This window comes from Paraburkholderia sp. RAU6.4a (assembly GCF_050435625.1).
Lineage (GTDB): Bacteria > Pseudomonadota > Gammaproteobacteria > Burkholderiales > Burkholderiaceae > Paraburkholderia > Paraburkholderia tuberum.
The window spans coordinates 3,898,319-4,013,661 of record NZ_JBNDKQ010000002.1 but is presented as its reverse complement, the minus strand read 5'-3'; the positions used below and the strand labels follow the sequence as shown (position 1 = coordinate 4,013,661).

At 63.5% G+C, this 115,343-nt stretch carries 91 protein-coding genes and 5 pseudogenes (2 of these 96 running past the window's edge); 46 read left to right on the top strand and 50 right to left on the bottom strand.

The genetic code is table 11. The features are described from left to right. The 3 genes from oxlT to OKW40_RS23315 form a co-directional block, all read right to left on the bottom strand. Positions 1 to 734, bottom strand: partial view of an oxalate/formate MFS antiporter gene (gene oxlT / locus OKW40_RS23325; RefSeq protein ID WP_429491722.1) — the 5' portion only. 568 nt of this gene lie to the left of the window's left edge; 734 of the gene's 1,302 nt are visible here — the first part of the coding sequence; it begins with the start codon at positions 732 to 734; its stop codon lies off the left edge, out of view. Positions 735 to 846: 112 nt separating this feature from the next. Continuing rightward, complete coding sequence (locus OKW40_RS23320; RefSeq protein WP_429491720.1) at positions 847 to 2,457, bottom strand: gamma-glutamyltransferase family protein; 1,611 nt, start codon at positions 2,455 to 2,457, stop codon at positions 847 to 849. 126 nt (positions 2,458 to 2,583) lie between these two features. Further along, complete coding sequence (locus OKW40_RS23315) at positions 2,584 to 3,330, bottom strand: GntR family transcriptional regulator (protein ID WP_429492041.1); 747 nt, start codon at positions 3,328 to 3,330, stop codon at positions 2,584 to 2,586. Positions 3,331 to 3,836: 506 nt separating this feature from the next. Here OKW40_RS23315 and OKW40_RS23310 point away from each other — a divergent pair. Next, a pseudogene (locus OKW40_RS23310) lies at positions 3,837 to 4,073 on the top strand (SDR family oxidoreductase); the annotation flags it as partial. A 118-nt stretch (positions 4,074 to 4,191) separates the two neighbouring features. Here OKW40_RS23310 and OKW40_RS23305 read toward each other — a convergent pair. After that, on the bottom strand, positions 4,192 to 4,710 hold the full coding sequence (locus OKW40_RS23305) for a PDC sensor domain-containing protein (RefSeq protein WP_429491718.1): 519 nt from the start codon (positions 4,708 to 4,710) through the stop codon (positions 4,192 to 4,194). A gap of 156 nt (positions 4,711 to 4,866) precedes the next feature. Between OKW40_RS23305 and otsA the strand changes: the two are divergent. The 11 genes and pseudogenes from otsA to OKW40_RS23250 all read left to right on the top strand — a co-directional run bounded on the left by otsA (position 4,867) and on the right by OKW40_RS23250 (position 21,253). After that, positions 4,867 to 6,301: pseudogene (gene otsA / locus OKW40_RS23300) on the top strand (alpha,alpha-trehalose-phosphate synthase (UDP-forming)). A 452-nt stretch (positions 6,302 to 6,753) separates the two neighbouring features. After that, on the top strand, positions 6,754 to 6,918 hold the full coding sequence (locus OKW40_RS23295) for a hypothetical protein (RefSeq protein ID WP_429406579.1): 165 nt from the start codon (positions 6,754 to 6,756) through the stop codon (positions 6,916 to 6,918). Positions 6,919 to 7,443: 525 nt separating this feature from the next. Then, positions 7,444 to 9,816: a DUF2345 domain-containing protein gene (locus OKW40_RS23290; protein ID WP_429491716.1), complete on the top strand. Its 2,373-nt coding sequence runs from the start codon at positions 7,444 to 7,446 to the stop codon at positions 9,814 to 9,816. Positions 9,817 to 9,820: 4 nt separating this feature from the next. After that, positions 9,821 to 12,235 (top strand): hypothetical protein, encoded by a 2,415-nt coding sequence (locus tag OKW40_RS23285; RefSeq protein ID WP_429491714.1) that lies wholly within the window; start codon positions 9,821 to 9,823, stop codon positions 12,233 to 12,235. After that, positions 12,232 to 12,666 (top strand): hypothetical protein, encoded by a 435-nt coding sequence (locus OKW40_RS23280; RefSeq protein ID WP_429491712.1) that lies wholly within the window; start codon positions 12,232 to 12,234, stop codon positions 12,664 to 12,666. Before OKW40_RS23285 ends, OKW40_RS23280 begins: the two co-directional genes overlap by 4 nt. A 112-nt stretch (positions 12,667 to 12,778) precedes the next feature. Further along, complete coding sequence (locus OKW40_RS23275; protein WP_429491710.1) at positions 12,779 to 13,039, top strand: PAAR domain-containing protein; 261 nt, start codon at positions 12,779 to 12,781, stop codon at positions 13,037 to 13,039. Beyond that, positions 13,039 to 14,316 carry a hypothetical protein gene (locus tag OKW40_RS23270; protein ID WP_429491708.1) on the top strand — a complete coding sequence of 426 codons (1,278 nt, stop codon included), beginning with the start codon at positions 13,039 to 13,041 and terminating at the stop codon, positions 14,314 to 14,316. The genes OKW40_RS23275 and OKW40_RS23270 overlap by 1 nt, the downstream gene beginning before the upstream one ends. Continuing rightward, positions 14,297 to 17,854, top strand: coding sequence for an ImcF-related family protein (locus tag OKW40_RS23265; RefSeq protein ID WP_429491706.1), 3,558 nt, complete (start codon positions 14,297 to 14,299; stop codon positions 17,852 to 17,854). The genes OKW40_RS23270 and OKW40_RS23265 overlap by 20 nt, the downstream gene beginning before the upstream one ends. Next, entirely contained in the window at positions 17,851 to 19,710 is a 1,860-nt protein-coding gene (tssF, locus tag OKW40_RS23260; RefSeq protein WP_429491704.1) for a type VI secretion system baseplate subunit TssF, read from the top strand. The genes OKW40_RS23265 and tssF overlap by 4 nt, the downstream gene beginning before the upstream one ends. Beyond that, a complete protein-coding gene (gene tssJ / locus OKW40_RS23255; protein ID WP_429491702.1) occupies positions 19,710 to 20,225 on the top strand; it encodes a type VI secretion system lipoprotein TssJ in 516 nt (171 codons plus the stop codon). The genes tssF and tssJ overlap by 1 nt, the downstream gene beginning before the upstream one ends. A gap of 539 nt (positions 20,226 to 20,764) precedes the next feature. Next, on the top strand, positions 20,765 to 21,253 hold the full coding sequence (locus tag OKW40_RS23250) for a hypothetical protein (RefSeq protein WP_429491700.1): 489 nt from the start codon (positions 20,765 to 20,767) through the stop codon (positions 21,251 to 21,253). Between the two features lie 193 nt (positions 21,254 to 21,446). Here the strand turns inward: OKW40_RS23250 and OKW40_RS23245 are convergent. Next, a pseudogene (locus OKW40_RS23245) lies at positions 21,447 to 22,127 on the bottom strand (transposase); the annotation flags it as partial. 169 nt (positions 22,128 to 22,296) lie between these two features. Between OKW40_RS23245 and OKW40_RS23240 the strand changes: the two are divergent. From OKW40_RS23240 to OKW40_RS23230, 3 genes are all read left to right on the top strand, one after another. Further along, the gene (locus OKW40_RS23240; RefSeq protein ID WP_184062038.1) at positions 22,297 to 22,518 is read left to right on the top strand and encodes a hypothetical protein; all 222 of its coding nucleotides are present in this window, start codon (positions 22,297 to 22,299) and stop codon (positions 22,516 to 22,518) included. 334 nt (positions 22,519 to 22,852) lie between these two features. After that, positions 22,853 to 23,977 (top strand): mechanosensitive ion channel family protein, encoded by a 1,125-nt coding sequence (locus OKW40_RS23235; RefSeq protein ID WP_429491698.1) that lies wholly within the window; start codon positions 22,853 to 22,855, stop codon positions 23,975 to 23,977. 256 nt (positions 23,978 to 24,233) lie between these two features. Further along, positions 24,234 to 25,478, top strand: coding sequence for a cation:proton antiporter (locus tag OKW40_RS23230; RefSeq protein ID WP_187618878.1), 1,245 nt, complete (start codon positions 24,234 to 24,236; stop codon positions 25,476 to 25,478). Positions 25,479 to 25,572: 94 nt separating this feature from the next. On the opposite strand, the gene OKW40_RS23225 is transcribed toward OKW40_RS23230, so the two are convergent. After that, positions 25,573 to 27,177 (bottom strand): peptidoglycan D,D-transpeptidase FtsI family protein, encoded by a 1,605-nt coding sequence (locus OKW40_RS23225; RefSeq protein ID WP_429491696.1) that lies wholly within the window; start codon positions 27,175 to 27,177, stop codon positions 25,573 to 25,575. Between the two features lie 342 nt (positions 27,178 to 27,519). On the opposite strand from OKW40_RS23225, the gene OKW40_RS23220 reads away from it, so the two are divergent. After that, a complete protein-coding gene (locus tag OKW40_RS23220) occupies positions 27,520 to 28,770 on the top strand; it encodes an IS256 family transposase (protein WP_429491694.1) in 1,251 nt (416 codons plus the stop codon). A 483-nt stretch (positions 28,771 to 29,253) separates the two neighbouring features. Here the strand turns inward: OKW40_RS23220 and OKW40_RS23215 are convergent, their stop codons facing one another. Continuing rightward, positions 29,254 to 30,288 (bottom strand): IS630 family transposase, encoded by a 1,035-nt coding sequence (locus OKW40_RS23215; RefSeq protein ID WP_429488503.1) that lies wholly within the window; start codon positions 30,286 to 30,288, stop codon positions 29,254 to 29,256. 63 nt (positions 30,289 to 30,351) lie between these two features. Between OKW40_RS23215 and OKW40_RS23210 the strand changes: the two genes are divergently transcribed. Together OKW40_RS23210 and OKW40_RS23205 are read left to right on the top strand one after the other, a co-directional pair. After that, the gene (locus tag OKW40_RS23210; protein WP_429491692.1) at positions 30,352 to 30,831 is read left to right on the top strand and encodes a BspC domain-containing protein; all 480 of its coding nucleotides are present in this window, start codon (positions 30,352 to 30,354) and stop codon (positions 30,829 to 30,831) included. 67 nt (positions 30,832 to 30,898) lie between these two features. Next, positions 30,899 to 32,059 (top strand): IS30 family transposase, encoded by a 1,161-nt coding sequence (locus OKW40_RS23205; protein ID WP_429488392.1) that lies wholly within the window; start codon positions 30,899 to 30,901, stop codon positions 32,057 to 32,059. Positions 32,060 to 32,134: 75 nt separating this feature from the next. Here OKW40_RS23205 and OKW40_RS23200 read toward each other — a convergent pair whose 3' ends face one another. The 6 genes from OKW40_RS23200 to OKW40_RS23175 form a co-directional block, all read right to left on the bottom strand. Continuing rightward, a complete protein-coding gene (locus OKW40_RS23200) occupies positions 32,135 to 32,257 on the bottom strand; it encodes a hypothetical protein (RefSeq protein WP_311734824.1) in 123 nt (40 codons plus the stop codon). A gap of 161 nt (positions 32,258 to 32,418) precedes the next feature. After that, the gene (gene tnpC, locus OKW40_RS23195; protein WP_429488555.1) at positions 32,419 to 33,999 is read right to left on the bottom strand and encodes an IS66 family transposase; all 1,581 of its coding nucleotides are present in this window, start codon (positions 33,997 to 33,999) and stop codon (positions 32,419 to 32,421) included. Between the two features lie 30 nt (positions 34,000 to 34,029). Next, entirely contained in the window at positions 34,030 to 34,386 is a 357-nt protein-coding gene (gene tnpB, locus OKW40_RS23190) for an IS66 family insertion sequence element accessory protein TnpB (protein ID WP_090812353.1), read from the bottom strand. Continuing rightward, positions 34,362 to 34,931, bottom strand: a complete 570-nt coding sequence (locus OKW40_RS23185) for a transposase (RefSeq protein WP_429491690.1) — start codon at positions 34,929 to 34,931, stop codon at positions 34,362 to 34,364. Before OKW40_RS23185 ends, tnpB begins: the two co-directional genes overlap by 25 nt. A gap of 489 nt (positions 34,932 to 35,420) precedes the next feature. Further along, complete coding sequence (locus OKW40_RS23180; RefSeq protein WP_429491688.1) at positions 35,421 to 36,170, bottom strand: peptidase S11; 750 nt, start codon at positions 36,168 to 36,170, stop codon at positions 35,421 to 35,423. Between the two features lie 839 nt (positions 36,171 to 37,009). After that, positions 37,010 to 37,309 (bottom strand): group II intron maturase-specific domain-containing protein, encoded by a 300-nt coding sequence (locus OKW40_RS23175; protein WP_429492039.1) that lies wholly within the window; start codon positions 37,307 to 37,309, stop codon positions 37,010 to 37,012. Between the two features lie 255 nt (positions 37,310 to 37,564). On the opposite strand from OKW40_RS23175, the gene OKW40_RS23170 reads away from it, so the two are divergent. After that, complete coding sequence (locus OKW40_RS23170) at positions 37,565 to 37,993, top strand: hypothetical protein (RefSeq protein WP_429491686.1); 429 nt, start codon at positions 37,565 to 37,567, stop codon at positions 37,991 to 37,993. Between the two features lie 90 nt (positions 37,994 to 38,083). Here the strand turns inward: OKW40_RS23170 and OKW40_RS23165 are convergent, their stop codons facing one another. Then, positions 38,084 to 39,061 (bottom strand): IS5 family transposase, encoded by a 978-nt coding sequence (locus OKW40_RS23165; RefSeq protein ID WP_184002781.1) that lies wholly within the window; start codon positions 39,059 to 39,061, stop codon positions 38,084 to 38,086. 158 nt (positions 39,062 to 39,219) lie between these two features. Between OKW40_RS23165 and OKW40_RS23160 the strand changes: the two genes are divergently transcribed. The 6 genes from OKW40_RS23160 to OKW40_RS23135 all read left to right on the top strand — a co-directional run bounded on the left by OKW40_RS23160 (position 39,220) and on the right by OKW40_RS23135 (position 49,785). Then, the gene (locus OKW40_RS23160; protein ID WP_429491684.1) at positions 39,220 to 39,717 is read left to right on the top strand and encodes a hypothetical protein; all 498 of its coding nucleotides are present in this window, start codon (positions 39,220 to 39,222) and stop codon (positions 39,715 to 39,717) included. Positions 39,718 to 39,727: 10 nt separating this feature from the next. Then, positions 39,728 to 40,225 carry a hypothetical protein gene (locus OKW40_RS23155; RefSeq protein WP_184062043.1) on the top strand — a complete coding sequence of 166 codons (498 nt, stop codon included), beginning with the start codon at positions 39,728 to 39,730 and terminating at the stop codon, positions 40,223 to 40,225. 431 nt (positions 40,226 to 40,656) lie between these two features. Further along, positions 40,657 to 41,502, top strand: a complete 846-nt coding sequence (locus OKW40_RS23150) for an IclR family transcriptional regulator (protein WP_184062044.1) — start codon at positions 40,657 to 40,659, stop codon at positions 41,500 to 41,502. A 433-nt stretch (positions 41,503 to 41,935) separates the two neighbouring features. Continuing rightward, positions 41,936 to 43,297, top strand: a complete 1,362-nt coding sequence (locus OKW40_RS23145) for an MdtA/MuxA family multidrug efflux RND transporter periplasmic adaptor subunit (RefSeq protein ID WP_429491682.1) — start codon at positions 41,936 to 41,938, stop codon at positions 43,295 to 43,297. A 23-nt stretch (positions 43,298 to 43,320) separates the two neighbouring features. Then, complete coding sequence (locus tag OKW40_RS23140) at positions 43,321 to 46,455, top strand: MdtB/MuxB family multidrug efflux RND transporter permease subunit (protein ID WP_429491680.1); 3,135 nt, start codon at positions 43,321 to 43,323, stop codon at positions 46,453 to 46,455. Between the two features lie 3 nt (positions 46,456 to 46,458). Continuing rightward, positions 46,459 to 49,785, top strand: a complete 3,327-nt coding sequence (locus OKW40_RS23135) for an efflux RND transporter permease subunit (RefSeq protein WP_429491678.1) — start codon at positions 46,459 to 46,461, stop codon at positions 49,783 to 49,785. Between the two features lie 17 nt (positions 49,786 to 49,802). Here the strand turns inward: OKW40_RS23135 and OKW40_RS23130 are convergent, their stop codons facing one another. The 3 genes from OKW40_RS23130 to OKW40_RS23120 all read right to left on the bottom strand — a co-directional run bounded on the left by OKW40_RS23130 (position 49,803) and on the right by OKW40_RS23120 (position 52,381). Beyond that, entirely contained in the window at positions 49,803 to 50,267 is a 465-nt protein-coding gene (locus OKW40_RS23130; RefSeq protein ID WP_090804017.1) for a hypothetical protein, read from the bottom strand. A 77-nt stretch (positions 50,268 to 50,344) separates the two neighbouring features. Beyond that, positions 50,345 to 50,908, bottom strand: a complete 564-nt coding sequence (locus OKW40_RS23125; protein ID WP_429491676.1) for a peroxiredoxin — start codon at positions 50,906 to 50,908, stop codon at positions 50,345 to 50,347. Positions 50,909 to 51,079: 171 nt separating this feature from the next. After that, complete coding sequence (locus OKW40_RS23120; protein ID WP_429491674.1) at positions 51,080 to 52,381, bottom strand: EAL and HDOD domain-containing protein; 1,302 nt, start codon at positions 52,379 to 52,381, stop codon at positions 51,080 to 51,082. A 476-nt stretch (positions 52,382 to 52,857) separates the two neighbouring features. On the opposite strand from OKW40_RS23120, the gene OKW40_RS23115 reads away from it, so the two are divergent. After that, on the top strand, positions 52,858 to 54,549 hold the full coding sequence (locus OKW40_RS23115) for a putative bifunctional diguanylate cyclase/phosphodiesterase (RefSeq protein ID WP_409259504.1): 1,692 nt from the start codon (positions 52,858 to 52,860) through the stop codon (positions 54,547 to 54,549). 95 nt (positions 54,550 to 54,644) lie between these two features. Further along, complete coding sequence (locus tag OKW40_RS23110) at positions 54,645 to 56,102, top strand: HDOD domain-containing protein (protein WP_429491672.1); 1,458 nt, start codon at positions 54,645 to 54,647, stop codon at positions 56,100 to 56,102. A gap of 100 nt (positions 56,103 to 56,202) precedes the next feature. On the opposite strand, the gene OKW40_RS23105 is transcribed toward OKW40_RS23110, so the two are convergent. The 15 genes from OKW40_RS23105 to OKW40_RS23035 all read right to left on the bottom strand — a co-directional run bounded on the left by OKW40_RS23105 (position 56,203) and on the right by OKW40_RS23035 (position 73,620). Then, positions 56,203 to 57,579, bottom strand: coding sequence for an EAL and HDOD domain-containing protein (locus OKW40_RS23105; RefSeq protein ID WP_429491670.1), 1,377 nt, complete (start codon positions 57,577 to 57,579; stop codon positions 56,203 to 56,205). Positions 57,580 to 57,828: 249 nt separating this feature from the next. Continuing rightward, positions 57,829 to 58,623 (bottom strand): ABC transporter substrate-binding protein, encoded by a 795-nt coding sequence (locus tag OKW40_RS23100; protein ID WP_176365738.1) that lies wholly within the window; start codon positions 58,621 to 58,623, stop codon positions 57,829 to 57,831. Between the two features lie 145 nt (positions 58,624 to 58,768). Then, entirely contained in the window at positions 58,769 to 59,827 is a 1,059-nt protein-coding gene (astE, locus tag OKW40_RS23095; RefSeq protein ID WP_429491668.1) for a succinylglutamate desuccinylase, read from the bottom strand. Next, entirely contained in the window at positions 59,811 to 61,151 is a 1,341-nt protein-coding gene (astB, locus tag OKW40_RS23090) for an N-succinylarginine dihydrolase (RefSeq protein ID WP_429492037.1), read from the bottom strand. The genes astE and astB overlap by 17 nt, the downstream gene beginning before the upstream one ends. A gap of 12 nt (positions 61,152 to 61,163) precedes the next feature. After that, on the bottom strand, positions 61,164 to 62,627 hold the full coding sequence (gene astD, locus OKW40_RS23085; RefSeq protein ID WP_429491666.1) for a succinylglutamate-semialdehyde dehydrogenase: 1,464 nt from the start codon (positions 62,625 to 62,627) through the stop codon (positions 61,164 to 61,166). A gap of 2 nt (positions 62,628 to 62,629) precedes the next feature. Then, positions 62,630 to 63,667, bottom strand: a complete 1,038-nt coding sequence (astA, locus tag OKW40_RS23080; protein ID WP_184008656.1) for an arginine N-succinyltransferase — start codon at positions 63,665 to 63,667, stop codon at positions 62,630 to 62,632. Then, the gene (gene aruF / locus OKW40_RS23075; RefSeq protein ID WP_429491664.1) at positions 63,664 to 64,716 is read right to left on the bottom strand and encodes an arginine/ornithine succinyltransferase subunit alpha; all 1,053 of its coding nucleotides are present in this window, start codon (positions 64,714 to 64,716) and stop codon (positions 63,664 to 63,666) included. The genes astA and aruF overlap by 4 nt, the downstream gene beginning before the upstream one ends. A 67-nt stretch (positions 64,717 to 64,783) precedes the next feature. After that, positions 64,784 to 66,019 carry an aspartate aminotransferase family protein gene (locus OKW40_RS23070; protein ID WP_184062054.1) on the bottom strand — a complete coding sequence of 412 codons (1,236 nt, stop codon included), beginning with the start codon at positions 66,017 to 66,019 and terminating at the stop codon, positions 64,784 to 64,786. Positions 66,020 to 66,176: 157 nt separating this feature from the next. After that, complete coding sequence (locus OKW40_RS23065; RefSeq protein ID WP_429406633.1) at positions 66,177 to 67,220, bottom strand: GlxA family transcriptional regulator; 1,044 nt, start codon at positions 67,218 to 67,220, stop codon at positions 66,177 to 66,179. A gap of 28 nt (positions 67,221 to 67,248) precedes the next feature. Continuing rightward, complete coding sequence (locus OKW40_RS23060; RefSeq protein WP_184032922.1) at positions 67,249 to 68,040, bottom strand: ABC transporter ATP-binding protein; 792 nt, start codon at positions 68,038 to 68,040, stop codon at positions 67,249 to 67,251. Positions 68,041 to 68,131: 91 nt separating this feature from the next. Further along, a complete protein-coding gene (locus OKW40_RS23055) occupies positions 68,132 to 68,845 on the bottom strand; it encodes an ABC transporter permease (RefSeq protein ID WP_184044231.1) in 714 nt (237 codons plus the stop codon). Positions 68,846 to 68,850: 5 nt separating this feature from the next. After that, the gene (locus OKW40_RS23050; RefSeq protein WP_429363729.1) at positions 68,851 to 69,540 is read right to left on the bottom strand and encodes an ABC transporter permease; all 690 of its coding nucleotides are present in this window, start codon (positions 69,538 to 69,540) and stop codon (positions 68,851 to 68,853) included. A 355-nt stretch (positions 69,541 to 69,895) separates the two neighbouring features. Then, a complete protein-coding gene (locus OKW40_RS23045) occupies positions 69,896 to 70,849 on the bottom strand; it encodes a patatin-like phospholipase family protein (protein WP_184044233.1) in 954 nt (317 codons plus the stop codon). Positions 70,850 to 70,908: 59 nt separating this feature from the next. After that, complete coding sequence (gene bamE / locus OKW40_RS23040; protein WP_090803993.1) at positions 70,909 to 71,460, bottom strand: outer membrane protein assembly factor BamE domain-containing protein; 552 nt, start codon at positions 71,458 to 71,460, stop codon at positions 70,909 to 70,911. A gap of 558 nt (positions 71,461 to 72,018) precedes the next feature. After that, on the bottom strand, positions 72,019 to 73,620 hold the full coding sequence (locus OKW40_RS23035) for a rhodanese-related sulfurtransferase (protein WP_429491661.1): 1,602 nt from the start codon (positions 73,618 to 73,620) through the stop codon (positions 72,019 to 72,021). Positions 73,621 to 73,955: 335 nt separating this feature from the next. Between OKW40_RS23035 and OKW40_RS23030 the strand changes: the two genes are divergently transcribed. After that, a complete protein-coding gene (locus OKW40_RS23030) occupies positions 73,956 to 74,951 on the top strand; it encodes an LLM class flavin-dependent oxidoreductase (protein WP_429491659.1) in 996 nt (331 codons plus the stop codon). Positions 74,952 to 75,077: 126 nt separating this feature from the next. Here the strand turns inward: OKW40_RS23030 and OKW40_RS23025 are convergent, their stop codons facing one another. After that, complete coding sequence (locus OKW40_RS23025; protein ID WP_184062059.1) at positions 75,078 to 75,869, bottom strand: SDR family NAD(P)-dependent oxidoreductase; 792 nt, start codon at positions 75,867 to 75,869, stop codon at positions 75,078 to 75,080. A 552-nt stretch (positions 75,870 to 76,421) separates the two neighbouring features. Here OKW40_RS23025 and OKW40_RS23020 point away from each other — a divergent pair. After that, positions 76,422 to 76,622, top strand: coding sequence for a hypothetical protein (locus OKW40_RS23020; RefSeq protein ID WP_184044241.1), 201 nt, complete (start codon positions 76,422 to 76,424; stop codon positions 76,620 to 76,622). Between the two features lie 51 nt (positions 76,623 to 76,673). On the opposite strand, the gene OKW40_RS23015 is transcribed toward OKW40_RS23020, so the two are convergent. After that, entirely contained in the window at positions 76,674 to 77,591 is a 918-nt protein-coding gene (locus tag OKW40_RS23015) for a LysR family transcriptional regulator (protein WP_184062061.1), read from the bottom strand. Between the two features lie 129 nt (positions 77,592 to 77,720). On the opposite strand from OKW40_RS23015, the gene OKW40_RS23010 reads away from it, so the two are divergent. Beyond that, entirely contained in the window at positions 77,721 to 78,653 is a 933-nt protein-coding gene (locus OKW40_RS23010) for a DMT family transporter (RefSeq protein WP_429491656.1), read from the top strand. A gap of 159 nt (positions 78,654 to 78,812) precedes the next feature. Here the strand turns inward: OKW40_RS23010 and OKW40_RS23005 are convergent. Both OKW40_RS23005 and OKW40_RS23000 read right to left on the bottom strand, forming a co-directional pair. Beyond that, positions 78,813 to 79,082 (bottom strand): annotated as a pseudogene (locus OKW40_RS23005) (alpha/beta fold hydrolase); the annotation flags it as partial. Between the two features lie 3 nt (positions 79,083 to 79,085). After that, positions 79,086 to 81,344, bottom strand: coding sequence for a filamentous hemagglutinin N-terminal domain-containing protein (locus tag OKW40_RS23000; RefSeq protein WP_429491654.1), 2,259 nt, complete (start codon positions 81,342 to 81,344; stop codon positions 79,086 to 79,088). A 925-nt stretch (positions 81,345 to 82,269) separates the two neighbouring features. Between OKW40_RS23000 and OKW40_RS22995 the strand changes: the two genes are divergently transcribed. Together OKW40_RS22995 and OKW40_RS22990 are read left to right on the top strand one after the other, a co-directional pair. Then, entirely contained in the window at positions 82,270 to 82,416 is a 147-nt protein-coding gene (locus OKW40_RS22995; protein WP_429491653.1) for a hypothetical protein, read from the top strand. Between the two features lie 28 nt (positions 82,417 to 82,444). After that, positions 82,445 to 82,631 (top strand): annotated as a pseudogene (locus OKW40_RS22990) (sigma factor); the annotation flags it as partial. A 397-nt stretch (positions 82,632 to 83,028) separates the two neighbouring features. Here the strand turns inward: OKW40_RS22990 and OKW40_RS22985 are convergent. Then, positions 83,029 to 85,296, bottom strand: a complete 2,268-nt coding sequence (locus OKW40_RS22985; protein ID WP_429491651.1) for a filamentous hemagglutinin N-terminal domain-containing protein — start codon at positions 85,294 to 85,296, stop codon at positions 83,029 to 83,031. 1,118 nt (positions 85,297 to 86,414) lie between these two features. Between OKW40_RS22985 and OKW40_RS22980 the strand changes: the two genes are divergently transcribed. The 4 genes from OKW40_RS22980 (at position 86,415) to OKW40_RS22965 (ending at position 89,190) form a co-directional block, all read left to right on the top strand. After that, complete coding sequence (locus OKW40_RS22980) at positions 86,415 to 86,816, top strand: NUDIX hydrolase (RefSeq protein WP_429492035.1); 402 nt, start codon at positions 86,415 to 86,417, stop codon at positions 86,814 to 86,816. Positions 86,817 to 86,922: 106 nt separating this feature from the next. Further along, positions 86,923 to 87,582 (top strand): MgtC/SapB family protein, encoded by a 660-nt coding sequence (locus OKW40_RS22975; RefSeq protein WP_429491649.1) that lies wholly within the window; start codon positions 86,923 to 86,925, stop codon positions 87,580 to 87,582. A 17-nt stretch (positions 87,583 to 87,599) separates the two neighbouring features. After that, complete coding sequence (locus OKW40_RS22970) at positions 87,600 to 87,869, top strand: hypothetical protein (RefSeq protein WP_429492033.1); 270 nt, start codon at positions 87,600 to 87,602, stop codon at positions 87,867 to 87,869. 118 nt (positions 87,870 to 87,987) lie between these two features. Continuing rightward, entirely contained in the window at positions 87,988 to 89,190 is a 1,203-nt protein-coding gene (locus OKW40_RS22965; RefSeq protein ID WP_429491647.1) for an MFS transporter, read from the top strand. A gap of 258 nt (positions 89,191 to 89,448) precedes the next feature. Here OKW40_RS22965 and OKW40_RS22960 read toward each other — a convergent pair whose 3' ends face one another. Further along, positions 89,449 to 90,561: an alpha/beta fold hydrolase gene (locus tag OKW40_RS22960; protein ID WP_429491645.1), complete on the bottom strand. Its 1,113-nt coding sequence runs from the start codon at positions 90,559 to 90,561 to the stop codon at positions 89,449 to 89,451. Positions 90,562 to 91,036: 475 nt separating this feature from the next. Between OKW40_RS22960 and glgC the strand changes: the two genes are divergently transcribed. From glgC to OKW40_RS22935, 5 genes are all read left to right on the top strand, one after another. Beyond that, positions 91,037 to 92,299, top strand: coding sequence for a glucose-1-phosphate adenylyltransferase (glgC, locus tag OKW40_RS22955; RefSeq protein WP_090803975.1), 1,263 nt, complete (start codon positions 91,037 to 91,039; stop codon positions 92,297 to 92,299). Between the two features lie 140 nt (positions 92,300 to 92,439). Next, positions 92,440 to 93,900 carry a glycogen synthase GlgA gene (glgA, locus tag OKW40_RS22950; RefSeq protein ID WP_184032883.1) on the top strand — a complete coding sequence of 487 codons (1,461 nt, stop codon included), beginning with the start codon at positions 92,440 to 92,442 and terminating at the stop codon, positions 93,898 to 93,900. 269 nt (positions 93,901 to 94,169) lie between these two features. Next, the gene (gene pdxY / locus OKW40_RS22945) at positions 94,170 to 95,036 is read left to right on the top strand and encodes a pyridoxal kinase PdxY (RefSeq protein ID WP_090803972.1); all 867 of its coding nucleotides are present in this window, start codon (positions 94,170 to 94,172) and stop codon (positions 95,034 to 95,036) included. 145 nt (positions 95,037 to 95,181) lie between these two features. Next, positions 95,182 to 95,643 (top strand): hypothetical protein, encoded by a 462-nt coding sequence (locus tag OKW40_RS22940; protein ID WP_090803970.1) that lies wholly within the window; start codon positions 95,182 to 95,184, stop codon positions 95,641 to 95,643. A 428-nt stretch (positions 95,644 to 96,071) separates the two neighbouring features. Then, positions 96,072 to 97,223, top strand: coding sequence for a branched-chain amino acid ABC transporter substrate-binding protein (locus tag OKW40_RS22935; protein ID WP_090803969.1), 1,152 nt, complete (start codon positions 96,072 to 96,074; stop codon positions 97,221 to 97,223). Between the two features lie 69 nt (positions 97,224 to 97,292). Here OKW40_RS22935 and OKW40_RS22930 read toward each other — a convergent pair whose 3' ends face one another. Together OKW40_RS22930 and OKW40_RS22925 are read right to left on the bottom strand one after the other, a co-directional pair. Then, positions 97,293 to 99,221, bottom strand: coding sequence for a DUF3857 domain-containing transglutaminase family protein (locus OKW40_RS22930; RefSeq protein ID WP_429492031.1), 1,929 nt, complete (start codon positions 99,219 to 99,221; stop codon positions 97,293 to 97,295). Positions 99,222 to 99,408: 187 nt separating this feature from the next. After that, entirely contained in the window at positions 99,409 to 100,071 is a 663-nt protein-coding gene (locus OKW40_RS22925; RefSeq protein WP_187612009.1) for a hypothetical protein, read from the bottom strand. 341 nt (positions 100,072 to 100,412) lie between these two features. On the opposite strand from OKW40_RS22925, the gene OKW40_RS22920 reads away from it, so the two are divergent. Then, the gene (locus tag OKW40_RS22920; protein ID WP_260321281.1) at positions 100,413 to 100,547 is read left to right on the top strand and encodes a hypothetical protein; all 135 of its coding nucleotides are present in this window, start codon (positions 100,413 to 100,415) and stop codon (positions 100,545 to 100,547) included. Between the two features lie 278 nt (positions 100,548 to 100,825). On the opposite strand, the gene hutG is transcribed toward OKW40_RS22920, so the two are convergent. The 8 genes from hutG to OKW40_RS22880 all read right to left on the bottom strand — a co-directional run bounded on the left by hutG (position 100,826) and on the right by OKW40_RS22880 (position 110,307). Next, the gene (gene hutG / locus OKW40_RS22915; RefSeq protein ID WP_184062086.1) at positions 100,826 to 101,638 is read right to left on the bottom strand and encodes an N-formylglutamate deformylase; all 813 of its coding nucleotides are present in this window, start codon (positions 101,636 to 101,638) and stop codon (positions 100,826 to 100,828) included. A gap of 51 nt (positions 101,639 to 101,689) precedes the next feature. Further along, positions 101,690 to 103,075, bottom strand: coding sequence for a formimidoylglutamate deiminase (locus tag OKW40_RS22910; protein ID WP_429491643.1), 1,386 nt, complete (start codon positions 103,073 to 103,075; stop codon positions 101,690 to 101,692). Between the two features lie 15 nt (positions 103,076 to 103,090). After that, complete coding sequence (hutI, locus tag OKW40_RS22905; protein WP_429491641.1) at positions 103,091 to 104,320, bottom strand: imidazolonepropionase; 1,230 nt, start codon at positions 104,318 to 104,320, stop codon at positions 103,091 to 103,093. An 84-nt stretch (positions 104,321 to 104,404) separates the two neighbouring features. Continuing rightward, the gene (locus OKW40_RS22900; protein WP_429491639.1) at positions 104,405 to 105,055 is read right to left on the bottom strand and encodes a HutD/Ves family protein; all 651 of its coding nucleotides are present in this window, start codon (positions 105,053 to 105,055) and stop codon (positions 104,405 to 104,407) included. An 8-nt stretch (positions 105,056 to 105,063) separates the two neighbouring features. Next, positions 105,064 to 106,752 (bottom strand): urocanate hydratase, encoded by a 1,689-nt coding sequence (gene hutU / locus OKW40_RS22895; protein WP_429491637.1) that lies wholly within the window; start codon positions 106,750 to 106,752, stop codon positions 105,064 to 105,066. 61 nt (positions 106,753 to 106,813) lie between these two features. Beyond that, on the bottom strand, positions 106,814 to 107,509 hold the full coding sequence (gene hutC, locus OKW40_RS22890) for a histidine utilization repressor (RefSeq protein WP_090803957.1): 696 nt from the start codon (positions 107,507 to 107,509) through the stop codon (positions 106,814 to 106,816). A gap of 25 nt (positions 107,510 to 107,534) precedes the next feature. Beyond that, entirely contained in the window at positions 107,535 to 109,055 is a 1,521-nt protein-coding gene (gene hutH / locus OKW40_RS22885) for a histidine ammonia-lyase (RefSeq protein WP_429491635.1), read from the bottom strand. Between the two features lie 328 nt (positions 109,056 to 109,383). Further along, positions 109,384 to 110,307 (bottom strand): LysR family transcriptional regulator, encoded by a 924-nt coding sequence (locus OKW40_RS22880; RefSeq protein ID WP_090803954.1) that lies wholly within the window; start codon positions 110,305 to 110,307, stop codon positions 109,384 to 109,386. A 157-nt stretch (positions 110,308 to 110,464) separates the two neighbouring features. Between OKW40_RS22880 and OKW40_RS22875 the strand changes: the two genes are divergently transcribed. After that, a complete protein-coding gene (locus OKW40_RS22875; protein ID WP_429491633.1) occupies positions 110,465 to 111,379 on the top strand; it encodes an NAD-dependent epimerase/dehydratase family protein in 915 nt (304 codons plus the stop codon). A gap of 130 nt (positions 111,380 to 111,509) precedes the next feature. Further along, a complete protein-coding gene (locus tag OKW40_RS22870) occupies positions 111,510 to 111,692 on the top strand; it encodes a hypothetical protein (protein WP_018418561.1) in 183 nt (60 codons plus the stop codon). 108 nt (positions 111,693 to 111,800) lie between these two features. Here the strand turns inward: OKW40_RS22870 and OKW40_RS22865 are convergent, their stop codons facing one another. Together OKW40_RS22865 and OKW40_RS22860 are read right to left on the bottom strand one after the other, a co-directional pair. Beyond that, the gene (locus OKW40_RS22865) at positions 111,801 to 112,547 is read right to left on the bottom strand and encodes a DUF899 domain-containing protein (protein WP_184062095.1); all 747 of its coding nucleotides are present in this window, start codon (positions 112,545 to 112,547) and stop codon (positions 111,801 to 111,803) included. 89 nt (positions 112,548 to 112,636) lie between these two features. After that, a complete protein-coding gene (locus tag OKW40_RS22860; RefSeq protein ID WP_429492029.1) occupies positions 112,637 to 114,031 on the bottom strand; it encodes an NCS2 family permease in 1,395 nt (464 codons plus the stop codon). A 1-nt stretch (position 114,032) separates the two neighbouring features. Between OKW40_RS22860 and OKW40_RS22855 the strand changes: the two genes are divergently transcribed. Both OKW40_RS22855 and OKW40_RS22850 read left to right on the top strand, forming a co-directional pair. Continuing rightward, positions 114,033 to 114,401, top strand: a complete 369-nt coding sequence (locus OKW40_RS22855) for a hypothetical protein (protein ID WP_429491631.1) — start codon at positions 114,033 to 114,035, stop codon at positions 114,399 to 114,401. Between the two features lie 73 nt (positions 114,402 to 114,474). Then, positions 114,475 to 115,343: the 5' portion of a PRC-barrel domain-containing protein gene (locus OKW40_RS22850; protein WP_429491629.1), read on the top strand. 208 nt of this gene lie beyond the right edge of the window; 869 of the gene's 1,077 nt are visible here — the first part of the coding sequence; the start codon lies at positions 114,475 to 114,477; its stop codon lies off the right edge, out of view.

Sequence of the window (115,343 nt, the reverse complement as noted above, 5' to 3'; positions counted from 1 at the left end):
ATCATCGCGAACATCAGCCAGAAGAGCGGCGTCTTCAGTGTCTGCGACGGGCGAAAACTCGCGACCGTCGGCACGGAAATGGAACCCGCGGAACCGGCGGCATCGTCGTGCGAAGGCGGCACGCGCAAACCCTGCGAAGCCAGCAGACCGACCACGGCGAACGCAATGCCGAACATCCACAGCGTGGCTTCGATGCCGCGTGTCTGCAGCGACGTGGCGATCGGGAACGTCGTGACGATCGCGCCCATGCCATAGCCGGCAGCCACCGCGCCCGCCGCGAAGCCGCGCTTGGTCGGGAACCAGCGCACCATCAGCCCCACCACGCCGACATACACAATGCCCGTGCCCAGCCCGCCGATCACACCGTAGGTCAGATAGAGCATCGGCGCGCTATGCACCTGCGAGGCCAGAATCCAGCTCAGGCCCGCCATCGCGGTGCCGATCGAGATCGGCATGCGCGGTCCGAAGCGGTCGATCAGCTTGCCCTGAAACGCCGAGAAAAACGTCTGCAATATGATCAGCAGCGAGAACGTGACTTGCAGTTCAGGTAGCGCTACGCCGAGTTTCGCGGCGAGCGGTTTGGTCATCAGCGTCCATACATATTGCGGACTCGAGATCGCCATCATGCAGACGAGACCCAGCCCCAACTGAAGCCAACGGTTGCCTGTCACGGTGGTCGAAGTGCTGCGGAGGTCCGCCGACGCTATGGATTGCGAGCGTGTGGGTGTGGTCATCGAAACTCCATTTACTGAGCAAATGCCTGCCGGCGCCCGGCAGACGTGCAGCGTCCTCCGGGCCTCAAAGGCCGGACCTGCAATCTGATTGAAAAAAAGCGCGCGTGTGCGTCTACCAGCCCGCGGCTGCCCCGTCACTGCGCGGATCGTAGCCCGCTTCAATCAATCCATCTGGATACCGAACGATTGCGCCGGCGTGTCCCATTGCCTCGTCGTAGGCCTGCATCGTCTCGACCTGGTGGCCGAGCGCTTCGAGCCGGGCCACTGTGCCGGGCGCGAAGCGCGCTTCGAGCTTGAGCGTGTCGGTCGACTGGCCCCAGGTCCGGCCCAGCAGCCAACGCGGCGCATCGATCGCGGCTTGCGGATTCCAGCCGAATTTCGCGATGCGTGAGAAAACCGCGCTCTGCGATTGCGGCTGGCCGTCGCCGCCCATGTTGCCGTAGACCATCGTACGGCCGTCGGCAAAACGTGCGAGCGCCGGGTTCAGCGTATGAAAAGGCCGGCGCAGCGGCATCAGCGGATTGCGTGCGCGCTCGTCGAGCGAAAAACTGCAGCCGCGGTTCTGCCAGTTGATGCCCGACCCCGCCAGCACGATGCCGCTGCCGAACTCGTGATAGATGCTCTGGATGAAGCTCACCGCGACGCCGTTGCTGTCTGTCACGCCAAGCCACACCGTATCGCCCGGCCCGCGACCGGCGCCCCACGGCGCGGCCTGGGTGATCGAGACTTGCGCGGCCATCGCGTCAAGCGCGGCCGGCTGCAGCAACTCACGCGGATCGACGCGCATGTAATCCGGGTCGGTAATCTCGGCGTCGCGCACGGCGAACGCCAGCTTGGTCGCTTCGACGCACGCATGCACGAACTCGGGACCAAGCGGGTCCATGTCCTTCGTCAGCACCCGATCGAGGATGCCCAGAATCAGCAGCGACACCAGCCCCTGGGTCGGCGGGGGCATGTTATAGATCGTGCCCAGCGAGTGCTTGAGCGCGAGCGGCGTTCGCAGGCGCGCCTCGTGCCGTTCGAGATCCGCAAGGCTCAGCAGGGAGCCCGCCGACTGCAGATCGCCGGCAATGCTGCGTGCGAGGTCGCCCCGATAGAAGTCGTCGAAGCCCGCGTCGGCCAGACGTTCGAGCGTAGCGGCAAGACGCGGTGCGACGAAGCGCTCGCCGGTAACGGGCGCGGAACCGCCGTGTAGAAAGGTTTCGGTGAAACCCGCGATCGGGCGCAATTCGGCAAGGCGGCTCTCCACACACTGCGCCTGGCTGCGCGTGACCGGCACGCCGTGCTTCGCGTAGTGGATCGCGTCTTCCAGCAGGCGTTTGACCGGCAGCCTGCCCCCGAGCGTTTCAGCCGACCAGCGCTGCGCGCGCTCCCAGCCCGACACCGTGCCGGCCACGGTATTGGCTGCGAGCGGGCCGCGCACGGGAATCGCCGACAGTCCGCGCGCGCGGTATTCGTCGATTGTTGCGGCCAGCGCCGCCGCGCCGCATGCTTCGATGCCGACCGGCTCGGCGCCGGGACGGGAGATCAGCCAGAAGCCGTCTCCGCCTATGCTGTTCATGTGCGGATAGACGACCGCGATGGTCGCGGCGGCGGAAATCATCGCTTCGACGGCGTTGCCGCCTTCACGCAGGATCGCGAGAGCGCTCTGCGCGGCGAGCGCGTGAGGCGCAACCGCCATGCCGCGGGTTCCGCGGCCCGGATTCAGGAATTTGGATGCCATGGGAGCAACAGGGGTTTGCTTGTATACATACCCATGTCTATGCGAAAACCGTGCCATCAGCCAGAATTCCCGCAGAGGCTGACTGCAGAAGGAGCTTAAAAGCTCGAGCCGCTCCGACGTATGTTGCTAGATGGTGCCGCGCAACCTTGGTGGTGCATAGGGAGCGCTGTGAGGCTCCAATGCGGTGCGGGCGCGTTGCAGGCGCTCGGTCGTCAGCGTGCGCACCTCCGCCCGGCTCCCTTCTATGTGCCGTCCCAGCAACTCGACGGCACTGTCCGCCGCAAGATTGCGGATGGCCGCGAGAATTGCAATGTGTTCGTCGTAAGTGTCATCGATGCAGTCACCATAGACGAGATCGAGCCGCCGCACCACGCGGATGCGGTCGGTCACGCGCTGCATGGCCGCGCTCAACTCGGCGTTGCCGGCGGCGACGACCAACGCCTCGTGAAAGGCTTCGTCGAGTGCCACCATCTCGCGGCCATCGCGAACGCGCTGTGCGTGAGGAACGTTCCAGATGCGCTCGAGCCGCTCGAGCATCTGCAAGGCGGTCGCGGATAAGGCGCCGTCGACCCCAAAGAACCGGCTGACCGAAAACGACTCGATCAGCTTGCGCATTTCGTATAGATCTTCGAAGCGCTTGAAATCGATCGGCACGACTTCCCAGCCGCCGCGCACATAGCCGCGCATCAACCCGTCGCTTTGGAGGCGCTGCAGCGCCTCGCGCGCCGGTGTGCGGGAAACGCCGAAGCGATCCGCGATACTGCCTTCGGTCATACGATCGCCGGGCAGCAGGCGCATGTCGAAGATATCGTCGCGCACGCTGAAATAAACATGGTCAGCGCGCGATGAGAGAGATTGGGTTGTGTCTTTCACGCATGAGCCTGGAATTAACGGGTCTTTTCGGCAGTGACTATCGGCTAGCCTCAAAACATCCGTCAACAGAAATTTAATCTGCCGGCGGCTCGGGCGGACGCCGCCATTGTAGGCGTCAGTAACAAACTTAAATCGGACAGGTGCCGTATGTCGAGAAGCTGGGTAATACGGATGCTGAAAAGCTGAGGGCGCATGGCGTACTCCGCAGTCCGGGGCGCGCCAGGCGCGCTTCTGGCCAGCGAAAAATGCTCCTGCAAGCTGATGATGCTCATCGCTTAGCGTGGCGGAAAGCTGCGCTGCTAGCTTCGTGTCGAGCACGTGCGATGCACTCTGGCGCAGAACCGTATTCATGATCTTCCTGGTCTCCCGAAGGGCGTTTTGTGTGGCTGGGCGAGCAGCTTGTCAGCGAGTTTAAGGGCCTCGTCCATCAACTGTCCGGAGGCAACTACGCGATTCCGCTAGTCCATACCCGACCGCCTGTTGCCCGCTAATCAAAGGGGGTTTGTGCGAACGGCATCGCACCCGGCACCTTCAAGACAGAGATGGCGCGTTCACAATGGGAAGATCCCGCGATGGTCGCCTGGTACGAACAGCTCAACCCGTCAAAGCCCTTCGGCGACGTCGATGAGATCGCCGCAGCGGCTGTCATGCTGGCTTCGTCGGCGGGCGCAAAACTGAACGCGAAGGGAGTAACTCCCCATGGAGACCGAAATATCCAGCGATCACTCGCGCGGGCTACGTGACTTGGCGAACGACGCTCTGCCGAGATGAATCGCCGCAATGTATGGGACTGGCGGATGTCCTTCCCAAGGATTCCATTACCGAGAGGTTGACGCATGATCGTGACGCCATCCTTCCCGATTAGCGAAACAGCAAGGCGCGAAAGTAGTCGAGACTGATGACCAGGACGACGATTCCACCGAACGATCCGTCTGACTCGGATATCCGCTTGCTCAGGGCTATGCTGGGCGTGCCGAAACGCAATGGGGAAGAATAGGGATCACTGATATAAAAGCCCGCGTGCGGATCGTCTCGTTGAACGATGAAATATTTTTGACTCGCCACACTTACCTGTTCAGGCGTCGCATCATCCGAGTCGAGCAAAACGCGACCCGAGCGATCGACGACCGGGACGGTTCCAAGCGATCCCGCGGTTGCCATGCGATCGAAAAGAACCTGCCGCCGTACCGCCAGCGGCAAAGTCATGATGCGAGGTTGCCGCAGCCGCTCGATGAGTGTTTGCAACGACAATTGATACAGTGCAAAATTTCTCTCGATGTCCCGCTCTGCAATCAGGGCGATATTGCGAAGGTTGATTCGAGTAATTCGCCGTTTGCCAAGCGCGAAGTGAACTTTCGCGGCTTTGAATAGCGCTGACACTACTGTGTTACGATTGCTTACACACTGTAGTAAAGAACGGACGCTTGGTAAAGGCGGTTTTGTCCTCGCGACAAGCGGTAGCGCTGGGCAAATCGGACCTGCTGATAACACGCTCACGCCCTTGCCTTGCGCTGCGGTATCCAACCGGGGGATTGAGTGAGCCGTCTTGTTGTTGTTTCGAATCGCACTGCTGACCTCCGGAAGGCCGCAGCGGGAGGTCTCGCTGTAGCGGTAAAAGAGAGTCTGCAACAGACAGGTGGGATGTGGTTTGGCTGGAGCGGCAAGATTCGCGACGCGGCACCCGAATCTGACAGCGAGACCAGCGTCAGACTGCAAACAATCGGGAACATACAACTGGCGACGCTTGACCTGAACCAGCAGGATTACGATAGCTACTATCTGGGATACGCGAACGATGTTTTATGGCCAGTATTCCACTACCGGCTGGACCTCGCGAATTTTGATGTACGATTCGCAGCAGGGTACCGGCGGGTCAACCAGCTGTTCGCGCGGAAGCTGCTACCGTTGCTCAGGCCCGACGACATCATCTGGGTCCATGACTATCACCTGATCCCCCTTGCTGCCGAACTCAGAGCGATGGGGTGCGGCAACCGGATCGGATTCTTTCTGCATGTCCCGATGCCACCGCCTCTCATCATGGCGGCCATTCCAGAGCACGAATGGCTCATGCGTTCACTATTCGCCTACGATCTGGCCGGCTTCCAGAGCGAAGCGGATGTAACGCATTTTACGCACTACGTAGAGTCCGAAGCCGGCGCTGACGCGCTACCCGGCGCACAGCTTCGGGCCTTCAATCGCACGTTGCGGGTCGGGGCGTATCCGATAGGAATCGACGTCGATGAGTTCGCCGCTCTCGCGCAGGACCGGGAGGGTGTCGAAATGTTCGATCGTATGCGACAGGAGTACTCCCGACGCCGCCTGCTTCTCGGCGTCGACAGGCTGGATTACTCAAAGGGGTCTACCGCAGCGCGTGCACGCGTTTCGTGAGCTTCTCGCGAACTACCCCGAGAACCGCAACAGCGCAACACTCATCCAGATCGCGTCCCCGAGCCGGGAAGACGTGGGTGCCTATGACGATCTGCGCCGCGAGATGGACAGCCTCTGCGGCGCGATAAACGGTGACTTCGGCGAACTTGACTGGATGCCGGTTCGTTATATTCATCGCAACGTCGCCCGTAGGCGGCTACCGGGACTATATCGCGCAAGCCGCGTCGCGCTTGTCACGCCACTGCGCGATGGGATGAACCTGGTCGCCAAGGAGTTTATCGCCGCGCAGGACCCAGCCGATCCCGGCGTGCTGGTTCTCTCCCGATTTGCCGGCGCAGCGGAACAATTGAAAGAAGCTCTTCTGGTGAATCCGTACGATACGCACGGGACAGCGCAGGTCATTCAGCGTGCGCTGACGATGTCAATCGAAGAACGGATCAGTCGTCACGCAGCATTAATGGGGCGGATCCGCCAGTTCGATGTGCACTGGTGGAGTTCGAGTTTTCTGAGGGATCTCTCGGCTGCTGAGCGCAGTGACGACCGTGAACCGGTGCTGGGACATTCAGCCGATCGCGCGAGCTAACCGACGGCGATTGGCGCATCGTGCCGCCCTACGCCGACGACGCAATCGGCTCGAGTACCCACGCGACATCGCGTTGCAGCCCCGCTGAAGAGCACATGCAGACTCGGGCCTGCCGGTTTGGTGTTGCACCGGTTTTCCAGCCCTGTCATGTGCCCGCTCACCCACGCTCATAGGTGTGAGACCGGGCCATCCTTAACCATAACCCGGTCCGCGTATGACCAAAGCTACCAGGCAACAGCCTTCTTCCCGCCCCCCCCCCCGTAGATGCGCTTCAGTATGAACGTCTCGCGCTGGCTGCCTTCCATCTCTGTGAACGGCAGGGACAGCAACTTCAACATCTGATTACGCTTGCGACTTCATTGTTCAGGAATCCTTCTGTAACGCCTGAGGAAAGACACGACCAGCGGAATCTGCTTGAGGTCATGATTCATATCGGCGAGGACTAGAGGCGCATGAACAATTGCGATCATGAACTGCTCACGGTTCTGGCGCTCGACGCCAAGGGTATTCCGGACCGTCGTCTTACTCCCCGCGATGCGGCGGACCTGCTGGCCGATGCGGCGCAAAGCGTTCAGGACAGACTTGCGACTCCTGGCACGACCACGACGAAGCACTAACTGGCTCTGTCAGCAATCCAATGAAGGCGGCTTGATGCCGCCTTTTTCAATTGCACGGCGAGAAGCAGACGTTTATTCGTTTTGCATATTGTGTCTGCATATGTTGTCACGCGCGTCCATCAGATAAATCATGTGCCTCCCGACCCGACCCGAACGAAACGCGCGGGGAGATGCTGGCCATGATTGAGCGCATCGCCGAACTTCTGGAGGCGCGCGCTCGCGGCGACGCCACGCTTCTCTCTACCACACTGCGCTATCACGAGCAGCAGGGCTGACCGTTTCCCGCGCGCGATCGACTCGCATGCGTCGTTCGCCATTAGGTGTTGCTGCACCCGTTTATCACGCATTTCCATCTCGAAAAAGCAAAGGATTCCGATTTAACGATCATTCACAAAATCGTTGGCAATTTCGCACAGGGTGAGTGGAGTGATTGACGGGCAGCGGGTACCGCCCTAGATTTTTTCGGTTGACGGTTGCTGACGCAACAGCTGTGCCTCGTTTCTTTAACCATACAGGGATGTGTGGATGAATGCTGTCACGAAAAACTTTACCGCCGCGCTCAGCCATCCGAGCGCGCGCCTGACCCAGCACCTCAGGATCTGGATCGGCTCCCAGCCCCATGACCTCGACGTGCTCGATTTCAAGGCCAGCGGTGGCTTCTGCAAGGACTACCGCGTCGACGTCACGGTTACGTCGCCACGGCTGGAGATCGACGGCAAGCAGTATGTGGGCCGTCGCGCGGGCCTGCAGATCGACGAGCAGGCGGCGGTGCCCTCGGTGAGCTACGTGCAGCCCGTCAGTCACGACGCCGCCACCTTCAACGGCGTGGTGACGAGCTGGAAGCGCATCCGCACGAGCCGCGACGAGTCGGCTTACCAGATACGCATCGAGCCGCGCTTTGTGGCCCTCTGCAAACGCATCATCAAAAGCGACACATTTAAAGATGTGACTTTGCAGGAGCTGATCACCCAGGCGCTGGTGGACCGCAAGAATTTTGATGCCTTCGATGTCGAATTCCAGATCGAAGGGCTGCAGGAGAAGATGGAGCAGGTGGTGATGCTGGAGGAGTCGCTCTGGAATTTCATCGCCCGCCATTGCCGCCGCCTCGGCGTTTTCTGGTTCTACAAGCAGGGACGCGGCAAGGATGGCAAGCTCGACACCATCGTGTTCGCCAACAATCCGCGCGCCTATATCCGCTCGGTCGACGTGCCGCTGCTGGATGCCTCGGGCCTGCACGCGAGCTGGCACGAAGCGGCCCAGGCCGTGCATGAGCAGCGCGCGCTGGTGCCGGCCACCATCGAACTGTGGGAGCGCAACTACTGCACGCCGGACGATTCCCTTCGCGCCACGGCGAATGTCTCCAGCGAGACGGATGACCGCTCGTCGTTCGGGCAGATCAGTCGCAGCGTCGAAGGCCATCTGACGCCAGCGCAGGCCGAAACGTTCGCACAGACCCGGCGCGACGGGCAGATCGCGCGTCAGGCGACGCTGGCGGGCAGGACCGACGCCAAGGGCATCGCGGCGGGCGTGGTAATGAAGCTCACCAATGCGAAGATGCCGAGCGCCGAATACGGCTTCGTGATCACTTCGTTCAAGATGAAGGGCAGCCGCACCAAGCCGGCCTATACGCGCTTCAAGGCGATGCCGGCGAACCTGACCTACCGGCCGAGGTTTGACTTTGAGCGGGACTGGCGTTTTCTGCCTGGTCCCGCTGTGGGCGTGGTCACGACGAGCGACTCCGCCCCCTACGGCGACATGGACGACCACGGGCGTTATAGCGTGCTGCCGAAGTTCCTGCAGGGCACGGGCAACACCGACAACAAGCTGCTGAAGCTGCGCCTGCTGCGTCCGTCATCGTCCTACCAGGGCGGCTTCCACTCGCCCCTGCTGCCGGGGACCGAGGTCCTGCTCGACGCCCAAAATCGCGACGTGGACCGCATCTACATAGCGGGGGCCATGCACGACTACGCCCACCCGGACGTGGTGCGCGGAGACCAGTCGCTGTTTAGCTATGCCATCTGGCGCTCGCCGCTGCTCGGTGCGGAGGTGGTGTTCAACGATCTGCAAGGAAAGGAGAGTGCGCGCCTCGCGACCGTGTACAGCCAGACGGCCTTCAACCAGGGCTACCTGCTCAACAGCAAGAAGCTCGCTCGCGGAGAGGGGTTTGAGGCTACCACTAAATCGTGGGGCACGGCACGCGCGGCGAAGGGCCTGTTCCTCTCGGCGGACGCGGCAGCCGGGCCGGATACCCCGCACCTGGACATGCCCGCCGCTGTCGCGCAGCTCAAGGCGGCCCTGCAGCGCGTGACGGATCTGGCAACGGCGACCACGCAGGCCGGTGCTGATCCGGCCGACCGCGCCACGCAGTCGGCGCTGCTCGACGGGCTGAACCAGCTTCGCGACGCAGGGCTGCTCGCGAGCGCCCCCGGCGGCATGGCGTTCGTGACGCCGAAATCAATGCAGCACTCGGCGGGGCAGAACGCGATTGTCACGGCAGGCCAGGACATGGACGTGAGCGTCGTTAGGCGCCTGCGCATGGTGGCGGGGGATCTGATTTCGCTGTGTGCACACAAGCTCGGGATGAAATTTATCGCGGCGAAGGGGAAGGTCCTGATGGCAGCGCTCACGGACGGCATGGATCTGTTCGCGCAGAAGCAGTTGCGCGTCGCCAGCGAAAGTGCGGATGTGCAGGTGTCGGCGAAGTCGAAGATCACGCTCAACTGCGGCGGGGCCTCGGTTGTCATGGAGGCGGGCAACATCACGTTCCACTGCCCCGGCGCATACACCATCAAGGCTGCCTCGTTCACGTTTGTCGGCCCCGGCAACGTGCCGACCCAGTTACCGTCCCTGCCGAAAAGCAGCCTGAAGATTTCCGACCCGTATTCGTCATCCCACTGAAGCCATGATCATCAGCCCTCCCTTCCTTCCCGCGTCGGGCCTGACGGCCAGCGACGCGTCGAAACCGGACCCCATGATGGAGCTCATCGACCAGTTCGAGATCGGTCATCACGGGGTCTGGCCGGTCACCTTCGACCGGCGTTCTCATTGCGGCATCCATCTGAACCCGGGTGAGCAGACGGAACCCGTCCGCGCGATCGCTGATGGGGATGTTGTTGCGTACCGGGTCTGCAAGAATGGCATCTCGGATGGCACCACCAATTCGACGACCGGGCAACCTGAGCTGAACTCGAATGCCGGTTTCGTCCTGCTTCGGCACAAGACCAACACGGGAGACGGACGCACGATCACGTATTACTCGCTCTACATGCACCTGCTGGACATGACCAGCCAGGAGCACATCGTCCCCCAGCCTAACGACCCGCCGGAGACCGGCTCGGCGAATGCGCTGCCCAAATGGCTGCTCGATACGGCAGGGGGCAAGGATGGGGTAGTCCAGACGGCCGGCACGAAGAAGGTGTATCGCAAGGACATGCTTGGCTACGTCGGCCAGCATCAGGGTGTGGCGCATCTGCACTTCGAAGTATTCATGGCGGACGGCGATTTCAAGGCCTGGTTCGACAAGGTACAGATCGGGGTGAAAAAACCGGCCCAGCCGACCACGGGCGACTATTGGGGGCACAGCTATTTCGTCATTTCCGGCCCGCAGGAGTTCTATCCGCAGCCAGCGGGCATGGATGAGAAGTGGTTTCCCCGAGTGCCGGGCGGCTCGCTTGGCGCAGGTGACACGCTCTATGTCGAGGCGTGGTTCAACAAGGGGCAGCGCTTTACGCGGGCGTGGATCGATCGCGGCAGCAGCGGCAACGTGATGCTGCTTACGCCCGACCCCGTCGCGGACCCATATGATCACGGCACCGACAGCCACCACAATCCAAAGCGCTACGAATACGACCTGTGTGATCGCGCGATGGCACTCTATCCGACGTGCCCGAGCGATGGTTATGAAATGCTGCGGTTTGGACGCATTCTCTCGGACCATCCGACGCTGACGGGGACGGCTTGTGCCACCTGGATCGCAGTGCCGTTCGACGGGAACGGCACGCTGGGCTACGTCAACATCGCGCCGGACGCGATCAAGAAGCTGTCCGATGCGGATTTCCCGTTCTTTACGGGTTGGCAAAAGGTGGATGGCGACAACACGCCGTTCAACGACGCCGGGCGATGTGATTACGCCACGCTTTGCGGGTTGACCGGCATTCAGGATTCGCTGCCATCGGCACAGCCGCTTGAAGCCGATCCAAACAACAACAATGAGGTCAACCTGCAGCTTGCCAGCTATGTGCAGAACACGGACGGCGTGGATGAAAAGCTCCGGGGGATGGTGTTCAAGGCGCGCAGCGAGTGGGATCCGTCCAACAACGACGAACGGTACAAGGACCTGAACGACCCGTATGGCTTTTTTGGCAAGCAGAAGGATACCAACCCCGATGGGTACGCCAAGTTCACCGATTTCCTGAGCAAGTTCCAGTTTCTGGACAAGACGCCGCTCGCTGGGAAGGAGCTGTGGTTTTTCCATCCTCTGGCGTTTATCCGCCATTTTAGGAAGTGCTCTTGGCTTGATGCTCGGGAAATGGCAGAGTGCTTCCCGCGTAGCTTGCTCCAGTTAGAGTTGACTCAATTTCGACCGTCAAAGCTGCCTTGGAATAGTGCGCTTTCTCACGCGGAAAAATGGAATAAATCGTTTAATGTCGGAACGAGAAAATATGGGATTAACTCGATTCGGCTATTGCATTTTTTGTCTCACGTTATTCCTGAGACTGGCAGGCTGAGCTTGGTCAAGGAAATTGGTGGCGAGCGCCAACATTATAATCCATATTATGGGCGTGGGCTTATACAGCTAACGCACCTCGAAAACTATAAGCCTTATGGGAATTTTCGGAAGTTCCAGTCCGGAGCCGTTCCCGAGAAATTTCATGCGCTTGGATGGGATCCTGATGCCTTGATCGCTAAAGACAATAATGGGGGGCAAAATACTGATAATTGCGTTGATAGCGCCTGCTTTTATGTTGCGAAGCGCAACGGAATGCTATCGCATGTGGATGCAGGTGTTACGCAAGACGATGCGATCAGGGCGAGTAAGGATGTGAACGGCTATGTCGCCATTGAAAACCTTAATGGATTAGATGTTCGCCTTCAATCGGTCGTATATTTGCGAAATATTCTTACGGATGAGATTTTAAAAAGTGAGCAGGTGATCATAACTTTTGAATGGCGGCGAAACTCCCAAAGAGAACCTGTCTTGGACGCGCAAGGTTCTCCAGTCATGGAAGGCCATCCGCCGCATCAGCACCCGAAAAAGAAATTTTATAAAACGATTCATACCATCACTGCATCTATTGAACGGCAGATTCCCGAATGAAAAAAAGTCTTAGGCAACTATGTGCTGTCGCTATCGTGTTGCTGCCAGCAGTCGCACACTGCGAAATTTCGGAAGAGGTATATTGCTTCGATTCCAGCGGCCCGGGATCAAAGAATTTTGGCCTTCATGTTTTGTACGATGACGCTGCAAAGTGGTCCGGTGCATTTGTAAAGTATCGCGGTGCTAAGTCGGCAATAACGTTGGTATCGAAAAATGAAGAGACGGAAGAGATAAGTCCAGGGCGTCCGGATCAAGTGACAACGACATGGTATGAAGTGTACGGAGGGAAAATTGCGGGAGAGTACGAAATGATGAGTCAAGGTGCAAATATATATTCCATGACTTATAAGAATTACGGAACTCGTAAGCAAATTGCGTTTCTCTTTAATCCCGAGGCGCTGGGGGAAAATGGCTCGGAATGCATTTGGTGATGTGGTGAATTCCCTTATCTGAGTTCGCTGAATTTATGAAATGGTGCGGCGCCTATTTTTCTCGTAATGTGCCGTTGCGTAACTGAAATTCATGAAGGGTCTCGATTAATATATGCAATCTCCCGTCCGCAAAGGCGACGAACTCGAACACGGCGGCGAAGTGACTGGCGGCTCGCCATGGATGAACTTCATGGGCAGGCCGCTTGCCCGCAAGGGCGACGAGGCGATCTGCGCGCAGCACGGCCCGACTGTCATCGACGAAGGCTACGCGAAGTTTCCCGACCGCGACGGCAGGGAGGTTGCCTTCCATCATTACCACTGCGCGTGCGGCTGTCGTCTGCTTTCGTCGCTCATGAATTTCAACATCGAGTAATGCCCGTCGATCTTTCTTCCGCCGGACGCCCCAGCGGGTATCCGCCCAGGATGCGTTTCTGGCCATGGGCGGCGACCTGGTTCGTCTGTAACGTGTTCGGCCCCGTGATCGTGCTGCTTGCGTGGCCGAAGGGTGAGCCTGCGCGCGGCCTGGAGTTCTGGAGCTGGATGGTCGGGGCACCGAACGGCGTGTTCCTGGTCCTGCTCGGCTTTGCCCGCGCGGGCTACGAAGCGCTGTGGTATCGCGCGTACTGGCGCAACCATCATCGTGATCGCTGGCTGGCGGAGAAAATCCGTTTCGCGCAGCGCCCGCTGCACGTACTCGAGGCAGGCTACTGCCTGCCGCTCGCGCGCAGATCCCTGGCCGAAGTTCTCGCTGGCAAGCAATCGCTCCTGAAGATGCAGAGCGCCCGCCATGGATCGGGCAAGGTCTCGTGCAACCGCTTCGAGGATCATGATCCGCTGCTGGCCGGGCTGCCCATAGCGGGTGAAGAGGAAAGCGAGGGCGGCGCAGGCGTACTGACGAAGACCGCTCCGGCTGTCCAGATGATCCGTGCTGCGCTTGAGCCGCTGGCCGGAAGTATCCAGGCACTAACCCGATACGAAAAGGCGTACTGGCCGCAGGTGCGCGTGCTGGCCGGGCCGGAGATTGCGGGCCTGCGCGTGGCTCAGGTCCGCGACGCGTTGCGGCTGGCGGCGCTGCCGCCGCTCGAGGTTCAGATTGTCCCGGCATCTGACGGGCTGCTGGTGGCCGATGCCTGGCTCGATGCGCACGAGTGCCGTCCGCTTCTCGTCGTCGCGGCAGCGTGGTACGACGATGCCATCGACGAAGGCTGTGCCGAAGGATGCGCTGCAGTGCTCTTCGGCCCCGGCTACTTCAGGCTCCCCCCGGAGGTCAGCCCGAAAGCGGCGCTGCACCGGCCCGTCCAGGGGATCGACGGTGAGGCCGAGTACGGCTTCGCGAATGCCGCGATCTGGGGCAAGGTCAAAGCCGCAGCAGTGACGCGCGCATGGATCACGCGCCCGGTTGAGCACTGCGACCGGGCTCTGGCTGCTGCCGGTTTTCAGGCCGCTTCGAAGGATGCCGCGCAGTGCCGCCTGGATCGTATTGTTGGCGACGCCGGCGCAGCCAACGGCCTGCTGGCAATCGCCGCTGCCATCGAATCCGGTGCCGCAGGCGGACCGCAACTGGTTGTCGATGGTTTGCAGTCGGCCATCCTCCATGTCTTACCCGCAGATCAAGAAAACGCATCCACGCATGACGATACCCAAAAATAACCTTCAGCACACGGAGCCTGATGCCGCCGCCAGCAAACCGGCTCCGAGCCGCGCAGCGATCTGGGGCATGCCCCTCGCCGCGCTCGTCCTCGCCATCGCCGCACTCCTGCTGGTCTGGTTCGGGAGTGACCGCCTTGGCATCGCGGATGGCGCGCCTCGCACGCGGCTATTGATCGGCATTCCGATGGTGCTGGTCATCGTCGTGATCGCCCATCTGTTCGCGGTATCGACGGGGGCATATGGCGGGGCCGCCAGACTGTTCCGCTTCGAAACAGGCGAGCGCACGAAGGCGGAGAAACCGCTCAAGCGCGATGCGCGGCTGCAGCGCGTGTATGAGGAGCTGCGCGTCTCGCAGGGCTGGTTCTGGCGGCACCGCCAGCGCTGGCTACTGGTGAACGGTACGGACGAACGCATTGATCAGGTCGCGCCCGGTCTCAGGCAGGCGGGCGTCATGCACGTGGCCGAAACCATTCTCGTGCATGCGTCGCCGGACGGCATCGAGGCGGCGAAGTGGCTCGGCCAGATCCGGCAGTTGCGCCGCCGCTACCCGGTCGATGGCGTCGTGCATGTCGCCCGCGCGGACGTTCGGGATACCGAACTGCCCCGCAAACTCTCGGGCATCGCTACCGCGCTTGGCTGGGCCGCGCCTGTTACGTTCCTGCACCCGGTCGAGGCTCAGGGTAGCCCGTCCGAACGCTTCGACGCGGTCGGCACCTTCATGCCGAACGATTCGCGCAGACAGGCACAGGAAGGCGCCGCCAGGTTGCCGGATCTGCTGAACGAGCTCGAGCAGCGGTCTGCGGACGCGGGCGTACACCTTTGCACCCGCAACAACCTTCGGATGACCTGGTTGATGGAGATCGCGAAGTACGTCGGCGACCATGGCGAGCGCATCGTCGATGGCCTTCGGGGACTGGCTGCATCGAACTGGCTGCGCGCGCCGCTTGCGGGCGTCATGTTCGCGCCGGTTTTTCCGGGGCCCACCGTCGTACCGGTACCGGTTACCAACGGCGACGGGACGCCCGGCGAGCCCGCCGACGCGCCACCGGCAGTAACCGTCCTGCGCGTGCAGCCCGCCGCGTTGCTGCCGGTGTGGCGCGAGATCGCGGCGGGGGTGCCCAACTACCGGGGCCGGCGCGTCGGCTTCTACTGGCCCAACGCGCTCGCCACGCTCGTCACGGCTGCGGCGATCCTGTGGTGCGTATGGATGACGGTGTCCTTCGTCGGCAACCGGCAGTTGATGCGTGAGGCCAGTCAGACAGCGCAGGCCGCTGTCGATGCAAAACCGCAAACCGCCGAGGCCTGGCGCGCCCAGCTCGCGCTCCAGCAGCTGATGGAAAAGCTTGAGTACCGTCGGCAGCATGGCGCGCCCTGGTATCTACGCGCGGGCGTTTCTTCGAACGACGCCCTTCTCGCTGCGATGTGGCCGCCATACCGTATCGCGGCGACCCGCAATCTGCAGGCGCCGGTCGTGCAAACCATCACCGACCTGCTGAAGGCTGCGGGCGAAGCGCGGGCCGACGCGCTGCAGTCGCAGGATGCGCGCGGCAGCACCTACAACGCGCTGAAGACCTACCTGATGCTCGCCGACCCCGCCCGCGCCGACGCCGCATTTCTGCGCCGCTCGCTTGTCGCGTTGTGGCGCCGCCCGGTCGATATGCCGGAAGGCGAGCGCGACGATACCGGCCGCCGGCTCGCCGCGTTTTACGCCGACCACCTGAAGGCCCACCCCGAATGGCGCATCACACCCGACCAGAGCCTCGTGAGCACGACCCGCAACATGCTGGTGACTCAGATGGGTCTCGCATCGGCCGACGACACGGTGTACCAGAGCATCCTCGACGAGGTCAGCGGCAAATACGCGGATGCGTCGCTCCAGACGCTGCTTAACGGTGCGGACGCGCAGGGGCTATTCAATACGTCCCAGACGGTGCCAGGCATCTACACGCGCGCGGCGTGGGACGGCATGATCGCGGAGGCGATCGACCGGACCGCGCGCGAGCGGCGCGTCAGCGGCGACTGGGTACTAACGGGCGCGCAACCGTCACAGACCATCGGTAACACCCTCGCACAGGGGGCGGTCCGCACCGGCGCCGCGATCGACGAAAAGCGCGCGGCGGAGCAACTGAAGCAGCGCCTCACCGCGCGCTACTTCGCGGAATACACCGCGGCCTGGCAGACCATGCTCAACAGCCTCCAGTGGCAGCCGGCATCCAATCTGAACGGCGCGATCGACCAGCTCACCCGCCTCGCCGACGCGCAAACGTCGCCGCTGATCGCGCTGATGAAGTCGGTGCAGTATCAGGCGCAGGCGGGACGACCCTCACAGGCGCTGACCGACACGCTGGTGCGCAAGGCGCAAAGTCTGATTGGCAGCGACGACGCGAACGCACCGGCCGTCAGTCCGCTGGACAAATCATTCGGCCCGCTGCTTGCATTGATGGGAGAGAGCGGCGTTGCAGCGACGAACAGCGGAAACGGCAAGGCCGGTGCATCGACGAACGTCGCGCTGAGTGGCGTCAGCCTGTCGCGCTATCTGACGGCGGTCACCACGATGCGACTGAAGCTTCAGCAGATCGCAGGCAGTCCCGACGCGCAGGCGATGGCGCGCTCGCTCGCGCAGGCGGTCTTCCAGGGCAAGCTCTCGGAGCTGTCTCAGGCGCGTGACGATGCGGCGCTGACCGCAGCAAGTCTCGGCTCCGCATGGGCAGGCTTCGGCAATGCGGTGTTCGCACAGCCGCTCGAAGCCGCGTGGCAGACGATCCTGCAACCGGCGGCGGCCAGCCTGAACGAGGCGTGGCGCGCGAGCGTCGCCGCACCGTTCAATGCCACGATGAGCGGACGCTATCCGTTTTTCGACACGCAGGCTGATGCGTCTTTCGCCGAACTCGGCCGCTTCGTCCGTCCCGACACCGGCCTGGTCGCCCGTTTCATCTCGACGCAACTCGCGGGCGTACTCAAGCTCGAAGGCGATCACTGGACACCGAACGAACTGGCACCACAGGCACTCCAGTTCGATCCGAAGTTCCTTGCCGGCCTGCGCCAGCTCTCGACGGTCGGCGCGCAACTCTACATAAAGGGCGATGCCAACGAGCGCTTCGAGATGATGGCCTTGCCGACGCCGGACGTGACGCGCTCGGAACTGTCGGTGGACGGCAAGCAGATCGCCTACTTTAACCAGCAGGAAAGCTGGACGCCGCTCGCCTGGCCCGGCGACGGCCTGAACGGGCACGCGGGTCTGACGTGGCAGACACTCAACGCGGGCCTGAGGCAGGCGTTCGATTCGACGGGCGACTGGGCATTCCTGCGCCTGCTCGCAAAAGCCGATGTGAAGCAGCTCGACAGTACCCGCTACCAGCTCACGTGGAACGACGCAAATGGCGACCCGTTGCGCTACGTGCTGCGCACCCAGGTTGGAGCCGGTCCGCTCGAACTGCTGAAGCTGCGCGGCTTCCAGATGCCCGAAAGGATTTTTGTTGTCGGCAAGGCTGGTGCCGCAGCGATGCTTCCTCCCCTGCCACCGGAATTGCAACCATGACCGCACCCTGGAAGAAAAACCCGACTGAGCACGAGAATCCGTTCCTCAGGTACTACGACGAAGAGATGCGCTACCTGCGCGAGGCAGGCCGCGAGTTTGCGCAGGCGCAGCCTGACGCCGCGCGTCGCATGGGGATGCTCTACGGCGAACCTGAGGGGGCTGTGCGCGCGGTGAACGAAGCCTTTGCATTTCTCTCGGCGCGGCTACGCATGAAGCTCGACGACGGCATGCCGGAAGTGACCGAAGGGATGCTCGACAACCTTTACGAGCATATGGCGCGGGCGATCCCGTCGCTGTCGATCATCGAATGCTCGCCGCTGAACCGAACGGGCGCAACTGCGGTGCCGATTCCCGCCGGAGCCGTCGTACGCTCAACGCCCGTCGGTCCCGATAAGGTTCAGTGCGTATACCGGACGACGCAGCCCGTCGAGCTGTTACCGCTCTCGGTAGAGGATGCGGTCGTCGCCGTACGTGCCGACGGGCGTACGGTGATCCGCCTGACGTTTGGTCTCTGGCTCGGGGAGCAGCGCGAGCGCATGGACCTGTCGCGTATCCGCCTGTACCTGCATGGCGACCGGCCCGCTGCGGCTACGCTATACGCGGCGCTGACGCGGCAGGTTGCGTCAATCGGGCTGCGTCTGCCGTCAGTACGGGACGGCGCCTTGCAGCCGCTGGACGGGGTGCATGTCGAGGCGGCAGGCTTCGGCCCGTCGACGCGGCTATGGCCAGTCACAGACGCGAAGCGCGACGGGCAACTGGACCGCGAGCAGACGATGCTGGAGTATTTTGTGTTCCCGCAAAAGTTTCACTTCGTCGACCTGTGCGGGTTCGATGCTGCGGCGCTGCCGGCGGGTGAAGCGCAGATGACCTTCGAGATTGAACTCGATGCCCGGATGCCTGGCGACTATCCCGTCAGCCGCGAGAATTTCCGCCTGTTCTGCACGCCTGTCATCAACCTGTTTGAGGTCGATGCGTTGCCGTTGGAACCTGTCGGCTGGCACGACAGGGAGCACTGCATCCGCGTACAGCCTGGCATCGCCTCTCATGTCGAGCCGTACGATGTACTCGCGGTGATCGCCGCCGAGCCGGAGGACAGCGCACGGCACGACTACCGGGCGTTTACGAGTTTCCGGCATCGTGGCTGGGCGTTGCGTCACGAAAAGCCTGAGCGCTACTTCCATACGTCGACGCGTTTCGGTCCGCTTGGGCGGGAACTCTGGGTCACGCTGGCGGGGCAGCTATGGGCCGGAACGTACCGGCACGCAGAGAACGACGAGGACCGTCCCGATCCGGACCGCTACCTGACGGTACGCGCGCTCGCCAATAACGGGCGTCTCCCGCGCATGGCGCTGGCCGAGGCGACGATCACTGAAACCGTATCGGACTTCACCGGGATTGCATCGGTGCGCAACCTCACGGCACCGTCCATGCCGCTCTATCCGCCGCGCTATTACCCGGGCTACGACTGGCGCGTATTGGGGCACTTTACGGCGGGTGGCGCGAACGAACTGAACCGGGTCCATATGGAGGGCGCACCGGCGCTGCGTGAGACGCTGGAACTCTACGACTGGACGCCAGACGACGGGGTCTCGCGTCGTATCGACGCGATCAGGGACGTACGTTTCTCCGAGAAGCAGAAGGTGGAGCGGGCATACGTACAACGTATTGCGTGCGCATATGTCGAACTCGATCCGACCGCGTTCGACGGGCCGGGCGATGCTGCGCTATTCGGCGAAGTGCTCAATCACTTTCTGGGACGCTACGCGAGCCTTCATGTTTCCATGCAACTGGTACTGAGCATCGGTGGCAAGGAGACCGTCTATCCTCGCATCGACTTCGAGGGAGCACCTTTGTGATGAGTGTCCGGATTTTGCGGGGTGCGCTCGGCGTGGGCCTCGCGCTGGCCGTCTCGGCATGCGGGACCTGGCAGTCGGTGAAGGACGGCACCGTGGATGTCACACGCGCGGTGTTCGAGACGAAAGTCAAACAGATGAACCTCGTGGTGACGGCACGCGGCGCACTGAACGAGGATGTGCGTGGCGCGTCGCTTCCGGTTGTGCTGCGCATCTACCAGTTGAAGGACGACAAGCCTTTCGTAACAGCGACCTACGCGCAACTGCTCGCGGGCAACGAGGCGCTGAAGGCCGCGACGCTCTGGAGCCGGGACGTGACGCTGGGACCGGGGCAGACATTGAAGATCTCGGAGCCGATCGGCGACGCAGCGAACTACGTAGGCGTGGCGGCGTTCTTCCACAATACGGCCAACACCGAATGGTCCGTGCTCGTGCCGAAATCACAGTGGAAGAAGACCGATCCAGTGAGGCTGCTGGCAGTGGACCGCACACTGCAAATTGACGCGGAGCATCGATGAGGCTTCTGTACAGCTGGATGGTGGCCGTTACCGGGTAGTCAGTTGCATGTGTAGAAGGTAGGACTTGGTTCGGCAGACGATGTGAGGTCGTCGATCTCAGTGCGGCCGCTTTCGGTCACTCAACCTCACTCCCTATATAGTTGTAGTGAAGCGGCGAATGTTTTTTTTGACTTTGTGAGAAATTCGGGGGAAGTATGCGTGACGAGTTGATGACCAAAGCGTTGTGTTGGGAACTCGAAAAGATGATCACGGTAGAGTACGCACGTGCAGTAAGGGCTACCGAGGACTGGGTTTTCTACTGTCCGCACGAGATCTGCCTAACGAACGTTCACACCCGAACGTGGAAAAATACATATTTCGCCGCTCGCCCCAGACACGTCAGCGGATGTCCGGATGAGGCGCCTTCGTCAGAGTCCTCCATAATTCCCGGTGCACCGAAGTGCAAACCTGTGCAAGTCAGGGAGAAGCCAATACCCAACCTGCTGGGGCCACAGCCTGCGCTAAAGCAAAAGTCCCGCGCCCCAACAAAAGAAGAACTCTTGCAGCTGTCCCGGGCGGTGCGACATATTTCAGCGCTATACCCGGGCACGCTGGAAGAAGTTGTTGACGCCTGGATCCGGATTGCGCCAAAAGAACGAGACCAACGAGCACTGACAATTGGCAATCAGGAACTGACCTACAAGAGTTCCTTTAGATTCCTTGGTGGGGCTTCTGACGACGTAAACTCGCTTGATCCCTACCGACAGATCATTTTCGGCGCCGCGACTGTAGAGAGATGGAAGCAGTGGATTCTAGTGAAAAGCAGAAAGAAGTTCTCGGCCGGAGAGGCAACGGTGCCTCTGCGTCTGGCAGTGAAGCAAGACGAGGCGCCGTGCTGGCTCCCAGAACTTGTCGATCGGCCGGCGACACTCTTCTGGCATGGCGTGATACCCGAGTTGGGCGCTAAGAAGGATGCGTACCGGTTTGCGGTCGATTTCGACTTGCTTCATGCAGGGCTCACCGTTCGGGCCGAGCATTTGATGCCGTGACGCCCCACCTCGCCAATCAAGGCGATCGGAAGTGGTTCCGATATAAGGTGGGCTAAGGCTTGGAGTCCAGAAAAATAGGGGAAATTCTTGCCGATGCAGAATCTCCCCACTTTTCACACCTACTCGGGCCGGTTCTTTTCGCGGGCCGCTTTCAGGATGCGAACCGTCGCCGTCAGAGTCTCCCGATCCGGCACAGATCAAGCAACACGTCGCGCCATGCGTCCTTCGATTCGTGATAGCCGTCGGCGATCGCCACGCGCTCCTTCGTTCCATCCGGCTTCACGCCGATGATGACCAGCAGGCACTGGCCGTCAGAATCGTCAGTGCGCAGTCCGGTATGAATGCCGTCGGCCCACCAGTAAAACCAGCGCGCGCCTGACAGGTCACGCCGGTTCCATAGCAGGTGCTCCTCGGCCCATTGCGCCTTCAGGCGGCTGACCACGTTCGGTGAAAGCCCTTTAGCCTGTTCACCCAGGAGCACGCTGAGCGCCTCACTCATGTTGCCGGTCGATACGCCGCGCAGATAGAGCCACGGCAATGCCGCCGACACACGTGGTGACTTGCGGATGTATGGCGGCACAATGTTCGAATTGAACTTCACTCCCGAGCCTGAGCGGTCGCGTACCTTCGGTACCTTGACCGGAACCGGACCGATCGCCGTGACGACCTCACGCGCCGGCAGATAGCCGTTGCGCACTACGGCGCGCCGGCCGTCGAGCGTCTTCACGTTCCCGTACTGTTCGAGCAATGTCGCCAATTCTGCCTCGATCGCTTGCTGGATGATCTGTCGCGCGCCTTGCTGGATCAGCTCATCAAGGCTGCCGACGCCTGCTGCTGCTTTACCGTCGTTCGTTTCTTCCGTAAGCTTCTTCATGGTGGTGGATTCCGGTTCGCTGGTTCGTTACTCTCGACAAGCAACATTCTCAGCTAACCGCCACCGCCTTCTCAAATCCCCGCCTCATCCCCATACACCACTTCTGACGATAACTCATCAGACTGATTGCGTGACAACTGATGTAACAAACGAATGTTGAGGTGCCGCGATGCAGTACAACTACGGAACATTTCACATCGATTGCCGGGCGCACCGCGCTAACGATGGTCGCTACGTTGCGAGAGCCAGAATCAGTCGAGGACCGGGCGACGCGGAAGACCGCGTCGAAACGCATGATTCAGGTGATATCGATTCGTTCGCCGACGAGGCCGATGCCATATCTTGCGCGAAAGCGTGGGCTATCAAATGGTGCGACGAAAACTGGGACTGAGCCGCGCACGGCGGTTCCGCATACTTGACGATGGAGACCGACATGGCTGAGCGGCGAGAGCAGCTTGACGAGTACAACGGCTTCGTCGTGCTGGCCAAACCAGCCTGAACGCATCGAGTTTCTCAGGAAATGCACGACACTGGATTTCTGAAGAGGTGAGCCGGACGAGCGCCCGGGCCGCGCCAGATCGAGTCAACGGGGAATGCGCATCCACGCCACCGACTCGAGCTAATTGGGGAACTATCTTCCTGGAGGCCTGACAGACTGGTACGAGCGCTTACACCGCTCACGTCTTTGAGTTCCGTCACGCGGAATCAATTGGAGAGGAAAATCGATGAAAAAGTGGCTCGACCTGAACGCGTTTCTGGGTATCCCTGCCAGCGAGTGGGTCTATGCGGCGATCGCGACCATCGTCAGCTACCTGGCGTTGATCTATCTGCTGAAGTTCGCCATCACGCGCCTTTCGATGCTGTCCCAACGAACGTCAACCCGTCTCGACGATATGCTGGTTCAGGTCATTGAAGGCACGCACCGGCTTACGCTACTCGCGGCAGCAGCGCTGGTCGGCACGAAGTTTCTGACATTGCCGGACAGGTGGGACGCCCGTCTTGGCCATCTCTGGTTTCTCATCATCGGTTTTCAGCTGGCCCTGTGGATAAACCGTGGCGTGACGCTATGGACCGAGAGGCGGCTGGAAGCGACAGAGAGGCTCGCCCACAATCCGGTCATCACGACCATGCTGTCGTGGACGTTGCGCGCGCTGCTGTGGTCCGTTCTTATGCTGGCGGTGCTCGCCAACATGGGCGTGAACATCACCGCGTTTGTCGCGAGCCTGGGTGTGGGTGGTGTTGCCGTCGCACTCGCGGTACAAAGCATTCTGAGTGATCTTTTCGCATCGCTGGCCATCGGACTCGACAAGCCATTCGAGATTGGCGACTTCATCGTCTTCGGTGAGATTGCCGGGAGCATCGAGCACATCGGACTCAAGACCACGCGCATCCGGAGTCTGAGTGGAGAACAGATCGTTTGCAGCAATACCGAACTGCTGAAAAACACGATTCACAACTACAAGCGAATGGCCGAGCGGCGCATTCTGTTTAATTTCGGGGTGACATACGATGCGAGTCCCGAGCAATTGCGCGCCGTTCCTGCCATGGTACAGAAGGCAGTCGAATCCGCCGGAAAGACCCGCTTTGATCGTGCGCACTTCAAGGGGTTCGGCGACAGCTCGCTCGATTTCGAAGTCGTGTATTACGTCACCGATCCCGCCTACAACCTGTACATGGACATACAGCAGGGAATCAATCTCGAGTTGATGACGCAATTGGGTAGACGGGGTATTGAATTCGCTTTCCCGACGCGCACGCTCCACGTCGTGAACAGGCAACAGGCGGAGGACGGTGCGAAGAGGTCATCGTTCGCACCGCACGCGGAATTGGCTACTCGAGAGGCACAATAAACGCTTCCGAATACCGCCCGGGCCGTTCCTGAGCGTGTTTGGGTTAATGCCTGGGACAGGATTTCAGGCGCCTGGCTGCCCCACGCGTCTGCCGGATGACCTGTTTGGCAACCGCGCATACTCCCGTTTCCCAAGGCACGGCTGGAGTCCGGATGCAGAAAATTCAACATAGATTTCCCGTGCGAATCCGATCACATGATCCAGCGCCGCTGGTCCGCTCAATCCAGCCCAGAACCTTCATCCCCCACCACGCCGCATGCTCGATATCATTGCAATCTGTCTGGTCGTCACCGCGCTACTGGCGTATGTGAATCACCGCTTTCTGAGGCTTCCGACGACGATCGGCGTCATGGTAACGGCGCTCGGACTCTCCCTTGCGATCGTTGGACTGGACAAGCTTGGCGTCGCGCACGGTTTGCGCGTTGCAGAAGAGCATCTCGTCAATTCGATCAATTTCAGTGAGGTGCTTCTGCAAGGCATGCTGTCGCTTTTGCTGTTCGCCGGCGCGATGCATGTGGATTTACGCAAGCTGAAGGCTTTCCGGACCCAGATCATCAGTCTGGCTGTGCTCAGTACGGCGACCTCCACGCTGCTGATCGGATTCGCGATGTGGAAACTGCTCCCCCTTTGCGGAGTCGAACTCGCGCTGCCCTTCTGCCTGCTGTTCGGCGCCCTGATTTCGCCGACGGACCCCGTCGCGGTGATCGGCATCCTGAAGTCCGCAGGCGCGCCCGAAGGCCTGAAGGTGGTCATTACTGGAGAGTCGCTCTTCAACGACGGCGTCGGGGTCGTGCTTTTCTCTCTGCTGCTCACGATGGCCAGCACGGGCGTCACTCCATCCGTCCAGACGGGGTTGGCTGCATTTATCCTGGAAGCCGGCGGCGGCCTGCTATTCGGCGGCGTCGTAGGCTATCTGACATATCGGCTGCTCAAAAGCGTCGACCATTACCAGGTCGAAGTCCTGATGACGCTCGCATCGGTGATCGGCGGCTACGCGCTCGCTAATCATCTGCATGTCTCCGGGCCACTCGCCATGGTGGTTGCGGGCGTGATGATCGGCAACCGCGGCCGCGCCGATGCGATGTCCGAGACGACCCGGCGATACGTGGACATGTTCTGGGAGTTGATCGATGAGATTCTGAATGCCGTTCTTTTTGTATTGATTGGCATGGAGGTTCTGCTCGTCGAGTTCCCCGGCAGGATACTACTCGCTGGCGCCGGTGCGGCACTGGTCGCACTGCTCGCGCGACTGGTGTCGGTGGGACTGCCTGTCATGCTTCTTGGGCGGGCGTCCCGGCTACCGAAAGGAGCGTGGAGCGTGCTTACATGGGGCGGGCTGCGTGGTGGCATTTCCGTTGCACTGGCACTATCGATTCAGCCTGGACCGGGGCGCGACATCGTCCTCGCGTTGACGTACTGTGTGGTCGTTTCGTCGATCCTGGGTCAGGGGCTCACGGTTGGCTGGATTATCCGTCGGGCAGCAGGCGTCAAGGAAGAATGAAAACGGTCCGTATGCGGTGGCCAGTTACGACAAAAGGATTGCCAGGCGTCGACCGCTAACGACAGCGCGTGAGACGCGATCTCGAGCATATCGTCTATGTGACCGGCCCTGGATTGTCCTGCACAAATTGTGCGCCAGGATCATCAGGCGTCACGCCCAGAAGATTCATGGTCTTCGCCGCGATATCCGAGAAGGCAGGTCCTGCGACTGCGCCGCCGAAATGCGAGCCCACGTGGGGCCGGTCGATCGACACCGCGATGATCACCCTCGGATGTTGTGCCGGGACAATCCCAACGAACGACGCCCGATACTGACTGCGGTCGTAGCCGCGCGCGGTCCAACGATATGCGGTTCCGGTCTTGCCTGCGGCCGTATAGCCCGGTACGGCTGCCTGTGGTGCTGTACCGTCCTCGGACACCACGGACTCAAGCATGGTGAGCACTTCCGCCGCGACGCGTGGCGAATAAACGCGTCGACCATGCGCCGGCATACCATGTCGCGGATGAATCGTAGCGGGTACAAACAGACCTTCATTGCCGAATACCGTGTACATCTGCGCCAGTTGCAGCAACGATGCGGACAGACCGTAGCCGTACGACATCGTTGCCTGCTCGATCCGCCGCCAGTTCTGGTAAGGACGCAGCGTGCCGGTTGCCGCGCCCGGCAACCCCGCGCGCGGCGCCCGACCCAGCCCGACAGCATGGAAGTTGTTCCACATGTCGTGTGGCTTCATCAGCAGCGCGATTTTTGTCGTGCCCACGTTGCTTGACTTCTGCAGGACGCCGCTAACCGTCAAAGTGCCGAAGTCCTTGTCGTCGTGAATCACGGCCCCGTCGAGTCGCAGCCTTCCACCGTTGGTCGGTACCACGGAGCGAGGCGATACCTCATTGCGTTGCAACGCCAGTGCGATCGTCAGGGGCTTCATGACCGAGCCCGGCTCGAACACATCGGTGACAGCGTGGTTGCGGACAGCATCGCCCGCTCTGCCGCGGCGGGTATTCGGATCGAAACTCGGCCAGTTTGCCATTGCGAGAATCTCGCCAGTATGTGCATCCAGAACGATCGCCGAGCCTGAGTGAGCATCGGTGCGCTCAACGGCGTCACCCAGCGCCTTGAACGTCGCATACTGGATCGGCTGATCAATGGTGAGCTGCACGTCCTCGCCAGCAACGGGTGGTTGCAACGCAAGTGTTTCGATGACCTGCCCTCTGGCGTTTCGCAGCACGCGGCGACTTCCATTGCGACCGGTCAGTAGGCGATTATCGACTTTTTCAATGCCCTCCAGACCATTACCGTCGACGCCAGCGAAACCGGTGACATGCGCCACAATGCTGCCTTCCGGATAGTAGCGACGGTAATCTGGTTGGGCATAAACGCCCGGCACATCGAGAAGCATCGCCCGCTGCGCAACATCCAGGGGCACCTGCCGCTTGAGGTAGACAAATGATTTGTGGGACGCCGCCATTGCGCCGATCCGGTCCGCGTCAATGTCGAGCAACTTACCCAGTGCAGATGCCTGGTCGGACGAAACCGTGTCCGCACCGTCCGCATCCAGCCATAACGTGCGCGTCGGAAGGCTGACCGCCAGCGCTCTCCCGTCGCGGTCGAGAATGCGTCCACGCGTCGCATGAATGCTGAACTCGCGCACCTGTCGAAGTTCCCCCTGCTTCTGATAAAACCTATCGTTGATCCCCTGCACCCACGCCGCTCGCGCAGCGAGGACGAGAAACCCCAATGAGAAAGCCGCTCCCAGCGCGTGCGAACGCCAACGCGGCAGCACATGTGGTCTAGTCGAAATTGGCGAAAAATTGATGGACCTGGAGCGGAAACGCATTGAGTGATTTCAGAGGAGATGACCTTCACCACCTGGACGGGAACGACCGCCAACATGAGCAGTACGAGGAAGCATCGGAGCCTAGGATCTCCAAAATACTAGCACGAGCCCCTCTGCGCTCGATCTCTACCGCACACAGCCTTGAGGGTGTAAAAAGTTTTGTGTAAACGGTCATTTGGCAGGAGACTGCCAGCAACAGGAGCATAGATGACCGTAGCGAAACGCAATAAAAGAGAGAAACCCGATGCTGAACTCGTCAAGCTGGCAGACAGCCTGCTGGCGAATTACCAGAAGCCGGAAGACCTGATAGGCGAGAACGGCCTGCTCAAGCAGCTTACCAAGATGCTGGTGGAGCGTGCGTTAGAGACGGAGATGTCCGAACACCTGGGCCATGGCAAAAGCGAAACGGTGACCAATGCCACGGGCAACACCCGTAATGGCCATAGCGCCAAGACGCTGCAGGGGGAGTTTGGCGAGTTGCCGCTCAATATCCCGCGCGACCGTCAGGGGGCGTTCGAGCCGAAGCTGGTGGAGCGCCATCAGACGCGCTGGACGGGCTTCGACGACAAGATCATTTCGCTGTATGCGCGTGGCCTGAGCGTGCGCGAGATCCAGGGGCACCTGGAAGAAATGTACGGCACGGAGGTCTCGCCGACGCTGATCTCGGCGGTCACCGACGCCGTCAGTGATGAGGTGAAGGTCTGGCAGGCCCGTGCGCTCGACGCGCTTTATCCGATTGTCTATCTCGACTGCATTCACGTCAAAGTGCGCGACAGCGGCGCGGTGCGGACCAAGGCGGTGTACCTGGCCATCGGCGTGAACATGGCCGGCCACAAGGAAGTCCTGGGACTGTGGATCGCCCAGACCGAGGGGGCCAAGTTCTGGCTGCAGGTGGTCACTGAGCTGAAGACGCGCGGCGTGCAGGACATCTTTATCGCCTGCGTCGACGGGCTTAAAGGCTTTCCTGAAGCCATTGAAGCGGTCTACCCAAAAGCGGCCGTGCAACTGTGCATCGTGCATATGGTGCGCAACAGCCTGAACTTCGTGCCGTGGAAAATGCAGCAGGAAGTCGCCGCCGACCTGAAGACGATTTACACTTCATCGACCGTCGAGATGGCCGAACAGATGCTGGGCACCTTCGAGGCCAGGTGGGACAAGGACTATCCGTCCATCGGACAGAGCTGGCGACGCAACTGGGCACGTGTGATTCCGTTCTTCGATTACCCACCGGAGATCAGGAAGGTGATCTACACCACGAATGCCATAGAATCGATCAACATGAGCCTGCGCAAGGTGATCAAGACCCGCAGCTCGTTCCCGACCGATGAGGCCGTCACCAAGCTGTTTTACCTGGCCCTGAACAACATCAGCAAGAAGTGGACGATGCCGATCCGCGACTGGAAGGCCGCACTGAACCGCTTCACGATCCAGTTCGAAGAGCGGCTGGTGCCGGGTTAAACCTCAACCCGTTTACACAAAATTCCGGACACCCCCACAGCCTTTCACAAACGACATATAGATGTGATCTGTCGACCGTTCCTGAAAGAACTGCACGCGAGTGCGCCCCATTGCGCGAGCTACCGTCACGCCAACGGGTACGCCACGAAAGAAAGTCTTACCTTGCAATCGCACACCCTCCCCGGAGCGCGAACGGTGCAATTTGCGCGTGCTACGCTTCCAGCGTTCGGTGATGCATTCGACCACGGATGACACGTCCAGCTCAGTCGCGCCCGAGTAAATGGGTGCACCTTCAAACACATCATGCGTTCGTGAACACGATATGAGCATGGCGCATCCAAATGCCGCGGCAAGCATCCAGTTCCTTCTCGTTCGGCGGTGATGCGAGTATCGCTCCGCTCCGGCAATCCCGACTCGCAGCACTGCTGCGCAATTGTCGTGGGCATCCCCGCTTCGGGCAAAGCGTGCAGAAAGCCGGTTTACTCACAGGTCAATAATATAGCGGACAGATTGATGCCTAAAAAATGAGCGAACAAGGCACGGATCGCGGCGAATTTGTGAAAGCTGCTCGTGAATTTTTGAGCCCAACTTTTCACCTTTTCGAAGTGGGCGCCGCGCGACGCCGGTGCGCTTGACGTGACTCCACACCAGTTCATCTGGATTCAGGTCCGGTGCGTAACCGGGCAGGAAATGCAAAGTCAACTTGCCCTGCGTACTGGCGACATAGTCCTTAACGATGGCTTTCTTATGTGCTGGCAATCCGTCAACGATCAGATGAACCGCTCTTTTCCGGTTGAACATCAACTTCCTGAGCAGTTCCACGAACAGCTCACCGCTAAGTGCCCCTTCATAGGTTGCAAACCAAAACGCACCCTTCGAATTAACAGCGGACGCGGCGCTCATGCTTTGCCGTTCGCCGGGCCGCTCGACCACCGGCGTCTCACCGCGCGGCGCCCACGTCCTGCCATGCACCGAGTCAGCACGGAAGCCCGATTCGTCCCAGAAGAAGATGTCTGCCTTCTGCTCACGAGCCTGCCTGGCAATGCTCGGATAGGTGTCTCGCTGCCAACGCTCGATAGCTTCCGGGTCACGCTGATAAGCACGCTGCAACGGCTTTTGCGGCGTCAGGTTCAGACGCGCGAGCATCGCGCCGATCGAAGCCAGACTGAGCGTGACGTCGAATCTCTGTCGTACCAGTTCACGAACCAGGTTGCGCGTCCACAGACCAAAATCAAACCCGTACTGCATTGGATTCTTGCCATTAACCCAGCGCATTACCCGTTGCTCCTGCGTCGCAGTGAGCGTACGTGGGCGACCCGTGCCTTTGGTCGATCGCAGCGCTCGCACACCATGACCACGCCCCCGCGCCTGCGCCCTGATCTTGTACGCCCACGAGCGATGCATCCCAAATGACGCAGCAACATCATTTGGATGCTCGCCTTCAGCCATACGCTGAACTGCAAGAATACGCATCTCTTCGAGCGTGTTGTGAGCCAGGATGCGGCCATCTCGTTTCATGGGCGAATGCTCTCATTAGCTATCGCTCAAGAATAGTCCATTTGTCCGCAAAATTCCTGACTTATGAGTAAGGCTGCGTGTATACTCACGGTTTGTTGCCCGATGGATAAGTGCCCCCTGCGGGCTTGCTACCGAATGAAGGTCATCACCAGTCTTTTTTTTCTCGTCGTATGTTGCTGGACCTATCACCTGGCTCATGCGCAACCGAAACCCTCACCACTAGCCGACTACGCCTTTCTCAGACGCATCCATGTTCGCGAAGCGGTCGTAAATTGCATCGCGGCGTTCGACCAATGGGTTCGAACCGGGCAGCGCTACGATTCAATTATCGTCTCGGCAGGCAATGCGTTACACGCAAGAGTATTGCCCGGGAGAGGCGCGCAAGAATCAGGGCAATCGGCAACACTCGATGCAACGGTAGATATGCCTGCAGTCGCCAAGCTTCGACAAAAGTATGTGTGGATTCCTGTCACGGCTTCCTGTGGTGTCTGGAAGAAGCACGTCGTTTCCTTTTCACTTAGGCCTAGAGAGCGACGCCCATAAAGCGCAGGCGGATTCAACCGGTGGATGCAACACACTGAAGACTGCGCAAGCAGTGGGAGTGTTGCAGATGAAACAGCGACGCCGGATTTACTACAGCGAGAAGCAGAAAGCGCTGATGTGGGAACGTTGGCGGAAGGGAGAGTCTCTCCAGAAGATCGCCCAGCTTTTTGACCGGAACCACTCGTCTGTACAGGGGATTCTGGCTGAGACAGGTGGAATCCAGCCACCACAAAGGCATCGATCGGGATTGGCATTGACGCTGGAGGAGCGCGAAGAGATCTCACGGGCACTTGCGGCCGACGATTCGATCCAGTCAATCGCCATGCGACTTTCGCGAGCTCCCTCCACCATCTGTCGTGAGATCAAACGTAACAGCGGCCCGGACGGCTATCGGGCAAGCCACGCCGATCAGCTCGCGTGGGATCGCGCGCAGCGACCCAAAGCCTGTAAACTGGTTGAGCACCGGATGTTGGCGCACATCGTGGCAGCCAAGCTACAACTGCAGTGGTCACCGCAGCAGATCGCCGGATGGCTCAGACGCGCGTACCCAGACAACGAGGACTACCACGTGTCCCACGAGACAATCTATCGTTCTCTCTTCATACAGGCCCGTGGAGCCCTGAAGAAGGAGTTGCTGGAGCACCTGCGGCGCACCCGGGCCATGCGCCGTTCGCGCCATCACACGCTAAAGACGGAGGATCACGGCAGGATTCGTGACACCGTATCGATCAGCGAACGCCCGGCTAGCGTTGAAGACCGCGCGGTACCGGGCCACTGGGAAGGTGATCTGCTGTGCGGTAGCGGCAGCAGCCAGATTGCGACGCTCGTCGAGCGCCAGACACGCTATGTCATGCTGGTGAAGATAGCCAGCAAGGACAGCGAAACGGTCATCAATGCGCTCATCAAACATGCCAGCAAGTTACCGCAGGAACTCTACAAGTCGCTCACCTGGGATCGGGGGACGGAGATGGCCGGGCACAAGCGCTTCACCGTCGCCACCGACATTGCCGTCTACTTCTGCGACCCGCAACATCCCTGGCAGCGTGGGTCGAATGAGAACACGAATGGACTATTGAGGCAGTACTTCCCGAAAGGTACCGATCTGTCAGTGTATTCGCAGGCCAAACTCAACGCTGTGGCAAGACGACTGAACGAGCGTCCAAGAAAGACACTGGACTACGAGACGCCCGCCGAACGATTCCAGCAAACTATTGCATCCACCGGTTGAATCCGCCGCACGCTGGCTGCCGTTGCACCCGAAGCTTTTAACGACTTTACTGGTAGTCATGCTTGTCCGAGCGCGTCAGCGCGATTGGCAAGGCGTCTGCAGCAAAACGAATGCTACGCACGCCGTAGCGGTCGGAAGAATGGGGCTGGCCAGCAGCCAGAGGGCACTGACGGATTCGTCAGAAAATCCCCCTCGCACAAGGATGATCTCGGCCGGACTGGGTGCGTTGGCGATGACCGTTAGCCCTCCCCCCGATCACCGCGCTTGCAACCAGCAGATATCTTGCTTCGTACGCGATCCATTGACGACACCCCTCAGAGTAAGGGCGCGGTTCTCATGAGATGTGGTACAGGGCTCAGTCAGCGGAGATCGATGGGCATCTTCCAGGGCAAGAGCGCGTCGTAGTCGTCGACGGTCTGTGCCAGCGGGAGACGCTGTAACAGCCAGGTGAGATAGCGATACGGATCAATGCTGTTCGCCTTGCAGGTTTCGACCAGTGAGTAGAGATTGGCGCTCGCGTTTGCGCCATCGACGGTGTCAGCAAACAACCAGCCGCGGCGTCCCAGGCAGAACGGGCGAATGGAATTTTCGCAAGGGTTGTTCGATATGGGCCAGTTGCCGTCTTCAACGTAACGGATCAGCTTCGGCCACTGCCCGTGCAGATAGGTCAGCGCCTTGCCGAGCAGACTGTTGGGGACGACGCCAGGCGAGTGCTCAAGCATCAGCTTTTCGATAACATCGAGTACGCACGCGCTGTATCGTCGCCGCAATCGCTGTCGTCGCCCAGCCGTCCACGTCTGGCTTCGCGCTTCGGCCGCGAACAGTTTTCCGATCAGGCTGATGAAGCGTGTCGCGAGCAGATCGGGCGGGCGCGCTGCTTTGGGGACATTGTCTTCCGCCTTCACAAAGTACCGTCTTGCGTGCGTCCAGCATCCGAGGTGCACGAGCTGGTACTGTTCAGCGATGCCGTTGTAGGGTTCGTATCCATCGGTCATCAGGGCGGCACCTTTACGGACACCGGCAAACAGCCTGTCAGCCAGCCTGGCGCCACGACCAGGCGTATAGGTGAAGCAACGGATGGGGATGCCCGAACCGGTCATCTGCGCCCACAGATAGCTTTTCGTTTGCGGCTTTCGCCCTTGCTCCTTCAGGACCTGGAACGTCGTCTCGTCGCCGTAGATCAGTTCGGCATCGAGCAGCGCATCGCGCATCAGGTTGATGACGGGTTGCGTCGCAAGACCGACGCGGACCATGCTCGCGGCAATCGTGTTCGACGAGATGTCGCCGCCGAAGCGACGCAGCAGACCGGCCAGGCGATAGAGCGGCATGCCGAACTGGTACTTGCCGGTGGCGATCCACGCGAGCGCCGATTCACTCAGCAGCCCACGCGGGATGATACGGGGCGGTGCCGGCGTAACCTTGATGCCGAGATCGCAACATGGGCAGGCGTACTTGATACGCTGATGCTGGGTGACTCGCAACTGCTCGGGAATGACATTGAGCTGCTCACTGATCTCGACGCCGATCTCGACGAGCGCGTGTCCGTCGTGATCGCAGAAGCGCTCTGCCTCAGGGAGTTCGTGTCGCACGACATCACGCGGCAGATTGGGATCGAGAGGCTTGCGGTGGCCGCGCTTCTTGCGCTTGTGGGCCGCGACCTCGGTTCCGGGGGTATCTTCCTGCGCGGGAGTGGCGTTCGCGCCGAGCGCTTCGGCTTCGTTGAACAGGCCGAACTGGTCCGAGGCGCGCGCTTCGCTTTTCGCGCCAAACAGTTCGCGACGGTAAGCGCGCAGTCGTTCCTCGGCGAGATCGCGCTCAGCTGTCACGAGGCGCAGTGCGCTGCGAACCTCCTCATGATCGCGCTGAAGCGAACCATAGGCCTCTCGCATCGCGAGCAGTGCCTTGAGTTCGTCGGCGTCGATGATCACGTTGATCGGCATACCGCTTAGACCGGCACGCCGGTGACGTGTTCAGCTCACGCGTGCGTAATCTCGACTGGGATGTCGCTGGACTGCGGCAATGTCGATGCCCTCGATAAGCCAGTGCAGCTGCTCGACGCTCAGTGTCGCGACCCGGTTCGCGCTGTCAGGCCACACGAAGCGATCGTTTGCCTCGAGTCTCTTGAGCATGAGCCAGAAACCGTTGCCTTGCCAGCCCAGGATCTTGATGCGATCGCATCTCCGGTTGGTAAACACATAGAGCGAGGAATCCATCGGGTTCAAATGCATGGCCTGCTCCACGAGAATCGACAGGCTGTTCATGCCATACCGGAAGTCGACGGGTTCCCGATGCAGGTAGACCTTCAGGCCTTCGTCGAACCGGAACACGGCATCCTCCCCAGCATCTGGACCACGGTGGTCAGTTCGTCGATGCTCGCCTCGCCGAGATCAAACTCGACGCCGTTGGACAGTCGCACATGCAGTGCGAGCGTCAGCGATGGCGATGGTGACGGTGACGGTGACGGCGGTGCGGTTGGCCGTGCTGGTGGTGCTGCAACGACAGGCACGAATGCCGTGGGCGAGGCGACAGGTGGGGAGCGTTTGCGCGAACCCGGGATGTCAATGGGCGCGCCATCAATCACCGCGAGCGCGCCCTCCAGTACGATTTCCTCCGGGGCATGTGGACGTTCCTGTTCGCCGGTAGCATCATCCTGCGATGCCGGCGAGATGCCTTTCTCGCGCTCCAGCAGGTACTTCGTGATCCACTTGCGTAGCAGGTTGGCGTTGATCCCGTGCTCCTGCGCCAGGCGGGCAACCGACACGCCAGAACGCAGCGCTTCCTCAACGAGCGCACGCTTGCCTTTATCGTCGTAACGACGGCGACCGTCGCTGCTGCGTCGAACTACTCTTAACTCTGGATCTTTGTCAGCCATAGGTGTCCACCTCCGAATAGGTGGACACCTATGCTCCTCGCTCCTGTCCCCAGCGGCTAGACGCCGAAAATGGATCGCTTACCTTGCTTCATGCGATAGCCTGCCGCCGATCTCGTGCCCGTTGTCCTAGCCGACGCTCGCATTCTTTCCTTGACGCTCTGTCAAATTAGCCATCACTCGCCGGGAAGCCGATAACGTCACGTGGTCGATCGAAGATTCGGATACCGCGAAGCTGCGAACCTCAGGCACCTAACATAGTCAGCGACCAGCGTTCGATCCTTCAACAACATCGCAATCCGGGCGTGCGGCAAAAATCCACCTGCCGTCGCTAGCTCGCGAAACTTGTTTCATTGACACACCGCTGGAATAACGATTCGATCGCCGACCCGAGCTGTGAGGCCGCCGCGCAAAACCGCGCAAATCAGTCAACGGTGGGCGTTGCGAAACCCAACCTCGGCGACGGACGCAACGCCCCAGCGCGTTGCGCGCTCAGCGGTGGCGCATGGTTCGGATCCAGCGCCGCAGCTCGATCGCGTCCTGAAAGTGCGCGGGCGGATTCGGAGCGCCGAGCAGCACGATCACCATCATGTGTCCGCTCACCGGCGTCATCACGATCAGGCAATGACCGGCCTCGTTCGTAAAGCCTGTTTTTTGCAGCGCAACGTGCCATGACGCGCGATGCACGAGCGGATCGGTGTTGTGATACATCAGCGGGCCGTCGCCGCCAAGAACGACTTGCCTATGGGACGTCGAATACGCTTGTATCTTCGGATACCGGTACGCGGCGCTTGCGAGTTTCACCAGATCGCGCGCGCTCGATACGTTCTGCGGCGACAGTCCGGTCGGATCGACGAAATGGCTGTGAGTCATGTGCAGACGCCGCGCCTTGCGATTCATCGCTTTGACAAAGCCGGCACGTCCGCCCGAATAATCACGGCTCAGCGCAAATGCCGCGCGATTCTCCGACGACATCAGCGCGATATGCAGCATCGTTCGACGCAGCAGCAGCGAGCCGACCGGCAGGCGCGAGCGCGACCACTTCAAGCGGTCGACATCGGCGTCCGTGATGCGTGACGGCTTGACCAGCGAGCGTTTCGAGTCGATCACCACCATTGCGGTCAGAAGTTTGGTCAACGACGCGATCGGGAGGCGCTGATCCGCGTGCTTCATATACAGCGCGCGCCCGGTCGTCAGATCGACGACCATCGCAGCGCGCGCGAGCACCGCGGGTTTCGCCACGACGCGTTTGATATGACGGGCGCGCGCCATCGCGGGACCGGCGAATAAGGAGAACAAAACCAGGATCAGGATGCACGCACGCATGTCCCGACGCTCACGAAACATCTGCCGGACGTATTGCCTGCTGCGCGAGCCGGGCGCGACCGGTCCGTGGCAGCGGGAGTGGCGGCGAGCAAAGCGCCGGCGCATCCGTCGCGTGGACGCAAGGGGTCGAACGGAAAAACAGGAGTTTGCCGGTGCGTGCTGCCGGCACTTCGAATGTGGGAAAACTCATGAAGGAACGGCGGGAAGCGGTGATATTGAACGACGGCGACTTGGCTCGCGTGCCGTCACGAATGAAGAGAGGCCGGACCCGATGCCAACTTTGCATGGCCACGCCCGCCACGCTCATTCGCGCTACGCACGCGTCGCGAAGCTCGGGCTTGTTCGGATACCGCTGTCGGTGCGCTTGCCCAACATCTGTCCGCATGCCTTCGGGGCGACCGTGTCTTCGGAGGGGTAACCGTAGAGATCGAAACTTAAGCGAAACTTAAAACGTCAATCGATTCACAGGGTCGGCACCGCGAAAGCGAAGCCCGGGGTCAAGCGTGAGAACTCAGTAATGGTCAGCGTGCGCGTTCCGCAACCGGCCCGGACGGTCCGCCGCGGCAGCGAGGTTGGTGATCGGGATCACTTGCCGCGAATATAGGACATTCCGAAAACAAAAGGATGCCCACTCGAGACCGGCGTGATCGGCGGGATCATTGTGGCTGGCTGTTATGAGGTGAGTAGACCCGGGGAGTTGCACCCCGAGTCTCTCGCAGAACCCAACGTGAGCCTCTCGACTCATTCGGCTCCCGTTATCCGACCGATACGCCAACGATACGCCAGTGGACAAACAACCTGAGGTGGGCGAACTTCATCTTGCGTAGCCATTCCGCACTACGTCGCTTGCGCTGCCGCAGCCTCCTGTACTTTCGTCGAGCCCACCGCATAAGCCATAGGTCGATGTAGCCGAAGAGGCTGTGCATCGCCACCCGGTAGAACGCCCCATAGTAGTTCCACCACCCTTGTATCGTCGTGTTGCATTGCTGCGCAGGTTCATCCAGCGTCGCCGATGTTCGTCGGTGTATTCGCCAACTTCGCACGTGCTGTCTCATCCGCTTTAAGGCATCGCTGCTCGCCGCTGGCAGAAAGCCAGTAAATCGCCGCTGGTGTTTGCTCAATGCCCCTCTCGGTCTAAACGTAAAACCGAGGAACGTAAACTGCACGTTCGGATAAGTGCCAGTGCGATTGCTGTCCTTGCGATACACGATCTTCGACTTCTCCGGATACATCATCAACCCAATCCAGATTGGGGAGTTGAGTGCGCTGCTGACGCTTGCTTGACATCACATCAGTATGAACAGGCTGCCTTGGGTTATTACAAGCTCGATGCAGCTGAGCCGAGGATCGCATCGAAGGTAGCGTACTGTGAATGGATGCTTGGCCACGACGAAGAGGCATTCGATCGCCTCATGTCGCTTGGCGAAGAACTTGACGCAGATGGTGTAGGCCTTCTGAGCGAGTTGATTCGTACTCGCTATGGTGACAAAAATCGTAGTGCACACATGGAGGCGATTTGGGCGCGCCTTAAGGTCGTTACGACGGCTGATTCCGTACCGCTTTTGGCTGCCGAGGCACGCGCACGTGGTTTGTGGCCTGGAGACGCTGAAAATCGCGAGCAGAGGCGCCGAGAAATCGAGAGGCTCCTTTCTCTTCACCCGACCAGTCAGCGCATTCGCCTAGAAGTTCTTAAGGCTACGCTGAAGAAGCCGCCGTTTTCGGCGACGGTTTGCTGCTGAATGTCGGAATGCGAGATCAGCGACGCGATTGGTTCGATTTTCTTGTCCTGAAGGGCCTTGCAAGCGGGTCTCTCGACCCACTTTGGCCCATCATGGACGCACCTGTGCCATGAGCCGCTCGCGGCTCATGTAGATGTTGCTCAACGCCAGTGCGGTGAAGGCGCGCGTGGCGTTCTTCGCCAGGCCGCGATAGCGCACCTTGACGAAGCCCCACAGCCGCTTGACCACCGCAAAGACGTGCTCGACCCGCGCACGTATCTTCGACTTGTTGCGGTTCTTCGAGCGTCTGGTGTCATCGACCTCACCACTTCGCCTGCGCACACGCTGGTTGGTAAAGTCCTTCGCTTGCGGTGCCTTGCTGGCGATGAGTTCCTTCTGGCTCGCATACGCGCTGTCACCGTACACACGCCGCTCGGCGCCATGCAGCAGAGCCGGCAGCGGATGCTTGTCATGCACGTTCGCAGCCGTCACTACCGCGCTGTGTGCCAGCCCCGTCTGACTATCCACGCCGATGTGCAGCTTCATGCCGAAGTACCACTGCTGGCCCTTCCTCGTCTGATGCATTTCGGGGTCTCGCGTCTTGTCCGCGTTCTTCGTGGAACTGGGCGCACCGATGATGGTGGCATCCACGATGGTGCCGGTGCCAACCTTCAGGCCGTGCCCTTGCAGTACCTCGCCGACCTTGGCGAACAACTGCTCGCCGAGCTTGTTGCGCTCCAGCAGCCGGCGAAACTTCAACAGCGTCGTGCCATCAGGAACGCGCTCGCGCCCCAGGTCAATCCCAACGAATCGCCGCAATGCGGTGCTGTCCAGCAGCGCTTCCTCGCAGGCTTCATCCGCCAGGTTGAACCAGTGCTGCACAAAGTGCATGCGCAGCATGCGCTCCAGGCCAACTGGCGGGCGCCCGCCTTGCCCCTTCGGATAGTGCGGCTCGACAACCTCGCACAACTGCGTCCACGGTACGATCTGCTCCATCGTCTCAAGGAACACATCACGTTTGGTTGGCCGACGGTACTGTTCGAATCCGGCGCCTTGATCGGCCGCCATCGCAAGGGTCTGTTGTTTCATCCGCATTTAACGTCTTACCGCCCAACGGCGTTGACCTTTTTCAGCGTAGCCTTAACGAGTTGCGATGCTCCGACTCTCCGGCTGAGGAACGATATGCATTGTTGCGCGGTTGGAACAGTAGCGACCTAATCCCGAGGTTCCAATGGGAATCTGCTTGTGTGGCTGCTGAAGTGCGAAAATTCGACGAGGCAATCGATTACCTCCGCCAACTGGAAAAGAGAGAGCGTCAGAGCGCACGCCCATCACAGAACCTACTTCTGAATATCGACCTCGCGCGGTGCGATATCACAGTTCGCTCTGCTGATGCTCCCGATTTATCTGGCTACGATGCAATTCTGAGCGGCACTACGCTCGACGGGGAAAATAGCGCGCGCGTTGTCCGTGCAGCACTTGCGGCCGCCTGCAGTTTCGCCCCGGAACGGGTTGCCGAGCTGTGCGATGGTTTGCTCAATGCACTCAAATCAACCGAGTATGGATTCCCGATCGATGCTTCAGCGCTGTTCAACGAGTCGTATCCCGTCAGTGGTCAAGAATGGGACGACTATGCCCATACTTGGCCGTGCGGCAACCTCTTTCCCCATCAAGATATTCTTCTCGCAACTACAAGGCCACGCGAACGCGTTCCTCCGCGCCGCTTTCGCCGCGTCAAAAATTAATGAAAACTATATGGACGACGATGTAGAACCGGAACTCCCAGCGGGATTCTGGGATGACATCGAAGCGCTTATTGGAAATAGCACGGGAGATGATTCTGAGCTCGGTGGCAAACTTTTGTCACTCCAAAATGCCGCTCGCGCGCATCGCCACCGTCCCAACAGGACTGCGTTAGGGCAGTCTTGGATAAAATCCGAGATACTTCGCAGCCCCGATGACTATGCCGTCACTTACGGATGGCTGACCCTGAAGGCAGCGACACGAACCGCCACCTCTGCACGGACCTTTCCTCTGGAGTTCTCAAGCAATTGCGCGATAGCGCAATTGAGGCGCCCCAAGCGTATGACTTGGTTGAACCACTCGTGGAAATCCGCATTCGCGCTCGTGATCTCGGCGTTGAGACAAAGTGCTCCGGTTTGCATCGCCGAGGCAGAGCACCAATCTATCACCATTAAAATTGGCGCATTGCACAATAAAAATACGCGTCGCCGCAGACTTTGTTGTATCTGAACCGCTCCCCCTTACTTCCCGCAAACTTTGTTGTGCTCCCATAACAACAAAAAAAAGCGTCACGTTGCCGTGACGCCTTAAAAAGTTCTAGCCATTCCGAGGGCCGTGCTAGAACCTGAGAGAAGATATTCGAAAGGCTCGAGCGCATTGGACGGGCAACCGATCCTGGATTTTAGGATTTTTCCGCTCGCGCGCACCAAAATGCAGCGGAGACAAGCGACTTTCGAAATGCGGTTCCATTTTTTATGGTTATGCTGACTAAGTCAAGCAAAAAGAAGTAGTCGACCATCGATCGGCAATTTCTTCCGATACAATGACTTTTCTTAAAAATGTATGAATGGGTGCCCCGGTTTGGAGATGTCCCTGCCTCTGTGAGCGGCCGTCAACAGGTTGTCCCACGAACAATTTGAAATGCTGTTCCATAAAAACGCATGAACCGATCCACTCCCAACCAACCCGTCGCCGCCAAGGTCCCCGCCAGCAAAGACCGAGACGGCCCGGGCGATGAAGTCACCGCGCTCGCGCGCGGCCTGACCGTACTGCGCGCCGTCGCCGCCGCGCACGCACCACTCAGCAATCGCGAACTCGCCGAGTTGACCGGCATCCCGAAGCCCACCGTGTCGCGCATCACCGCGACGCTCGTCGGCACCGGTTTTCTGCTGCGACTACCCGACAGCGAACGCTTCGTGCTGACCTCGTCGGTGCTCGAACTGAGCAACGGCTTTCTGCGCAACTTCGACATCCGCTCGCGCGCGCGGCCGTTTCTGATCGAACTCGCGGAACGCACCGCGTTGTCGGTGCATCTGGCGGTGCGCGACCGCTACGACATGGTCGTCATCGACGCGATCCGGCCGCGTTCGGCGGTGCTCGTGTCGCGACTCGAAATCGGCTCGCGCATGAGCTTGACGCGCACCGCCGTCGGCCGGGCGTACCTCGCCGCGCTCGCGCAACCGGACCGCGACCGTCTGCTGGTCGGCCTGCAGACGGCCGAAGGTGACGATTGGGGCTATATCGGCAGCCGTCTCGCAAGCGCGATCCAGGACACCCTCGAGCGCGGCTTCGCAATCGCCACCGGCGAGTGGTACAACGGGCTGAACGCGATCGCGCTCGGCTTCGTCGGGCCGTCGGGCGAGCGCTACGCGGTCAATTGCGGCGGCTCGGCCGACCAATGTCCGCGCGACTGGCTGATCGCGCGCGCCGCGCCCGCGCTGCTCGAATGCATCGACAAGATCGTGCTGGAGATCGGCGGCACGCCGGGGCGCCGGCTCGACGAATAAGCCGTCGGCGGCATCGGGCGCCAAACGGCGCCCCGCGCGGATCGAACGCGGCGCCAGCCGCCCGTGATCTGCGAGAGTGGCGACGGCGGCCCGCCCTCGCCCGACGATGCGCCGACATGCTGTAACCTTCGTAATCAACCGAAAAATACGCGGCTGGACTGTTACAGACGCCGCAACGTACGATCACGCATCCCGTCGCGGGACCGCGCGCCGCGAGCCGTGAGCGTCGTCGAACCGGCCGCGTCCAGCCGCGATGATTCCGCATTGCGTTAACATCTCTGTCCCGCGCCTCGGGTAGCATCGCGCTGAACATTGCGCGGCGCCCGCCGCCACGACCGCCTGACATGCCGCCCATGTGCCGGCCCACCGCCCTTCGAATGGCGGCGAGCGCATCGGCGGCTCACATCATCAAGCCAGCCACCCGACCGAACCGATGGACGAACAACAAAAGCACCCGGAAACCCAACGCCCTGCCGCTTCCCAGCCGTCCGCGAACGGCGCGCAATCGAGCGCCCCCGGCGCGGTGAAACGCCACCGTGGCCGCACCGTCGCGCTGATCGTCGCGGCGCTGGTCGTGCTCGGCGTCGTGCTGTGGCGTTGGCATCCGTGGGGCGGGCCCGGCAGCGGCGCGAGCGCGCCTGGTGCGGCGAGCGGCGCGCGCAGCGGCCGCTTCGGCCGCGGCGGCCCGAACGCGATGGCCAACATGGCGCAGCCGGTGCACGTCGCCGCCGCGACGCAGGGCGAGATGCCGGTCGTGCTGACTGCGCTCGGCACGGTCACGCCGCTCGCCACCGTCACCGTGCTGCCGCAACTGAGCGGCGTGCTGCAGGACGTCTATTTCAAGGAAGGCCAGATGGTCAAGAAGGGCGACGTACTGGCCCAGATCGACCCGCGCCCGTACGAAATTTCGCTGCGCAACGCCGAGGGCACGCTGGTGCGCGACGAGGCGCTGCTCGCCACCGCGCGTCTCGATCTGAAGCGCTATCAGACGCTGCTCACGCAGGACTCGATCGCGAGTCAGCAGGTCGACACGCAGGCGTCGCTGGTGCGGCAATACGAAGGCACGGTGAAGTCCGACCAGGCCAACATCGACAGCTTCAAGCTCGACCTCGTGTACGCGCGCATCACCGCGCCGGTGTCGGGACGCGTCGGTCTGCGTCAGGTCGACCCGGGCAACTACGTGACCTCGGGCCTCACCAACGGCATCGTCGTGATTACGCAGCTCGATCCGATCAGCGTGTTGTTCACGACTTCCGAAGACAATCTGCAGCAGATCATCCAGCACACGCAGAACGGCGAGTCGCTGTCGGCCACCGCGTACGACCGCAGCAACACGCATCCGCTCGAAGTCGGCTCGCTAAAGACGATGGACAATCAGATCGACACGACCACCGGCACGATCAAACTGCGCGCGATCTTCGAGAACAAGGACAACGGCCTGTTCCCGAACCAGTTCGTCAACACTCGCCTGCTCGTCGATACGATCAGGAACGCGGTGATCGTGCCGACCTCGGCGGTGCTCAACGGCTCGATGGGTACCTTCGTGTACGTCGTGAAGCCCGACAACACGGTCACCGTGCGCCAGGTCAAGGTCGGCCCGGTCGACGGCGAGCGCACCAGCATCCAGTCGGGCCTCGCGGTCGGCGAGCGCGTCGTGATCGACGGTTCGGACCGGCTGCGCGAAGGCGCGAAGATCACGATTCCGGCCGAGCGGCCGCGTGGCGCGTCCGGCGCATCGGCCGCATCCGGCGCGCACGCGCATCGCGGCCGGCACGCGGCGCAAGCATCGCAATAAAGTAAAGGCACGGCACTTACCGCATGAATCCATCCCGCGCTTTTATTCTGCGTCCTGTCGGCACCGCGCTGCTGATGGCGGCGATCATGCTGGTCGGCCTCGTCGCGCTGCGCTTTCTGCCGCTGTCCGCGCTGCCCGAGGTCGACTATCCGACGATCCAGGTGCAGACCTTCTATCCGGGCGCGAGCCCGGACGTGATGACGTCGTCCGTGACGGCGCCGCTCGAGAGGCAATTCGGGCAGATGCCGTCGCTGAACCAGATGTCGTCGCAAAGCTCGGCCGGCTCGTCGATCATCACGCTGCAGTTCAGCCTCGACCTGCCGCTCGACATCGCCGAGCAGGAGGTCCAGGCGGCGATCAACGCGGCGGGCAACCTGCTGCCGTCCGACCTGCCCGCGCCGCCGATCTACGCGAAGGTCAACCCGGCCGACGCGCCGATCATCACGCTCGCGATCACGTCGAAGACACTGCCGCTCACGCAGGTGCAGGATCTCGCCGACACGCGTCTCGCGCAGAAGATTTCGCAGGTCGCCGGGGTGGGTCTCGTGAGCCTGTCGGGCGGCCAGCGCCCGGCGATCCGCATTCAGGCGAATCCGCGCGCGCTCGCCGCGTACGGCCTGAATCTCGACGACCTGCGCACCACCGTCTCGAACCTGAACGTCAATACGCCGAAGGGCAATTTCGACGGTCCGACGCGCAACTACACGATCAACTCGAACGACCAGTTGACCGACGCCGACGAATACAAGAGCGCCGTGGTCGCGTACAAGAGCGGCCGTCCGGTGATGCTGACCGACGTCGCGAGCATCGTGGCGGGACCGGAGAATACGAAGCTCGGCGCGTGGGTCGACAACACGCCCGCGATCATCCTGAACGTGCAGCGCCAGCCAGGCGCGAACGTGATCCAGGTAGTCGACAGCATCAAGGCGCTGCTGCCGCAGTTGCAGCAGTCGCTGCCCGCCGCGCTCGACGTCGAGGTCGTCACCGACCGCACCACGACGATCCGCGCGTCGGTGCGCGACGTGCAGTTCGAACTGGCGATGTCGGTCGTGCTGGTCGTGCTGGTGATGTACCTGTTCCTCGCCAACATCTACGCGACGATCATTCCGAGCCTGTCGGTGCCGCTGTCGCTGATCGGCACGCTCGCGGTGATGTACCTGTGCGGCTTCTCGCTCGACAACCTCTCGCTGATGGCACTGACCATCGCCACCGGCTTCGTCGTCGACGACGCGATCGTGATGATCGAGAACATCGCGCGCTACGTCGAGCAAGGCGACACGGCGCTCGAAGCCGCGCTGAAGGGCTCGAAGCAGATCGGCTTCACGATCATTTCGCTGACGGTCTCGCTGATCGCGGTGCTGATTCCGCTGCTCTTCATGGGCGACGTGGTCGGGCGCCTGTTCCACGAATTCGCGATCACGCTCGCGGTGACGATCGTCATCTCCGCGGTCGTGTCGCTGACGCTCGTGCCGATGATGTGCGCGAAGCTGTTGCGCCACACGCCGCCGCACGACAGTCACCGTTTCGAGGCGAAGGCGCACCGCTTCATCGACTGGGTGATCGCGCGCTACGCGGTCGCGCTCACGTGGGTGCTGAACCGTCAGCGCTCCACGCTGGTCGTCGCGGTGCTCACGCTGGTGCTGACCGGCCTGCTGTACGTGTACGTGCCGAAGGGCTTCTTCCCGGTGCAGGACACCGGCGTGATCCAGGCGATCACGCAGATGCCGCAGTCGGTGTCGTTCGCATCGATGGCCGAGCGTCAGCAGGCGCTCGCCGACCAGATCCTGAAGAACCCGGACGTCGAAAGCCTGACCTCGTTCATCGGCGTGGACGGCAGCAACATCACGCTGAACAGCGGCCGCATGCTGATCAACCTGAAGCCGCGCGACGACCGCAGCAATACCGCGAGCGAGGTGATCCGCCAGTTGCAGAAAGACGTCGCGCATATTCCGGGCGCGTCGCTGTACATGCAGCCGGTGCAGGACCTGACGATCGACTCGACCGTCAGCCCGACGCAGTATCAGTTCATGCTGACCGATCCGAACATCAGCGAATTCACCACGTGGGTGCCGAAGCTGGTCGACCGGTTGAAGCAGTCGCCCGAGCTCGCGGACGTCGCAACCAATCTGCAGGACAACGGCCGCTCGGTGTTCATCGAGATCGACCGCGCGACCGCCGCGCGCTTCGGCATCACACCGGCCACGATCGACAACGCGTTGTACGACGCGTTCGGCCAGCGCATCATTTCGACGATCTTCACGCAGTCGAACCAGTACCGCGTGATTCTCGAAGCGCAGCCGACGATGCAGCACTACACCACGTCGCTGAACTCGATCTACCTGCCCTCTTCCACGTCGACGGGCGGCCAGGTGCCGCTGTCGTCGATCGCGAAGTTCATCGAGCAACCCGCGCCGCTGCTGGTCACGCACCTGAGCCAGTTCCCGGCCACCACGGTGTCGTTCAACCTCGCGCCGGGTTCGTCGCTCGGCGCGGCGGTCAAGTCGATCCAGCAGGCCGAGAAGGACGTCGGTCTGCCCGCGTCGTTCCAGACGCGCTTCCAGGGCGCGGCGCTCGCGTTCCAGGCATCGCTCGCCAACGAGCTGTTCCTGATCCTCGCGGCGATCGTCACGATGTACATCGTGCTCGGCGTGCTGTACGAGAGCTTCATCCATCCGATCACGATTCTGTCGACGCTGCCGTCGGCCGGCGTCGGCGCGCTGCTCGCGCTGCTGATCACCGGCCACGATCTCGACATCATCGGCATCATCGGCATCGTGCTGCTGATCGGTATCGTGAAGAAGAACGCGATCATGATGATCGACTTCGCGCTCTACGCCGAGCGCGAGGAAGGCAAGCCGCCGCGCGAGGCGATCTACCAGGCGTGTCTGCTGCGCTTCCGGCCGATCCTGATGACCACGCTCGCCGCGCTGCTCGGCGCGCTGCCGCTGATGCTCGGCACCGGCGCGGGCTCGGAGCTGCGCCGGCCGCTCGGTATCGCGATCGCCGGCGGCCTGATCGTGAGCCAACTGCTGACCCTGTTCACGACGCCGGTGATCTACCTCGCGTTCGATTCGCTCGGCCGCCGGTTGCGCGAGCGCTTTAACCGCGGCGATTCGTCCGGTAGCGCCACGCCGCCCGCCACCGATGCAGGGAACTGAGCGATGAACCTGTCGCGTCCGTTTATCTCCCGTCCGGTCGCCACCACGCTGCTGGCGATCGGCATCGCGTTGTCGGGGGTATTCGCGTTCACGAAGCTGCCGGTCGCGCCGCTGCCGCAGGTCGACTTCCCGACCATCTCGGTGCAGGCGACGCTGCCGGGCGCAAGCCCGGAGACCGTCGCGACGAGCGTCGCGAGTCCGCTCGAGCGGCATCTCGGCTCGATCGCCGACGTCACCGAGATGACGTCGCAGAGCTCGGTCGGCTCGACGCGCATCACGCTGCAGTTCGGCCTGAACCGCAACATCGACGGCGCCGCGCGCGACGTGCAGGCGGCGATCAACGCGGCGCGCGCCGACCTGCCCGCGAGCCTGCGCAGCAACCCGACCTACCACAAGGTCAACCCGGCCGACGCGCCGATCCTGATTCTCGCGCTGACGTCGAGCACGCTGACGGCGGGCCAGCTCTACGATTCGGCCGCGACGGTGCTGCAGCAGTCGTTGTCGCAGGTGCAGGGGGTTGGCGAAGTGGATGTCAGCGGTTCGGCGAATCCGGCCGTGCGCGTCGAGTTGCTGCCGCATGCGCTGTCGCATTACGGCATCGGCCTCGAGGACGTGCGCGCGGCGCTCGCTGCGGCCAATGCCAACAGCCCGAAGGGCTCGATCGAGTTCGGCGAGAACCGCGTACAGCTGTACACCAACGACCAGGCGAGCAAGGCGTCGCAGTACAAGGACCTCGTCATTGCCTATCGCAACGGCGCGCCGGTCAAACTCTCCGACATGGGCGAAGTCGTCGATTCGGTCGAAGATCTGCGCAATCTCGGTCTCTTCAATGGCAAGCGCTCGGTGCTCGTGATCCTGTACCGGCAGCCGGGCGCGAACATCATCGAGACCGTCGACCGCGTGAAGGCGATGCTGCCGCAACTGCACGCGTCGCTGCCCGCCGACGTCGACATCGCGCCGACCTCGGACCGCTCGACGACGATCCGCGCGTCGTTGAAGGACACCGGGCGCACGCTCGTGATCGCGATCGCGCTCGTCGTGATGGTGGTGTTCCTGTTCCTGCGCAACTGGCGCGCCACGCTGATTCCGAGCGTGGCCGTGCCGATCTCGATCGTCGGCACGTTCGGCGCGATGTACCTGATGGGCTTCTCGATCGACAATCTGTCGCTGATGGCGTTGACCATCGCGACCGGCTTCGTCGTCGACGACGCGATCGTCGTGCTCGAAAACATCTCGCGCCACATCGAAGACGGCGTGCCGCGCATGAAGGCCGCGTTCATCGGCGCGCGCGAGGTCGGCTTCACGGTGATGTCGATCAGCATCTCGCTGGTCGCCGTGTTCCTGCCGATCCTGCTGATGGGCGGCATCGTCGGGCGGCTGTTCCGCGAGTTCGCGCTGACGCTGTCGCTCGCGATCGCGGTGTCGCTGGTCGTATCGCTGACGCTCACGCCGATGATGTGCTCGCGCCTGCTGCGCGAGCCGCACGAGAAAGAACAGGAAAGCCGCTTCGGCCGCTGGCTCGAACGCGGTTTCTCATCGATGCAGCGCGGCTACGAGCGCACGCTCGGCTGGGCGCTGCGGCATCCGCTGCTGATCGTCCTCGTCCTGCTGCTGACCATCGCGCTGAACATCGCGCTCTACATCATCGTGCCAAAGGGCTTCTTCCCGCAGCAGGACACGGGGCGCCTGATCGGCGGCATCCAGGCCGACCAGAGCACGTCGTTCCAGGCGATGAAGGGCAAGTTCTCGGAGATGATGGAAATCGTCAGCAAGAATCCGGCGGTCGACAGCGTGGCCGGCTTCACCGGCGGCCGGCAGACCAACTCGGGCTTCATGTTCATGTCGTTGAAGCCGAAGAGCGAGCGCAAGCTGTCCGCCGACCAGGTCATCCAGCAGCTGCGCGCGCCGCTCGGCGACGTGGCCGGCGCGCGCACGTTCCTGCAGGCGGTGCAGGACATTCGCGTGGGCGGCCGGCAATCGAACGCGCAGTATCAGTTCACGCTGCTCGCCGACTCGACGCCCGATCTGTACAAGTGGGGGCCGAAGCTCACCGAGGCGCTGCAGGCACGCAAGGAGCTCGCGGACGTGAACTCCGACCAGCAGCAAGGCGGTCTCGAAGCGATGGTGACGATCGACCGCGCCACGGCATCGCGCCTCGGCATCAAGCCCGCGCAGATCGACAACACCCTGTATGACGCGTTCGGCCAGCGCCAGGTGTCGACGATCTACAACCCGCTGAACCAGTATCACGTCGTGATGGAAGTCGCGCCGCAATACTGGCAGAGCCCGGAGATGCTGAAGCAGATTTTCGTCAGCACGTCGGGCGGCAGCGCGAGCGGCGCGCAGACCACCAACGCGCCGGCCGGCACCGTGACGTCCAGAGCGACCAGCACGTCGACCACGACGAGCGCGGCAACCGGCGGCATGGCCGCCACCACCGCGACGAGCGCGGCCAGCATCGCAGCCGACTCCGCGCGCAATCAGGCCATCAACTCCATCGCGGCGAGCGGCAAGTCGAGCGCGTCGTCGGGCTCGGCGGTGTCGACCGCGAAGGAGACGATGGTGCCGCTGTCGGCGATCGCGAGCTTCGGGCCCGGCACCACGCCGCTATCGGTCAATCACCAGAGCCAGTTCGTCGCCTCGACGATCTCGTTCAACCTGCCGCCGGGCGTGTCGCTGTCCACCGCCACGCAGGCGATCTACGACACGATGGCCGAGATCGGCATGCCCGCCACGATTCACGGGAGCTTCCAGGGCACCGCGCAGGCGTTCCAGCAGTCGATGTCCGACCAGCCGATCCTGATCCTCGCCGCGCTCGCGGCGGTGTATATCGTGCTCGGCATCCTGTACGAGAGCTACATCCACCCGCTGACGATCCTGTCGACGCTGCCGTCCGCGGGCGTCGGCGCGTTGCTCGCGCTGCTGCTGTTCAAGACCGAGTTCAGCATCATCGCGCTGATCGGTGTGATCCTGCTGATCGGCATCGTGAAGAAGAACGCGATCATGATGGTGGACTTCGCGATCGACGCGTCGCGCAAGGGAATGTCGTCGCGCGACGCGATCTACCAGGCCTGTCTGCTGCGCTTCCGGCCGATCATGATGACCACCTTCGCCGCGCTGCTCGGCGCGTTGCCGCTCGCGTTCGGCAGCGGCGAAGGCGCGGAGATGCGCGCGCCGCTCGGTATTTCGATCGTCGGCGGGCTGATCGTCAGCCAGATGCTGACGCTCTATACGACGCCGGTCGTCTATCTGTACATGGATCGCATCCGCGTGCGCTGGGAGGCGAGAAAGGCACGCCGCGCGGGTGGCGCGACGCCGACGTCGTCATGACGTAGTGAAGGTGGCGCTCACAGCTTCTGCTCGATGGCCAGCGAGAAAATCCGCTGCCATCGGCGCGCCGCCCGCTCGTTCGACATCGGCACGAGCCACTCGCCGTGCCGCGAGTCCTTGACCTTCAGCGCGAGCCGCGCCTGTGCGTCGCGGCCCTGTGCTTCGGCGCCGAGCAGATCGGCGAAGATATACGCGCCCTGCTGGTCGCCGACGCGAATCTCGCAGAGCCGCTTGGCCGCCGCGAGCCGCACCGAGCCCCAACTGCCCTTCAATTCGTGCGTCCAGTCGCCGTCGCGCACGTTCGGCGCGACTTCGCGGCGCCGCTGCCGCCAGTACGCGAGCGCACCGGCGATCAGCAACGCAACCAGCACGGCCACACCCTCCGCCACCGCCAGCCCGAAAGCGGCCTGCAGCGCATAAAAGGCACGCACCGCGCCGTACCCCAGCGCGATCAGCGCAATCAACGCAACGACAATCGGCATCGCAAGCTCATCCGGCAAATGGTTTTAGTCGGCTAGCGCGGGCAAACGCGACGGCGCGCACGGCCCCTCACTGCCCCTCACTGTCCCTTATGGGCGGCCGACCACGCCTTGAGCGCGTTCAGCGTGTTCTCGACATGCTTGTCGGGCGACAGGCTCGTGTACTCGTAGATGATCTTGCCGTCGGGCGAGATCACGTACGACACGCGATTCGCCATGCCGGCCTTCAACGGCATGGCCGCGTCGTACGCATTGATCACCTTCGCGTCGGCGTCGGCCGCGACCGGGAATTTGCTGCGGCATTCGCTGACCGAAAACTTCGTCAGCGTATCGATGTTGTCGTGCGACACGCCGATCACCGTCGCGCCGTACTTCTTGTATTGGTCGACCGCATCGGCGAACTCGTGCGCCTCGATCGTGCAGCCCTTCGTGAACGCGGCCGGATAGAAGTACAGCACGACCGGGCCCTTCTTCAGTTCGTCGGCGAGCGAATACGCGTAGGTCTTGCCGCCGAGCGAGGCCTCGGCGGTAAACGTCGGCGCCGTATCGCCGGGCTTCAGGGTTGCCGAGGCGAGCGGCGAATGCATTGCGAATCCGAACGCCATGACGGCGGCCAGTACCGCCGGTATGTGTTTTGTCTTCATCTGCTCCTCCACGCGTGAGCGCACGCAATTGATCGGGTCCATCGGAGACAGCTTCGGCCGACGTCACAGGCCGTCGCTGAACTTTCTATTGGACCACGGATGCGCACGCGGCGTGGGTCGTCGCCCGGATCACAAGCGAATCGAAAGGGTGCGGCGCGCGAGCTCGACGCCTCAAACGCCCAATTCGGCCACGTGCGCGCCGAACCACGCCGCCGCCGACAGGTTCAGCTCCGACAGCACGTCGGGCGTCAGCGCGTGGAAGCCCGCCGCCGTCGCGACCGGCGCCGCGTCGCCGCCCTCGCCCGCGACCTCGGCGATCAGCAGCAGCGCGCCCAGTTCGCCCTTGCGCGCGACGATCGCGTCGCGAATCTGCGGCGCGAGGCCGAGTTTCTCGAGCACCGCGTCCGGCGTGCTGTCGAGCACGATGTGCACGAGCGAAAAAATCCCGGTCATGAACGCGGCGTCGGCGAATTCGCCGTCGGCCGGACGCAGCCAGTTCGCGGCGAGTTCCATGAAGCGCGAGCGCGTCGCCGCCAGTTGCACGAGCGGATCGGCGCGCCACGGCAACTCGCCGGTGTCCGAGTACAGCAGCAGTTGCGCCCAGCGCGCGATCTGCCGCGTGCCGGTCGCGATGATCGCCTCGCGCAGCGACGCGATGTTGCGCCCGAGGCCGAATGCACTCGAATTGACGAGCCGCAGCAGTTGCACGACCACGCCCGGGTTGACCTTCAGCTCCGCCTCGAGCTCGACGATGCCGGCGTCGCGCGACAGCAGCGCGAGCAGCCGCAGCAGGCCCGGACGCAGCGAGCGGTTGCGCGGCGCGGCCAGCACCTGCGGCCGCGCGAAGAAGTAGCCCTGGAACAGATCGAAACCGAGCTCGTGGGCGAGCGCGAAGTCCTCGCGCGTCTCGACCTTCTCGGCGAGCAGCGTCTTGCCGTGGCCGCGCAGCGTCGACGCGAGCTTCGCGACGGTGCGGCGCGGCGTCTGCAGGAAATCGATCTTGACGATGTCGGCGTACGGCAGCATCGCGCTCAGCTCGTCGGACAGATCGTGGACGTCGTCGAGCGCGACCTGGAAGCCGGCGCCGCGCAACTCGCCGAGACGACGCGCGAGCGAGGCGTCGTAGCGCACGGTTTCGAGGATTTCGAGCACGAAGCGCTCGGGCGGCATCAGATGGACGATGTCGCTAAAGAGCAGCGCGCGATCGATATTGACGAAGCCGCGATGCTGGCCGAGCACGGCGGGTACGCCGATTCCGCCGATCGTGCGCGCGACCACCTGCGCGGTGGCCTGCGTGTCGTCGCTGATTTCGGCGTAGTTGTACGTTCCGGCACGGAACAGCAGCTCGTAGGCGTGAAGCGCGCCATCGCGATCGAGAATCGGCTGGCGGCCGACATAGACGTACTGTGGGGCAGCGTCCAGCGCCCCGTGCTCACGATAGCCGGCCGACGCGCCGGCGAGGACATCACGCACCTCGACGTCCCGCGGGACGGGCCGTGGGGCTCTGGCGGACCTGACGACGGGGCGTTCGGACATGGATCATCAGTGCAAGGTTCGGAAAGTCTATGCAGCGCGACGTCATCAGCGTCGCCAAATAAAGGGGATTCGCCGTATTAACGGCCGCGAGGCGACGTCACTTTAACCGAATCGTCCCGGCGACGGCGCCGGGCTTCTCCTTACCAGATGTTTTTCTCCACGGGCCGCTAAAGATTTCCCCGCATGCGTCGTTATCTCGTTCTGATGGGGCGGCCTGCTATCTCCTGGCCGCCCGGAGCGGCGGACAAGCAGCCCCGCCTGCGGACGAACCCAGGTTGCCAGCGACAAACATGGAAGCGAACACGATCACCGCGCCCCGCCGGGGCTCCTTGCGCACGGTCATTGACCGGCTGTGGGCGTTCGGCCGGCGCGAGGACGACGACCAGCCGAGCAGCGCGAAGCGCCCGCCCCCACTGGAACAGGTGGTCGGCGCGGTCGATCTGCTCGCGCACGTCGACGATGCGCTGCGCTTCATCTACGTGTCCGACGCGAGCCTGCGCTTCATCGGCTATCACCGCGAATACCTGAAAACCGCGACGCTGCACGATCTGGTCGCGCCCGCCGACGTGCCGCGCCTCGACGCGCTGCTCAAGCTCGCGGCGGCCTCGGGCAACGTCGAGAAAGCGACGCTCGGGCTCGTCAAGTCGCTGACCTATCCGATCACGGTCGAGCTGCGGGTGGTGCGCAGCAGCCACGACGGCGTCGACGGCTACGCGATCGCCGGCTTCGACGTGTCGTCGTGGCGCGCCACCGAAGAGCGCCTGACCCAGGCGCTGCATCTGGACCGGCTGACCAGCCTGCCGAACCAGTCGGGCTTGCTGCACGCGTTGCTCGACGCGCAACAGAAGGCCGACGCGCACGGCACGCCGGTCGCGCTCTTGCTGCTCGATCTCGACGACTATCAGCGCGTGAATCGCGCACTCGGCTACGACGCCGGCGACGAGATGCTGCGCGACACGTCGCGGCGCCTGTTGAACATGACGAGCCCGAATGAAACGATCGCGCGCGTCGCCAGCGACGAGTTCGCGATCCTCGTGAAGCCTGCCGCGAGCCGCACCGACGCGGCGGCGGCCGCCGAAGCGCTGGCGCGGCGTCTGTTGACCGCGATCCAGCAGCCGTACGTGTTCAAGGGTCAGCAGGTGCACCTGTCGGCCAGCATCGGCATCGCGCTGTACCCGGACGTGCGCCACGCCAACGACACCGGCGGCCACGACACGCACCTGCTGCGCTGGGCCGACCACGCGCTGTTGCAGGCGAAGGCCGCGGGCGGCAACACGCTGGCGTTCTACGTACCCGACGACAACCCGGCCGACGCCGAGCGCCTCAAGCTCGAGGCCGACCTCTACGACGGCGTACGCAACGGCGAGTTTTCGCTACACTTCCAGCCGATCACGAGCAGCCGCACGCGGGGCGTGGTCGGTGTCGAGGCGTTGATTCGCTGGACGCATCCGGTGCATGGCCTCGTGCCGCCGTCGATGTTCATTCCGCTCGCGGAGTCGATCGGGCTCATCAACTTTCTCGGCAACTGGGTGCTGAAGGTCGCGTGCATGCAACTGATCCAGTGGGACGCGAAGGGCATCTCGCTGCAGTACGTGGCCGTCAACGTGTCGCCGCAGCAGTTTCGCGATCCGCGCTTCAAGGACTCGGTGCGCGAGGCGATCGAGCTGACCGGCATCGATCCGCGCCGCCTCGTCTTCGAGATCACCGAAAGTCTGCTGATGCACGATCCGGCGCACGCGAAAGGCTTGCTCGAAGAGCTGACCGCGATGGGCATCCGCTTCGCCGTCGACGACTTCGGCACCGGCTATTCGAGCCTCGCGTACCTGCAGCGTTTTCCGCTCGCGAAGCTGAAGATCGACCGGAGTTTCGTGGAGAATCTGCTAACCTCGCGAAACGATCAGGCAATCGTTAGCGCCGTCGTCGGCCTTGCGCAGACGCTCGACCTCGAACTGGTAGCCGAGGGCGTCGAAACGGAAGCGCAACGCGCGTTGCTCACCGAGATGGGCTGCGATCACATTCAGGGCTGGCTCGTTTGCAAGGCGCTGCCGTCCGAGGAACTCGCGCAGCGCTTCGAATCGCGCGAGCTTCAGTTGCACGGCGCGTAACGGGCGATGCAGACACGACGCCCAGGCAGCGCAACAAGCCGGCTCACGACCGGCATGGCATTCACTGGAACACGTATGGCTTTTGCGGGACTCACATGGTAAAGGCGGCAGTGCTCGACCGGCTCTGGACGCGAATGAGCGAGCGCGGCGATTTCCCTATGCTGTCGCAATCGCTGCGCACCACCATGGCGGCAGTGACCAACGACGACCTCGACTTCACCGGCCTCGTGCAAGTGGTGCTGTCGGACTTCGCGCTCACCCAGAAGGTGCTGCGCCTCGCGAACTCGGCGATGTACATGGCGTTCGGCGGCAACATCACGACCGTGTCGCGCGCGCTGATGGTGCTCGGCATGGATGCGGTCGGCCATCTGGTCGTCGGGCTGAAAATCGTCGATCACTTTCATCAAAGCGCGCCGCGCCGCATCGACGCGAAACTCGAACTGAACCGCACGCTGCTGTCGGGCTGCGTCGCGCGCAAGCTGACCGAGCGCGGCGACTTGCGCGCCGGTGAGGAAGCGGTGGTCTGCACGCTGATGCGGCAGATCGGCAAGCTGCTGGTCGTGTTCTATCTCGACGCCGAATGGGACCAGATTCGCCGCCATATCGATGGCGGCGCACTCGAAACCGATGCGTGCGTGCTCGTGCTCGGCGTGACGTTCGATGAAATCGGCGCCGAAGCCGCGGTGCGCTGGCGCCTGCCTGACACGATCCGCTCGGGCATGGGTGAGTTCGATCCGGAGGATGTGACGCAACCGCGCCAGGTGCAGTGGCTGCGCGCGATCACCAATTACTCGACCGCGGTCGCCGACGTGCTCACCCAGCAGAACATGCCCGAGGGGGAGCGCGAGGCACGCATCGGCGAGCTTGCGCACGAGTACAGCAGCGCGCTGAACACCGACCCCGAGGTGCTGCTGCAGATGAGCGTCGCGCTATCGCGTGAGGATGGCGGCGACAGCGTGATGCGCGAGATCGTCGAGTTACGCGCGAATGCCGATGCGATCGCGCGCGAGGCGCTTACACCCGAGGCGCGCATCGAGATCGGGGTGAAGGATCTGCGCGACCTGCCCGAGGGCAGCCCGCTCGCACCGACGCTCGCGATGGCCGCCGAGACCGTGCTCGCGGCGCTCGGCTTCTCGCGCACCGTGGTGTACGTCAAGCACAGCAGCGGCACGTTCAAGGCGCGTCTCGGCTTCGGGCCGAAGATCGACGCGGCGCTGCCGCGGCTCTCGTTCAGCACCGCGTTCGAACCCGACGTATTTCATCTCGCGATCGCGAACTCGGTGGGCATCTTCATCGAGAATGCGCGCGATCCGAAGATGGTCGCGCGGCTGCCCGAGTGGTTCCGGCGCTCGTTCGACGACGCGCGCGCGTTCGTGCTGCTGCCGATCGTCGACGAGACCGATCAGACCGTCGCGCTGCTCTACGGCGACTGGTCGCATACGCAGGAGGCGCGCCGCATCTCGCAGAAGGAGATGAGCGTGCTCAACGAACTGGCACGGGAGTTAGGACGTTTTTTCGGCCAGGGGCAGATGCGGGAAATGGAGACGATGTGAAGACCTGGCGTGATCGTTGATCACGCCGCTTCACTTCGATCCTTTCCGTGTTTGCCCGAAAACGATTTTATCCGGGCACCGTGCGGGGCTTTTACCCCACTCAATCGTCGATCCGCTCGAGCCCTTCCGCGCTGCGATCCGCGACGCCGGCCCATGCGCCGGCCGCGAGACCCATCTGCGCGACCTCTTCCACGGTCAACGGAGCAAGACGCTCGCATAGCGTGGCGACGCGCTCCCATGCGCCGCCTTCGAGCGCTTCGACCGCGCTCAACAGCAGACCCAGGCTGCCCTCGCGATGCAGGATTGCGGCCTGGATCGGTCGCGACAGCGTAAGGATGTTCAGCGTATTTTCGAGCGAGCCGCCGAACACCGCGTCGACGAACGAAAACACACCGGTCAGGAAGGCCGCATCGGCTTCGTCGCGGCCCGCCTCGGGCATGCGCTCGATCGCGAGTTCCATGAAGCGCGCGCGCGTGGCCGCGAGTTGCAGCAGCGGATCGTCCTCCAGCGCGACCTTGCGGCCGTCTGCGTAGAGCAGCAGCTGAGTCCAGCGCGCGATGCGGTCGGTGCCGGTCGCGTTGATCGCGTCGCGCAGCGTCGTCACCTTGTGACCGACCGCGAGGCCGCTCGAATTCGCGAGCTTCATCAGATGCATGACGAGCACCGGGTTCAGCTTCAGCTCGGCTTCGAGCTGCGCGACCGTCGGGTCGCCCGCGAGCAGTTGCAGCAGATTGAGCAGCGCGTGGCGCGGCGCGCTGACGCGGCGCGTCGCCGAGCTTTGCGCGCGCGCGAAGTAATAACCCTGGAAGCGGTCGAAGCCGAGCTCGTGCACCGTTTCGAAGTCGGCCTGCGCATCGACACCTGATGCGAGCAGCAGCTTGCCAGCCGACTTCAGCACGCTCGCGAGCTTCGGCAGCAGCGCGCGCGGTGTGCGCGTGACGTCGATCTTGACGACTTCGGCGTACGGCAGCAGCTTCGCGAAAGTCTCGTTGGGCTGCGTGACGTCGTCGAGCGCGAAGCGGTAGCGGCGGCCATGCAGATACACGACACGCGCGATCAACGCGTCGTCGACTTCGAGCGATGAAGGCAGCTCGAGCATGAAGCGCTCGGCCGGCAGTCTCAGGATCGCGTCGTCGAGCAGCAGCTCGCGGCTCACGTCGACGTAGGCCGGATGGCCGGTCAGCGCGCCGCGCACGTCGCCCTGCACGAGCCCGCGCACGATCGCGCGCGCGACGCGTTGCACCGGCGTGGGCGCGCGGCCCGGCAACGCGTCGGTTTCGGGAGGGAGATCGGTATTGGCTTGCGGGGCGGTGAGGTCCGCGTCGGCGAGCGGCAGCTCGGGCGCACGCACCTTGATCTCATAGCCGCACAGCATGCCGTCCCGATTCAGAATGGGCTGCCTTGCGTAGCTGGCGGCGAGCGACGCGTCGTCGGTCGTGCCGCTGTGGCTCAGAGTCTCGATTGCGATGGTGGTCATTCCAGTCCCCCGCTCGGCGCCGCTGGCGCCTGGCCGCTATGTTCTGTTTTTCGCTGCACGTTGGCGCGTTTCTGTGACGTTGCAAGCTCCGTCGCGCGCGCAGTGTGCGTCGCAATTTTATCGCAGCGTCATTGGGCACGAACAGGCTTACGAGGCAATATCTCGAAATATTTGTTGAACGTTTGCGACACGCGTGCAGAAAGCAAAACGGCCGCAACGCGCGGCCGTTTTGCACACTTCGATGCATCGTTACTTCAGCACGACTTTCACGTCGAAGTATTTGGCGGCGAGGCGGTCGATCGTGCCATCCGCCTTCAGCTCCTTCAACGCGCCGTTCAGCGCATCCTTCAGTGCCTTGTCGTTCTTGCGCACGCCGTAGCCGACACCCGCGCCGAGCAGCTTGTCGTCGCTGACGGCCGGACCGGCGAACTCGAAGCCCGCGCCCTGCGGCTTCTTCAGAAAGCCCTTCGATGCCGCTTCGGCGTCCTGGAACGACGCATCGAGACGGCCCGACGCGAGGTCCGCGTAGATCTGGTCCTGCGTCTGATAGGGCACGACGTCGACCCCGGCCGGCGCCCAGCGCGCCTTCGCATAGGTTTCCTGGATCGTGCCCTGCAGCACGCCGACGTGCTTGCCCTTCAGCGATGCGGGCGTCGGCTGCAGAGCACTGCCCTTCTTCGCGATCATCTGGTTCGGGATCGTGTAGATCGGATCGGTGAAGTCGATCGCCTGGCGACGCTGGTCGGTGATCGTCATGTCCGAGTTGATCGCGCTGAACTTGCGCGCTTCGAGCGCCGGGATCAGGCCGTCGAACGAGTTCTCGACCCACACGCATTTGGCCTTCAGCTTCGCGCACACGGCATTGCCGACGTCGATGTCGAAGCCCTGCAGCTCGCCAGCGGGCGACTTCGATTCGAACGGCGCATACGACGCCTCGACGCCGAAGCGCACTTCCTTGATCTCAGCCGCCGACGCGGTGCCTGCCGTCAACACCGCCGTCGCGAACAGCGCGAGTGCGGCCAGGTTGGGCCAATTCTTCTTCATTACGGATGTTCCTTTACGGTGTGGACTGAAACGGAGCCGATTCCGCGCGCACAGGCGGATTACGCCGCCGCGCTTCGGACTCGCGCGGCCGGCGTGACCCGTGGATGCGACAGCCGCGAAGCCCGCGATTGTACATGGAACCTGTCTAGACAAGCCTGGACAGTGTGTCGGCGGTGGTGTCGACGACGAGCAGACCGGCGCGCAGGCCGGGCTTGACCGTCGGGTTCGGAAACACGATGCGCTCTTCGTCGCGCTGCACCGTGTATTGATAGTCGCCGTCGCGCGCCAGCAAGCTGCCCTTTATGAGCGGCGTGAAGTTCGGCACGTCCGGCGCGAGCAGCAGCTCGAATGCGTCGCTTTGCTTGGTCAGCTGATCGACGACGGTGAACACACGCGGCAGAGCGGCTTGCGCGTCGGCTCGCGTGCCGGCCAGCAGCGCGCGCACCGCGAGATCCGCGCCCTCGAAGCGTGTCAGGTCGTTCTCGCCGAACGGCCGCACCTTGCCGAGTTCGAGCGTGCACGCAGCAGCGCCACACGCTTGCGCGGTGAAGTGCGAATAGGTGTTGCCCTTCGTCGTGTGCAGCAGCACCGCGCTGATACGCGCGTCGCCGAGCCATTCGAACATCGCGCGCGAAAACGGCTTGCCGGTATGCGGCAACAGCGCGAAGCGCTCGAACACCGACGCGCGGATCGCCGTATGCATGTCGATATGCCAGCGCGCGCCGGGCGCGGCGGACGCGTCGGCGAAAAAGCGCGTCGCGGCCTGTTCGAGCGCGGCCGCGCGCGGCGCCTCATGACTGTGCGGCAGTTGCAGATGACGGCCGCTGAACAGCCGGTTCAGATCGTCGTCGCGATAGCGGCCGCCGTCGCGCATCGCCTCGATGTTGCCGAGAATCACGAGCAACCGGCACGCAAGCACGGCGCGGCCCTGCGCGATATCGGCGACGATGCGCGACAGCAGTTCGATCGGCGCGGTTTCGTCGCCATGCACGCCGGCCGACACGAGCACGCTACGGATGTCCGCGTGCTGCTCCGCGGGCTCGATGACGAGTACACCGTCGCCCTGCCACGTCCAGCGCACGCCGTTCGCACACGTGCCTTGCGCTTGATGTGCGGCAGGCCGGGACCCCGCGAGCGTCCACGCGAGAAAATCGTCGAGCATCGCGCCCGGGACCGCCATCGGGTGCTCAGCGCTGGAAGTCATACAGCGAACCCAGAGCGAGGATTTGCGTCAGCTCATCGAGCGCAGTGCGCGACTCGACCAGCAGCTTCGGATCGGTGAGATCGGCGGGTGCGAGACGATCGCGGTAGTGCTTTTCGATCCACGCATCGAGACGGCCGAACAGCGTGTCGTCGAGCCACACACCCGGCGCGACCGCCGCGCGTTCGGTGTCGTCGAGTACGACGCGCAGCCGCAGACATGCGGGGCCGCCACCGTTCTTCATGCTCTCGCGCAGATCGAACACGAGCACTTCGTCGATCGGACCGCTGTGCGCAGTCAGCTCATCCAGATACGCGGCCACGCGCGGATTTTCGCGGCATTCCTGCGGCACGACCAGCACCTGTTTGCCATCCGGCCGAGTCAGCAGCTGGCTGTTGAACAGATACGACGTCACCGCATCGGCGACGCTGACCTGGGCGTCGGGCACTTCGATTACGTTGAACCCCGCGTGCAGGCTCGCGAGCTTCGCGCGCAGCTCGTCGTACACCGCCTGCTGCTCGACGAACGCGAACTGATGGCAGAACAGCGTGTTGCGATTGCCGACCGCGATCACGTCGTTATGGAACACGCCCGCGTCGATCACTTCAGGGTTCTGCTGCGCGTACACGGTCGCCGCTTCCTGCAAGCCATGACGATGCGCGACCGCGCGGCTCGCCTCGAACGTCTGGCGCGCCGGATAGCGCTTCGGTTCCGGCCCGCGACGATACTCGCTGCGGCCATACACGAAGAATTCGACACCGCGCGCCTTGTATTGCTCGCAAAAGCGCGTGTGATTCGCCGCGCCCTCGTCGCCGAGCGCGGGCGTGCCGGGCAGCGCCTCGTGCACGACGAAGCGGTCGGCGTCGCTGAACATCGCGCGCAGCGTGCGGCGTGTCGACTCATGTTCGATCGCGCGATGCAGCTTGCTGCACAGATTGGCCGGCGTGAAATGCACGCGGCCGTCGTGCGTATCCGCGGATGGGCTCACCGTCGCCGCGTTCGCGGTCCACATCGCCGAGGCCGAACTCGCCGCCGCGAGCAGTTCGGGCGCGTTGTTCGCGACGCGCGCGATCACCGAAGCATCGTCGCCGGAAAAACCGAGCTCGCGCAACAGACGCATCGACGGACGCTCCTGCGGCGGCAGCACGCCCTGATGAAAGCCGAGATCCGCCAACTGCTTCATCTTGCGCAGACCCTGGCGCGCGGCGGCCTTCGGATTCGCGACCGACTTCTCGTTGTTCTGCGACGCGACGTTGCCGAACGACAAGCCCGCGTAGTTGTGAGTCGGGCCGACCAGGCCGTCGAAATTGGCTTCAGTGGCTTGCAGCATCGTCGATCCTTAGAATTGGAGGCCCGGCGAGACGCTCGCGGGCATGTTCAGTTGCGCGCTCTCGACCGAGGCCATTGGGTATGCGCAGTAGTCGGCCGCATAGTACGCGCTCGGCCGATGATTGCCGGAGCGGCCCGGCCCGCCGAACGGCGCCCCTGAAGAAGCGCCATTGGTCGGCCGGTTCCAGTTGACGATGCCCGCGCGAATCGTGCGCTGGAAATGCGTCCACAGCGCTTCGTCGTCGGCGAGCAGGCCCGCCGAGAGACCGAACTCCGTATCGTTCGCCCGTTCGAGCGCGTCGTCGAAATTGCGGTAGCGGATGATCTGCGCGAGCGGACCGAAGTGCTCCTCGTCGGGCAGGTCCTTTACGTCGGTCACGTCGAGAATCGCGGGCGTGACGAAGCCGAGCTGCGGATCGCGCTGCTCCATTTTCAGCAGAGCCTTCGCGCCGCTCGCGAGCAGACGCTCCTGCGCGCCGATCAAACGCGAGGCCGCGCGCGCCGACACCACGGCGCCCATGAACGGCTGCGGCTTCGCGTTGTATTCACCGACGCCGATGCGCGCGGTCACTTCCGTCAGGCGCGCGAGGAAGCGCTCGCCGAACGCATCGTCGGGCACGAAGATGCGGCGCGCGCACGTGCAGCGCTGCCCCGCCGACAGAAACGCCGATTGAATCGTGTGGTGCACGGCGGCGTCGAGGTCCGCGACGGGGCCGATCACGAGCGGATTGTTGCCGCCCATTTCGAGCGCGAGCACGATCTCCGGCCGTCCGCCGAACTGTTTGTGCAGCAATGTTCCGGTATCCGAACTACCGGTGAAGAACAGTCCGTCGATCTGCCGGTGATTCGCGAGCGCGATGCCGGTCTCCTTCTCACCCTGTACGAGATTCAGCACGCCGGCAGGCAGCCCCGCATCGCGCCAGATCTGCACGGTCAGCGCCGCGACGCCGGGCGCGAGTTCGGACGGCTTGAACACGACCGCATTACCGGCGATCAGCGCGGGCACGATATGCCCGTTCGGCAGATGGCCCGGGAAGTTGTACGGCCCGAACACCGCCACCACGCCATGCGGACGATGCCGCAGCACCGCGGTGCCGTCGGCCATCGCCGAGCGCTTTTCGCCGGTGCGTTCGTTGTAGGACTGAATCGAGATCTCGACCTTCGCGGCCATCGAGGCCGCTTCGGTGCGCGCTTCCCACAGCGGCTTGCCGGTCTCGCGGCCGATCGCTTCGGCGAGCGCTTCCTTGCGCTCTGTCACGAGCGCGGCGAAGCGGCGCACCACCGCGCAGCGCTCGTCGAGCGTCAGCGCCGACCATGCGGCGAACGCGCGGCGCGCGCTACGTACCGCGCGATCGACGTCGTCCGCCGACGCGCTGTTGCCTTGCCACACCACCACGCCCGTGCCGGGATTGCGCGATGCGAATACGGGTCCTGTGCCGGCGGCCCATTCGCCGTCGATGAAAAGCTCGCTCATGATCATCCTTGTTTGTGTTTCAACGGCAGCACCCGCAGCGGATCGCCTGCCTGCACGCGCAGCGCGTCGGCCTCGGCCGCGCTCAGGCGGCACACACCGTTGCGCGGCACGCCCGCCACGACGCCTACGCGAAAATCGCCGAGCGATGTATTCGATACCATCGACTTCGGCCCGTCCTGCGCGGCTTGCTCTGCTGCCTCGCCAATTTCAGCCGCCACCAGCACGCTTTCGCGCACCGTGCGCAAATCGGCGATATGGCATTCGAGCACCGGACCCGCGTCGAAAATATCGACGTGATTCTCATAGCGCAGCCCTTCGGCTTCGAGCATGCGGCGCGCGGGAATCGTGTCGTTATGCGTGAGGCCGACGCAGCGCTGCGCCTCTTCCGGCAAAAGTTCGACGTACACCGGATAGCGCGGCATCAGCTCGGCGAGAAACGCCTTGCGGCCGTGCGAGCTCAAATAGTCGGCCGCGTTGAAATCGATCTGGTAAAAATGCGAGCCGACCGCGCGCCAGAACGGCGACGTGCCCTGCTCGTCGAAATGGCCGCGCAGCTCCGCGCACAGACGCTGCGGAAAACGCTCGCGAAACTGCGCGAGAAACATGAAGCGCGAGCGCGACAGCAAGCCGCCGACGCCGCTCGTGCGATAACGCGGGCTCAGGAACAGCGAGCACACTTCCGCATAACCGGTGAGGTCGTGCGAGATGTTCAGCGCGTGCATGCGCGTCCAGATGCCGAGATCCTGGCTCGCGTGCACGACCGTGCTCACGCGATAGTTGTAGAACGGCTGCTGCAGACCCACCGCCGTTTCGATACCGCAGACGCCGGCCACGTCGCCGGTCGCGGTGTCTTCCATCACGAAGAAATAACCGGCCTCGTGCGGCGCGGCCTGATCTTCCATCGTGCGGCGCGCGCGCTCGACACGCGCCGCGAGCGCATCGCGATCCGGTTTGAAGGTGGTCAGGCCCGGCCCGGTTTCCTGCGCGAGCCGCATCAGCGCATCCACATCGCCTCGTTGTACTACGCGAACGACGATCATTGCGCGTCTCCCGATTGTTCATCCTGCGGCTGATGCAGCGGCACGCAGCGCACCGCGTCGCCTTCCCGTACGCCGAGCGCGGCGCGCGCCGCCTGTGACAACCCGGCGCCCGATTCCTTGCCGGGCGCGAGATCGCCGAGCACGCAACGGAACTCGCCGGCGGCGCCGTTGTGCGCGATCAGGTACGTTGCGCCGTGCGTCGCGGATGCCTCGCGCACGACGCGCGTTTCGTTGTGCTTGACGCTGACACTGCGATCCACCTGCGCGGTCAGTACCGGACCCGCGTCGAAGATATCGACGTAGCGATCGGTCTCGAAGCCTTCCTCGAGATGAATCTCATACGCGAGCAGCGCGTTCGCGTCCGGCTCGCCGAGCACGCGCTGCGCCGCTTCGGGCAACAGCGGCACATACACGGGATAGGTCGGCATCACTTCGGCGATGAAGGTGCGGCTGCGGCCGCCCGATTCGACTTCGATGTCGGCGAAATTGCGGCCGAAAAACTTGCGCCCCACCGCTTCCCAGAACGGCGATACACCGTTTTCGTCGGTCACGCCGAGCAGCAGCGAGAACACCTCGGGCGTGAAGCGCTTGCGATTCGCGGCGATGTACATCATCCGCGCGCGCGAGATCAGTTGCGCGGCCGCGTCGCCGCGCAGCGACGGGTCGATGTAGTAGCCCGCGAGCCGGCTCTTGCCGGTCAGCTCGTGCGACATCGTCAGCGCGTGAATCTTGCGATTCACATGCAGTTCGCGCGACGCATGAATCAGCGCGTCGTTGCGAAACACGTAGAACGGGTCCGCGTACCCGGCCGCCGCGACGATGCTCGCGGTGCCCATCAGCTTGCCGGTCTCCGAGTCTTCGAGCACGAACAGATAAAACTCCTCGCCCGGAAAATCGACCTCCGCGCGAAACGAGTCTTCCGACAACGCGACCCGCGCTTCGAGCGCGCGCCGGTCGTGCGGCAGGGAATGCAGCACCGGCTGCGCGGTGCGCGCCATATGCTCGAGCGCATCGAGATCGGCAAGGCGGCCTGGACGTACGAAGAGCATCATCGTTCCTGTTGAATGTGACGCATGATCCGCTGCATCAGCGTGGACGTGCGGGACTGCCTGAACATCAATGCGACGCCGCCTGCGCGTTCGCGCCGACGAGTTCGCCGAAGGCCGTCTCGAGGCGCGCGAAGCCTGCGGCCATGTCGTCGAGCGGCATGATCAGCGACGGCACGAAGCGCAGCACGTCAGGACCCGCCATCAGCATGATCACGCCGTGCTGGCCGGCCGCGGTGACGAAGTCCTTCGCGCGGCCCCGGAACGTGTCGTTCAGTTCGGCGCCGATCAGGAGACCCTTGCCACGCACTTCGGTAAATAGCCCGAAGCGCTCGTTCAGTTTCGCGAGATGACCCTTCAGCACTTCGCTGCGCGAGCGTACGCCTTCGAGCAGCTTCGGGTCGCTGACGAGTTCGACCACTTTTTCCGCGATCGCCGAGCCGAGCGGATTGCCGCCGTAAGTCGTGCCGTGCACGCCGACCTTGAAGTGCGCGGCGAGCTCTTTGGTGGTCAGCATCGCGCCGATCGGGAAGCCGTTGCCGAGCGCCTTCGCGGTGGTCAGGATGTCCGGCGTCACGCCGGTGTCCTCGTACGCGTAGAAGAAGCCGCTGCGGCCCACGCCGGTTTGCACTTCATCGAAAATCAGCAGCGCGTTGTGCTGGTCGCACGCTTCGCGCAGCGCCTTCAGGAACGCCGGATCGGCCGGGATCACGCCGCCCTCGCCCTGGATCGGCTCGACGATCACCGCGCAGGTCTGCGCGCCGATCGCCTTCTTCGCCGCTTCGATGTCGTTGTACGGCAGATGCGTGATGCCGGCCGGCACCGGGCCGAAGCCTTCCGAGTACTTCGGCTGGCCACCGACGCTGACGGTGAACAGCGTGCGGCCGTGGAACGACTGCGCGAACGAAATGATTTCATCTTTCTGCGCGCCGTGACGGTCGAACGCGACGCGGCGCGCGAGCTTCAGCGCGGCCTCGTTCGCCTCGGCGCCCGAATTCGCGAAGAACGCGCGGTCGGCGAACGTGAGGCTTTCGAGGCGCTTCGCGAGGCGCAGCACCGGCTCGTTCGTGTAGCCATTGCCGATGTGCCACAGCTTGCCGCCCTGCTCATGCAATACCTTCAGCAGCTCGGGATGCGCATGACCGAGCGCGGTGACGGCAATGCCGCCGGCGAAGTCGATGTAGTCTCGGCCTTGCGTGTCCCACACGCGCGAGCCGAGACCGCGATCCGGTACGAAGGCGGCGGGGGCAAACACCGGCACCATGACTTCGTCGAAGGTCTGGCGTGTCACAGTCAGGTCGTTCATGGCAATTCCTTTTACGGGTGACAGGTAATACAGCTAGTGTAGGAAACCGCGCGCGGCACGTCTTGCGCATACGCGACGCTTTCTATGAGGTTCCGCGCGTCGCGGCTGTCGAGCTTTGCGCTGAACTTGCCGCGGTTTCGCTTTCAGATGGCTTGCGTCAATCGAGCTCGGGCCGCTCGATCAGCGCCGCCGGCCGCGGCTCGCTCGCGCCGCCGTGCGCGCCGGTCTGGCGGTCGATCCAGTTGCGGCGATCCTCGCGCGGGGTGACGCCGAAGCGCTCCCGATACGCATTCGAAAAGTGCGCCGCCGACGCAAACCCGCATGCGAGGCTGATCTGCACGACGGATTTGCTGGTGCGCTGCAATTGCGTGCGCGCCTTCGACAGCCGCAGCCCCAGATAGTATTTGGACGGCATCGAGCCGAGATACTGGCGAAACAGGCGCTCGAGCTGCCGCCGCGAGACGCCGACGAAGCCGGCGATTTCATCGGTGGTCAGCGGGTCCTCGATATTGGCTTCCATCAGCAGCAGCGCGTCGTTCAGGCGCGGGTGACGCTCGCCCGGCGCGGTCACGAACGGAATGCGCTGACGCTCCTCGCCCGCGCGCAGCACGCCTACGCCGAGCGTATCGGCGATGCGCTCCGCGAGTTCGGGCCCGTGCTCGCGGCCGATCATCGCGAGCATGAAGTCGACGGTCGCCTGGCCGCCCGCGCAGGTCGCGCGATCGCGATCGATTTCGAAGATCTGCTGCGTGACGATCGAGCGTTCGAACTGTTCGGAGAACTGCTGATAGGTTTCCCAGTTCACGCTGACGCGATAGCCGGACAGCTGCCCCGCCATCGCGAGCCACCACACGCCGTGGTGGATACCGGTGACGAGCGGCGTGCGCTGACCGACGCGCGCGAGGCTCGCGAGAAACAGCCGGTAGTCGGCGAACTGCTGGAACCGCTCGCTGACGATGATCAGCCAGTCACACGCGATCGCGTCGCCGAACGCGGCATCGGCCGGCCATTGCGCGCCGCCCGCGAGCGGCACCGCGCGGCCGTCCCACGAACATACCTGCACGCGATACAGCGCACGGCCGTCGATTTCATTGGCGAGACTGAGCGCGTCGACGATCGGCCCGACGCCCGACATCGACACGGGCGGCAGTGCCACGATCACGACCTGGGTCGTGCGAGCCGGGCTGGACGTGCGGGCCATCGGGTGTCCGTGAAAAGCGAGCCGCGCGTTACTTCAGGCTGCCGGACAGGAACTGCTTCAGGCGCTCGCTGCGCGGCGCGCTCAGCACCTCGGCGGGATTGCCCTCCTCCTCGGTACGGCCCTGGTGCAGGAACATCACATGGTTCGACACATTGCGCGCGAAGCCCATTTCGTGCGTGACGACGATCATCGTGCGGCCTTCGTCGGCGAGCTTCTGCATCACCTTCAGCACTTCGCCGACCAGTTCGGGGTCGAGCGCGGAGGTCGGTTCGTCGAACAGCATCACGTCCGGGTCCATCGCGAGCGCGCGCGCGATCGCGACACGCTGCTGCTGGCCGCCTGACAGATGCGACGGATACTGCTTCTCGAGACGCGGCGCGAGCCCGACCTTCTCCAGATACTCGCGCGCCCGGTCCTCGGCCTCCTTGCGCTTCAGACCGAGCACATGAATCGGCGCTTCGATCACGTTCTCGAGCACGTTCATGTGCGCCCACAGGTTGAAGTGCTGGAACACCATCGCGAGCTTCGTGCGGATGCGCTGCAGCTGCTTGTGATCGGCGACTTCGAGATTGCCGGCGCGATCGGTCTTCGTCTTGACCGCTTCGCCGTCGACGATGATCTGCCCGGCGTTCGGACGCTCGAGAAAATTGATGCAACGCAGGAAAGTGCTCTTGCCCGAGCCGCTCGCGCCGATGATGCTGATCACGTCGCCCTTGTTCGCGTTGAGCGACACGCCCTTGAGCACTTCGTTGTCGCCGTAGCGCTTGTGGATGTCCTGTACGGCGAGCTTGCAAGCTTCGGTTTGAGTGGTATGGAGCAAGATGCTCTCCCTGTGAGAATACGGATCGGTCTGGTGCGGACGCCGCCCTGCCGAAGCTCGAGGCGCCCGATGCTATGTCGTCAACGCGCGCTCAGTGCGTGCGCACCGCGAGATGCGCGAGCCAGCGACGCTCGGCGCGCCGGAACAGCGCGACGAGCGCGAACGACACCACGAGATAAATCAGCGCCGCGAGCCCGAACGCGTTGAACGACTGGTAGGTCGCCGAGTTCGCGTCGCGCGCGACCTTCAGGATGTCGGGCACCGTGGCCGTGAACGCGACCGTCGTCGCGTGCAGCATCAGGATCACTTCGTTACTGTACAACGGCAACGCGCGGCGCAGCGCGGACGGTATCACAATGCGCCGGTACATCGTGAACGCGCTCATGCCGTAGGCACGCGCCGCCTCGACTTCGCCGTGCGAGGTCGAGCGGATCGCGCCCGCGAAAATCTCGGTCGTGTACGCGCAGGTGTTCAAGGCGAATGCGAGGATCGCACAGTGAAAGCCGCTGCGAAAGAACGCGTCGAGCAGACTGTGCGAGCGCACGAACGCGAGACTGTACACGCCGGTGTAGATCAACAGCAGCTGGACGTAGAGCGGCGTGCCGCGAAATACGTAGGTGTACAGACGTACCGGCGTCGACAGCCAGCGCTTCTTCGACACGCGCGCAACCGCGAGCGGCACGGCGCACACGAAGCCGATCGCGATCGACGCGACCAGCAGCCACAGCGTCACCGCAAGACCCGACAGGCGTTGCCCGTCCCAGAACAGATACGCCTTCCAGAATTGATTGAGAATGTCGATCATGACGCTCAGAGCTCCGCGTGTCGCACGCCGATCGAATAGCGGCGGTTCAGCCAGATCAGCACGAGGTTCGATACGGTGGTGATCGCCAGATAGATCAGCGCGGCGACGAGAATGAAGAAGAACATGTTGAAGGTGCTTTTGCCCGCGTCCTGCGCAGCCTTGACGACGTCGGCGAGACCGATGATCGACACGAGCGCGGTGGCCTTCACGAGCACCTGCCAGTTGTTGCCGATGCCGGGCAGCGCGAAGCGCATCATCTGCGGGAACAGGATGCGCGTGAACACGCGCACGCCGCTCATGCCGTACGCGCTGCCCGCTTCGAGCTGGCCGCGCGGCACCGCGAGAAAGGCGCCGCGAAACGTCTCGGTGAAATACGCGCCGTAGATGAAACCGAGCGTCAGCACGCCGGCCACGAACGGATCGATGTCGATCTGCTCGATGCTGAACATGTCGGTCAGATCATTGAGCCAGATCTGGATGCTGTAGAACAGCAGCAGCATCAGCACGAGGTCGGGCACCGAGCGGATCAGCGTCGTGTAGCCGGTCGCGACGACCCGCAAGGGCCGGTTGAACGAGAGTTTCGCCGCCGCGCCCGCGAGGCCGAGCAACACAGCGGCCGCCAGCGACAGAACGGACAGCTCGATCGTCTGGAGCGTGCCGGCGAGCAGCACGGGACCAAAGCCGTATAGGAACACGCGTGTCTCCATCCAGGTTCGTAGAATTGGCGCGGATGGCGGCGGCTTCATGGGCTGCTCGCTGCTCCGGCATGGCGCGGAGTCTCGCAAGCTGAAATCAATTTCTCAAATACCCAGCGGGTGGTTTGCTGCGACGCAACATGACACTTCGACGCACGAGGGAACGCTCGTAGCGCTTGGTTTCACGGGGGTTATCGTGTTGTCGGGCTCGCCGCGCGCGCCTGGCCGTGCGGCGATTTCGCAAGTTTCGGGTCGCTTTTTCGATAGGCCGCGCCGACAGCGGTGGCACCGCCCGATCGCGTCGCGCCATTGCATCAGCGCGTCCACGCCGGCTCCGACGCCTGACAGCTCGCGCTCAGTCGAGCCCGAGCCGCGCGCGAATCGCCGGCAGCATCTGCTCGACCGCCTCGCGCCCTTCCTCGATGGCTGGCGCCGCGCGATGAAAATCGAAGATGCCCATGCCGCCGAGACGCGGCTGGATCAGGATATCGGCCGGTTCGCCAGCGAGCCGGCTGCGCGTGATGCGCACTTGCATGATGTCGATGCTTTGCGCGATCGAGCTCAGCATCGACGGCACCTGCGCGCTTGGCTTCGGCGGCACGCGCACGTCGTCGGTGGCGCTCGCCTCCGCCGGCGCGAGCCAGCGCGGCCATGGCTTGCCGTTGCGGCGCAGCGCGACGGGCGGCGGTGCGGTGGGATCGAGTGCGGGCGTTTGAATGACCGGGCCGCCGAAATCGCGGCCGTTCAGGATGTCGTTGTTCAGATCGATCGCGATCACGCAGTCCGCGCGCATGCCCCGCGCGACCGACACCGGCACCGGATTGCTGAGCCCGCCGTCGACGAGCCACACGCCGTTGTGCCATACCGGCGTGAAGATGCCCGGAATCGCAATCGACGCGCGCACCGAGTCGATCGTGCTGCCGTCCTGCAGCCAGATTTCACGGCCCGTGTCGAGTTCGGTCGCGACCGCCGCGAACGGCATGTGCAGTTGCGCGATCGAGCAGCCGGCGAATTTGTCGGCGAATAGCTGGATCACCTTGCGCCCGCCAAGCAGGCCGCCCGAGATGCGCAGATCGAGCAGCCGCACCACGGTCTGCCACGTGAGGCGCGACACCCACTCCTCGAGCCAGTCGAGATCGCCGTTCGCATAGACCGCGCCGACCAGCGCGCCGATCGACGTGCCGCACACGACGTCGGGCCTGATGCCCGCGTCTTGCAGCGCGCGAATCGCGCCGATATGCGCCCAGCCGCGCGCGGCGCCGCCCCCCAACACCAGCCCGATCCGGCTGTATCGACGTCGACGTATCATGCCTACCCCGCTTTTTCGGCCCGCTTATCCGGCCGTCTTCTGATCGACATTGCCCCCGCCTATCGCCCGCGGATCACATCCGAGCGTGACGTGGTGTACACCCTCTGGTTCCGGTCGAAGTGAACGTTGAAGATGCCTTCTTCGGTCACGCCGCCCTCGCGCCATTTCCAGCTCCACACGGTTTCCGGCTTCAGCGGAAACACCGCCACCTGTCCAGGCTTGCCAAGCAAGCGCCGCACCTCGTCCTCGGTCATGCCCGAGCGAACCTGCGCGAAGTTGTCCGCGGTCAGCACCTGCGTGATCGCCTGCAGCTTGCCGTCGCGATCGATGTCGACCATGTAGGTGTTCAGGCCTTGCGGGCCGCGCGGATATTCGAAGCGCTTCGAGCCGTCGGTGAAGGTGCGCGTGGTCTCGGGCTTGCCCATCTGCGCGAGGATTTGCGCTTCGGTCGTGACGCCCGGCGTCATGTTCTTGAGCAGCAACGCGTCCGGTTTGACGGCATTGAAAAAGTCCTTGAGTTTTTGCACGGCTTGATCACTCTGCTGTTGGTCGCAGCCGGTCAGCGCAAAGCACGCTATCAGTAGCGTGACGCCCAGCGGTTTGAGGCTCACTTCGGTTCCTGTCCGGAGGTGTGGGATCTGTCGTCGCGGCGCCTGGCCGGTCTGTAGTGTGTACTACAAGGATAACCGCGCACGGAGAAAACCGCGAGCAACGTGTTGCGCGCAGCGCTAATGGATCGGCTGAGGTCGGCTGAGATGGGCAAGCCAAAAGCAAAAAGGCGACGCTGTGTACAGCGTCGCCATGTCGGTCGACAGGATCAACCGGAAGTGACGGCGGCTCATTGGCCGCCTTGCGCGAAGCACCGCGGACGACGCGCAGCGGTCTGCTCCAGACGAAGCGATGAGCAACCTTGGCTACTCACCTTGCGCCATCGCCGAATGACAAACCGCTGCCTTTTATGGCCGCCCTGGTCCCTCGAAAAGCCTTCCAGATGCCGCTAATCTAAACGCATCGGAGGCTTTCGACGAGAGCGCGTTTACACCGAATCGGCAGAAGATTCGCGTGGCGCAAGAGGGGTGCCGGATGGCCGGCCCCGGATCGCCGGCCGCCGGATCGCCGGCCGCCGGATGGCCGGCCCCCGGATCGCCGGCCGCCGGATGGCCGGCCCATCAAATCACACGAAAGCCGTGCGTGCCGTCGCGCGCGAGTTGCGCGACGAGCCCATGCTCCCACTCCAGATACGCGCTCATCGCTTCGCGCGCGTTCTCGGTGCCCTCATACGGCCGCTGATAACGATCGATCCGCGGCGACGCCATCCGCGTGCCGCCCGACTCCACGGGCAGGCCCGCGTCGATCCACGCGATCGTGCCGCCGCGCAGCACCTGCACCGGCCGCCCGGTCGCCGCGGCGAGCTCCGGCGCGACGAAGCGCGCGAGCACGTCGCTGCCGCACGTGAGCACATAGCGCTTCGCGTCGGGCAGCGTGCGCAGCGCGTCGGCGAGCTGACTGCGGATCACGAACCACGCGCCCGGAATATGCCGCCTCAGATAGTGCGTGCTGCTCGTGAAGTCGAGCACGACGGTTCCCGTCGACTGCAGCAGCGCGGCGAGCTCGGCCGGCGCGATGTCGTCGACGTCGGGCGGCGTGACCGCGTTGCGCGCCAACGGCGCCATGCCCTTCTCGGCGAAATCGGCCGCCGTCAGGCCATCGACCACGTACACCTCTACGTTCATCTGCGCGAGCCACGATGCGGTCATGTTCGCGCGCACACCGTCGCTGTCCGCGAGGATCACGCGCGCGCCGCGCACCGTCACGAACAGGTCGGTTTCCTGCACGAGCTGGCCGCCCGGCGCGCTGCGAAAACCGGGCACATGGCCCGCCTCGTATTCCTCGGGGTTGCGAACGTCGAAGCGATAGACGGTACGCATCGCTTCGTCGGCCCAGCGGCGCGCTTCGTCGCGCGACGTGCGGCGCACGCGCGCCCGGTCGGCAAGCGCGCGCGCGCCGTCTGCCGCGGCCAGACGGGAAGCGTCGTCGACCGCGCCTTCGACACGCCGCGCGCTGCCGTGCGCGAGCGGTTGACCGGCGAGCGTCCAGCCCATCGTGCCGTTGCGCAGCGCGGCCACCGGATTCGGCACGCCCGCGTTGATCAGCGACTGCGCGCCGATGATGCTGCGCGTGCGCCCCGCGCAATTGACGATGATGCGCGTGGCCGGATCCGGCGCGAGCTGCCGGGCGCGCAGCACCAACTCCGCGCCCGGCACGCTGATGCTGCCGGGGATGTTCATGATCTGAAACTCGTCGAAGCGGCGCGCGTCGAGCACCACGACATCGGCCTCGCGATCGAGCAGCGCCTGCACCTGCTGCGCGGACAGCGACGGCGTATGACGCACGCTTTCGACCAGTTCGCCGAACGCCTTGCTCGGCACGTTGACATCCTTGAACAACTCGCCGCCCGCTTCGCGCCAGCCTTGCAGGCCGCCCTCGAGCAAGGCGACGTTGGTATAGCCGAGTTCGGCGAAGCGCTCGGCCGCACGCCTCGCGAGGCCTTCGCCGGCATCGAACACGACGATCGGCACGGCCGGGCGAGGCAGCCGCAGCGGCGCGTCGAGTTCGAGCCGCGACAGCGGCAGATTGGCGGCGAACAACGGATGACTGCGCGCGTGCGGATCTTCCTCACGCACGTCGACAAGCGCGATCTCCTCGCGGTCGAGCAATGCGTGGGACACGTCTCGGAATGACCGGGTACGAAACTCTTTGACGACATTCATGGGATCGGGAACTCCTTCGCTACATTCCGGATGTCCGGCAACAGGTCGCGTCACCGCACCGATACTTAACCGTACACTCGAATTCCGATCGGCGCACGGTCACTCGCTGGATTGCTGATTCGGGCGCACTGCGAATGCAAAGCACTGCCGCGCGAACACGCTACGCACGCGCAATTTCCGCGCCATGGGTCGCGCCTCAGCGCGCCTCAGTGCGCCTCATCGGTCCTGCCGACCCTTCGGTCGACAGGGGCATCGCCGCGCCGCCAGCAGAAAAGGCGCCGCTTTGCCACAATGCCCCATCGCGCAAAAGCGCCGCCCATCGCAATCAACAGACAATGATCCCCTTCTCGGTTCTCGATCTTTCGCCGGTCACCGCGGGTGCCACGCCGGCTGACGCGTTCAGGAACACACTGTCACTCGCGCAGCACGCGGAAAAGCTGAACTACAAGCGTTACTGGCTCGCCGAGCATCACAACATGACCGGTATCGCGAGCGCGGCGACCTCGGTCGTGATCGGCTACGTGGCCGGCGGCACGAAGACGATTCGCGTCGGCTCCGGCGGCATCATGCTGCCGAACCATGCGCCGCTCGTGATCGCCGAGCAGTTCGGCACGCTCGCGTCGCTGTATCCGGGGCGGATCGATCTCGGCCTCGGCCGCGCGCCCGGCACCGATCAGACCACCGCTCGCGCGCTGCGCCGCGATCTCCAGGCGAGCGCCGAAACCTTCCCCGACGACGTCGTCGAATTGCAACGGTATTTCGCCGAGCCGGTCGCGGGCCAGCGCATTCGCGCGGTGCCGGGCGCGGGCCTGAACGTGCCGCTGTGGCTGCTCGGTTCGTCGCTGTACAGCGCGCAACTGGCCGCGGCGCTCGGGCTGCCGTTCGCGTTCGCGTCGCACTTCGCGCCCGATTACATGATGACCGCGTTGCAGGTGTATCGCACGCAGTTCCGGCCGTCCGCGACGCTGGCGAAGCCCTATGCGATGGTCGGCGTCAATCTGTTCGCCGCCGACACGAACGACGAAGCCGCACGCCTGTTCACGTCGCTGCAGCAGCAGTTCATCAATCTGCGGCGCGGCACGCCGGGACAATTGCAGCCGCCGGTCGAGCGGCTCGACGCGTCGGAGATGGAGTTGAACAACGTCGCGCGTGCGCTCGCTTGCACGGTGCTCGGCGATCGCGACGCAATCCGCGAAGGTCTGCAATCGATCATCGGGCAGACCTGCGCGAACGAGTTGATGCTGACCGCGCAGATTTACGATCACGCCGCGCGGCTGCGCTCGTTCGAGATCGGCGCCGAGGTGCGCGATGAAATGATGGCGGCCAGATAAGCGGTTCGCGAACCGATCGACGGACACGGCGACGCACGAAAAAAGGGCGGCTCATGGCAAGCCGCCCTTGTCTTTGCACTGAGTTGGGGCCGGTCGTGTGAGAAGTCGGCCCAATGCCTTCGCGGTCTAGAAGGCGCTTTTTATAACGCCCCCGTCGGCCCGCAACGCGGCTCCCGTCGTGGCCGACGAAAGCGGACTGGCGATATAGGCCACGAGCGACGCGATTTCCTGCGGCGAACCAAATCGCTTGATGAGCGAGGTGGGACGGACCTTCTCGAAGAACTCTGTTTCGAACGCTTCAAACGATTTGCCGTCGGCCTTGGCAAGGGTCTCCACGAATTCACCCACTCCCCGCGATTTCGTCGGCCCCGGCAGCACGCTATTGACCGTAATGCCCGTGCCGGCAACGGCTTCGGCGAGCCCCCGCGAGACCGCCAGCTGCGCGGTTTTCGTCATCCCGTAGTGGATCATTTCTGCTGGAATCTGCACCGCGCTTTCGCTCGAAATGAAAATGATGCGCCCCCAGTTGGCCTGCCTCATCGCAGGCAAAAACAGGCGAGCGAGGCGTACCCCACTCAAGACATTGACGTCGAAGAACCGCTGCCAGTCCGCATCGGGAATCTCTTCAAACGGCTTGGGCTCGAAGATGCCCAGGTTGTTGACCAGAATTTCCACGTCCGGATAGCGTCGCGCGAGCTCTTCTGCTGAAGCGGCGGTACTGAGATCGCCCGCAAATCCCTGCACGTCGCTGCCCGTCTGCGCTTTCAGCTGCGCGACCACGTCGTCCACAGATGACTGGGCGCGGCCGTTCACGATCACACGAGCGCCCTCCTGCGCCAACGTGGTGGCGATAGCGAGACCGATGCCGGCTGTGCTGCCGCTCACCAGTGCGAGCTTGCCTGTCAGGTTCAGGTCCATGGGTGATTTCCTTTCAATGGATGAATTAAAAATGGCGACATCGGAACTTGAACGTCGGATGCCGCCAGGAAGTCCACGTACGTGTAATCGATGCGCCACCATCGACCAGTGAGGCGGTTCGGTCAAGAACGCCTGCGATTCGTTGCTGTCGTTCATGCCTAGATACATGTGCGTGTCCACAGCGCGCGGCAACACCGATTAAGTCAGGATCGAGCGTAGAGCCTCGCTTTCGAACAGGAAAAAGAGTAGATGATCTGGCGGAGATGGCCAGGAGCAGCAAAGCGTATATGTGGGACACGCACATGAGTGGCGGGCGGATAGCGAAGCAGACAGACCTGAAGTACGTGCAGGAGAAGGAAAACAAGGCCATGTCAGCGATTTTCCAACTTCGTTTGGCTAAGTGATGGTGGCGCCCAAACTCGCATCATCGCGATTCACGGGGGGATGCGCTCCGCGCAGGTCACGCCCGGATGGCATGACATGTGCATTGTGTGCTGCAAGCAGCCGGCCGCTTAAATGTTTGTACAACCCTCTTGTTCAAGGAGAAACATCATGAACACGCTGACCATCGACGACATCCAGAACGCTGCAGAACTTGATCACCAGGAGATGACCAAAATCCAAGGTGGCCGGATGAAACTACCCGGCCAGCACATCGGCTCGATCCTCACGTCCGCTGATGGCGACCCTGTCGGCGTCTATGTCGACGGCGTGCTGCAAAACTCGGTCACCGACGGCTTCTACCACGGCTGACAGCAAAGGAGGCGCGCAGCCCTGCGCGCCTGATGCCGTCGGTGTGGCAGCCTACCTGTCGTGGAGCTGGCTCACCAGGTAATCGATGAGCGCACGTGCTCGAGACGGTAAAAAACGACTCGACGGATAAAGCAGCCAGACCGGTCCCATATATGTACGGGCCTCGAACTCCCAGTCGGTCAGCACCCGGACAATGCCGCCCCTGGAAATCGCCTGCGCGGCAGCAAAATCGGGCAAGCTCGCAATGCCCAGGCCATGCAGCGCAGCATCCAATCGCGCGCCCGCATCATTGGCGATGTATCGCCCCTTCACTTCGACCGACTGTGTCTCAGAGTCGCGGCGGAAATGCCATCGATTGTCGTCGACCGTCTCCCCTAGATACATGCATGCATGCCGAGCAAGGTCGTGCGGCTCGGCCGGTGTCCCCCGTTCCGCGAGATAGGCAGGTGACGCGCATAGAACCCATTTGACCGCTCCAAGTCGCCGGGCAGCAAGGCCTGGCGGAGGCGAACGCGTGAGTCGGATCACCATATCGACATCGTCACGTAGCGGATCGACTTCGTGGTCGGCGAAGACCAGATGGACATCCACGTCGGGCCACATGCGCAGAAATTCGGGAACAAGCGGATGGATGACAGATCTCGCAAATGAAATCGGCGCACTGATGCTGACCTTGCCTCGCGGATCACCCGTCACTTGTCCCGCGACGTCGACGGCGCCCGACGCTGCGCCGACCATATCCCGGCAATACCGGTAGATCTGCGCGCCTGAATCCGTCAAACGGATGCTACGGGTCGAGCGCTCAAGCAAGCGCGTGCCAAGCGAATCCTCAAGGCGCTTGATCTGCCGACTGACAGTCGACGGTGTACTGCCCAGTTGCCGCGCGGCAATGGAGAAGTTGCCGGCGTCGACAACCCTCGCAAACGTCGCCATGTCGGGTAGCAACGCAAAGAGTTCATTGGGATTCATCGCGACCCTCGCACGCGCGCCAGTCATTTGTGCATCTCAAACATAAAAGATGTTCCACTGACCCGGATTATATTTGCCAATGCAATACCCGACAATTTGGGCCGTTCGAATGAAAACAGAAGGTCCGTCATGTCGAAGCAAAAGAGGCCGTTATGGATATCCGACCTGATGCTGCTTGCGGTCGCGATGGTATGGGGCACCAGTTATGGGGTCGTGAAAGGCGCGCTCACGATCTATCCCGTGCTCGGTCTGCTGGCGTTGCGCTTCGGGCTGACGCTCCTTGTGTTGTCGCCGGCGTTGCGCTCGCTCCGACACGTCAAAGCGTCCGCGTTGCTGGGTGCGCTCGGCTCCAGTGCAATCCTGCTCAGCATCTTTTTGGCCGAGACTTTCGGGATAGCGCACACACGCGCGTCGAATGCGGCGTTCCTTATCAGTCTGTGTGTCGCGCTTACGCCGCTGGTCGAATGGGTGTTGCTACGACGAAAGCCGTCGAGTGGCGAATGGATCGCCGTGGGCCTGTCGCTGACGGGCGCCGCGTTCGTGAGCGAAGGCGTGATCATTCCGACCGCCGGCGACGCGCTGATTCTTCTTGCGGCGTTACTGCGTGCGCTGATGGTGTGCGTGACCAAGCGTGTGATGCGCGAATCGGAACTTGCTCCGCTGTCGGTGACGGCGGTCCAGGCAGGCGTCGTTGCATTGGGCAGTGTCCTGGCGGCGTTCGTGCTGCCGTCACAACATTGGGATGCGCTGCCGTCGCTCAGTGGGCACGGTGACTTCTGGGCGAGCATCGCTTACCTCGTGCTCGCCTGTACGTTGTTCGCTTTCTTCGCACAGAACTTCGCCGTCAAGCGCAGCAACCCAACGCGCGTCGCTTTGCTGATGGGAAGCGAGCCCGCGTTCGGTGCGCTATTCGCATACGTATGGCTCGGTGAGCATCTTTCTGGCTGGGCATGGTTTGGCGGAGGTCTGATGGTACTTGCATCGGTGCTGGCGGCGGTTCCGTTTAAAAGGGACGCCAACGCGGCACTTGAAATGCATCCCGCCACTTCGGTTGACGGTTAGGCTGTCTTCAGGGCGCAAGCAGTTCCTGGCCGACTAGAGCCTGTCCGCAAGCGTCCTCCGTGGAAATCCGCGACGAGCCATAAAGTAGCAACCAGGACCTTTCGCCTGGCGGTGAACGACGCAGGAGTACGGTAGCGGGACAGAAAGCCGTTTGAACGCTCAACGATTGGTCGGCACCGCCGCGAGTCCATCGAGCAGTGCCTGATGAAACGCTTCCGGATCCTGCATCTGCGGCGCGTGACCGAGCCCCGCGAACTCGACCAGCGTCGCATGGGGAATCGCCTTCGCGGCCGCGCGGCCCAATTCGGGGTAATGGCCGAGCTTCGGGCGCACCTCGGGAGGCGAGGCGTCCTTGCCGATCGCCGTCGTGTCCTTCTGGCCGATCAGCAGCAGCGTCGGCATGCTGAGTTGGCCCAGCTCATAAAATATGGCTCACTGCCCGGTGACTTGCCAGGTCAGGACGGGGTGCGTGGCCCCGGGCGGCATCGTCCAGGCGCCACTCGGACCGAAGTCCCAGCCGACAAAACTCGCCGGGGCGCTCATCTGGGCGGTAGTGAGCCCGTTCGATGCTGGCAGGTTGCCGCCACTCGACGACTGTCCCGTTGTCTGTACGTTCCAGTAGACGTCGCTCCCAATGCCAACGCAGTTGAGGTAGCCGCAGATGCCGCCGACGAAGATCGAGGCCGAACTCACGGGACCCGTCGCGAAGGACTGTGTGATCGTTCCGTGGTCGGCGTTGGTCACCGCGAGTCCTCCTGCGTACCCGAAAACGTTATCTGCGGTGACTGATCCGGTTGTGTATGACTCAGTGATCGTGCCTTCGTTACTGATGACCAGCCCGCCGGCAACACCAGCCCGGACGGTTGCGCTGCTGCCCGAGCGCGCGATCAGCCCGTAGTTAGTGGCGACAAGTCCGGCGAACCAGTCGGTTGAATCGCTGGTCTCTGAAACAATGGCCCCGGATGTAAAGACGTTGGCGACCATTCCGTAGTTGTAAACGGCCAGTATCCCGGCGTAGGAAAGATTGTTAGCCGTTGTGCTGACGTTCGACTTGACGTTCACGTCGCGCACGACACCGGTTGCGCCAATCTCACCAAAAATCGCGACATCGCTCGGCAAGACGTTGGAAATCGTATGCCACATACCGTCGAACTGGCCCGCGAAAATGAACGCGAGTGTTGTGAACGCGACATTGCTCCCATCGATGTCCTTGCCGAGTGCGTAGTTGCCGGCAAGATCGTTCTCGATGCTCTGCAGGTCCGTGACCGAATTGACGAGTTTATAGCCGGTTATCTGCGTCACGAGCCCGCTGTAGAGCGGCACGCTCCAGGCCGCATTGCCGACAAGCGTGCCGGGGCTGTAACTGCCGTTCATATCGTAGAGCGTGCTGACGATGCCCGTACTTTTCGACCAGTCGATGGTGCCATTGTTGATGACGCTGCCGCCGTTATCGATGCCCGAAGCGTCGGAGCGCAAGGCCAGATTGCCCGCACCATTGTTCACTATCGTCGTGCCCGTCGTCACGGAGACGTTGTGGTACGCGGCAAGCGTGAGCGAAGCCGGACCGCTCCAGCTCAGGCTCGAAGCAATGCCCAGGTCGCCCGTTGCGCCGTTCGCGCCTGTGGTCGTGACATCGATCGACGTGCCCGCGTTCAGGCTGCGCTGCAACGCGCGCGCGGCGGCATCATCGATCGTGAAAGCCGGCGTCAAAAGGTTCCATTGGCCCGCGTGAACGGCTGCATGCCTGCCGAATGCGAGTTGTGCCGCTTGCGTGTCGACCGTTCCGCCGCTGCCATCCGCGTTGCTCACGGAGATCTTGCCGAGTTGACTGACACGGCCGCCATCGGCGACGAGCCACACGTGACCGTCACGATCCGCCGTGCCCGTCGCGCGAATGCGCGTGCCGCCGCCAGCAAGCGCATAGACGTTCCCATCGGCGGCCTGCAGGCTGACCTGCGCGGCCTTTATGTGCCCTCTATTGACCACGGTGCCCTGACTGCCCGTCTGCACGAACACCTGTCTGCTGCTGCCCGAGTCCTGTAACAACACCTGTTCGCCTGCAGCCAGTTCGGCCGTACCGTTGGGCGCTGTGATAGTGCCCGCGTTGATCACGGCGTGTCGCGCAATCAGGAACACATCGCCGCTGCTCGAACTGATCTTGCCGAGGTTGATCACGCTTGCGTCCCGGTCGCCCGACAGCGTGAGGGAACCACCACCCTGCATGAACGCGTCGTCGCAGACATCGAGCGTTGACGCGACGAAACGGCCACCGGTGCTGATCACGCCCGATGGCCCCACGACGATGCCTTGCGGATTGATCACATACAGGCTGCCCGTCGCACTGAGCCTGCCGAAGATGGCGGACGGCGAGCCGCCCGTCACGCGGTTCAGCGTCGCGCCCGAGCCGTTGTCGAACGTCACGCTGTTGTTCCTGCCGATCGAAAAACTGTTCCACTCGATCACGCCGCGCGTCGAACCCGGTTGCGTGACCACGAGGCCGTTGGCCTGGCTTGCTATCGCGCCCGTGCCGGCCACGTAAGTGCCGCCTTGTGGAAGTTTGCCCGCCGCGAGCGTCGCATGGGCAAAGCACAGTCCGGTGAGCGCGCTGCCGATGACGAGCCACCGGCGTCCGGCTGACTGCCGACGACGCAGTGCGCGTCGCGTGCGCCGAGGTAGTTTTGGACGTGACATACACCCCCTTTCCGCGTGGGGCGCGGAATGGCTGACGACGACCCGCAGAGCCGGCCTGAAACGCGTTAGTCGTAGCGTCTGAAGAATAGCCGCTGGCGTCGCCGACGCATGCCGATATCTCTGCGTTTTGCGCCTTCTTCGCCTTTTATTCTGTGCGCTGTGGCCGCCTGGCGTGTACCGGCATCTCCGGATGCTTTTACGAATTCAACGCGAAACTGCGCCACGACGCGACCGGGTTCTGCCAGTCGCCTGTGACACGTGCTGTGGACAGCCTATGGCGATGGACGATACCGGCGCTCGTGTCCCAAAGGCCAAGGACCGTTTGCAATGCGGAGCCGACGTCTGAACGTCTGTCTAACGGGAGGGGCGAATGACGCTTGATGGCCGTGTGCCGACCCATGCAATTTGCATACACAACGTCAACCTCGCGAGGCTGCGATCGGCAGCACACGACCCACATTAGCCGGTCATGGGGTTGCGATACCATCGGCCGCTTCCGGGTTCTTCGGACATCCGCCGCGCTTCACGAACAAGGTATCGTCGGCAACCGCGAACGTCGTTCTAGCGATGCGGCGCTATGCCAGCAAACGGTCGCGGCGCACTTGCGCAAAGTCTGTGCCGCATCGAACGTGCATCGTCCCGAGGCGATACGTGTCATAAATAACCAATGCGGTGGAATAATGGCGCGCCGGTGGGCGTTTGTAGATTAGGCGCGTCGCGTGCAAGACCGCGAAGCCGTGGAACCGCGAAACGGAATCGTCGGCCGCGCACAGCAGTTGCGTCCCCGTTTTGCAGGAGGTTGTCTGTCCTTTTTGTAAACGTTCACCGGCGTCGCGGCACCTTGCCGCCAGCGATCCGCGACTCGCCGGCTCAACGCGCGGCCGCGCGACAAGTCAGTCGCGTTTGCCGTGCAGGAGAGTTCTAAATGAAAGTATCAAGACTGCTATCGGCCGTATGCGTGATCATCGCGCTAGGAGTCGCATCGTTGTCGTTGGCCGCGTGCCAGTCCACGGGCGACACGAGCTCGTCGGGCAGCAGCAGCGGCACCAGCAGCAGCAGCAGCGGCTATTGATGCGCGCTCGGGCGACCGTCAGCGCCGCGTGAACCCCGACGGGGAAGTGATATCTCGGCTCCCGCAGCCGCGGCTATGCGCGTGCGCTGACGGGCGACTCAGTCTGGGCTGACCATCTGGTTCACGATACGGCCGAGCGGGCGCTCGCGCGCTGGAAAGCCTTTTGGCCCGACCGCAATCTGCGTGCGTGGCTGCTGACGATCCAGCGACACATTGTCTGACAGGCTCGTGAGGAAAATGCCGACATCTTCTTCTGGAACGAATCTGGCTTTCGGGCCGCTTCTTGAGTAGAGCAGCCGGTTGAATGACCATCTAAGCGCAAGGGCGAACGACCGTAGGTGGCCGACCTCTGCCTGACGCGATCGGCGGCACGCGACCCGTCAGAGACATCGGAACGGCATTTCGCAAACGTCTCACACATGGCCATTCTCAGACATTCGACGTTACTGCCTGTACTCCAACCGGCACGATAAGGTCAACTGCTCGTGGACATGGCATGCGGGTCATTTTCTTCGCATTGAACCGAAACACATCAAGGCCGATGGCTCAGCTCGACCCACTCCGGTCTCGAGTCGTCTGCGCGATGGACAGTTCCACCAACATCGCTCCAGGCTAATGTTCCACTTGCCACCGCAGCACTGGATGCGTGGCGCCAGTTGGCATGACCCACACGCCGTTCGGCCCGAAGTCCCAGCCGACGAAGCTCGCCGGGTTGCTCATCTGGGCCGTGGTGAGCCCGTTGGACGCAGGAAGGTTGCCGCCGCTCGTCGGTTGCCCGGTTGTCTGGACATCCCAGTAAACGTCGGTGCCGAGACCCGAACAGTCCACGCAGATGCCTCCCTGGACCAACCCGTTGCCGCTCGAGACTCTGCCCGATGCAAACGACTGCGTAACGGAACCGAAGTTCTCCAGGACTAGCCCGGCGCCACCGCCATGCGTATAAAAGCCTGTAGAGGAGCCCGTTGCATACGACTCGTCGATCCTCCCATAGTTGGTGAAAACGAGTCCGGCCGCCTCGCCACCGGTCCGAACCGTAACACTGCTTCCAGAGCGTTCGATCAGCCCGTAGTTCGACCCAACGAGTCCTGATAGCGTTGCGGAAAAGCATTCGCAGCTGTTCGCGCCAGAGGCGAATGTATTGACGATCGTGCCATGGCTATTGATCGCCAGGAGGCCGATTCCACCGTAGAACCCTGTGTCATTGGCGGGCGGGTGGCCGTCGACTTTCAGGTCGCGCACGACGCCGCCTTGCCCGATGTCACCGAAGATAGCGTCGAGGTTCGGCGAAAAATTCGAAATGGTATGCCACATGCCGTCGAATTGGCCGGCGAACGGCGCGCTGATCGTGTAGTCGGTAGTGCCCAGCGTTGTGAACGCAGCGTTGTTCGCTTCGATATCTTTTCCCAGTGCGTAGTTGCCGGTCATGTCGTTGCCGACGGCCTGAAGGTCCGCTACCGAATTGACCAGTCGATAGCCGGTGATCTGCGTGACCAGGCCGCTGTAAGCCGGGGCGGTCCATAAAGCATTGCCGATCGACGTACCGGGGCTGTAACTGCCGTTCATATCGTAGAGCGCGCTGACGATGCCCGTACTCTTCGACCAGTCGATGGTGCCATTGTTGACGACGCTGCCGCCGTTATCGATGCCCGAAGCGTCGGCGCGCAAGGTCAGATTGCCCGTTCCGTTGTTCGCAATCGTCCTGCCGCTCGCCACTGAGACATCGCGGTACGCGGCAAGCGTGAGCGAAGCGGAACTCTTCCAGCGCAGGCTCGACGCGACGCCCAGGTCGCCCGTTGTGCCGTTTGCACCCGTCGTGGTGACATCGACCGAGGTGCCGGCGTTCAGGCTGCGGCGCAATGCATGCGCGGCGACATCATCGATCGTGAAAACAGGCGTCGAGAGATTCCATTGGGCTGCATTGACCACTGTGTGCTTGCCGAACGTCAGCTGTGCCGCCTGTGTATCGACGGTCCCGCCGCTGTCGTCCGCGTTGCTCGCGGTGATCTTGCCGACTTGGTCCACACGGCCGCTGTCGGCGACCAGCCACACATGGCCGTCGCGGCTGGCCGTGCCCGTCGCGCGGATGCGCGTGCCGCTGCCTGCGAGCGCATACACGTTGCCGTCGGCGGCCTGCAGGCTGACCTGTGCGGCCGTTATCCGCCCCTTGTCTACGACCATGCCCTGACTGCCTGTCTGCACGAACACCTGCCTGCTGCTGGCCGAGTCCTGCAGCAACACCTGCTCGCCCGCGGCCAGTTCCGCCGTGCCATTGGGTGCCGCCACGGCCCCGGCGTTGATGACGGCGTGTCGTGCAATCAGGAACACATCGCCGCCGCTCGAACTGATGCTGCCGAGGTTGATCACGCTTGCATCGGAGTCGCCCGACAGTGTGAGCGTGCCGCTACCGGTCATGAATGCGCCGTTGCAGACATCGAGGGTGGACGCGACGAAGCGGCCACCCGTGCTGATCACACCCGACGGGCCCACGACGATGCCCTGCGGATTGATCACGTACAGGCTTCCCGTTGCACTGAGCCTGCCGAGAATGGCCGAGGGTGAGCCACCCGTTACCCGGTTAAGGGTCGCGCCCGAGCCGTTGTCGAATGTCACGCTGTTGTGCCTGCCGATCGAGAAACTGTTCCAGTCAATCACGCCGCGCGTCGAACCCGGTTGCGTGATCACGAGACCGTTCCGCTGGCTGGCTATCGTGCCCGTGCCGGCGACGTACCGGCCGCCTTGCGGAAGGCTGCCCGCCGCGAGCGCCACGGGCGTCAGGGACAGTCCAGTCAGCGAAATGCCGATGGCGAGCCAGATGTGTCCGCGCGGTTGCTGTCGACGCAGTGCGCGTCGCGCGGGCCGAGGTAGTTCCGCATGTAACATACAGCCCCTTTTCCGCTGCGTGCGGAATGGCTGCCGACGACCCGCAGAGCCGGACGGAAACGCGTGAGTCCCGGCGTCTGAAGAATAGCACTCGGCGTCGCGAATGCATGCCGATATCTCAGCGTATTGCGCCTTCCTGTTCGGACTATTGCGGCATCTGTTGCGTGGTGGGACTTATGGTGCGCGTCGGCAAAATCCGACGCCAGATTGCGCCAAGGCATCAAGAGCAGCGACCGTGTCTTCCACTGTTTCGGTCTCAAGGTGAGCTGTCGACAGCGGAAAATATGGCGATCGAAGATAGGCGTTCGTGTTCTGGAGGCCAATGGCCGCTTGCGATTGCAGAACCGACGTCTGAACGTCTGTTCAACAATAGGGGCGAATGACACTTCGTGGCCGTGTGCCGACCCATGCAATTTGCATACACAACGTCAACCTCGCGAGGCTGCGATCGGCAGCACACGACCCAATTCGGCCCGCTAGCCAGCGACTTTCGACGGCGCAACCTCGCTCGGAAGCAGACGTTAGATCGACCGAGCGGCAGCATGAGTTTTGACCAGCCGAGACAAGCGATCAGGCAAGCAAAACATTGCCGTGCTCGCTGATACCTTGTTTCGCTACATCGACGATCCGGGCCGCGTTGCCGTTCTTCAAGTCTCGTCGCTGTCCGAGTTTCGCCGGGAGGCCGCGCCTGACCCGCACGAGTCCGGACGCCTCGATTTTCGGATCCCCTGGCCGATGCGGACCGCGAGCGCATGGAGTTCGACGCACATGTACCACGGCCACCAAGCGAGGTGATAGAACCACAAAACTACGCTGCGGGGACCGTGACGCCACTGGCGGGGAATTCCGGCCTCAGGCAACTCACCCAGTGGGCGGTAGCCAATCGAGCACATTCCGATCGTCAGCCAGATGACCGAAATGATGAAGGTGGGAAAAGAAGCCAGGTTTGCAATGCGAAAATAACGAGCGGCAAGCAGACTTCGAACGGCGATCGGGTTTTCATCGTATTTTCTCCCCGTCAAAATAATGCCGAACTGAAGCCGGAGCGCGGAGCTCCTGGCGTACCGTCGAATTCCCAGATCGAACTGGATACGACGCGCTTCGCCTCACTTTTAACAATATCACTCCATCAGGTCTCCTCGAACGTGAAAGATAGAGCCACCATCGTATGCAGACAGCAGGACCATATTCTGCTGGTCACGCGAGGCATGTCGCGTTGGTCGCTGCCGGGCGGAACCATACGGCGCACCGAGTCGCCGATGGAGGCGGCGAAAAGGGAGTTGGTTGAGGAGACGGCTCTCGATGTCGACGGCTTGACCTACCTGTTCGAATTCGGCGGCCTGACCAAACGGCATCACGTGTTTTTTGTCGATCTCCCGGAAGACGCCGAACCCCAAGCGAGCAACGAGATTGCACGCTGTCACTGGTTTCGGCCAAAGCGCGTGTCCTCGCTCATCACCAGCGTCCCCACTCGTGGAATCGTCGAACTGATATTTCGTCACAATACTGTCACAATCTAGGGTCAATCGAAGCGCCTTCCGCGGCTCGCACCCTAGTTTTTGAAGGGGCTGGCCGCATGGCGGGGAAATGTCTATTGGGCGATCCATTGTGATAAGCAACTTTGAAATGCTGTCGCGCCTCTTGATGGCCGCGTTGCTCGGCAGCGTAATCGGCTTCGAGCGCGAGAGACTGAACTGGGCAGCCGGGCTGCGCACACACATGCTGGTGTGTGTCGGGGCTTCGCTGATGATGCTGGTTTCCGCGTTCGGTTTTGCCGACGTGTTAGGCACTAAAGACGTTGTTCTCGATCCTTCCCGGGTTGCCGCGCAGGTCGTCTCGGGGATCGGGTTTCTCGGCGCGGGATCGATTCTGCTTCGGGGCGAAGTCGTGCGGGGTTTGACGACGGCGGCCAGCCTGTGGTCCGTAGCCGGCATTGGTCTCGCTGTCGGCGGCGGAATGTACACGCCGGCAATCGGCGCAACCGTCATCATCCTCATCATTCTGGCCGGTATCAAGCCGCTGGAGCGACGCTATATTTCCGTTCGGCAACAGCGCAGCATCCAGTTGTCGGTCGAGCGTGGGAGCGTTTCGCTCGATGCAGTCAATCGTGCACTCGGCACGGGAAGCGTCCGGGTCAAGCAGTTCATCGTCCAGCAGACCGAGGATGACGCTGACCTCGATGACGTGCAAATTTCGCTGTCGCGGGTGTCCCCCGGTGAATTCACTGCGATCTGCTTGCGGCTTGAACAGATGCCCGGCGTGCGTGTACTCCGGCACGACGGGTAAAGGTAGGACGAAGCGTGATGCGTCGATACGAGTATGAGGGCTTTACGCTCGAGGTGACCGTTGAATCGGATTTCAGCCTCCGGCCGAACAGGCGGGCGCTGGCCAACTCAGGCTATGTCGCCGTCGTCAAAATATATCAGGGGGTCAATGCCGTTGCCGTGTTTTCGCCGTTGCGGTTCGGCGAGGCCAAAGGCCGCCCTTTCGCAACGGAGGCTGATGCGGTCATGGGCGGGCTTACCGCAGCGAGAAAGATTGTCGATGACCTTTTCGGCAGCGAGCGGCATTAACCCGTGAAGTCGCATGCAGCGCGCGGCACGCTTGATCCAGCCGCGTCGTTGTTGAACGGCCCTGTCCACGGTGCGCACGCGCGGTTTGGATGTCGGTTTCGGAGGCAGGATGGTGGCTATGACGCAGGGTCGCGGCAGCGCTGCCACATGGGCGCTTGCCGCCGCACAACTGATCTCCTGGGGCACGACCTATTACGCCTTCTCGCTGTTCGTCGAGCCGATGGAGCAAGCGTGCGGATGGAGCCGGACATCCACCAACGCGGCATTGTCTATGGGCCTGCTTGTTTCTGGCCTCGCCTCCTATCCGGTCGGTGCATGGATCGACAGGGGGTATGGGCGAGCCGTCATGGCCGCGGGATCCCTGCTCGCGTCAGCGATGCTGGCACTCTGGTCTCAGGCGCAAAGTCTCGCGACGCTCTTTATGGTCTGGGTCGTACTGGGCGCCGCGATGGCGGCAACGCTCTACGATCCGGTCTTCGCGGTCGTCACGCAGCGCTACCCGGATAGCTTTCGCCCGAGGATCACGCTGATCACGCTTGTCGGCGGATTTGCGAGCACGACATTCATCCCACTGACACAGGGATTGATCGATCTGCAAGGGTGGCGGCACGCGCTGCTCATCTTTGCCGCCATCAATCTTTGCATCTGCCTGCCCGTTCACGCACTGGCGTTGAACAAAGACGATGATGGCGGCCGTACCGCAAAGCACAGGACGTCGCTCAAGCGATCGAGTGCCGGAGCCACTAGGCGTGCATTGCGCACACCGGCATTCTGGGCACTCGTGGTTTGCTTCACAGCCTACTACGGAACGTTCGTCGCGCTGACATTTCATCTCATTCCGCTAATGGCCGAGCGCCGCGTCCCGCAAGCCGTCATCCTGGTGACGATGGCAGTGATCGGCCCCGCACAGGTTCTCGCCCGTATCTTATGGTTCATCGCAGGAAAACGCGTCTCACCGAAGCTAGTCGGACTCGTCATCACGGCGGCACTCCCGCTGTCGGTTGTCGTGCTGCTGTTCGCGGGGACATCGCCAGCATTGCTGATCCTTTTCGCGCTCGTCTATGGCGGCGCAAACGGTATGATGACGATCCTGCGCGGGACTATTGTGCAGGAAGTGATATCGGTAGAAGGCTACGGTGCGATCAACGGAATGCTCGCCACGCCGTCGAACATTGCGAAAGGTATTGCGCCACTCTCGGCGGCGACGATCTGGACAGTGGAGCGAAGCTATGTGCCGGTCGAGTGGGTCATGCTGTTTGTATCGCTGGTTGCAATGGTGGCATTCGGAATAGCCATGCTGTACGCGCAGCGAACCACGTAGAACAAGACCTGATTCAGTGGGCGGCTTCAAAAAAGCGATGGGTCGAACGAAACCCATTCCCGAACCGAATGACCGAAAGACGTTGGGGTTCGGCCGATGGGGCGTATCCGCTGGACGGCCGCAAGTGGCCGACTACAGCCTGTCCGCGAGCGTCCCCCCTTGAAATCCGCGAAGAACCATAAAGTAGCCGCCAGGAAGTTTCGCCTAGCGGTGAACGACGTCGGAGTACGGTGGCGGGACAGAAAGCCTTTTGAACGCTCACCGATTCGCCGGCACCGCCGCGATCCCATCGAGCAGCGCCTGATGAAACGCTTGCGGGTCCTGCATCTGCGGCGCGTGCCCCAACCCCGCGAACTCGACGAGCGTCGCATGCGGGATCGCCTTCGCGGCCGCGCGGCCGAGTTCCGGATAATGGCCGAGCTTCGCGCGCACCTCGGGCGGCGCCGCGTCCTTACCGATCGCCGTCGTGTCCTTCTGACCGATCAGCAGCAGCGTCGGCATGCTGAGCTGGCCGAGTTCATAAAAAACCGGCTGGGTGTAAATCATGTCATAGAGCAGCGCGGAATTCCACGCGACGATCTGCTTGCCCGGCCCACGATACATGCCCGCGAGCATCTGCACCCACGGTTCGTAGTCCGCGCGCCATTGCCCCGCGTAATAGGTCGCCTGCTCGTAGCGGCGGATGCCGTCGGCGGTGGTCTTCAGCTCCCGCTGATACCACTGGTCGACCGACAGCGACGGCACGCCCTTCGCCTTCCAGTCCTCGAGTCCGATCGGGTTCACGAGCACCAGTTGCTGCGTTTCGCGCGGATACATCAGCGCATAGCGGACGGCGAGCATGCCGCCCGTCGAATGGCCGACCACCGTCACCTCGCTGACGCCGAGCGAATCGAGCAGCGCATGCGTATTGCGCGCGAGTTGCTGGAAGCTGTACTGGTAATGCTCGGGCTTGCTCGATTTGCAAAAGCCGATCTGGTCCGGTGCGATCACGCGATAGCCGGCATCGCTCAGCCGGCGAATCGTCGCGTCCCACGTCGCCGAGCAGAAATTCTTGCCGTGCAGCAACACCACGGTGCGGCCGTTCGCATGCGCGGGCTTCACGTCCATGTAGGCCATCTGCAAAGGCACGCCCTGCGAGGTGAATTCGAAGCGTTCGACCGGCGCCGGGTAGCTGAAGCCCTGCAGCTCCGGACCGTAGGCCGGGCCGGAATCGTCGAGGGAAGACGCGGCCGCGGCGCTCGCGACGGCCGGGCTCGCCTCGCTGACCGGCACGCCCGCCGGCGTCGCGGCCACCGCGACGGACGCCGCGCACAACATGGCGCAAGCGCAGACACTCGACAGGGCAAGCAGGAATGGGCGGTGAAGATTCATCGGGATGCTCTGCAAAAAACGCAATAGGGATGCACGAGGCAGGGAGCGCACGATTCTACGATGCGCCGCCGAACTCCGCCGCCAGTCGCGCACTGCGGGCACGGCACACGGCCGCGGCGAGATGGCATGCATATTGCGCCTCCTAGGCTCAAGCATCGTCCGGACGCGACCTCGTGGCCAATGTGTTGCGCCGCACCGAAAAACGCGCCGTAACAGGCGATCGTTTGAGGATGATCCGCCACGCGGCCCCCGCAATAAACATTATTCGCTCGCGTCCAATCGGTGCTAGAACTGACTGAGGGACCCGCTAAAACAGGCAGCGAAGAACGGCAATGCGGCACGACTGCCAGGCAGCCCGAATCATCAGCGCAGAGGAAGCGACCAGATCATCCCGGGGGTATATCAATCAAGCAACCATCTTGCATGCGGTCGGAGCGAGTGCTGAAGGGCTCACTCCGATCGACAGGAGACAAATATGAATACTCCGGCACGGCTGAACGACTTACAGCGCACTACCCTCGCGATCGTCCTCGCCGGCGGACGCGGTACCCGGCTCGGCCCGCTCACGAACAAGCGCGTGAAGCCGGCGGTGCACTTCGGCGGCAAATACCGGATCATCGACTTCGCGCTGTCCAATTGCCTGAATTCCGGCATCCGCCGCATCGCGGTGGTCACGCAGTACAAGGCCCATTCGCTGCTGCGGCATCTGCAGCGCGGCTGGAGCTTCCTGCGCGGCGAGATGGGCGAGTTCATCGACCTGTGGCCCGCGCAGCAGCGCGTCGAAGGCGCGCACTGGTATCGCGGCACCGCCGACGCGGTGTTCCAGAACCTCGACATCATCCGCTCGATCCGCCCGAAGTACGTGGTCGTGCTCGCGGGCGACCACATCTACAAGATGGACTACACGCGCATGATCGCCGATCACGCGGACAGCGGCGCCGACTGCACGGTCGGCTGCATCGAGGTGCCGCGCATGGAAGCGGTCGCGTTCGGCGTGATGGCGGTCGACGAAAATCGCCGCGTGACCGGCTTCGTCGAAAAACCGGCCGACCCGCCTGCGATACCCGGTCGCCCCGACACGGCGCTCGCGAGCATGGGCATCTACGTGTTCAGCGCCGACTACCTGTACACGCAGCTCGAAGAGAACATCGCCGCGATCGATACCGATCACGACTTCGGCAAGGACATCCTGCCGCGCGTCGTCACGCGGGGCGTGGCGATCGCGCATCCGTTCAGCATGTCGTGCGTGTCGTCGGACCCGAGCGTCGAGCCGTACTGGCGCGACGTCGGCACGATCGACGCGTACTGGGCCGCGAACCTCGACCTCGCCTCGACGATACCGACGCTCGACCTGTACGACGAGTCATGGCCGATCTGGACATACCAGGAGCAGTTGCCGCCCGCGAAGTTCGTACGCGACATGAAGGGGCTGCAGGGCTCGGGCAACAATCTGATCGTCTGCGGCGGCTGCGTGATCTCGGGCTCGCAGATTTCGCGCTCGGTGTTGTCATCGAACGTGAAAGTGAGTTCGTTCTGTAATATCAATGAGGCAGTGTTATTGCCGCAGGTCACGGTCGGCGCGAGTTGCCGCCTGCAGAAGGTCGTGATCGACCGTGGCTGCACGATTCCGGAAGGCACGGTGATCGGCGAAGACCCGGCGCGCGACGCCGAGCGCTTCTATCGCACCGACGAAGGCGTCGTGCTGGTCACGCAGGAGGCGTTGCGCGAGCATCCGTAGTAGCGCGCCCGCCGCCTGCCCGCGCCGGCGGCCACGCGCCGCCGGCCAGGCTTCACCTTGCTTCACCCGGCTTCGCCCGAACCACCGCTGACTATTTGCGGACCCCGAGCAACCCTGCCACCCCGACAGAGACCCGGCCTATGACGATTCGCGCCCTGCACGTCGCAAGCGAGCTGTATCCCCTCCTCAAAACGGGCGGTCTCGCCGACGTCGCGGGCGCGCTGCCGTCCGCGCTGATCGAGCGCGGCGCCGACGTGCGCGTGCTGCTGCCGGGCTTTCCGGCCGTGCTCGCCGGCCTGCGCGATCTGCAGCCGGTCGCGCAACTGGGCAGCCGCTTCGGCGCGCCGAACGTGACGCTCGAACGCGGCACGCTGCCCACCAACGGGCTCGCCGTCTACGTGATCCGCGCCGCGTCGCTGTACGACCGCCCCGGCAACCCGTATCTGAACGACGAACACGTGCCGTACGGCGACAACGCGCAGCGTTTTGCGCTGCTCGGCTGGGTCGCCGCGCAACTCGCGCAGCAAACGGACCCGACGTGGTCGCCGCAGATCGTCCACGCGCACGACTGGCACGCGGGGCTCGCGCCCGCCTACCTGAAGGCCGCCGAACGCGAGCACGGCCGCGCGCCCGCGCGCAGCGTGTTCACGATCCACAACCTCGCCTACCAGGGGATTTTTCCCGCGCATCAGTTCGGCCTGCTCGGCCTGCCGCACGATTTCTTCAACATGCACGGCGTCGAGTTTTATGGTCAGCTGTCGTTCCTGAAGGCGGGGCTCTACTACGCCGAGCGCATCACGACCGTCAGCCCGACCTATGCGCGCGAAATCCAGACGCTCGCGCACGGCGGCGGGCTCGATGCACTGCTGCGCCATCGTGCGCACGATCTGAGCGGCATCCTGAACGGCGTCGACTACACGGTGTGGAATCCCGCCACCGATACGCTGCTCGCGACGCACTACAGCGCGTCGAGACTGGCGGGCAAGCTCGCCTGCAAGGAAGCGCTGCAAAAGCGCTTCGGCCTCGCGCAGAGAAGCGACGCGCTGCTGTTCGGCGTGGTGAGCCGGCTGACCGAGCAGAAGGGCCTCGATCTGCTGCTCGGCGCGGTGCCCGAGATCGTCAAGCGCGGCGGGCAACTGGTCGTGTTCGGCACCGGCGATCCGGCGCTCGAGAATGGCCTCAGGATGGTCGCGCAGGCGCATCCGGAATCGGTCGCGGTCGAGCTCGGCTTCGACGAGACCCTCGCGCATACGATCATCGCCGGCAGCGACGTGGTCGCGGTGCCGTCGCGCTTCGAGCCGTGCGGGCTCACCCAGCTCTATGCGCTCGCCTACGGTTCGCTGCCGCTCGTGCACTGCATCGGCGGTCTCGCGGATACGGTCGCCGACGCATCGCTCGAAAACCTCGCCGACGATTTCGCCACCGGCTTCGTGTTCGAACGCTTCGATCCGAAGGGACTCGCCTCGGCGATCCGCCGCGCGTTCGCGCTGTACGGACGCCGCACCGAATGGAAGGCCACGCAGCGGCGCGCGATGCGCCAGGACTTCGGCTGGGGCGCGTCGGCCGACCGCTATCTGGCCTTGTATCGCGAACTCGTCTGAAGCATCCGGCCGCACGCTGAACTGTCAGGTTTCGTTAATCTTCACGCGCGTTTGATGGTTCGGCGCAACAGCACGGGGACGGATCAACTCGCGGCTGTCAAACTCCTGTATCGTTTGCTGGCTTGCCGGCTATGCAGTTCGTGGGTTTTTCCTGCACCATCTGTATCAGGCATGTCTGCCGCGCGGCGCCCGGGCCATCGGCCCGCCCGCGCGAGCCTCCCCTTCCAGTGTTTTGTTGACCGCGCATGACCGGTTGCGCGAGCCTTACCATGACGAAAAACGTTCTTAGCATCCAGTCCCATGTCGTGTTCGGTCACGCCGGCAACAGCGCGGCCGTGTTTCCGATGTGCCGGCTCGGCGTCAACGTGTGGCCGCTCAACACCGTGCAGCTCTCGAATCACACGCAATACGGGCATTGGAGCGGCAGCGCGATCGACGCATCGCAGATGGAAGATCTCGTCGACAGCATCGGCGCGATCGGCATGCTGCCGCGCTGCGACGCAGTGGTCTCCGGCTATCTCGGCACGAAGGAACAGGCGCAGGCGGTGATTGACATCGTCAAGGCCGTGAAGGCGGCCAATCCCCGCGCCTGGTACTTTTGCGATCCGGTGATGGGCGCCACGGGCGGCTACAAGGTCGAGCCCGGCATCCAGGAATTCCTCGTGAAAGAAATGCCGCAAGTCGCCGACGGGATCGCGCCGAATCACATCGAATTGCAGCGCCTCGTCGGTCGCGAGATCGAGACGTTCGAGGAAGCCGTCACCGCGTGCCGCGAGCTGCTCGCGCGTGGGCCGAAGCTCGTGCTCGTCAAGCATCTGCTCGATCGCAACAGCCCCGCCGACCGCTTCAACATGCTCGTCGTCACCGAACGCGAAGCGTGGATGGGACAGCGTCCGCTCTATCCGTTCGCGCGCCAGCCGGTCGGCGTCGGCGATCTGACGAGCGCGGTCTTCGTCGCGCGCACGCTGCTCGGCGATTCGATCCGCTCGGCCTTCGAGCACACGCTCGCCGCGGTCAATGCGGTCGTCAAGGCGACCTGGCAGGCCGGACGCTATGAACTCGAACTGGTGGCGATGCAAAATGAAATCGCCCAGCCGCGCGAGTGGTTCGATGCGTGGGTCGCGGAAACGGCTTAGATAACTTAGGCACGTCGCTCGTTGCCGAGCGCCCTCGCCAGCACCCTGCTGGCGGCCGTCCTATAATGCGTGCCGCGTGGACCAGGGCTTGCGCCCTCGCGCCACGGCATTTTCAGCATCCGGCATTCAGCAGACGAGGCATTCGATGGACGGTCATATCCGCAGCGAGCGGGAAGAATTTTTTGAGCAGTTGTGCATCAGCGTCGACGCGGACGAAGCGCACGAACAGGAAGCGATCGAGTTCTTCGAGAACCAGTTCGACCAGCCCGACTTCGATCCCGCGCAATGGCTCGATATCGCGCTCTACTACTCGGCCGCCGTCGCGCGCGGCATCGTCGACATGGTGACGGCCGACGACAAGGCACGCAGCAACATCGCCGAAATCATCGCCGACAATCTCGACATCTCGTACGGCGAGGACGACTGCCAGCAGTTCGCCGAGACGATCGAATTCGCGCTGAACAACGGCGTGCCGGTCGATCTCGACGTGGTGCTCGACGGCTGCCAGCGCGCAATCGACGATCTCGACACGTGGGCCGACGAAGACACGAAGGCGCCGCTTTTGCGTCTGCGTGAAGAGCTGCTGCGCCAGCAAGGCGAGCGCTAGGCAAAAGGCTCGAATCTCCTCCGACAACGCAACATCGCAACACCGCAACACCGGCCGGCGCGCTCGCGCCGGCTTCTTAAGCATATGCCGTAATCCGCAGCCCAGGCGGACCTTCGCACGGCAAGCCAGCTTGCATGCCTCACGCACGCTCCATGTGCACCACATGCACCTGTTGCCGCCTATGCCGAAATGCTCATCCAAAACGCCACGAATTGCCAAGACGACGGCAATTTGGCTTTCTATATTCGCCCCAGATTGACGTCGCGAACACGCTGCGAGGCTCAACGCCAGTGCGCGTATTCCAGCATTGTGAGCGGCGAGCGATCCTTCGTAGTCTTGCGATGCGCGAGGGCTTGCCTCGGCCTCACGTGTCGTACCGCTTCGCTGTCGTACCGCTTTCATAACAACCGTCGATGCAAGGAGAGACCATGAGTCTTCGCAACACGCTGAAACCGCTGGCCATGCTCGTGGGTGCGATGTTTGCCGTCGCGCCTGTTGCCAGTTTCGCCGACGACCTGCCGGTCAAGATCGGTTTTGCCGCGCCGCTGACGGGCGCCAATGCCGGCTACGGCAAGGATCTGGAAAACGGTGTGCGGCTCGCGATCGACGAAGCCAACGCGCAGAAGATCAAGATCGGCGACAAGGTCGCGCATTTCGAGATCGTCTCGCAGGACGACCAGGCCGACCCGCGCGTCGGCGTGCAGGCCGCGCAGAAGCTGGTCGACTCGGGCGTCGCGGTGGTCGTCGGCCACTTCAACTCGGGCACGACGATCCCGGCCTCGCAGGTCTACGAGCAGGCTGGCATTCCGGTGCTCGATCCCGCCGCGACGAATCCGATCATCACGGGCCGCGGCTTCGCGAACACCTTCATGGTGATTTCGACCGACGCGCAGAACGCCGGCAATGCGGGCGCCTATGCCGTCGACGTGACGAAGGCCAGGCGCATCGCGATCATCGACGATCGCACCGCGTTCGGCCAGGGCGAAGCCGACGAGTTCGAGAAGGCCGTGAAGGCGCACGGCGGCAACATCGTCGCGCGCGACTACACCGACAACCACGCGGTCGACTTCAGCACGCAGATCACCAAGTTCAAGGGCGCCAATGCCGACCTCGTGTTCTTCGCCGGCCTCGACAGCCAGGCGGCGGGCTTCGCGCGGCGCATGAAGCAGCTCGGCCTGAACGCACAGCTGGTCGGCGGCGGCGGCGTCATGGACGAGGACTTCATCAAGCTCGCGGGCGATGCGTCCGACGGTGCGATGGCCTGGGAATACGGCCGCCCGCTCGCGCAACTGCCGGGTGGCAAGGACTTCAACGCGAAGTTCAAGAAGCGCTTCGGCGCGGACGTGCTGTCCTATGCGCCGTTCGGCTACGACGGCGCGTGGGTCGCGATCAAGGCGATGCAGCAGGCCAAATCCGACTCGCCGAACGTGTACCGTCCGGCGCTCAAGTCGATCGACTACGACGGCGTGACCGGCAAGATCTCGTTCGACAGCACCGGCGCGTTGAAGAGCGGCGCGTCGACGCTGTATCAGGTGAAGAACGGCGCGTGGGTGCCGGTCGTGACGAAGAGCGGCACCTAAGCTCCACGTCCAGTAGATCGTCGCGGCCCTGCCCGGCGCGTGGCCGGCGCGTGGCCGGCGCGGGGCGCGCTACTGCCACGCGCTCGCCGCCCGGACGACCACCTCGCCATCGAGATCGCGCTCGATGCGCACGAGGTCGTCGCGAATCGCCGCGAATTCGTTTGGCGTACACATCTGATGGCCGAACGCGGCGCGCAGATGCCGGTTGACCTGCAACGTGCGCGTCGCCGGATCGAAGACGTAGTGCGACGCAAACGTGAGCAACGGGTCCTCGACCGTGCTGTCGGTGGGCAGGTCCGTCACGCGCACGAAGCGCGGCAAGCTCATTTCCAGCGTTTCATCGAACTCCCCGCCGATGCACGCCCACGGCTGCGTTCTGACGGGCTCCGCGAGCCACGCCTCGACCTGCGAGCCCATGCCGCCGGCGAGGCTCGTCAGCGCCCGCACAGCAGTCGTGCCGTCCGGCCAGATCAGATGCGGCACGCTGCCCTGCATCGACGTCGCGAACGGACCGCCGGTCACGGCGACGTCGTCGGTCTGCAATTGCGCGGAGCCGTGCAAGCCCGCTTGCAGCAGACGCCTGGCGGCAAGCTGCTGCGCGCCCTGGCGCGTCGCGCGGCGGAACGTGTTGCGTTCGAGCTCCGCGGTATAGCCCCGATCCTCGACGCGGTACGCATAATGTGCGGTGCCGTTTTCGTCGATGTCGATCTGCACGCGCGCCTTGCGTTCGCGCCGTTGAGTGGCCGGCGTGCGCGCGAGCACGCCGTCGTCGACGAGCAGCACCGGCCGGTCCATGACGCCGCCGGGCAGATAGCCGAACGCGGTGCCGCCCGCCGTCGTGTCCGCGAATTGCGCCAGTTCGGGAATCCAGATGATCGCGTGATTGATCGCGCTCGCGCCGTAGCCGGGGACCTCGGGCAACGTGTAGTACGGACCGAGATTGAGCAGCACCGGCTCGCTGCGAATGCCGGCGGCCGCGAGCAGCGCGCCGTATAGCGCGACGTGGTCCTTGCAGTCGCCATAGCGGTTGCGCAGGATGTCGGCCGCCTTGTGCGGAATCGCCGCCGTCTCGCCGAGAAAAAGCGCGACGTAGCGGATGTTCAGACGCATCCAGTCGTACAGCGCGCGGGCTTTGTCGCGCGGATCGGTAAGGCCGGCCGTCAGTTGCTGTGCGAGACCGATGATCGCGGGATCGTCGCGGGTCGCGTCGTTGTCGGCGGGACCTCGATAGCGCGCGGCGAAGCTCGCGAAGTCTGGCACCGTCGACACCATCAGCCGGTCGCCCCAGTTCGCGTAGCCGACCGCGCCCGCTTCGAGCCGCGCATAGGGGCCGTGCCGGTAGTCGAACTCGTAGCGCGTGCGGCCGTTCGCGGTGACGGGCGGCATCGCGACGTAGCCGCGCGCATCCGCATAGAGCGGCACGTCGGCGGGAAGATCGAAGATCAGACGCTGCTCGTCGACGGGCTGGAGCGACGGCTCGACCAGATAGGCGAAGGTGCCCGCTTGCAGCGGCTTCGCGCGGGTCTTGCGAAATGCCAGTTGCACGCGCGAGCCGATCGTGACGCCGGGGAAGATCACGGTGCGCAACACACCGTCCTCGAAGCTCGGCGCGCCGGACGAGCGCGGCTCCTGCACGTCGCGGATCGCCTCGGGACCTACCGCATGCGCGGTGCCGTCGGGGTCGATCGTTTCGGCGGCCAACTGTTGCACCTGCTCGATGTCCTTGTTGAACCACACGTAGCGTTGCGCGATCTCGTCGACGCCGCTGGCCGTGTCCGCGCGCATCAGCGTGTCGTCGTGTTCCTCGACGGAACCGTCTTTCTGGATCACGAACAAATGGACGTCGCGCTCGATCGTCGCAGGGGCACGTTCGTTGGTGGAGGTGACGATTTCGCCGGCTGCCGCGCAAAGCGGCAAGGCGATGCCGCTCGCGGCGGATAGCGCGGCAAGCAACGCCGCGGCGCGCACGCCGCGCACGCGGCATGCGCGCCCGATCATCGCGATCGACGCGTGCGCCAACGTGACGACGACGTTCCCCAAGATCCACCTCGGCCAGGTTCGTGTCGTCGTTGTAGCACATCGCCGACCCGTGCGTTTCGGGCCGGGGTCGGCGTTGGCGCGTCGAGCTCGAGCGGCATTGAAGTCACCGGCGCACCCGCGACGCAGCGGCCGGCGTCGATCGTCTTCACTCGCCGTCGTCGAGCTGGCTCAGCAGCGCCTGCAGTTTTTCCACGTGCCGCAGCAGCATGTGCCGGTGCTTGTCGATCTGTTCAAGCCGGCCCTCCAGGTCGGCTTGAATGCGGTCGTCGAGTTCGGCCGCGGCCATTACGTCCTCGACCTTCGCGCGCATCGATGCGAGCTCCACCGGCGCGTGCAGCAGATGCCGCTCGAAGCGCCGCACTTCCTGCGTCGCGAGATCGCGCACCTTGCGAAAATGCGCATGACGGCGGTGCGCTTCGACATCGAGCGTTTCTTCCTCGAGGCGTCGCGCGGGCGGCGGCTGCCCAAAAATCGGCTCGGGCCGCAACACCGTCTTCTTGCGCACCGGATGCGCGGTGCCCCGAAAGCGCGCGAGCGGCTGCTCGTTGTCGATCGCCTCTCGCGCATTCGGCGGGATCTCGTGACCGGTGTGCGGCACGTTCATCCAGCCGCCCGGCAAACCGGTGACGGCCTCGACGCCGCGCACGAATTCCTCGCTGAATTCGCGTTGCCCGGACAGCATCAGCTTCAGGTAGCTCGCGGAAAACGTCATCATGCGCGCGAGCCGGCTCGCGGCGCCGACCTCGCTGGTCAGCAACACCAGGTTCGCGCGCCAGACTGGCAGCAGCAATTCGTCGGAATCTTCCATCGCTGGGTCTTCCATCTTTTCGCCTGATGAATCGATGACCGCGTCGCGCATGTCATCGTTTTGAAAGGGTCGTCGTCTCGCGGTGTCGCGTGCAATGCCGCTATGCCGCTTTGCGTGCGGTGGGCCCAGATGCCGAAGGTACACATTTGACACGGTACGCACCGGCCAATTCAGCGCAAAGCGCGTCAAAACAGGGCTGACGACACATCGCGTGTTGCATTGACACACGTATTCGCGCGCCGGTCCTATCCGCGGCCGCTTGATGTGGCATGCTTACACGCCGATGCGGCACGCGTCGTGCTGCATGGCTTGCTCCACAACACTGACTTAAGGGTTTTGTAATGAAGAAAATCGTTCTCGCCGTCGCCGCAGCCGTCGCCACCCTGAGCACGATCGTCCCCGCTCAGGCCAATGAGCATCAGCACGAGTGCCATAAGGTGCGCGTGCATCATCATTGGGAAAAGCGCTGCCACTAATGGCGGTGAAACCGTGTCCGATGGACGCGGTGCACATCAAAAAGCCCCGCTTTCGCGGGGCTTTTTTTCATGGCGCGCCGCGTCGTGAAACAGCCGGCGCACGATACGCTGTGCGCGCTCGACGCTCAAACCATTCCATATGAACGCGCCGGCACGCAATCACGGACACATGCTGTTACACCTTCGCGATACGCTGACCGATGCGGGCCGACGCGGACCGCGATGCCGCGCGTTCTTGCAGCAATCGTGATCCGCGTGGTGAGAAAGGAATACAAGCTTCAGGCGGATTTCACGCGAGCGAGCGCCGTCGTTACCAGCGCTTCGAGCAGCGGCGCGACCTTCGCGGCGAGGTCTTCATCGTATGCATAAGGCAGGCGCTCTTCCATGTAGGTGATCTGCGACAGCTCGAGTTGCACCGCATGCACGCCCTGCTCGGGCTGCCCGTATTGCCGCGTGATATAGCCGCCCTTGAAGCGGCCATTCGCGATCGCCGTATAGCCGCCGTGGCGCCCGACCAGCGCGGCCAGCTCGTCAGCCAGGCCTGGCGCGGCGCTCGCACCGTTCGACGTGCCGAAGTTGAAATCCGGCAGACGTCCGTCGAAAAACCGCGGCACGCGCGAGCGGATCGAATGCGCTTCCCACAGCAGCACCTTGCCGTGCTTCGCCTTCAGCGCCGCGAGCTCGCCGGTCAGCGCGTCGTGATACGGCTTCCAGTAAGCGTCGCGACGGCGCGCGATTTCGGCGTCGTCGGGCAGATGGCCGTCGCGATAGAGCGGCTCCTTGTCGAACGTATCGACCGGCAGCAGACCCGTAGTGTCCTGCCCCGGGTACAGGTTCGCGCCGTCGGGCGGACGATTCAGGTCGACCACGTAGCGCGCGTAGGTCGGCGTCAGGATCGACGCGCCGAGGCGCTTCGCGAATGCGTACAGGCGATCGAGATGCCAGTCGCAATCGTCGGTGCGTTGCGCGACCGGTGTCATCGTCACGGCGATGTCGGCGGGGATTTGCGTGCCCAGATGCGGGATCGAGATCAGCAGCGGCAGGCTTCCCTGATGCAGCGAGAAAACCGGCGTGAGGTTCGAAGCAGTCATGTCAGTCCGGAATCGGTGGGATCGGAGAATCAGTTCGGCGGGTCATGGCCGTTATTTGAGCAGTTCCGCGAGCGCCGCGCGATAGCGCGCATAGGCACCCTCTTCGTCGCGATGCCGGCGATCGTCGACAACCCTGACGCCGCCCGCGTAGACGTCGCGGATCGGCGTGTCGCCGTGCTCGCAGAATACGACGCCTGACAGCCACGCCTCGCGCTCATGCCCGGCGATGCTCGTATGGTCGGCGTCGAGCACGAGCCAGTCCGCGCGATGGCCCGGCTGCAACGCGCCGACCGCGCGGCCGGTCGCACGCGCGCCACCGTCGAGCGCGGCCGCGTACAGACGATCCGCGACATGCGGAGCTTGCGCCGACGCCAGCACGTTGCGCTGCCGGCGCGTCAGACGCTGGCCGTATTCGAGCAGACGCAACTCGGCGCGCCAATCGACGCCGACATGGCTATCCGAGCCGACGCCGATGCGGCCGTGCGCGTCGAGATAGTCTTGCGCGGGAAAAATGCCGTCGCCGAGATTGGCCTCGGTGGTCAGACACAAACCCGCGACCGCGCCGCTCTTCGCGAGCGCGAGCGTTTCGTTCGCATCGACGTGGGTCGCGTGCACGAGACACCAGCGGCTGTCCACATCGAAACGATCGAGCAGCCATTGCACCGGCCGCGTGCCTTCGGTTTCGAGGCACGCGTCGACCTCGGCGGTCTGTTCGGCGATATGGATGTGGACAGGCACGGTTGCGTCGATGCCGCCGAGCAACCTGCGCAGCGACGCCTCCGATACCGCGCGCAGCGAATGCGGCGCCACACCGTAACGCAGCGCCGCATGTTCGGGGCGCGCGGCGCGTAGCGTGCCGAGCAGATCGAGCAGGCTCTCAGGCGTATTGATGAAGCGCCGCTGATCGTCGCGCGGCGCGCGCGCGCCGAAGCCGCTGTACTGATACAGCACCGGCAGCATCGTGATGCCGATACCGCTCGCCGATGCGGCGTCCACCACGCGTTGCGCAAGCTCGGCCTGATTCGCGTAGCGCTGGCCGTCCTGCGCGTGGTGCACGTAGTGGAACTCGCACACCGACGTATAGCCCGCCTTCAGCATCTCGATGTAGAGCCACTGCGCGACGCTCGCGAGGCCTTCCGGCGTGATGCGCGCGGCAAAGCGATACATCAGGTCGCGCCACGACCAGAAGTTATCCGTCGCATTGGCGCGAAATTCGGTGAGCCCCGCCATCGCGCGCTGAAACGCGTGCGAGTGAAGATTCGGCATGCCTGGCATCAGCGGGCCCGCCGCCTTCGGCACACCCGCCGGCACCTCGGGTTGATCCGTCGTGACCGCGCTCAGCGTGCCGTGAGCGTCCCATTCGAGCAGCACGTTGCGGCGCCAGCCCTCAGGCAGATACGCGTCAGCGGCGAACAGCGATTGATTGGATTGCGTCATCTCTCAGGTTCTAGTTCAGGTTACACGCGACTCGCGCCGCGTATAGACGGTTTCGCCCGCGCGCACGACGCGCGCGCAGAGCGGCCGGCCAATCCAGTAAGCGAGCTCCGCCAGCGAATCGACCGACCACACCGCGAAGTCGGCCGCGCGACCGACCTGCAGCGCACCGTGCCGATCGCTCTTGCCGAGCGCGCGCGCAGCGTGCGTGGTGACGCCTTGCAGCACCTCGGGCACGGTCATGCGAAACAGCGTGCTCGCCATGTTCATCATCAGCAGTAACGAAGTCGCCGGTGAGGTGCCCGGGTTGCTGTCGGTCGAGATCGCGATCGGCACCTCGTAGCGCCGCAGCAGTTCGAGCGGCGGCAACTGGGTCTCGCGGATGAAGTAGTACGCGCCCGGCAGCAGCACCGCGACGGTGCCCGCGTCCTTCATCGCGGCGACGCCGGCTTCGTCGAGAAACTCCAGGTGATCCGCCGATAGCGCGCGATGCCGTGCCGCGAGCGCGGTGCCGCCGCCGTTCGACAACTGCTCGGCGTGCATCTTGACCGGCAGCTGGTAGCGCGCGGCCGCGTTGAACACGCGCTCGCTCTGTTCCAGCGAAAAACCGATCCGCTCGCAGAACACGTCGACCGCATCGACGAGGCCTTCGTCCGCGAGCGTGGGCAGCATCGTGTTGCAGACTTTGTCGATATACGCGTCCGCACGGCCCGCGAATTCGGGCGGCAGCGCGTGCGCGCCGAGAAACGTCGTGTAGACCGTGACCGGATAGCGCTCGCCGAGTTGCCGCGCGACGCGCAGCATCTTGCGCTCGCTCGCGAGATCGAGGCCGTAGCCCGATTTGATTTCGATCGCCGTCACGCCTTCGGCGAGCAGCGGTTCGAGCCGCGCGGCCGCTTGCGTGAACAGCGACGCTTCGTCCGCGGCGCGCGTCGCGCGCACCGTCGACACGATGCCGCCGCCCTGTCGTGCGATTGCTTCGTAGCTGACGCCCGCGAGCCGCTGCGCGAATTCGTCGGCGCGCTGGCCGCCGTACACGAGGTGCGTATGGCAATCGATCAGGCCCGGCGTCACCCATGCGCCGCGCAGATCTTCGCGCGGCCATGCGGCATAGGGCGTGGGTAAATCGGCGAAAGCGCCGAGCCACGCGATACGGCCGCCGTCGACCGCAAGCGCGGCATCGGCGAGCGTGTGGCGAGGATCGCCCTGCGGGCACAAATTCAGGTGATGCCAGACGGTTTGCTTCATCGCGTGCTCTTTGCCGCTCGTTGCGTGTCTGTGGATGGGTTGTCCGCGATGGAGCGCATGTGAGGCCCTATCACGGTTGATTCGTCATCGCGTGTAGCGGATCGTGATCGCGAGCACCGCGCCGTCGCCCGTCAGCGTGCAAGTGAGCGCGTTCGGCCCGTCGACGCGCAGCGTGTCGCCGGTGTCGAGCCGCACGGCTTGCGCGTGGTCCGCCGCCAGTCCGACCGTGACCGCGCCGCCCGCGCAAAACAGCAGCGCCACGTCGCCGTCGAGCACGCGCGGCGCATCCTGCCGCGTGCCAGTGCGCCACACGTCCAACTCGCCCTGCGCCACGTCGCGCCGCACCATCAGGTTGAAGTCGCGCGTGGCCCCGTCGACGAGCCGCGCGTCGATGCGCGTCGCGCCATCGAAGCGCGCGATGTCGAGCGGCTGCCGCAACACATGCGTCGAGGCGACGCCCGCGTCGCCCAGCTCATCGAGCAGCATGCCCGCGCCAGCCAGCAACACCAGCGTCCGGTCGACGCCGTCGAAGCGCGAGAACGGTCCAGCCTGCGCAACGTCGGCGACGCTCACGCGCCACACGAAGTCGGCGCTCACCGCACCCTGCCCGCCGCCTGGCGACGGAAACGCCGCGACCTCACGCGTGAGCCCGCCGCCGTTTTTCCACGGCGTCGCCACGAGGTCGGCGCCGCGAATCAGCGTGACGCCTGCCATGCCGCCCGCGTGGTTGGCCATGGTCACGATCAGCGGCCCAGCATCGGCAGATTGAGACCGGCCTCGCGCGCCGTCTGCTGCGCGAGTTCGTAGCCCGCATCCGCGTGACGCATCACGCCGGTGGCCGGATCGTTCAACAGCACGCGGCCGAGGCGCTGGTGCGCGCCTTGCGTGCCGTCCGCGACGATCACGACGCCCGCATGCTGCGAGAAGCCCATGCCGACGCCGCCGCCGTGATGCAACGACACCCACGACGCACCGCCCGCCGTGTTCAGCAGCGCGTTCAGCAACGGCCAGTCGCTGACCGCGTCCGAGCCGTCCTTCATCGATTCGGTTTCGCGGTTCGGGCTCGCGACCGAACCGGTATCGAGGTGATCGCGGCCGATCACGATCGGCGCCTTCAGCTCGCCGTTCCTGACCATTTCGTTGAACGCCTGGCCGAGACGATAGCGATCCTTCACGCCGACCCAGCAGATCCGCGCCGGCAGACCCTGGAACGCGATGCGCTCGCGCGCCATGTCGAGCCAGTTGTGCAGATGCGGATCGTCGGGGATCAGTTCCTTCACCTTCGCATCGGTCTTGTAGATGTCCTCGGGATCGCCCGACAGCGCGACCCAGCGGAACGGGCCCTTGCCTTCGCAGAACAGCGGCCGGATATACGCCGGCACGAAGCCCGGGAAATCGAACGCGTTTTCCACGCCCATTTCGAGCGCCATCTGGCGAATGTTGTTGCCGTAGTCGAGCGTTGCCGCGCCGCGTTCCTGCAGCGTCAGCATCGCCTGCACCTGGCTGGCCATCGACTGCTTGGCCGGCGTGACGATGCTTTCCGGCGCGGTCTTCATGCGCTCGCGCCAGTCTCCGAGCGTCCAGCCCTGTGGCAGGTAGCCGTGAATCGGATCGTGCGCGCTCGTCTGGTCGGTCACGCAGTCCGGCGTGATGCCGCGCGCGACGCACTCGGCGAACACGTCGGCGGCATTGCCGAGCAGGCCAACCGAGATCGGCTTGCCGGCGCGCTTCGCTTCGTCGAGCATCGCGAGCGCCTCGTCGAGCGTCTTCGCCTTCTTGTCGACGTAGCGCGTCTTCAGACGGAAGTCGATGCGCGTCTCGTCGCATTCGACCGCGATCATCGAGAAGCCCGCCATCGTCGCGGCGAGCGGCTGCGCGCCGCCCATGCCGCCGAGACCGCCGGTCAGAATCCAGCGGCCCTTCGGGTCACCGTTGAAGTGCTGGTTCGCGACCGCGAAGAAGGTCTCGTAGGTGCCCTGGACGATGCCCTGGCTGCCGATGTAGATCCAGCTGCCCGCGGTCATCTGGCCGTACATCATCAGGCCCTTGCGGTCGAGTTCGTGAAAGTGTTCCCACGTCGCCCAGTGCGGCACGAGGTTCGAGTTCGCGAGCAGCACGCGCGGCGCGTCCGCATGGGTGCGGAACACGCCGACCGGCTTGCCCGACTGAATCAGCAGCGTTTCGTCTTCGTTCAGGTCCTTCAGCGACGCGAGGATCTGATCGAAGCACTCCCAGTTGCGCGCGGCGCGGCCAATGCCGCCGTACACGACGAGCGCATGCGGGTGCTCGGCGACTTCGGGGTCCAGATTATTCTGGATCATCCGGTACGCGGCTTCCGCGATCCAGGTCTTGCAGGTCTTTTCCGCGCCGTGCGGTGCGCGGATCGTGCGAGTCGGATCGAGACGCGGATCGACGTGTTTCGGATTGTTCATGGTGTCCCTAATCATGCGTGAAGAGGTTCGATAAAGATTCGGCGAAGACGAAAAAGCGAATTCAGAAATGCCCGGTGAAGCGGTAACGGGTGCCCGGATGCCACAGATTCGCGATCGAGGCGACCTCGCCTTGCGACCACGTGCGCCGGTGCAGCACCAGACACGGCTCGCGTTCACTCATGTTCAACAGCTCGCGCGTGATCTCGTCGGCGGCGAGCGCCTCGATGCGGTACTCGACGCGCTGCAGCGGCGCGACGCGCACGAGGTACTGGTTGGGCGTGGTGTTCGTGAAGTCCTGCAGCGCGTATTCGGGTGCGACGGCCGGGTTGACCCAGCGTTCCTCGAGCTGCACCGGCTCCTCGTTTTCGAAATGCAGCAGGCGCGAATGAAACACGGGGCTGCCCGCGCTCACCTGCATCTCTTCGGCGAGCGCCGCATCGGCGATGCTGGCGCCGATGTTCAGCACCCTCGCCTGATAGCGATGACCGCGCGCAACGATTTCATCGGAGATGCTGCGGATCGCCACCAGGGTCGACTCGTACTTGGGACGGGCGACGAAAGTGCCCGAGCCTTGTACACGTGTCAGCACCTGCTCCGAGGTCAACTCGCGCAACGCGCGGTTGACCGTCATGCGTGCGACGCTGAACTCGCGCGCAAGCTCGTTTTCGGAGGGCACCTGGTCGCCTTCGGCCCACTCGCCGGCATGAATGCGCGCGAGGATGAAGTCCTTGATGCCCTGATAAGCGGGTGCGTTCATGGGTGTGATCCGCGCTCTCGACGACTCATTGTTCCGACGCGAACGAGAACGGGCTCAGCTTCGCGACCGCGCCGGCCTGCACGAGCTTCGTGACCGCCGCGATATCCGGCGCGAAGTAGTGATCGAGCTCGTAGTGCGCGACGTCCTTGCGCACGAGGTCCATCACCTTCTGCAGGCTCGGGCTGGTCTTGTGCGGCGCGCGCAGATCGACACCCTGGGCGGCAGCGAGCAGTTCGATCGACAGGATGTTCGCGGTGTTGTCGGCGATATCGCCGAGCTTGCGCGCGGCGAACGTCGCCATCGACACGTGGTCTTCCTGGTTCGCGGACGTAGGCAGCGAATCGACCGAAGCCGGATGCGCGAGCGTCTTGTTTTCCGAGGCGAGCGCGGCGGCCGTCACGTGCGCGATCATGAAGCCGGAGTTCACGCCGCCATCCTTGACGAGGAACGGCGGCAGGCCCGACAGCGTCGCGTCGATCAGCAGCGCGATGCGGCGTTCGGCGAGCGCGCCGATTTCCGCCACGGCGAGCGCCAGGTTGTCGGCCGCGAACGCGACCGGCTCGGCGTGGAAGTTACCGCCGGACAGCACTTCGCCGGTGTCCGGGAAAATCAGCGGATTGTCGGAGACCGCGTTCGCTTCCATCAGCAGCGTTTCGGCGGCATTGCGCATCTGGTCCAGACACGCGCCCATCACCTGCGGCTGGCAGCGCAGGCTGTACGGGTCCTGCACCTTGTCGCAATCGGCGTGCGACACGTTGATCGCCGAACCTTGCAGCAGCGAGCGATAAGCCGCGGCCGCGTCGATCTGGCCTCGATGGCCGCGCAGTTCGTGGATGCGCGCGTCGAACGGCTTGACCGAGCCCATCGCCGCATCCACCGACAGCGCGCCGGCCACGAGCGCCGTGCGGTACAGGTCTTCGATCGCGAACATGTTGTACAGCGCGAGCGCGGTCGAAGCCTGGGTGCCGTTCAGCAGCGCGAGACCCTCCTTCGCCTGCAGCGTCAGCGGCTTCAGACCGACGAGCGCGAGGCCTTCGGTGGCCGGCATGCGCTCGCCCTTCGCGAACACTTCGCCGACGCCGAGCAGGGCCGCCGACATATGCGCGAGCGGCGCGAGGTCGCCCGATGCGCCGACCGAGCCCTTGACCGGGATCACCGGCAGCACGTCGGCGTTGAACAGCGCGATCAGCGCCTCCATCACTTCGCGGCGGATGCCCGAGTGGCCTCGGCCGAGGCTCGACAGCTTCAGCGCGATCAACAGACGCACGACCGGGCGCGACATCGGCTCGCCGACGCCGACCGCGTGCGACAGCACCAGGTTGCGTTGCAGCAGTTCGAGCTGATCGCGCGGAATGTGCGTGCTGGCGAGGCGGCCGAAGCCGGTATTGATGCCATAAGCCGGCTCGCCCCTGGCGGTGATGTCGGCGACGGCCTGCGCGCACGCGTCGATGGCGGCATGGCTCGCGGGATCGAGTTGCAGGGTGACCTGCTCACGCGCGATCTGGCGCAGTTGCGGGAGGCTCAGGTAGCCGGGCTTCAGAATCATGGTTGTCGTCCTGTCTATACAAGTTCAAATAAGTCTAGCCGGCGGGCCTTGTATATACAACTTGTTTTTCGAGATTTCGTGCCTGGGGATTTCCATTATTTGGCACGTGGCTCGGCGGAAGCACGGCGGGTTCGGCGGCAGGTCGTAGGCGGCGGGTCCTGGACGCATGGGTCGGCGTGACCGCCGTGATTTAGCCCACAGTTGTATATACACCTTCGCGGCGCGGGTCGCCATCTGGCCAAAATTGGCGCGCTTTCGCTGGCGGGAAGCCGGACACGCCGGCTCCGCCGATATCTGGGTTATAGGACAGAAGGCTCTGCGACGCGGATCAGAGCTTGACCCGCGCCGCGATGAAATCCAGAAAGCACTGCACGCGCCCCGCGAGCGATGCGCTCTGGTAGTACACCGCATGCACCGGCTGCCGTTCATCGACGAGCAGGTTGCCGAGAATCGGCACGAGGCGGTTTTCGCGCACGTCGCCGGCGGTCATGAAGTCGGCCAGACAGGCGACGCCCCAGCCGGACAGCGCCAGTTGCCGCAAGGTTTCGCCGCTCGACGCGGTGATCGACGGTTCGATCTTCAGCAGCGCGGCTTCGTCGCGCTGCCCCTTGGCGCGCTTCGTTCCCCTGCCCCCTTCCCGCAACGGCCAGCGATTCAAATGCTCCGGCGCCGTAAAGCCGATCAGCCGATGCGCGTGCAGCGCGTCGAGCGTGGTCGGCTCGCCGTGCTCGGCCAGATACGCCGGGCTCGCGAGCACGCGCAGCCTGCTCTCGCCGAGCGCGCGCGCATGCAGCGTCGAATCCTGCAGCGCGCCGATGCGAATCGCGATGTCGACCTTCTGTTCGAGCAGATCGACGATCCGCTCGTTGCTGGTCAATTCGAGCCGGATCTCCGGATACAGCGCCGAAAACGCGGTCATATGCGGCGCCACGCAATGCAGCATGAACGGCGACGCCGCATCGACGCGCAAGCGCCCCGACGGCCGTTGCCGCCCGCGCGCGACCGACTCCTCGGCCTCTTCGAGCGCGTCGAGGATCGCGCGGGCGCGCCGCAGGAACGCGTCGCCTTCCTCGGTCAGATGCAGACGCCGCGTCGTGCGCCGCACGAGCGCGGTGTCGAGCTTCTGCTCGAGACGCGTGAGCGCGCGGCTCACGCCGGAGACGGTCTGCCCCAGCTTCTCGGCCGCCGCGGTAATCGAGCCGCTGTCGATCACGGTGACGAACACCAGCAATTCGTCGGTGGAGGTTTTCATTGTTGATTTCAGATCAAGATTGATTTGAGACTAACACGCTTTTTGCGAGAATCCGCGCGAGCGATACTGCGTGCCTGTCGATCGGAGTTGGCGCTTTAGCGCTTACTCCGATCCCATGCAAGAGATTGCGGTCTTGGCATTTCCTCAGGAGAACGTCTTGAAGATTTTCGTTACTGGCGCAAGCGGTTTTATCGGCGGCTCGATCGCGGCGCATCTGGCGCGCGCCGGCCATCAGGTGCGCGGGCTGATTCGCAAACCCGAACACAGCGGCGAGTTGCAGCGGCTCGGCATCGAGCCCGTGCTCGGCACGCTCGACGACCGCGCGTTGCTGATCGCCGAAGCGCAAGCGGCCGACGCGGTGATCAACGCCGCGAGCAGCGATCACGAAGGCGCGGTACGCGCGCTGATCGACGGACTCGCCGGTTCGGGCAAGGTGTTCCTGCACACCAGCGGGTCGAGCATCGTCGGCGATGCGTCGGGCGGCGAAGCGGGTGAAGCACGCATCTATCACGAAGACGCGCTGCCCACCCCGACCGCCGACAAGGCCGCGCGCGTCGCGATCGATCAACTGGTGCTCGGCGCCGCGCAACGCAACGTGCGCTCGGCCGTGCTGTGCAACACGCTGATTTACGGTCACGGCGCGGTGGCCGGCAGCGCGAGCGTGCAGTTGCCGCGACTCGTGCGCCAGGCGCAGAAAAGCGGCGTCGTGCGTCATGTGGGCAGCGGCGGCAACGTCTGGTCGAACGTGCATATCGACGACGTCGCCGAGCTGTATCGCCTCGCACTCGATAAAACCCCTGCCGGCACGTTCTATTTCGTCGAAAGCGGCGAAGCGTCGTTCCGCGACATGAGCGCCGCGATCGCACGCGCGATGAAGCTCGGCGCGCCGCAGGACTGGCCGCTCGAAGACGCGAAACAGGAATGGGGCTACGAAATGGCCTCGTACGGTCTTGGCTCGAACAGCCGCGTGCGCGGCGAACGCGCGCGCAAACTGCTCGGCTGGCAACCGCGGCGCAGGTCGGTGATCGAATGGATCGAACGCGACATGACGGGGCCGCAAAGCACCGTTTGACGCGGCTTTGCGCGCCGCGCGACGTAAGCTATGTAAGCGCGGTCGTTGCGAATCCGTAAGCTCCTTTCGATAAAATCGCGGGCACCTGACGGTGCGATTCCACCGTCGCGCACACGCCCCGATTCGACCGATGAGCTTCGCGCTGAACTTCGACTGGCTGACTAACCTGATGGCGATTCTGTTCGTCGTCGCGTGTCTGTACGACACGCGTTACGACGAATACGGCGTGCTGACGCTCGCGGCCGCGGCGATGAGCCTCATCGTGATGGCGATGGAAATGTTCCTCAGACCCGCCTTCGAGATGGCGCTGTAGCGAGCTGATGCAGCGCTCGTGCAGCACAGAGGCGCCGCGCCAGCTAGCGCGGCGCGCGCCCCTCGCCCCCTTCGTCGACCCGCTTCACCGCTTCACCACTTCACCGCTTCACACCGTGTACGATCCGCACGCCGGGCAAGCCGCGCGCGCGTGGTCGTCGTAGCGATCGTGATGTCTGACCCAGTCGGTCAGATTACTGTTCTCGTTGCGGCCTTTCGGCGCGATGTCCAGAAGCGCGTAGATGTTCACGAAGCGCTCGTCGCCGCGTGCGTAGCATGAGTACGTGTGATACACGTCGCCGTTTGCGTCCTTGTAGAACACGCTGTGGCCGTGCTGTTCGTCGATGCCGACGTCCTGCTCGGTGAAGTTGTAGAACGCCTTTTTACTCGCCAGCTGCTCCGGCGTGAACGACACGTGGTAGTCGAAATTGAAATCGCTGCCGCTCGACGACACCCACGGAAAGGTCCACCCCATGCGCCGTTTGAACGCGTCGATCTTCTCGAGCGGCGCGTGCGATACCGTCACATAGCTGACGTCGTGATGGACCAGATGCGTGAGAATGCCGCTCATATGGTCCGACAGAAACGAGCAGCCGACGCACCCCTCTTCCCAGTCCGGGCCCAGCATGAAGTGATAAACGATCAGCTGGCTGCGGCCGTCGAACAGCTCCGCGAGCGTCTTGCGGCCTTCCGGCGTATCGAACGTATAAACCTTGTCGACCTTGACCCACGGCAATTCGCGGCGCTTGCGCGCGAGTTCGTCGCCGGCGCGCATATGCGCTTTTTCGTCGGCGAGCAGCGCGCGGCTCGCGGCAAGCCACTCTTCCTGGCTGCCGATGCGATGTTGCGGTTCCATCTGCGTCTCCTTTCCTGCGGATGCAGGGCTTGACCTCAAGATTAAGGTTTAGAGACGCTGACGCGAAAGTCAAGGAGCCGCAACGAAACTCAGATCGCCCAGCCGCCGACATAAAACCCGACCAGCACGACTGCGATCGCCACGGTCCCGACATTGAGCTTGCGATACTCGCCGCTGACGACGCGTCCGATCACGAGCGTCGCGAAGCCGAGCATGATGCCGGTCACGATGTTCGCGGTCAGCACGATGAACACCGCGCACACGAGCCCCGCCATCGCGTCGACCATGTCGTCCATATGCAGCTTGCTGACGTTCGACAGCATCAGCAGCCCCACGTACATCAGCGCGGGCGCGGTCGCATACGAAGGCACCAGCGCGGCGAGCGGCGAGAAGAACATCACGACGAGAAACAGCAGACCGACGACCGCCGCCGCCATCCCCGTCTTCGCGCCCGCCGCGACGCCGACCGTCGACTCGATATACGCGGCCGCCGGCGCGCCGCCGAGCAGGCCCGAGAAGATCGAGCTCAGCGAATCGGCGGTCAGCGCGCGGCCGCCGTTGATGATGCGGCCGTTTTCGTCGAGCTGCCCCGCCTGGCCCGCGACCGCGCGGATCGTGCCGGTCGCGTCGAACACGGCGGTCATCACGAGCGCGAGCACGCTCGGCAGCACGGCCATCGACAGCGCGCCCTTCACGTCCATCGCGCCGATCAGCGACGCATGACCCGGCGCGCTCAACGACGGCACCGCGAAGAAGCCGTGAAACGCCACGGCCGGATCGATCGCGAGCCCGATCGCCGAGATCGCGACGATCACGATCAGGATCGAGCCCGGCACGCGCCGCCGCACGAGCCCGACGATCGCGGCGAGTCCGGCGACCGACATCAGCGCCGGCAACGCCGCAATATTGCCGAGCGACACCGGCAGCCCCGCGCCCGGATTCTTGACCACGAGCCCGACGTCGTTCGCGGCGATCAGCAGCAGGAACAGGCCGATGCCGATCCCGGTGCCGTGCGCGATGCCGACAGGCAGGTTGCGCAAAATCCACGAGCGCACGCCGGTCACCGAAATCGTCGTGAACACGACGCCCATCAGGAACACCGCGCCGAGCGCAACGGTTGGATGCAGGCCCTTGCCGAGCACGAGGCCGAACGCGGTGAACGCGGTCAGCGAGATCGCGCAGCCGATCGCGATCGGCAGACGCGCCCACACGCCCATCAGCAGCGAGCCGAACGCCGTGGTCAGACACACGGCGACGAACACCGCGCTGGTATCGAAGCCTGCCTTGCCGAACATGCCGGGCACGACGAACACGGAGTAGACCATCGCGAGGAAGGTCGTGATGCCCGCGACGATCTCCTGGCGCTGCGTGCTGCCGCGCGCGGAAATGTCGAAGTAGCGGTCGAGAAAGCCCTTACCGCGGAATGATTCGGTGTCGAAGGATTCGCTCGCGACGTCGGAATTCGCGAGGGCCTGGGGTTCCATCATGATGAGTGCCTCCTTTATCAGCGCGCTGAAACGGCCGCTAAAGCGGCCGTCATCAGGTTCGTCTCGTGGATTGGTCGGTGTGGATAACGCTTTTCTGAGTCGAAATGTAGGTGAAGCGAACTATGTGTCCAATCGCATGAATGGCATGCCGGACATGTCGCGCGACTTATATCTTTTGCGCGACGGTCGCTCGCGCGAGCGCTGCGCGCGTATACACCTACGGCATACGGGCAGCCGCGAAACGCCCGAACCCGCCCCGGCGATCGCGTTCCAGGCACGCGGCGTGCAGCGCCATACCGCCAGCGCATCGGCGAAACCGCCTGTAACGCAACCGGCGAAAGGCTGCCCGCGCGGCAGCGCAGGTTAAACTCTGGGCCGTACCCCGTCCAACCGCGGCGGCTCATCGCGCCCGTCCGCACCTGCCCGTGGAGTTTTTCCTGATGACTGGCGGTTTTCCGCGCCCCGCCGGGCGCCTGCCGATTGTCCCGTTTGGACCGCTTGGATCGCTTCGCCCGCTCGATTCGCCTGATTCGCCTGATTCGCTCGATGTGCTTCGACTGTTGCGCTGGCTGTGCACCGTGGCCGCGCTGTTCGCGTTCGCCGCGCTGTCCGGCTGCAGCAGCCTGCTGTGGGGTACGCAGCAGGCGCCGATCGTCGATGCGACGGTTATGCCGGTCGAGCCGGCAAGCGCGCCGCTCGCCGCGTCCGCGCCCGAGCCGGTCGAGAGCGAGGCGAACGAGGGGCCCGAGGAGCCGAAGAAACCGAAGAAGCCGGTCGTGAAGCCGCACAAGGTCGAACCGCCGCCGCCCGTTGTCGTGCCGGCTCCGCCGCCGCCCCCGCCGCCGCCGCCGCTGATCGTGCTGCGCACGATCGAGCGCAGCGACGCGCGCGCGCTGCTCGACAGCCAGGTGCAGAAGCCCGACGGCAAGGTGGTCGGCCGCGCGGTCGACATGATCGCCGACGCAGCCGGCAAGCCGCGCGAGATGGTCGTCAATCTGCAGGGCTTCCTCGGCGTCGGCGACCGCAAGGTGAACTTCCCGTGGGGCGCGTTCCACTTCACGCCGACCGCGAAGGGGGCGCCGATCACGCTGAACCCGACGGCCGTGCCGAGCACCGCGAACAAATCGAACCCGCTGGAACTGCCGCTGCTCGATGCGACCGTCGAGCGCGCGAACGGCGCCAAGGTGGGCCGTGTGGTCGACGTGCTGATCGACGGCAACGCGCAGCCGCAGGCGATCGTCCTCGACGTCGGCGGCATGGTCAGCCCCGACCGGCGCACGATCGCCGCGAACTGGTCGGCGCTGCGCTT

Bases quoted from the DNA above. Each gene is read 5' to 3' on its own strand.
- OKW40_RS23130 (WP_090804017.1), bottom strand. From the start codon at position 50,267: ATGCCGATTGTCGTTGCGTTGATTGCGCTGATCGCGCTGGGGTACGGC.
- astD (WP_429491666.1), bottom strand. From the start codon at position 62,627: ATGAGCGAGCTTTTCATCGACGGCGAATGGGCCGCCGGCACAGGACCC.
- OKW40_RS22940 (WP_090803970.1), top strand. From the start codon at position 95,182: ATGGACGGTCATATCCGCAGCGAGCGGGAAGAATTTTTTGAGCAGTTG.
- OKW40_RS23065 (WP_429406633.1), bottom strand. From the start codon at position 67,220: ATGGCCCGCACGTCCAGCCCGGCTCGCACGACCCAGGTCGTGATCGTG.
- OKW40_RS23110 (WP_429491672.1), top strand. From the start codon at position 54,645: ATGGTAAAGGCGGCAGTGCTCGACCGGCTCTGGACGCGAATGAGCGAG.
- OKW40_RS23105 (WP_429491670.1), bottom strand. From the start codon at position 57,579: ATGACCACCATCGCAATCGAGACTCTGAGCCACAGCGGCACGACCGAC.
- OKW40_RS23320 (WP_429491720.1), bottom strand. From the start codon at position 2,457: ATGGCATCCAAATTCCTGAATCCGGGCCGCGGAACCCGCGGCATGGCG.
- OKW40_RS23125 (WP_429491676.1), bottom strand. From the start codon at position 50,908: ATGAAGACAAAACACATACCGGCGGTACTGGCCGCCGTCATGGCGTTC.
- OKW40_RS23235 (WP_429491698.1), top strand. From the start codon at position 22,853: ATGAAAAAGTGGCTCGACCTGAACGCGTTTCTGGGTATCCCTGCCAGC.
- OKW40_RS23175 (WP_429492039.1), bottom strand. From the start codon at position 37,309: ATGAGACAGCACGTGCGAAGTTGGCGAATACACCGACGAACATCGGCG.
- hutH (WP_429491635.1), bottom strand. From the start codon at position 109,055: ATGATTCTGAAGCCCGGCTACCTGAGCCTCCCGCAACTGCGCCAGATC.
- OKW40_RS22870 (WP_018418561.1), top strand. From the start codon at position 111,510: ATGAGCTTCGCGCTGAACTTCGACTGGCTGACTAACCTGATGGCGATT.
- glgC (WP_090803975.1), top strand. From the start codon at position 91,037: ATGAATACTCCGGCACGGCTGAACGACTTACAGCGCACTACCCTCGCG.
- OKW40_RS23215 (WP_429488503.1), bottom strand. From the start codon at position 30,288: ATGAAACGAGATGGCCGCATCCTGGCTCACAACACGCTCGAAGAGATG.
- OKW40_RS23220 (WP_429491694.1), top strand. From the start codon at position 27,520: ATGACCGTAGCGAAACGCAATAAAAGAGAGAAACCCGATGCTGAACTC.
- pdxY (WP_090803972.1), top strand. From the start codon at position 94,170: ATGACGAAAAACGTTCTTAGCATCCAGTCCCATGTCGTGTTCGGTCAC.
- OKW40_RS22855 (WP_429491631.1), top strand. From the start codon at position 114,033: ATGATGAGTGCCTCCTTTATCAGCGCGCTGAAACGGCCGCTAAAGCGG.
- OKW40_RS22900 (WP_429491639.1), bottom strand. From the start codon at position 105,055: ATGGCCAACCACGCGGGCGGCATGGCAGGCGTCACGCTGATTCGCGGC.
- OKW40_RS23135 (WP_429491678.1), top strand. From the start codon at position 46,459: ATGAACCTGTCGCGTCCGTTTATCTCCCGTCCGGTCGCCACCACGCTG.
- OKW40_RS23000 (WP_429491654.1), bottom strand. From the start codon at position 81,344: ATGTCACGTCCAAAACTACCTCGGCGCACGCGACGCGCACTGCGTCGT.
- OKW40_RS22975 (WP_429491649.1), top strand. From the start codon at position 86,923: ATGCTGTCGCGCCTCTTGATGGCCGCGTTGCTCGGCAGCGTAATCGGC.
- OKW40_RS23025 (WP_184062059.1), bottom strand. From the start codon at position 75,869: ATGGACCTGAACCTGACAGGCAAGCTCGCACTGGTGAGCGGCAGCACA.
- OKW40_RS23010 (WP_429491656.1), top strand. From the start codon at position 77,721: ATGTCGAAGCAAAAGAGGCCGTTATGGATATCCGACCTGATGCTGCTT.
- OKW40_RS22880 (WP_090803954.1), bottom strand. From the start codon at position 110,307: ATGAAAACCTCCACCGACGAATTGCTGGTGTTCGTCACCGTGATCGAC.
- astE (WP_429491668.1), bottom strand. From the start codon at position 59,827: ATGACTTCCAGCGCTGAGCACCCGATGGCGGTCCCGGGCGCGATGCTC.
- OKW40_RS23265 (WP_429491706.1), top strand. From the start codon at position 14,297: ATGACGATACCCAAAAATAACCTTCAGCACACGGAGCCTGATGCCGCC.
- glgA (WP_184032883.1), top strand. From the start codon at position 92,440: ATGACGATTCGCGCCCTGCACGTCGCAAGCGAGCTGTATCCCCTCCTC.
- OKW40_RS23145 (WP_429491682.1), top strand. From the start codon at position 41,936: ATGGACGAACAACAAAAGCACCCGGAAACCCAACGCCCTGCCGCTTCC.
- aruF (WP_429491664.1), bottom strand. From the start codon at position 64,716: ATGCTCTTCGTACGTCCAGGCCGCCTTGCCGATCTCGATGCGCTCGAG.
- hutU (WP_429491637.1), bottom strand. From the start codon at position 106,752: ATGAACAATCCGAAACACGTCGATCCGCGTCTCGATCCGACTCGCACG.
- OKW40_RS23230 (WP_187618878.1), top strand. From the start codon at position 24,234: ATGCTCGATATCATTGCAATCTGTCTGGTCGTCACCGCGCTACTGGCG.
- OKW40_RS23185 (WP_429491690.1), bottom strand. From the start codon at position 34,931: ATGGCTGACAAAGATCCAGAGTTAAGAGTAGTTCGACGCAGCAGCGAC.
- OKW40_RS22935 (WP_090803969.1), top strand. From the start codon at position 96,072: ATGAGTCTTCGCAACACGCTGAAACCGCTGGCCATGCTCGTGGGTGCG.
- OKW40_RS22960 (WP_429491645.1), bottom strand. From the start codon at position 90,561: ATGAATCTTCACCGCCCATTCCTGCTTGCCCTGTCGAGTGTCTGCGCT.
- OKW40_RS23285 (WP_429491714.1), top strand. From the start codon at position 9,821: ATGATCATCAGCCCTCCCTTCCTTCCCGCGTCGGGCCTGACGGCCAGC.
- hutI (WP_429491641.1), bottom strand. From the start codon at position 104,320: ATGAAGCAAACCGTCTGGCATCACCTGAATTTGTGCCCGCAGGGCGAT.
- OKW40_RS23055 (WP_184044231.1), bottom strand. From the start codon at position 68,845: ATGATCGACATTCTCAATCAATTCTGGAAGGCGTATCTGTTCTGGGAC.
- OKW40_RS23100 (WP_176365738.1), bottom strand. From the start codon at position 58,623: ATGAAGAAGAATTGGCCCAACCTGGCCGCACTCGCGCTGTTCGCGACG.
- tssJ (WP_429491702.1), top strand. From the start codon at position 19,710: ATGAGTGTCCGGATTTTGCGGGGTGCGCTCGGCGTGGGCCTCGCGCTG.
- OKW40_RS23240 (WP_184062038.1), top strand. From the start codon at position 22,297: ATGCAGTACAACTACGGAACATTTCACATCGATTGCCGGGCGCACCGC.
- hutG (WP_184062086.1), bottom strand. From the start codon at position 101,638: ATGACTGCTTCGAACCTCACGCCGGTTTTCTCGCTGCATCAGGGAAGC.
- OKW40_RS22860 (WP_429492029.1), bottom strand. From the start codon at position 114,031: ATGGAACCCCAGGCCCTCGCGAATTCCGACGTCGCGAGCGAATCCTTC.
- OKW40_RS23165 (WP_184002781.1), bottom strand. From the start codon at position 39,061: ATGAAACAACAGACCCTTGCGATGGCGGCCGATCAAGGCGCCGGATTC.
- OKW40_RS23150 (WP_184062044.1), top strand. From the start codon at position 40,657: ATGAACCGATCCACTCCCAACCAACCCGTCGCCGCCAAGGTCCCCGCC.
- OKW40_RS22865 (WP_184062095.1), bottom strand. From the start codon at position 112,547: ATGGAACCGCAACATCGCATCGGCAGCCAGGAAGAGTGGCTTGCCGCG.
- OKW40_RS22910 (WP_429491643.1), bottom strand. From the start codon at position 103,075: ATGACGCAATCCAATCAATCGCTGTTCGCCGCTGACGCGTATCTGCCT.
- OKW40_RS22985 (WP_429491651.1), bottom strand. From the start codon at position 85,296: ATGTTACATGCGGAACTACCTCGGCCCGCGCGACGCGCACTGCGTCGA.
- OKW40_RS22920 (WP_260321281.1), top strand. From the start codon at position 100,413: ATGAAGAAAATCGTTCTCGCCGTCGCCGCAGCCGTCGCCACCCTGAGC.
- OKW40_RS22970 (WP_429492033.1), top strand. From the start codon at position 87,600: ATGCGTCGATACGAGTATGAGGGCTTTACGCTCGAGGTGACCGTTGAA.
- OKW40_RS22965 (WP_429491647.1), top strand. From the start codon at position 87,988: ATGACGCAGGGTCGCGGCAGCGCTGCCACATGGGCGCTTGCCGCCGCA.
- OKW40_RS23280 (WP_429491712.1), top strand. From the start codon at position 12,232: ATGAAAAAAAGTCTTAGGCAACTATGTGCTGTCGCTATCGTGTTGCTG.
- astA (WP_184008656.1), bottom strand. From the start codon at position 63,667: ATGATCGTCGTTCGCGTAGTACAACGAGGCGATGTGGATGCGCTGATG.
- OKW40_RS23155 (WP_184062043.1), top strand. From the start codon at position 39,728: ATGGACGACGATGTAGAACCGGAACTCCCAGCGGGATTCTGGGATGAC.
- OKW40_RS23270 (WP_429491708.1), top strand. From the start codon at position 13,039: ATGCCCGTCGATCTTTCTTCCGCCGGACGCCCCAGCGGGTATCCGCCC.
- OKW40_RS23205 (WP_429488392.1), top strand. From the start codon at position 30,899: ATGAAACAGCGACGCCGGATTTACTACAGCGAGAAGCAGAAAGCGCTG.
- OKW40_RS23070 (WP_184062054.1), bottom strand. From the start codon at position 66,019: ATGAACGACCTGACTGTGACACGCCAGACCTTCGACGAAGTCATGGTG.
- hutC (WP_090803957.1), bottom strand. From the start codon at position 107,509: ATGAACGCACCCGCTTATCAGGGCATCAAGGACTTCATCCTCGCGCGC.
- OKW40_RS23275 (WP_429491710.1), top strand. From the start codon at position 12,779: ATGCAATCTCCCGTCCGCAAAGGCGACGAACTCGAACACGGCGGCGAA.
- OKW40_RS23045 (WP_184044233.1), bottom strand. From the start codon at position 70,849: ATGATACGTCGACGTCGATACAGCCGGATCGGGCTGGTGTTGGGGGGC.
- tnpC (WP_429488555.1), bottom strand. From the start codon at position 33,999: ATGCCGATCAACGTGATCATCGACGCCGACGAACTCAAGGCACTGCTC.
- OKW40_RS23015 (WP_184062061.1), bottom strand. From the start codon at position 77,591: ATGAATCCCAATGAACTCTTTGCGTTGCTACCCGACATGGCGACGTTT.
- OKW40_RS23020 (WP_184044241.1), top strand. From the start codon at position 76,422: ATGAACACGCTGACCATCGACGACATCCAGAACGCTGCAGAACTTGAT.
- OKW40_RS23140 (WP_429491680.1), top strand. From the start codon at position 43,321: ATGAATCCATCCCGCGCTTTTATTCTGCGTCCTGTCGGCACCGCGCTG.
- OKW40_RS22930 (WP_429492031.1), bottom strand. From the start codon at position 99,221: ATGATCGGGCGCGCATGCCGCGTGCGCGGCGTGCGCGCCGCGGCGTTG.
- OKW40_RS23210 (WP_429491692.1), top strand. From the start codon at position 30,352: ATGAGTAAGGCTGCGTGTATACTCACGGTTTGTTGCCCGATGGATAAG.
- OKW40_RS23290 (WP_429491716.1), top strand. From the start codon at position 7,444: ATGAATGCTGTCACGAAAAACTTTACCGCCGCGCTCAGCCATCCGAGC.
- tssF (WP_429491704.1), top strand. From the start codon at position 17,851: ATGACCGCACCCTGGAAGAAAAACCCGACTGAGCACGAGAATCCGTTC.
- OKW40_RS23295 (WP_429406579.1), top strand. From the start codon at position 6,754: ATGAACAATTGCGATCATGAACTGCTCACGGTTCTGGCGCTCGACGCC.
- OKW40_RS23030 (WP_429491659.1), top strand. From the start codon at position 73,956: ATGATCCCCTTCTCGGTTCTCGATCTTTCGCCGGTCACCGCGGGTGCC.
- OKW40_RS23035 (WP_429491661.1), bottom strand. From the start codon at position 73,620: ATGAATGTCGTCAAAGAGTTTCGTACCCGGTCATTCCGAGACGTGTCC.
- OKW40_RS22995 (WP_429491653.1), top strand. From the start codon at position 82,270: ATGAAAGTATCAAGACTGCTATCGGCCGTATGCGTGATCATCGCGCTA.
- OKW40_RS22925 (WP_187612009.1), bottom strand. From the start codon at position 100,071: ATGGAAGATTCCGACGAATTGCTGCTGCCAGTCTGGCGCGCGAACCTG.